Here is a 113152-nt window from a genome sequence, read left to right on the forward strand (position 1 = left end):
CGCCGCGTTCCAGAACGGGTTGGCGAAGATCAGGATCATCGACACCACGAAGCAGTAGATGGCTGTCGACTCGATCATCGCAAGGCCGACGAAGAGCGTACGCGTGATCGTGGCCGAAGCGTCGGGCTGCTGGGCCAGTGCCGTGAGTGCTGTGGCCACGGCCCGCCCCTCGGCCAGGGCCGGGCCCATGGTGCCGAAGCCGGTGGTGAGGCCGGCGATGATGATGGATATCACCGCGATGAGGGTCAGGCTGTCCATGGAGTTGTCCTTGAAAATTTATGCCTTGGATGCGGCGGGTTTGTCGGGCTGCGGCGCAGGCCGCGTCGCAGCAGCCAGGTAGACGGCCGCGAGGATGCTGAAGATATATGCCTGCACCATGCCGGTCAAGAGGCCCAGCAGCGTCATTACCGCCGGAAAGAGAAACGGCGTGATGGTCAGCAGGATGCCGACGATCATCGCGCCGCTCATCATGTTGCCGAACAGGCGCACCGCGAGCGCTAGTGTGCGCGAGACTTCGCTGATGATGTTGAAGGGCAGCATGATGATCGTCGGCTCGATGTACGACTTGAGGTAGCCGCCCAGGCCCTGCTCGCGGATGCCGAACAGCGGCACCGCGACGAAAACGCACAGAGCCAGCGCGACGGTGGTCGATAGCGACCCGGTAGGCGGCTCATAGCCGGGCAGTACGGTCGCCAGCGCTGCGGCGGCCACGAAGAGGAACAGTGTGCCAAGAAAGGCTAGATAGCGCTCCGGTCTCTCGAGGCCGACTTCGCGGATCTGCTGCGTGATGCCCGTGATCACCATCTCGAGCAGATTCTGCCAGCGCGAGCGTTGGTGCTTGGTGGAGAGCTTGCGCGTGATCAGCATCGAGCCGAACGCCAGCACCGCCATCAATGCCCAGGTGAACACGATGGTGCCGTTGAGTTTGAATAGACCGTGTTGCCAGAAGATCAATTGGTCGGGTCCGAGGCGCATGGCGAATCAGGACGAGCCCGCCTCGCCGTGTGCGGAAGAGGCCTCTTTGCCATCGCTCCTCATGACGCTCACTGAGTCGCTGCTTTGTGCGCGGCTCCCTGAGAGAGTCGAGTTGACGCGGGAGCGACCGCGTGCCAACTCAATGGACAGGTGTGATGCAGCCGAGGGCTGCGTCTCCACGCGAGTGCTCAGACGAATAACCAGCCAACGGGCGGCCCAGAATCCGAGCAGACATGACAGCAACCTGCGCCAATCGCCCGCAGAAACGACCACGAACCCTGCGGCTACACCCGCCATGCGGAGCAGCAGGCTGACCCCGACCCACAGCGCCGGCCGAGTCGAATCGAACGCCCGGTGGATGGTCCACCTCAGGCCGCCGAAAAAGAGCAGACCGAACAGAATGCCAGCAACGCCGGCGAGCGCCAGTTCGAAGATTTGTGCGAGCGCGTCATTCATCGCCTGTCAGTCCTCCATCTCAGGTTTGGCGCGATGATCGGCTTCGTGCATCGCGCTGTCCTGCTGAGCCACCCAGCGCCAGGCGTTCAAGCAGCCAAGCACCAGGCCAGCCATCATCAGGGCCAGTGACCAAGGATGCGCACCGGGGTGGCGCGAATCGAGCCAGAGGCCCAATGCCGCACCCAACAGCGTCGGCACCACCACCGACCACCCGATCAGGCCCATCATGCCCAGACCCGACCAGACGCCCGGAGCGCCGTCGCGCCTGGCGATCATTTTGCGCTGCGCTTTGGCCTCGACCTGCTCGGCCAGAACGTCCGGCGGCGTCGGATCAGTCGGCATGGAACCTCGCGAAGCGGCCCACAAAGCCGCTCTCCAGCGCCAGCGCAGCCGCACGCGCGCCCTGCTCTAGCTCATCCAGCGTCAGGTAATCACGCAGCACCGCGTCGCGCAGTCCACCAAGATCTGTGCCGCATGACGCACGCCGCACCGCCACATGCACGTGGTTCCCGATCTTGACCAGCACGCCCTCGTCGACCGCCACAAAGACTTCGCCGCCGGCTTCGCTCTCATAGGTCAGGATGCCCGGCACAAGCGCGGCAACACAGTCACGCCGGCGCGGCAGTAGGCCAAACGACCCTTCGCGCGTTTCGGCAACGATGCGCGACACGCCGGTCTCATCGGCGAAAATGCGGAACGGTAGATATATCTCAAGGCGCATAGGCTGCCTCCGGTCGGTCTACCGCGGCCGGCGCCTTCTCGACTGGCGTGTTGTCCAGCGTGGCGTCGGTCTTTGCGTACGGCTTCGCGCCCGATTTCATCGGCGGGGCCGCGCCGATCATGTACAGCGCACTCTCGGGCTGATCCTTAAACTCGTCGTGCAGGATACGCTCGCAACCGTCCAAAGCGTCAGCCAAGCTGACCAACTGGCCCTGCAGGCCGGTGAACTGCTCGGTGGTGAAGAACGGCTGCGTTAGAAAGCGCTCGAGCCGCCGTGCCCGAGCGACGATGGCGCGGTCGCCTGGCGAGAGCTGCTCCAGGCCAAGCATGGCGATGATGTCCTTCAGCTCCGCGTACTGCGCCAGGGTACGGCGAATCTCCTGCGCCAGCGCGTAGTGGCGCTCGCCGACGATGCCCGGCGTGGCCATTTTTGAATTGGACTGCAGCGGATCGATGGCCGGAAACAGTCCTTCTCCAGCCCGCTTGCGCGACAGCACGATCGAGGCTGAGAGGTGCGAGAATGTGTGAACCGCCGCCGGATCGGTGAAGTCGTCTGCTGGCACGTAGACCGCCTGGATGGATGTGATCGCGCCGCTGTCGGTGTTAGCAATGCGCTCTTCCAGGGCCGACAGTTCGGTACCCATGGTCGGCTGGTAACCCAGGCGCGAGGGCATCTGCCCCATCAGACCGGAGACCTCGGAGCCGGCCTGAATGAAACGAAAGATGTTGTCGACAAGCAGCAGCACGTCGCGTTGCTCGTCGTCACGAAAGTACTCGGCCATCGTCAGCGCCGCTTGGCCAACACGAAAGCGCGCGCCGGGCGGCTCATTCATCTGGCCGAAGATCATCACCATGTTTTTGAGGACATCGGCCTTCTTCATCTCAGCGTAGAGATCCTGGCCTTCGCGGCAACGTTCGCCTATCCCGCAGAAGATGCTCACCCCTTTATTCACGCTTTCATGCTTACCGACCATGTTGTGGATCATCTCGGTCAGTAGCACCGTCTTGCCTACGCCCGCACCGCCGAATAGTCCCGCCTTGCCGCCAGTTTCCAGCGGTACCAGCACGTCGATCATTTTGATGCCGGTCTCGAAGATCGCCGAAGTAGTCGAGCGATGAATAAGTGGCGGCGGCTCGCGGTGCACCGAACGCCATGAGACGTTCTTCGGTTCGTCCTGGCGGTCGATGGCATGGCCGAAGACGTCGAACATGCGCGACAGGATGGCCTTGCCGACGGGCACCAACAGCGGCCCGCCAGTGTTGGACACTGTCATGCCGCGCGCCAAACCCTGCGTGGGCGTGAGGGCGATGCCGCGCACGTGCCTGGCATCGACGTGGGTCAGCACCTCGATCGCCATCGCGCCATCGGGGCCCGCGCGCAGCAAGGTGCGAATGGGCGGTAAGCGGCCGTCGAATTGCACATCCACCACGCTGCCGCGCACCGCGGTGATCACGCCCGCGTTCGCACCTGTCGACGGCTGCGCGTCGCTCGTTGCGGCAAGTGCACTGTTCGGAATCGGCGGACACGCGCTCATCGCTCAGGGCGCTAGTCGATGCGTGGAAACGCAGTCCGGCGTGAACTCGAAAACGATGTTTCGGTCGGGCGCAACCAACTTCTTGCTGCGGCCTGCGTAGTTCAAGCGGCTCAGGATGTCGCGCATCAGGTTCAGGCGCGCATGTCGCTTACTGTCGGTGCGCACGATTTGCCACGGCGCGACTGCGTTATGACTGCCCAGCAACATCGCATCGCGAGCCTCAGAATAATCATTCCAGTGCTTGGTTGCAACTGCGTCAATCGGGCTGCTTTTCCACTGCTTCAGCGGGTCTTGCCGTCGCTCGGCCAACCTCAGCTTTTGCTCATCCTTACCGATATCAAGGTAGTACTTGAGCAGCCGGATGCCCGAGTCGACCAGCATCTGCTCGAAGCGAGGCACCGACTGCATGAACTCCTTGTACTGCGCCTTCGTGCAGAAGCCCATCACGCGTTCGACGCCCGCGCGGTTGTACCAGCTGCGGTTGAACAGCACGAGTTCTTCAGCCACCGGCAGGTGCGCGACGTAGCGTTCGAAGTACCAGGCGCGCGTGTCCCTGTCCGAAGGCTTGCCGAGCGCGACGACCCGCGTTTCGCGCGGGCTCAGGTGAGCCACAATGCGCTTGATGCTGCCGTCCTTGCCAGCCGAATCTCGGCCCTCAAACAGAACTAAGATACGGTCGCCGTGGGCAATGAAATGACGCTGTAACTTGACGAACTCAACCTGCAGGTCGTGCAGCTCGACCTTGTAGTCTTTGTGCGAGATCGCCCGCTCCTCGTGCAGACCGGGGCAAGACATGCCGGCGCGACCGCCGCTGTTGACGTTTAGGGTGTCCAGCATCAGCGCCTTGGCGCCGGTCGCCACCGGTCGAGTATTGAGCTCTATCATCTTGTCGATGTGGCGTGGGCCAAATCGCTTACGTAGCCCGGGCGCTAGACGCGTGAAATCTCGGTTTCGCGCTTGTCGGCCTCAGCCCAGTAGCCGGTGCGACCGTAGTATTCGTGTAACCGGGCTTCGTCAGCGCGACTCGGAATTTCGACCGGGTCGTAGGCGGGCGCATCCTTCACGGCCTGACGCGTCAACTTGATCGAGACGGCTCCCGCTGCCCAGCTCACGTCTTCGATCCACGGCGGTGCGACGAGCATCCTGTGACCAACCCACCAGTTGCTGGTATCGACGATGAGGTAGCGCACGGCCCAGGTCTCGTCGTCGATCAGCATGCCGCTGACGTGTCCAATGTCCCCGTCGCTGGCGTGGATGTGATAGCCCGTGACCGCAGCGCAACTGCGCAAATGCGGATTTGCGTTGTCATCGCGACTCGCGTCTGCTCGAGCGCGGGCGTCCCGGGCCTCCGTTTCCTCGGCCTGCCGGGCCGGAATGCCACCGTAGCCCGACAGCATCATGTTCGGATACATATCTCCGCCCCAGTACCCCATACCGTCCCAATAGTACGGGTAGCCGTAGTAGCTGGAGTACTCCATTTCGTGCTGTCGCGTCACCGGCTTTTCGGAGTCGAAATTGGGGCTGTTCCGGACCTGCTCTTTGGTGATCGAGACCGGGAGAAGCCGCTTCGCCCAGTCCGGGTTGCCGATCGCGATAGGCGAGATAAGCACCTTTTTACTCGAGAGCCAGCCGCCGGCATCGACGACCAGATAGCGCACGACCCAGGCCTCGTCGTCCAGATACAGATCCTTCACGTGACCGATGACGCCGTCTACGGCGCCGATCGCGTAGTCGTGCAGTTCCTTGATGGTTCGCAGCATGGTTTCGCTCCTGTAAAAGTGGGTGAGATTCCGTCACCACCCCGTACTCTCGAGGCGGTACACCGACGGGTTACCGTGCGCCTGTTTGGTACAACACTAACCCCTCTGTCGGTCACGGTCTGTTCGCCAGCGCACAGACCGTGACCGTTTGTGCGCGCATCATGTAATGGTGAAACACGTCATCGCCTCGCCTGACGCGGCAAGTGCATCCATGCTTGAGCTTCAGCTCCTATCCAACGGCTCCTATCACGTAATGGTCACGACCTCGGGCCATGGCTACAGCCGCTGGAAAGGTATTGCCGTCACGCGTTTTTGCGAGGATACGGTGATTGGTCCTTCTGGCATGCAGTGCTACCTGCACGACGAAGTGGCCAGATGCAGCTGGCCCACCCTGATCCCACCGGGCTTGCTGCCATCCGAGGCCTGTGGGCATAGCTTTACAGAGAGCCGTACGAGCCTGCGGCAACGCAACCACGGCATTGAGACGCGCAGCGAGGTTGCGGTCTCGCTCGATGATGCTGCGGAACTACGCCGTGTCGTTGTTACAAATATTTGCAATCAGCAACGCACTCTCAGCGCGACGAGTTACGTCGAAGTCGTGCTCGACGCGCCGGCGACTGACTCGGCACACCCAGCTTTCAGCAAACTCTTCATTGAGACCGAAGTCGACGACGTGCTCCAGGCGATCCTCGCGACCCGCCGGCCCAGCACACCTGCCGACCCGACACCGTGGCTCTTTCACTTTGCGCTGGTCGATGGTTCTGCGGCGCAAGCGCCGTCGTTCGAGACCGACCGCATGCGTTTCATCGGGCGTGGCCGCGACGCAAGGCAGCCGCTGGCCATGGACAACGGTGCTGCGTTATCGGGCACCGCCGGTCCGGTGCTGGATGCCGTGGCCGCAATACGTGTCCCGTTCGTGCTGGAAGCCGGAGAGTCGATCACGATCGACTGGTTCACAGGTATGGCGGACACGCGCGACGCCTGCATCGCGCTGGCCCGCAAGCTTCGCAATATTCGCGCGGCCCCGAAAATGCTAGAGCAAGCCGGCTCGTACCGGCGCACCGTGCTGGGCATGCTTGGGATAAGCGATGCCGACGCGATCATCCATCAGCGCATGGCGGCATCGCTCATCTTCGTGACGGCTGCGCTGCGTGCCGATCCCGGCGTCATCGAGCAGAATCGCTGCGGGCAGTCGGGTCTTTGGCGGTTCGGCATCTCGGGTGACCTGCCGATCATGCTGTTGCGACTGGCTGGTCCCGAGCCGTCCGCCGTCGTGAACCAGATGGTGCGGGCGCAAGCCTACTGGAATGCATTCGGCGTTCACAGCGAACTGGCAGTGCTGTGCGCGCCGTCGCCTGGCGAGCCGACCTTCCTCGATGAAACGCGGCGGCAGATTGAATCGGGGCCCGGTGCCAGCCGTGTCGGAAAACCTGGAGGCATCTTCGTGCTCGACGACACGAAGCTCGACGACGCCGACCGCATCCTCTTGCAGAGCGTCGCAAGGATCGTAGTGAGTGGCGACAACGAGCTTGCAGCACTTTTTACGCACCGCCTGGACGATGCTAAATCAGAAGGTACACAAGCACCCGCGACAACTTCGATAACTGCGATAGCTGCAACACCCGACAATCCGACACTCGATTCGCCTGAAGGGCTGCGGGGCGCCAACGGGTTCGGCGGCTTCACGCCCTGCGGCCGCGAATACGTCATCGCAACTTCGGCGGCGCGGATGACACCCGCCCCCTGGGTCAATGTGATCGCAAACCCCTACTTCGGCACGCTCGTATCGGAAAGCGGCAGCGCAACGACTTGGAGCGAGAACGCACACGAGTTTCGTCTGACGCCTTGGTCCAACGACCCGGTGAGTGACCCCAACACCGAGGCGTTCTATATCCGCGACGACGCCAGCGGGTGTTTCTGGTCACCGACCGTGCTGCCCACACGTAGCCCCGGCGCGTATGCGACGCGCCACGGCTTCGGCTACAGCGTCTTTGAGCACACCACGGACAACATCGAATCGGAACTCCGCATCTATGTTGCGATTGACAGCCCGGTCAAGTTCTCGGTGCTGAGCTTGCGCAACCGATCGGAGCAGCAACGCAGGCTGTCGGTCACCGGCTACGTCGACTGGGTGCTCGGTGACGAACGCGCAAAGACGCGAATGCAGGTGGTGACGCAGGTCGATGCGCAGACGGGCGCACTGTTTGCGCGCAACGAATACAACACCGATTTCGCGGGGCGTACCGCGTTCTTCGACGTCGACGATGCGACCGGCGCCTGCGGCGACCGCGGCGACTTCTTCGGCCCGGTGGGAACCCTGGCCGCACCGGCAGCACTGGCACAGCCGCAACTGTCGGGCCGCGTCGGTGCCGCGCTTGACCCCTGCGCAGCCCTGCGCGTCGACTTCGACTTGGCGCCGGGCCAGACGCGTTTCCTGGTGTTCAGGCTCGGTGCTGGCAGGAGCGCCGATGAAGCCCGCGATCTGGTGCGCCGTTGGCGTTTGCCCGGGGCTTCAGGTGAGGCTCTCGAGGCCGTGCACGCGTTCTGGCGTCACGCGCTCGGCGCGGTGCAGGTCACCACACCCGACGCTGCGCTCAACACCTCGGCAAACGGCTGGCTGCTCTATCAAGTGATGGCGTCGCGCCTTTGGGGCCGCACAGCCTTCTATCAATCCAGCGGCGCATTCGGCTTTCGCGACCAATTGCAGGACGTGATGTCTCTGGTCCATGCCGCACCGGATCTTGTGCGCGAACACCTTTTGCGCGCTGCCTCACGCCAGTTTGTCGAAGGCGATGTGCAGCACTGGTGGCATCCGCCTTCGGGCAAGGGAGTCCGCACGCGTTGCGCCGACGACTTTCTGTGGCTGCCGCTCGCCACTTGCCGCTATATCGAGGTCACCGGCGACATCGGCGTTCTGGACGTTCGCTGTCCATTTCTCGACAGTCGGCCGTTAAAAGACGGCGAGGCTTCGAACTATGACCTGCCGAAAGTGTCGAGCGAGGTCGCCAATCTCTACGAACACGGCGTTCGCGCAATCCGCCGAGGCCTTGCGCGCGGGGCGCACGGTTTGCCGCTGATGGGGGGGGGTGACTGGAATGACGGCATGAATCTGGTGGGTGCGGGCGGCCAGGGTGAGAGCGTGTGGCTGGCATTCTTTCTCATCACTGTACTCAAACAATTTGCCCCACTCGCTCTGGCCCGTGGCGATGCGGACTTCGCCGAGTGTTGCAATCAGGAAGCGATACGTTTGCGCGAGAGCATCGGGGAATCGGCTTGGGACGGCGCCTGGTACCGGCGCGCCTGGTTCGACGACGGCACGGTGCTCGGGTCGGCGGCAAACGACGAATGCCAGATTGACTCGATCGCGCAGAGCTGGTCGGTGCTGTCGGGCGCAGCGCCAGCCGATCGTGCGCGGCAGGCAATGGAGTCCCTGAGCGAGCGCCTGGTGAATCGCGACACGCGGATCGTTCAGTTGCTGGCTCCACCCTTTAACACCAGCAAGCCCTCGCCTGGGTATATCCAGGGGTACCTGCCGGGCGTGCGCGAGAACGGCGGTCAGTACACGCATGCTGCGGTGTGGGCTGTGATGGCCTTTGCGGCGTTGGGCGATGCCGAGCGGGCTTGGGAGCTGTTTGCGCTGTTGAACCCAATGAGTCACGCGGGCGATACCGTGCAGGTAGATACCTACAAAGTCGAACCTTATGTCGTAGCCGGTGATGTCTACTCCAACGCGGCGCACGCCGGACGCGGCGGCTGGACCTGGTACACGGGGTCCGCCGGCTGGATGTATCAACTTGTCATCGAGTCATTGCTCGGTTTGAAAAAAAGTGGCAGCCAACTGCACGTGCGCCCACTCCTACCGAAGACGTGGACAACCTTCGATATGAGCTACCGCTTTGGCACTTCTACTTTCTCCATCACCTGCCGTAAAGCGGCGGCAGGCATTGTGGCGAATGTCGTCGTCGACGGCGTCGAAACCGCCGGTGATACGTTCATGCTGACCGACGATGGCTGCACCCACGTGGTGCTTGTCACTGTGGCTCGCCGGCAGTGATGGCAATAATCAACCAGGAGTAACGCATGCAACTTGGAATGATCGGCCTTGGGCGCATGGGCGCCAGCATGGTTCGGCGCGTGATGAAAAGTGGGCACACCTGTGTCGTCCACGACACACGGCCCGAAGCCGTGGCCGCGTTGCAAGCCGAGGGTGCGGTTGGTGCGTCGACCGTTGTAGATCTGGTCGCCAGGCTGACGCGGCCACGGGCGATCTGGCTAATGGTGCCCGCCGCCCTTGTCGATCAGGAGCTCGATATTCTTGTGCCGCATCTGCAAGAGGGTGACATGGTCATCGACGGTGGAAATTCGTTCTACCGCGATGACGTGCGCCGCGCAAAAGGTCTGAACGGTGCTGGCCTGCACTACGTCGACGTTGGCACCAGCGGCGGCGTTGCTGGCGAAGAGCGCGGCTACTGCCTGATGATTGGCGGTGAAGACGCCATCGTGCGCCACCTGACGCCGGTCTTCCTGGCACTGGCGCCGGGCATCGGTACGGCGCCGCGTACGCCCGGCCGCAGCGGCGAGGTCGCCCCAGCCGAAGAAGGCTTTTTGCATTGCGGTCCCTCCGGTGCGGGACATTTCGTCAAGATGGTCCACAACGGCATCGAGTACGGCGTGATGGCGGCCTATGCTGAAGGCCTGAACATCCTGCGCAACGCCAACATCGGCCAGCGCCAGCAGACCAGCGACGCCGAGACCACGCCGCTGCGCGACCCGGAGTTCTACCGCTACGAGTTGAACTTGCCAGAAGTCACCGAGGTCTGGCGCCGTGGCAGCGTGATCGGCTCATGGCTGCTCGATCTGACTGCCAGCGCGCTGTTGAAGGACCCGCAGCTTGAAGGCTTCAGCGGCCGCGTATCGGATTCGGGCGAAGGTCGTTGGACCCTCCAGGCGGCAATCGACGAAGCGGTGCCCACGCCGGTCCTCAGCGCCGCCTTGTACGAACGGTTCGCCTCGCGCGGCGAGGCCGGCTTCGCGAATCAGCTGCTCTCGGCGATGCGGCATGCCTTTGGTGGCCACATCGAGATTCCTGCGGGAGATCAACGATGAGCGTCGATACACGCGCCGGCCCGACTGCGGAGCAGCCGCATTCCGACGCCCTGGTAGTCTTCGGCTTCAGCGGCGACCTCGCCGCCAAGAAGATATTCCCTGCGCTCTACGCGATGGCAAAGAAGGGCCACCTGACGGTGCCGGTGATCGGCGTCGCGTCGTCGAAGTGGGGTGTCGACGAATGGCATGGCCACGTGCGCGACAGCCTGTTGCATCAAGATCACGAAGGCGGCATCGACGACCCGGTCGCGTTCGACCGCCTGATGGCGCTTCTGAACTATGTCAGCGGCGACTACAACGAGGCCGCCACCTTCACCGCTTTAAAGGCCGCACTCGGTGACTCAAAAAGCCCGGCGTTCTACCTCGCCATTCCGCCGTCTTTGTTCGCCACCGTGATTCAGAGCCTGGGCCAAACCGGGCTGGCGCGTGACGCGCGCGTCATCGTCGAAAAGCCCTTCGGCCGCGACCTTACCTCGGCGCGGGAGCTGAACGCGGTGGCACAAGCGGTATTCCCCGAGTCGTCGATCTTTCGCATCGACCACTACCTGGGCAAGGAGGCGATCATGAATATCCTCTATTTCCGCTTCGCGAACTCCTTCCTCGAACCGGTCTGGAACCGCCACCACATCGCCAGCGTGCAGGTGACGCTGGCCGAGGACTTCGGTGTCGGCGCGCGCGGCGCCTTCTACGAGAGCGCAGGCTGTCTGCGTGACGTGGTCGAGAACCATCTGTTCCAGGTGATCGCTCTGCTGGCCATGGAGCCGCCGGTGTTCCAGAGCTTCAAGGCCGTGCACAGCGCCAAGGCTAGTGTGCTGCGCGCGATGTTGCCGCTTAAGCCCGAAGACCTGGTGCGTGGCCAATACCTCGGCTATCGCGACGAACAAGGTGTCGCGAGCGACTCCGATGTCGAAACATTTTGTGCCCTGCGTCTCTACATCGACTCGTGGCGCTGGGCCGGTGTGCCTTGGTACCTGCGCGCCGGCAAGCATCTGCCGCGTTCTGTGGTCGAGGTTCAAGTGCAGATGCAACCGCCGCCACAGAAATTGTTCGACGATTCCGGGCCCGCCAGTGGCCGAGCCAACTACTTCCGCTTCCGTCTGCAGCCCGAGGCGGGCATTGCGCTGGCGGCTCGCATCAAGCGGCCCGGCAAGGAATTCGTCGGCGTTCAACGCGAGCTGTACCTTGGTGAAGACGATCCGGAGACAATGTCGACCTACGAACGCCTGCTAGGCGATGCGATGTCCGGTGACGGCGCCCTCTTCACCGACGAGGACGCGGTGATGGCGGCCTGGACGGTGGTTGATCCGGTACTGGCCGGGCATGGCGTCGCGCTGCCGTACCAACCAGGAAGCTGGGGCCCTGTTGCGGCCAACGCACTCATCGCCGGCGACGGCGGCTGGCACAACCCGGCAGTCGCCGTGCCACCTCCGATGGCTCGGACTCCACCATGACGGCGGAGTTGGTCTTCCTGCTCGACGTCGACAACACCTTGCTCGATGGCGACCGCTTCGTCAGCGACCTGCACGACCACTTGAGAAGCGAGTTTGGCGTTGCCTGCGCGCAGCGCTACTGGACGGTCTTCGACGGGCTGCGAGAAGAGCTCGGATACGTCGACTACTTGGGCGCCTTGCAACGCTACCGGCTCGACATCGAAGCTGGAAGCACTGACGAGCAGCGGCTATTGAGATTGTCCTCGTTCCTGATCGACTACCCGTTCGCTGATCGACTGTATCCGCGGGTGCTTGAGGTCATCGCACACCTGGGCCGCTTCGGCCTGACCGTGATCCTGTCTGACGGCGACGTCGTATTGCAGCCGCGCAAGCTGCAGCGCTCCGGTCTGTGGGACGCCGTCGGCGGTCGTGTACTGGTCTATGTACACAAGGAAACGATGCTGGACGCCGTGCAACGCCACTATCCGGCCCGACATTACGTGATGGTCGATGACAAGCCGCGCATTCTGTCGGCCATGAAGATGATCTGGCGGAATCGGCTAACCACAATCCTCCCACGCCAGGGCCACTACGCACTCGACCCGGAGACCGTCGCCATTGATCCGACCGCCGACATCACGATCGAGCGCATAGGGGAACTCGCCGACCTCGATCTCACTGCTCTGATGGCGCGGCCCGTCGATTTGAAACCCAATACCCAGGAGATGCTATGAATACCCACATTAATATCAACACCCGGAAGCTGCACGACCTGGGTCAGAGCTTATGGATCGACAACATTAGCCGGGAAATGCTGGTCAAGGGGACGTTGGCGCACTACATCACCGACTGCTCCGTGACCGGGCTGACATCGAACCCGACGATCTTTGAACACGCCATTGGCCACGGCAACTTCTACGACGAAGCGATTGCCCGTCTAGCGCGGCGCGGCCAATCGGCTGAGGAACTCTTCTTCGCGCTGGCGCTGGAAGACCTGACCACGGCGGCCGATCTGTTCCGCCCGGTATTCGATGCCACCGATGGGCTCGACGGCTGGGTCTCGCTCGAGGTGTCGCCGCTGCTCGCCGACAACGCCGCCACAACAATCCAGGCCTCAGCACGGCTGCACGAGGCGGCGAACCGACCGAACCTCTTCATCAAGATCCCGGGCACCGCAGCTGGCACCGAAGCCATCGAGCAATCGATCTTCGCCGGCGTGCCGGTCAACGTGACCCTCCTCTTCTCGCGCGAGCAGTACGTCGCGGCCGCCGAGGCCTACTTGCGCGGCATTGAACGCCGCGTCGCGGCGGGCCTGGACCCGAACGTGCGTTCGGTGGCCTCGTTGTTCGTCAGCCGATGGGACGTTGCGGTGCAGCAGGAAGTCACGCCGCCATTCCAAAACCGTCTGGGCATCGCAATCTCGATGCTTACTTACAAGGCCTATCGCGAGCTGCTCGCATCACCGCGCTGGCTGAAACTTGCCGAAGCGGGTGCCCGGCCGCAGCGGCTGTTATGGGCCAGCACCGGCACCAAGGACCCGGCAGCGCCCGACACGCTGTACGTCGAGGCACTGGCGTCACCAGACACCATCAACACGATCCCCGAGAAGACATTGCAAGCCTTCGCCGATCACGGCAAGGTAAAGGCCGTATTGCCCGTTGATGGTGGTTACGCCGAGGCGGTGCTGCAAGAGTTCAGGCGCGAGGGCATCGACGACGAGGCGCTGGCCGCACGCTTACAGCGCGATGGCGCCGAGTCCTTTACTGCCTCGTGGCGAACGCTACTGGCGCGCATCCACGAAAAGAGCGAGAACCTAGCCGAGTCCAGCGCATGACGGGTTCAGTGGTGTCCTTGCCAGCGTGGCAGTCGCTCTGCACCCAGCACCAAAAAACCAGCCAGACCCACCTGCGCGACCTATTCGCGGTTGATGCGCAGCGTGGCAAGCGTTATACGCTCGAGGCGGCCGGGTTGTATCTGGACTACTCCAAGAATCGCATCGATGACGGGACGCTGAAGCTGCTCGTTGCGCTCGCCACGGAATGCGGGCTGATTGAGCGCGTCCAGGCCATGTTTCGCGGCGACGCGATCAACACGACAGAGAAGCGCTCGGTGCTGCACATTGCGCTGCGTGCGCCAGCCACGCAGGTGCTGATTGTCGATGGCGTCGATGTCGTCGTCGAGGTCCAGGCGGTTCTGGAGCGCATGGCCGTTTTCGCTAACGCCGTGCGCAACGGGCAACGGCTCGGTCATACCGGCATGCGCATCCGCAACGTCATCAGCATCGGTATTGGTGGCTCTGACCTCGGACCCGTAATGGCCTTCGAGGCCTTGCGTTATTACAGCCAGCGCGATCTGACCTTGCGTTTCATTTCTAACGTCGACGGTACCAATCTGGTCGAGGCGACGCGCGACCTTGATGCCGCCGAAACGTTGTTCATTGTCTGCTCGAAGACCTTCACGACGCAGGAGACCTTGACCAACGCCCACGCAGCGCGTGCATGGGTCGTCGGCCAGCTAGACATACCCGACGCTGGCGCAGCGGTTGCACGGCACTTCGTCGCAGTCTCGACGAATGCGCAAGCTGTGGCGCAATTCGGCATCGCGCCAGAGAACATGTTTACGTTCTGGGACTGGGTCGGCGGCCGCTATTCGATGGACTCGGCGATCGGTCTGTCGACGATGATCGCCATCGGACCGCAGCAATTTCGCGACCTGCTGGCCGGCTTTCATGCAATGGATGAGCATTTTCGCCAAGCGCCGGTTGAAGAGAATATGCCCGCGCTGCTCGGGCTGCTGGCGATCTGGAACAACAACTTCCTTGGCGCGGCAACTGCTGCCGTGCTGCCCTATGACCAGTACCTGAAGCGCTTCCCGGCGTATCTTCAACAGTTGACGATGGAGAGCAACGGTAAGCACGTGACGCAGGATGGCCAGCGCGTCGACTTCGAGACCGCACCCATCCTGTGGGGCGAGCCTGGCACCAACGGTCAGCATTCGTTTTACCAGTTGCTGCATCAGGGTACGCGACTGGTGCCGTGCGACTTCATTGGCTTCTGCCAGGGCCTCAACCCGCTGGCCACCCCAAACGACAGGCAGCACGATCTGCTGATGGCCAACCTTTTCGCGGAGAGCGAAGCCCTGGCCTTCGGTAAGACTGCGGAACAAGTCGCCGCCGAAGGCACGACGCCCGCGCTGGTGCCGCACCGTGTATTCGAAGGCAACCGGCCGAGCAACACCATCCTGGCCGAACGATTGACGCCAGCAACTCTGGGTGCGCTGATCGCCCTCTACGAACACAGCGTCTTTACGCAAGGCGTGATCTGGGGCATAGACTCCTTCGACCAGTGGGGTGTCGAACTGGGCAAAGTGCTGGCGCAACGTGTGCTCCCCGAACTTGACCCCGCGAGCAAAGCGCCGCTGAGCCACGACAGTTCGACCAACACATTGATCGAACGTTATCGGCGCCAGCGCCGGCCCTGGACCGATCCGGTGGCCATCCAATCCTGACGAGCCCACGATGCCAACCCTTATAAGCCCTCTGGCCGGCAAGCCGGCGCCGCGTTCGCTGCTGGTAGACGTGCCCGGGCTCGTCACCGCCTACTACACCGGCATGCCCGATCCTGCAGTGCCGTCACAACGCGTGGTTTTCGGCACCTCCGGCCATCGCGGCTCGCCGTTCGAACTGTCGTTCAACGAATGGCATGTGCTGGCGATCACGCAGGCTATCTGCGAATATCGCCAGCACCAGCACATCACCGGCCCGTTGTTCCTGGGTATCGACACCCACGCGCTGTCGCAGTCGGCCTGCGCCAGCTCGCTTGAGGTGCTGGCTGCAAACGGCGTCGACGTGATGTTGGCGACAAACGACGAGTACACGCCGACACCGGCGGTTTCCCACGCGATCCTGGCGCACAACCATGGGCGCGATGGCCGCGGACTGGCCGATGGCATCGTCGTGACGCCGTCGCACAACCCTCCGGACAACGGCGGTTTCAAGTACAACCCGCCAAATGGCGGTCCGGCGGCCGCCGACATCACCGCCAGCATCGAGGCCAGCGCGAACCGTTACCTCGAATCCGCGTTGGCCGGTGTCAGACGCGTTCCGCATGCGAAGGCGCTCCGTGCGAAGACGACGCATCGCCATGACTTCCTCGACGCCTACGTCGCCGACCTCGACAATGTGGTCGACTTCGACGTGATCCGCGAGGCCAAGGTCCACATCGGCGTTGACCCCCTCGGCGGCGCTGGCGTGCACTACTGGGCGCGCATCGCCGAGCACCACCGCATTGACATCACTGTCGTCAGCGACGTAGTCGATCCGACCTTCAGCTTCATGACGGTCGACTGGGATGGCCGTATCCGCATGGATCCGTCGTCTCCCTATGCGATGCAGCGACTGCAGGGCATGAAGAACCACTTTGACATCGCATTCGCCTGCGACACCGACCACGACCGTCACGGCATCGTCACGTCCAAAGCGGGTCTCATGCCGCCCAATCAGTACCTCTCGGTCGCCATAGACTACCTGTTCAGGCACCGGCCGTCGTGGAGCGCTGAGGCTGCGGTCGGGAAGACGGTGGTCAGCACGAGTCTGATCGACCGCGTTGCAGTCAGGTTGGGCCGGAAACTCTTCGAAGTGCCCGTCGGCTTCAAGTGGTTCTCGGCCGGCCTGCTCGACGGCTCGCTCGGATTCGGCGGCGAGGAGAGCGCAGGCGCCAGCTTCCTGCGGCGCGACGGCCAGGTTTGGACCACCGACAAGGACGGCCTCGTGCCTGCGCTGCTGGCCGCCGAGATCACGGCACGCTGCGGGCGCGACCCGGCGCAACTCTATGCTGAACTGGTTCAACAACTCGGCGAGTCAGTCTCTGACCGCATCGAGGCGGTAGCGACGCCAGCGCAGAAGGCGTTGCTCGCAGCGCTGGCGCCGCCGCGCTTAAGCGCACGCGATCTAGCCGGTGAAGCAATCACGGCCGTGCTCGACCATGCACCGGGAAACGGCGCCGCGATCGGCGGCATCAAGGTCGTCACGAAGAGCGGATGGTTCGCCGCCCGGCCATCGGGCACCGAAGACATCTACAAGATCTACGCCGAGAGTCTCAAAGGCTACGATCACCTGCAACGCATCCTACATGAGGCGCAGGCCATCGTCGACAAGGCGATCACTTCGCCATGACCTCTACCCCGGCAGACGAGGCAGTGCTCGAGCGCCTGCAAAGAAGCGCGTTCGACTATTTTCGGCAGTCGTATAACCCGCGCAACGGCCTGGTGGCCGACACTACGCGAGCGGGTGCGCCGTGCAGCATCGCGGTGATCGGCTTCGCGCTGTCGGTCTACCCGGTGGGCGTCGAGCGCGGCTGGATGGGACGTGCCGACGCAGTGCAGCGCACGCTTCTCACCCTGCGCTTCCTCATGGCCAGCGACCAGTCGGGCAGCGCCCGGGCCACGGGTTACCGCGGTCTCTACTTCCACTTCCTCGATATGGACAGCGGAACGCGCGTCTGGCGCTCGGAGGTCTCGCTGATCGACACAGGCTTCCTGATTGCTGGGGTGCTGACGGCGGCAGCATACTTCGATGCCGACACGCCCGACAGTCTTGACGAGATCGAGCTGCGACGCCTGGCCGATGCGCTCTACCGCCGCGTCGACTGGCGCTGGGCGCAGCGCGAGGGCGGTGCGGTGACCCACGGCTGGAAACCGGAATGCGGCTTCCTCAACTATGGCTGGGAAGGCTATAGCGAGGCGATCCTGCTTTACGTGCTGGGCCTGGGATCGCCGACCCATGCGCTGACCGATCAAAGTTTCACCGCCTGGACCGCCACCTACCAGTGGGAAAACCTGTACGGGCACGACTTTCTATACGCGGGGCCACTGTTCATCCACCAGTTCTCGCATGCATGGATCGACTTCCGCGGTATCCGCGACGCCTTCATGCGCGAGAAGAACTGCGACTACTTCGAGAACAGCCGGCGCGCCACCCATGTTCAGCGCGAGTATGCGATTCGCAACCCCGCCAGCTTTATCGGCTATGGCCCAGACTGCTGGGGAATATCGGCTGGCGATGGGCCAAGTGCCAAAAGTCGCCTCATCGCCGGCCGAGAGCAGTCGTTCTATGGCTACGCGGCGCGTGGCGTGCCCTACGGCCCCGACGATGGCACGATAGCAGGGTCGTCTATGCTGTCCTCTCTGGTCTTTACGCCCGAACTCGTTCTGCCCGCGCTGCGCACCTGGCGAGCGCGCAGCCAACGTGACGAAGGCGAACTCGTCCGTGCCAGCGGCTTCAATGCCACGGTGACGGAAATGGGCCCGAACGGCTGGGTTTCGCAAGGCGAGTTCGGTCTCGACCAGGGAATGATCGTGCTGATGATCGAGAACTACCGCACGGGATTGCCATGGCGGCTGGGCCGTGGAAATCCGTTCGTGTGCGCGGGACTGCGTCGTGCAGGCTTCAAGGGAGGCTGGCTGTAATGCTCGCGACTTCGATGTTTCAATCCTATGCGCTGCCGCATCCACCACACGTCGGTCCCCACGACGATGAGCTCAATCTCAACGGCCACCCCGCCGACTGGCGCAACCCGCAGCCGCGCGAGCCCTACCATCTGCTCGTGATCGGCGCGGGGCCGGCCGGCCTTGTGGCCGCTCGCGGCGCCGCCGCGTTGGGCGCCCGTGTCGCACTGATCGAACGGCATCTGCTGGGCGGTGTCTCGCTGAACTACGGCTGCGTGCCGTCGCAGGCACTCATCCGGACGTCACGCGTGTATGCCGAGATGCGCAACGCCGAGGCCTACGGCGCCCGGTCGCCGCGATCCGTTGAGGTCGACTTCCCACTGGCGATGGAGCGCGTGCGCCGTATCCGCGCACGCGCTGCCCGTGTCGACTCGGCGCCACGCATCGCGGACGCTGGCATCGATCTCTTTTTTGGAACAGCCTCCTTCGTGGGGCCGGACATCGTCGAAGTCGACGGCCAGCGCTTGCGCTTCAAGAAGGCATTGATCGCCACCGGGTCGCGATCACTGCTACCAACGATTCCCGGTCTCGACGAAACGGGCTACCTGACGAACGAAACCCTGTTCGACCTGACCGCTTTGCCGAAAAGTCTGTTGGTAATCGGCGGCGGGCCGGTCGGTTGCCAGGTGGCACAGGCCATGTGCCGATTCGGCTGCCGTACCATCATCGTGCATGCCGAACCACTGTTTCTACCCAAGGAGGAACGCGATGCCGCCCTGCTACTTTCTGAAGCATTGGCGCGCGACGGCGTCGAGATTCATCTGAACACCATGGCCGTCAACGTGCGCGTCGAGGGCGGCAAGAAAATCATCGAGACACTCAATGACGGCAACGTCGCGACAATCGAGGTCGACGAGGTCCTCACCGGCATCGGGCGCCTGCCGGCGCTCTCGGGTTTGAACCTTGAGGCGGCGGGTGTCGCCTACGATGCTGACGAGGGCATTTCGGTCGATGATTTCCTCCGCACGTCCAACCGGCGTATCTTCTCCGCCGGCGACGTGTGCCTGGAGCATAAGTTCACCGACACCGCCGAAGCGTCTGCGCGCATCGTCGTGCGCAACGCGCTATGCTTCGGCCGAGAACGCCTGAGTATGCTGACGATTCCGTGGTGCACCTACACAGACCCCGAGATCGCCCATGTCGGTCTACATGTGCGGCAGGCACGTGAGCGCGGCATCCCGGTAAAGACCTTCACCGTGCCGATGCACGATGTTGATCGGGCGATTACCGACGGCGAGGAGAGCGGCTTTGTCAAGGTGCATGTGCGCGAAGGCGGTGATGAAATCCTGGGGGCCACCGTGGTGGCGCGCCATGCTGGCGAGATGATCAACGACCTGTCGCTGGCTATGGTCGCCGGTATCGGCCTGGGAACCATCGCACGGGTCATCCACGCCTACCCGACGCAGGCAGAGGGCATCAAAAAGGCTGCAATGGCATATAGAGAGACATCTGCCGTACGATGGATTGCTTGGGTGCGGCGCCGGTGGTTTGCACGCTGATTGCGGCGATTCCGGCCACTTTTTTTTCGGCAGCGTCATGGGGCTTCAGTGCTTAGCGATGCACAGTGACAACCGCCCACGCTCATTCTCATCGCCAGTGGATCGGAGGACGTCTTGATCCTGGCAACCGCCGACCGGCTGCAACGCGCGGGTATCGCGGTGCGCTGCGTGTGAATGCCCAGTCAATATCTGTTCGACGTGCAGCCGCAAAGCTATTGAGATGCCGCGCATCCGCCAAGCGTGTCTGCGCGGCTGAAGGTGCAAATAGGCGCGGAGCAGGGCTGGCATCGCTACATCGGTGACCGCAGTGACGTGATCGACGTTGAACGCTTTTTTTTGTATCCCTACGTCCGACATCTTGCTGCGTGCATCTTGCTTCACTATCGATAACGTCGCGCCACGCAGGCGCGTTAGCTACTGCGCGGCTGATGTTCGCCTCTAGCGAAATGCCACTCTGCGTTTCACTTTGACTGGGAAACTACGTGCGATGCAACGCATGGCTGTGAAAATAGGCTGGCGATATCCATATCGACCAGATCGCCAACACGCTCGACAGTGATATCCGGCACCGGGTGGAACTTAGCAGAAGCCGGGTCCAGAGCATAGTGCCCCTGCCGAGAGAGCACGGTCGTCAAACGGGCACCCAGCTCGCCCTTGACCGCAGCCAGTAGCTGCACCTTGTCGTCCACCATGACATAGTGTTTTGCTGGATGGAGACGCTGCACAGCTTCGACCATCCTCTCCTTGTGCACATAGATTAGAACTCGCCCTCTCACGGCGTCCCACAATCCGGCACGCTGGATTTTGCGCGGTTGGAACACCACGTCACCGTCCGACAAGATCACCGTCGGTCCGAACTGCTCAAGGTGGGCGATGACCTCGAGCGCCTGCGGGTACAAGCGTTCGGCGAACGGGTAGTCGATCAGATAGGTCGACATCAGGAGCAGCCGCTCATCGGCTGACACGCCGTGTTCGGCGTTGGCCCGGTAGCGTTGAAGCGCACCCAGGTAATCGGCGTAGCCCAATTCTTCGCGCAGTTCTTCAAAGATGCACCAGTACCGCGCCGCAGAGGCGGCGCCGAATGCGCGATCGAGATGTCGCCTGAGGTCCGAAACGATTCTGTCGTTATCGAGCAGCGTGTTGTCCACATCCAGCAAGAACACCACATCGGCCGCGAGTTTCGCGCTCATGCCTCGACTCCTGCACAGCTACAGCCCAGGTTCATCACCATGCGGCCCATGCCGATTACTCCGAGTTTCATCTTTTCTCCATAACATTCTCATTTTGTGGCAATCCGACTTATGTGTCGGTGCGCCACCGAACAGACGCTACCCGCTGGCGCTGTACCTTGTTTTGAGGGTAGTTTCGGCCCTGCTGGCGTCCGTTGTACAAGGCTGCGGTATTGTCAACTTACTGAGTCTGGCCAGAGTTGATGGCGATTTCAGCATCACCGAGGGATCAAGCAGTCTGAATAGTAAAAGTGTACGCGCAAGCTTCTTCCCAAGCTGCGAATGCCTGGCTGCGTTTCGTTCGTTTTTGCGCGACGTTCACGTTGTACCGAAAATGCTGAAACAGGTTGGCAACTTAGTCATGAACCGATACGAACTGTTGCAATTGGCGTGCCGATTTGAAACGATGCATGACCTTCTCCCACACACGCGTTGGCTGATACGAATTCTCGGCCCGGTTGTTCAACCCCAACCTCTGAGCGGCATATCGGTCGCGTCGGCTTTGCACCAGAACGTCGAACACGATACCAAGCTGAACCACCGCTCGCTACAGCCAATGCTTCTTCCCGTTGATGGTGATGACTAGCTCGTCCAGATGTCACTTGTCGCCAAAGCTCGACTGTCTTCCTCGAATACGCAGAGCGGCTTTTTGGTCAAATTTGAGCGCCCATCGCCGCACAGTTTCAAAGGTCACTTCAATCTCTCGCGCTGCCAGCATTACCTCGATCATCCGAAGGCTCAGTGGAAAGCGAAAATACAACCAAACTGCATCGCTGATGAGCTCCGGTGTGGGGGCGGTAGCCAGCATAAGAGATGGCCGCATCCTTGATGGTATGTATCACTTTCGCTGTCTGCTTCATCGGCTACATTCTGTCAGCTTGTCAAGCAGGAACGTACTAGTACTGCAACCCGGAAATAGCGAAACAGAATGAAGGCGATGGATTCGCGCCCAGGGCAAGGCGCAAGCCGCAGCGAAGGCTGGACGCCTTCGCAAGGATTGCAACGCCGCCACGGGTGCGAAGACGCGCTTTCATGTTTCGACATTTCCGGGCTGCAGTACTAGACCTTGTGCAATGACGATGAAGTGGCATTTGGTACAAGCGCGTCGGCACACCTTTTGCGACCAAATCGCTGCCACCAATGAGGGATAGGACGTGATGTCTCCGTCACTTCAGATGGTTTCGGCGATGTAGTCTCAATGCCGGGTTTGATTGCCGCTAACTGATCTCTGAACCCCGAGCGATCGAACGATGTGCAAAATGGACTCATGGCTGTTCATCCTTGATCGCGTAGTTCTCAAGGGCTTTCGTTTTGCGCAACATGGAGTTTGTCCTTTCGGGACGGCGAATTGAAGAGACCAATGTTGGCCCAGTTCGCATCCGGCGTCTGTTCCTTGCCGCACCCTTTCCGCGAAAATGCATAGGGAAGTCAATGAGAGACTCGCACCGCCAGCAAACTGAAGGGATGGGTAGGCAGCCGGATTCTTCCCTTTCGCCCAGCCTTGTTCAGATTTGCAACGGCAAAGCCTGCGGCAGTCGGTTTAGTAAACTCGGGGCGATTCGTCCATCACGCCTGCTTCAAGCCGATCCGATTATGGCCTTAGGCGGGAGAGTAACCTCTGGATCAGACACCGCCTTGCTCGCCAGTGCAAGCGCCAGCGTCGTGGATGGGTTCAGGCTATCGACCATCGCACTTGGAATCAGAATCGTCGCTCCGCGTTCCTTGGTGGTCTCGTAAATGATATTCATCGCTCGCAGTTGAAGCGCCGCGGGGTGCCCGGCGTAAATGTCGGCGGCTTCCACAAATTTTCCCGCGATTGCAGCCTCGGCTGATCCCAGGATCACGCGCGCTTGCTTTTCGCGCTCGGCCTGGGCCTGACGCGACATGGCATCCTGCAATGCCTCCGGGAGCGCGACGTCGCGTATCTCTACCGAGCCCACGGTTATGCCCCACGGGGCAGTCTTTGCGCCGATCTCATTCTTCAATTGCTCGTCGGCGTCCTTGCGATCGGACAACAACGCGGCCAACATCGAAGAACCGATCATCTCGCGCAGCGAAGTTTGTGCAACCCGGTCGATGGCCTCGCGATAGTTGGTTATGGCCAACGCCGCTTTCTCGGCATCATGCACGTGCCAGAAGATGATCGCGTCAACATTGACAGGAACCGTGTCCCTAGTGAGTGCCTGCTCGGCGTTGAAGGCCGTGGTCTGGATGCGTCCGTCGATTACTGCCACTACGTTGTCGAATATCGGGACTATTGTGAACATGCCCGGCCCCTTGACGCCTTGCAGCTTTCCCATCCGAAGGACGACAAATTTTTCCCAAGCGTTAGCCATTTTCAACGACATCGCGACAATCGCAGCGGCGGCGAATAACGGCAGCGCGAGATACAAGTTAACCCATTGGCCGACGGCAAGACCGGCGAGGATGAACACGAAAGTCAGAAATAAGGTGATTGGGTTCATGTTCATTGTTCTTTCTGATTGAAAACCGATTCGGAATTGCCAAGCGGCCCCGGAAACAAGCCAACGGGCGGCCGCGCCTGTGTTCCCAGCATGTGATCCCACAGCGCGCTTGACACACCGAAGCACTGAGGCTGCCGCTTGGCGCTGTGATGCAGTGCGTGCAGGCGCTTGCGTTGCAGCATCCACCCTGTGCGGCTGCGCCAATGGTGGGTGGCGTGGTGTGTGATGGCGTAGGTGAGGTAACCCACTAGCACACCCAGCGTGAGCGCACTGGCGCGCCAGAGTCCTCCCAACAGCAGGGCGGGGAGAAACACCAAGGCGGCGATAAGTGACGCGCTCAGCGCCGTCGGTGTGCAGATCAGCGCGGTAGGGCGGTCATGGTGCTCGGCATGCCAGCGCTTGAACGGCTGAAGGCCGTGCAGCACAAAACGGTGCAGCAAGTATTCGATAAGGGTCCAGCTTGCCAGTCCGGCCAGGACAATGCCTCCGAGCGGTAACCGTTGAGACGCGGGTTCGTAGAAAACCAGAACGATTGCGAGCGCCATCACAGTCGTGCCGTAAAACGTGAAATCGGCAATATACGCGCAGCGGCTTTGTTCGAGGTTCAGAAGACCCATGGTATTCCTATGTGCGGTTGGCGTGGTGTTCACAAGGCATCGTACGACAGCCTCAGCATACCCATCAGTCGTCCTGTTCGTGTAGGCGTGCTGGGCGCTCGCAGGTAGGCGGCTGGCTACTTGTCGGAATGTCCTGATTTGGCCATTGCGGACAATCAGATGACTGGCAGCTTGCCTTCGGGTGGTAGGCACGAGGGACGCCTCCGCCACTGCCGACGACAATCGCCCACCCGAACCGTCCACCGAAAATGCCGAGCAATGCTGGTCTGAATTCGCTCTCTGCGTGTATGGCACACCGGTTGTCATCGGTGCGCCAGCGCACAGACGGTGCGGAGTTAAGCGCCTATCGCCGCCCTGCGACGCTTAATGACGTCCACTAACGTAACCAAATTATCCCCCCTCGAACCGTGCGCTCAACGGCAGCTTACGATTCGTTGCGCCATCAGAGCCAAGATTACCCGGCCATAAGTCGTCGCAGTAGCTGCCACGATTGCTACCAGCTCCGGGTGAAGGTCAGGAGACGCGAAGCCACGTATGGATATCGCCATCCACGCTGGTGGTGCAAACGCCGAAATTACGTTCAGCGCAAACATCACTAAAAAAAGCAGGGTGAGCGCAGTCACCCGTTAAAGACTATTAGAGTGCCTTGCCACTCGTGGCGTCAATCTTCCACGCAGGTGCTCTTCTTCGACCTTGACGACTTGGCCGGACATAGCGTCCACCTTGAATTCTTGCAACCCGGATGCGCCCAATACCTTGACTTCCCAAACGGCACGGCCCTTTTCCAAATCGAACTCTGCGCCAAGGGATTTGCCGGCGCCCTGCTTTTCACCGATTTCCATTGCCTGAGTCAACGATACGGTTGCGCTCGAAACGCTTGTGTTTCGCGGGAGTTCAGGGCTTGTGCCGAAACTAAACTCCCAAAGCTGATCATGGCCAAAAAGGCTAAAGAACGGATGTGATTATGTTTGTTCATGTGGTTTTACCTTTGTTGAGGTCAGAGTCTGAAACCAAATGGATGTGAAGTCTGCACGGTGAAGCACATAAGAATGAGTGTGCACAGTTTTCTGCCCGGCGTGCCGACGAGTGCGGCACGATTCCATATTGACAGTTGCGCATCCCGCTCGCCGCTGCGGCCTCATTCTTTCCAGAAAACGGGCGCTTTTGCCGCCTTATGAAGAGTTCGCTCGCAACGCTTGACGCAGTCGCGAAGGCGCAAAGCGAACCACCGAAGGGCTGACTTAGCGCGCGATTCAACTTGTAAGTCGGCGCTAAACGCGGCGAGGCCGACGCGATAATCATTGTATTCGCCGAGCGCTTCCTGAGCCCCGCGCCAGCTGTCGAGGTAACGCTTGACCCGTTCGGCGTCGAATAGCGGCGCTGTGAACTCGCTGAGGTAGCGCAGCCGCTTCACCAGTTTTCGGACGCGGTGTTGATGTGCTAGAGAAAGCGAGGAGAATAGCGGTGCATCGCGGACCAACTTTCTGTGGAGTGCCTCTATCGCGCGCACGAGCTTGGCCCGCAGCGCCCTGCGAGCACGACGGTCCTGCATACCTTGGTCTGACTGCGAACGGCAGAACGCCAAAATGGCAAGCATGGTTTGTTGGAATTCGGCGTCACGCACCACGGACTGCGGACTTCGGATTAATGACGCGGACTTTGGCTCTCCGTCCCACTTTAGACCCGCGGCAATCATCGCCGCCCGGATCGCTGGGACGACTGTGACAGCGTCACGGTGTGCGCCAAGTTCGCGGGCAGCACGGGCAAAGCTTCTTTCCCATGCGGGTTCAGCCTCAGGGCCGAGGCCCCTCAACTCGCGCAGTGCAGTTCGAATTTGGCGCAACCCGACCCTGAGCTGATGGACGAACTCTTCGTCCGAAGCACCGGTGGCGATTTCGCTTGCATTTTCGAGAACCTGCCGCAAGCAATTTGCCAACGTGGCGACCAGAAATCCGGCTGCGTCAACGTTCAGCTTGACCGCTGCATCGATGGCAGTGACCGGACGGCCCTCCGAGCCGCCATGGGCAAGCCGGAAGCCCTGCTCTGACTTCGACAACGTGCTGAAGTACAGACCATTCTCGGACGACCATGTCGTAGCTTGCCGGATAAGCTCGACCTCGCTTCCGGCCTTCATCTCCATTTCGAATTCGCAGATGGGGATGGACTGCCCGCCAGCGAGAATGACTCCCGTGTCGAGTGCTAACTCGATAAGCGTACCCCTAGCCGACTCGGTGCGCGCCATCCGGGAGACATTGACGCGGAAACGTTCGACAAGGGCGGCGTCATTGAGCCCTTGAGATGCATCTCCCAACGTGGCTCGTAAAGCTGCGCCGACGAGCGTGCCGTCATGAAGTGCGAGATCCAGCTCAGGCGAGCTTCGCCCGCGCGAGACAACCACGCTGACGTTGTGCTCCAAACGGCAAAATGGGTCGTCCGTGGGCGCCTTGGCCGTCTGTACCCAACCTCGGCCTTCCTTGCGCAAGCGCACCGACTGTCCCTGCGCTTCGAGTCGATCATCAGCCGTGTCATAGTAAATCGACTGCAAGCGCTGGGTGCGGCATGGGCTGCTGCGCAGCGCGCGTGAAATCGCACCGCGTTTTGATGGCGGGACGACGAACTTGAGCTCGACCTCAGTGGGGGATGGGACTTCCGAAACGTGGTACTTCATTGCGTGGGTGCGTGTGGGCCAGTCAACGCCTGGGTAACAATTGCGCCACTGCAGCCATGCTACAAATCCTCGCTTACTCTGCGAATCGTTCCCGAGACATCGAGTGCCGTCCTTTTTGGCACCGTGGCGATCACTGGCATCTAAATAGCTGTAGGAATATATTGGCTGTACTAGCGCGGCCGGTCTGTCTGCTAGCGCACCAAGCACACGTGGACAGAATCGAGCGATGCTGTTCAACGACTTGCAGAACAGGGCCAAGTCTCATCGCCGTCCGCCCCAAGCGCACTCGCCGACTCAAACACTGCGAGCGAAGCGCGCTCCAATCTCGATCAGCGCGGCAGAAATCTTGTCCGGCGGCAAAACAAAATCCACATAGCCTGATGCCTGCGCACTGACAGGCATGCTACCGACCTCTGCCGAATTATCCTGCGCAAAAGTGATGGCGCCCTTTTCCTTGATGTGCTTGCATCCTGCGGTGCCGTCCACGGCATAGCCGGACAAGATGACTCCGATTGCTCGGTCGCCGAAGGCATCCGCGATGGAAGCAAAGAACAGATCGATTTGCGCGTTGCGTCGGCTCCGGGGCGAAATAACTCTTTTTTTGTGGCCCTGTGGTGTCCGATGGCACAGCCCGCAGCCGCACCCAAGACTCCGTGACCACCAACCACATGACGCATCATTTCTTCGATGTGCCTCAAGCTCAGTGGATAAGCCACGTACCAGCGTACACAAATTAGCATGATTTCCAGCGGGTAGTGCATCCGCTTGAGCACCTTACGCAGTTCGCCAATCATCGTCTTCTGGTATCTGTCAGTCATGGCGCGATTGTCTATCGGCGCTTACTGCGACTAAACCCGCGGAGCGCTGCCTCGAAGGTGGCCTGCGTGCCAAGTGCCTCGATGGCACATCGACGCCATGCCCACCGGTCAGGCGAAGAATCTTTTCAACCATATATCCCATGAGTCACTTGGTAAAAACCCTAATAAGATATTGTAGATATGTTGCTAATATATTAACAGTCAGGCATTCGCACCAATTCATCACCAAACTCAATCAAGGACATTCCCCCATGAGCAAAACCCGCTGGCAAGGTATTTTTCCCGCCATCACCACCAAATTTCACGCCGACGAAAGCATCGATGCCGAAGGCACCGCCAGGCACATCGACTTCCAGATTCGCAACGGCATTCACGGGCTCGTCACTTGCGGATCTCTCGGCGAGGCCAGTACGCTGTCGCTGGAAGAAAAACTCCAGGTCGCAAAGATCGCGTTGGAGGCCAGCAAGGGGCGCGTCCCGGTATTGGCCAACGTCTCGGAAACCAGCACCCGTGAAGCCATTCGCTATATAGAAGGCGCCAACAAGCTTGGCGTAGCCGGCTTCATGGTGATGCCCTCCGTCATCTACGTGGCCGACGCACGCGAAGCCATGCAAAACGTGCGCACCATGGCCGCTGCGGCGCAAAAGCCGCTCATGATCTACAACAACCCGGTGGCCTACCGCGTCGATTTGAAGCCGGAGCACATGGCCGAGCTGGCCGATTGCGAATGGATTGTCGCGATCAAGGAAAGCACTGACAACATCCGCCGCATCACCGACCTGCGCAACGCGCTGGGCGACCGCTACCAGCTCTTCCTCGGCGTGGACGATCTGGCCTATGAAGGCTTGGCCCTGGGCTGCGACGGGCTGCTGGCCGGCGTGGGCTGCGCTTTTCCGCGTGAGACCGTTGCACTGTACGACCTGATGAAGGCCGGCAAATTTTCCGAGGCCCTCAAGCTCTACCAGTGGATGACTCCCATGCTGCATCTGGACGTTTCCACCAAGCTGGTGCAAAACCTCAAGCTCATCGACGTACTGGTCGGCGTGGGCACCGAGCACATGCGCCGTCCGCGCCTGCCATTGATTGGCGCCGAACGTGAATTCATCACCACCGTTGTGAACAAGGCCCTGGCCACGCGGCCAGCGCAGTACCAGTCCGTTCCCTGAGTCACCCCCTTAGAGCGTCCCCTGAGCATCCCGCGGTCTCCTGAAGAGGCCGCATCTTCCTGCGTCCCCTGCTTCTCTGGTATCCCCCAACTTATTAGGAGTTCACATGAAACTGAAGACCCTCGTTCTCGTCGCCGCCGGTGCTTTCGGCCTGTATGCGACCCAGGCGGTACATGCCGCCGACAAACTCGACAGCATCATCGAATCGGGAAAATTACGCTGCGCTGTTGTACTGGACTTTCCGCCCATGGGTTCGCGTGACGCCAGCAACAACCCAATTGGTTTTGACGTGGACTATTGCAATGATCTGGCCAAAGTGCTTGGCGTCAAAGCTGAAGTGGTTGAGACCCCATTTGCCGACCGCATCCCCGCGCTGACGTCCAACCGCGTCGACGTCATCGTCGGTTCCACGTCCGACACGCTGGAACGCGCCAAGACCGTTGGCATGACCATTCCCTATTTTGCATTCCAGATGGTGGTCCTGACGCGCGAAGACACCGGCATCAAAGGCTACGCGGACCTCAAGGGCCGTCCGGTAGGCAATACCTCCAGCACCTTTGAAGCGATAGCTCTCGAAAAGGATGTCAAAGCCTGGAATTCTCCCAAGGGAAGTTTCCGCGCCTACCAGAATCAGGCAGACACCATCCTCGCGGTAAGTCAGGGTCATGTTGATGCGACCGTCGTGACCTCTACCGTGGCCTACGCGTCGATCAAATCAGGCAAATACAAGGGTTTGAAGGTCGTGGGCAATGCGCCCTACGTCGTCGACTATGTGTCGCTCGCTGCCAAGCGCAGTGAGTACGGGCTGATCCACTACCTGAACCTCTTTGTCAATCAGCAGGTGCGTTCGGGCCGCTACGCCGAGCTTTTCCAGAAATGGGTAGGCGGCAAGGTGCCGGAACTGATGGTGCCCGGCGTCTACTACTGATCAGCCCAGACTGTTTCATCCAGCAGCCCTTGCGTTCCGACTTTCAGAAGACTTGAGATGTCCGCTCACTGTATGAAAACTTGCCAGCTCACTGGCGGGGCAGCGCAGGGGCCGCTGCTGTACGGCGATACCTCCCTGAGTTTTTGGGGGGGCGTGGATCCGTCGAGTGGGGAGATCATTGACCGCCATCACCCCCTCAGCGGAAGGTTCATCGCCGGGCAGGTACTGGCCATTCCTCATGGTCGCGGCTCGTGCACTGGTAGCAGCGTGCTGCTCGAAGTCATCCTCAATGGGCGCGGACCTGGCGCACTGATTCTGGAACAGCCCGACGAAATACTGGTGCTGGGCGCCATCGTCGCAGAGCTAATATTTGGACGTCAGCTGCCTGTCGTCAGCGTCGGTACCCAGGCATTTTCCCAGCTGCGGGATGCACGCTGGGCAAGTCTGCAAGCGGACGGACAACTGACAACAACAAACGAAGAGGGCCTGCCAAGCGCATTGCCGGCCGATGCGGAGGCCGCACCATGCTTTGCCTCGCGGGAATCCGACACCATCAAGCTGAACCCCTGCGACCAGGCCATCCTTGACGGCGAGCAGGGCAGGGCCAGGCAAGTCGCCATGCAGGTCGTCTTGCGGATGGCCCAAATTCAGGGAGCGGACGAGTTGATGGATGTGGTTCAGGCCCATATCGATGGCTGCATTTACACAGGCGCGGCCAGCCTGCGGTTCGCTTGTCAGCTGCGCGATTGGGGTGGGAAGGTCAAGATACCCACCACGCTGAATTCTATCTCTGTCGACCAGAGGCGTTGGCGCATGCTGGGCGTAGACCCGGCGTTTGGCGAGCCCGCCAGCGCGCTCGCTCAAGCTTATGTGGACATGGGAGCCAGCCCGAGCTTTACGTGCGCGCCCTACCTGCTCGACAGCGCGCCGACAGCGGGTCAGCAGATCGTCTGGGCGGAGTCGAATGCCGTCGTGTTCGCCAACAGCGTCCTGGGCGCACGTACCGCCAAGTACGCGGATTTTCTGGATATCTGCATCGCCCTGATCGGCCGCGCGCCCAAGACCGGTTGCCACCTGACGGGCCATCGGCGGGCCACGCTTCGGCTTCAGTTGCCAATGTTGCAAGCCCTTGACGATGCCTTCTATCCGCTGCTGGGCTATTGGGTCGGCCTGCTGACCGGCCATCGCATTCCGGTCATCTGCGGTCTGGAGTCTGCATCACCGAGCCGGGATGAGCTCAAGGCTTTCAGTGCGGCGTTTGCCACGACCAGTTCGGCGCCGATGTTTCACATCGCCGGCGTCACCCCGGAGGCACCCGATACGGAATCAGCCCTTGGCGGCGTGCCTCCCGAAGCAGAGCATCACATCACAGTCGATGAGCTGGACAAGGCATGGCACGGGCTGAACAGTGCAAGCGATGCGCGCGTGGATCTGGTCGCGCTGGGAAACCCTCACTTCTCGGTCAGCGAATGTGCCGCCCTCGCACGCCTGTGCCGGGGGCGCACCCGCCGCAGGGCCACTGCGTTGGTTCTCACGACCAGCCGCGCCGTTCATGCCGATGCCACGCGCAATGGGGACATCGCCGTGCTCGAAGCCTTCGGCGTCAACATCCTGACCGACACCTGCTGGTGCATGCTGGACGAACCCATCGTGTCGCCACTGGCGCGCGTCATCATGACCAATTCGGGCAAATACGCGCACTATGCCCCCGGGCTGACCGGCCGCCAGGTGCACTTTGGCTCACTGGCCGACTGCGTCGAAGCCGCCTGTACCGGCCTGGCGCCGAGCCATCGCCCTGCCTGGCTCACACCGGGCGTTCCCGCCCCTCTTTTGTAAGGCTCTGCAGACCCGATGTTCGACTTTGACTACACCTTCCACTGGCGCCCGGCCTTGAGGGCGCTGCCAGACATGATGGCCGGCGCCTGGGTCACGGTCGAAACCGCCGTGCTGTCCATGATTTTCGGCGTACTGATCGCGCTCGTTCTGACTGCGATGCGGCAAATGCGCAACCCGATGCTGCGCGGCTTTTCCGATGCCTGGGTTTCGATCGCGCGCAACACCCCATCGCTGTTTCAGATCTACATGCTGTATTTCGGTCTGGGCTCCTTCGGCCTGCACACCAGTTCATGGATTGCATTGCTGGCGGGCATCACCTTCAACAATGCCGGCTACCTGGCCGAAAACTTCCGGGGTGGGCTCAAGGCCATACCGGAAACCCAGATACGCGCGGCGCGGTCGCTGGGCATGAGCGCGTTCCAGGCCTACCGCCTGATCGTCGTGCCACAGCTGCTGCGCATTGTGTTCTATCCGCTGACCAACCAGATGGTCTGGGCCGTTCTGATGACCTCGCTGGGCGTCATCGTCGGGCTCAACAACGACCTGACCGGGGTCACGCAGGACTACAACGTCAAGACCTTCCGCACCTTCGAGTTCTTCGCCCTGGCAGCGGTCATCTATTACGCCATCGCCAAGGCCATCGTCCTGGCGGCCAGGCTGATGGCCTGGCGCTTGTTCCGGTACTGAAGAATTGAGAATTGACCATGCTATCTAACAGCCTTTCCACCAGCTTTACCGGGAACGATCTGCTCTTCATGTTGGAGGGTGCCTGGGTGACGCTCAGTCTTACGCTGTGGGCCATGCTGCTGGGCACGCTGGCCGGCATGTTTTTTGGACTGTTGCGCACGGCGCTGCCCCGGTTCACCCTGCCGCTGGCCTGGTTTCTGGATGTGTTCCGCAGCGTCCCCCTGCTGATTCAGTTCGTGCTTTTTAACGCACTCAAAAGCATCGCTGGCCTGGAATGGAGCGCTTTTTCCGTGGGCTGCATGGTGCTCGGCATCTACAGCGCCGCCAACTGCACTGAAATAGTTCGTGGCGGCGTGCTCTCGGTGCCCGCGAATGTGATCCGCGCGGCGCGCTCGCTGGGCATGACTTATTCCCAGGCCCTGCGCTACATCGTGCTGCCCATGGCCGCCCGGGTGTCCTTCCCCGGCTGGGTCAATCTGACGCTGGGTGTCATGAAAGACACCTCGCTGGTGTTATGGATCGGCATCATCGAACTGCTGCGTTCCTCACAGACCATCGTCACACGCATCCAGGAACCGCTGTTCGTGCTGTGCATTGCAGGGTTGATTTATTACGTCATGAGTTGGGGTGTCGCATGGGCAGGCACGCGTGTCGAAAAAAGGTGGCAAGAAAATGATTGAAATTGACAATGTTCACAAGTCCTTCGGGCAGCTCGAGGTGGTCAAGGGCGTCAGCATGACCGTGAGCAAGGGCGAAGTGGTCTCCGTCATCGGCGGCTCGGGCTCGGGAAAATCCACGCTGCTGATGTGCATCAATGGCCTGGAGCCCATCCAGAAAGGCGCTATCCGCGTTGACGGCACCGATGTTCACGCCCCGGGCATAGACTTGAACAAGCTGCGCCAGCGTATCGGCATTGTCTTTCAGCAATGGAATGCCTTCCCGCACCTGACGGTGCTGGAAAACGTCATGCTCGCCCCGCGCAAGGTGCTCGGCAAGGGCAAGGCAGAGGCCGAGGAAATTGCCGTTCGCCAGCTCAGCCATGTCGGTCTGCGCGAAAAAATCAATGTCTTTCCCGGAAAGCTCTCGGGCGGCCAGCAGCAGCGCATGGCGATTGCACGCGCTCTCGCGATGTCACCCGACTACATGCTGTTCGACGAGGTCACCTCGGCGCTTGATCCACAGCTGGTCGGCGAGGTGCTGGACACCCTGCGCATGCTCTCCGACGAAGGCATGACCATGATCCTCGTCACCCACGAGATCCGTTTTGCGCGCGACGTCTCGGACCGGGTGGCTTTCTTCCGCAATGGTGTGATTCACGAAATTGGCACGCCTGAGCAGGTCATTGGCAGCCCGCAAAGGCCCGAGACCGTCGAGTTCCTGAAATCCACGCACTGAACCCACCTTTTGGAGGCTGCGATATGAAACACATCAAGGTGATTGACTCCCACACCGGCGGCGAGCCGACCCGGCTGGTCGTCGACGGCTTTCCCGATCTGGGCGCCGGCAGCATGGCCGAGCGGCGCACGCTAATGGAAAAGCAGCACGACGACTGGCGCACCGCGGCGGTGCTGGAGCCACGCGGCAGTGATGTGGTCGTGGGTGCGCTGCTCTGCAAGCCCGTGGACCCGGCCAACGCCGCGGGTGTGATCTTCTTCAACAACACCGGCTACCTGGGCATGTGCGGCCACGGCACCATCGGGTTGGTGGCATCGCTGGCTTACATGGGCCGCATCCGGGCCGGTGAGCACCGCATCGAAACGCCGGTCGGCACCGTGACCGCCACACTGCATGCCGATGGTTCGGTGAGCGTGCGCAACGTGCCGGCCTGGCGGCACCTGAATCAGGTCGCGGTCGAAGTACCGGGCCATGGCGCGGTGTGCGGCGACGTGGCCTGGGGCGGCAACTGGTTCTTCCTTGTGAGTGAGCACGGGCAGCGCGTGGCGAGCGACAACCTGGATGCATTGACCGCCTACAGCTGGGCGCTGCGTGAGGCACTGGCCGCGCAGGGCATCACCGGCGCCCAAGGCGCGGAGATTGACCACATTGAGCTTTTCGCCGACGACGATCAGGGCGCCGACAGCCGAAATTTTGTCCTCTGCCCCGGCAAGGCCTATGACCGCTCGCCGTGCGGCACTGGCACCAGCGCCAAGATCGCCTGCCTCGCCGCCGACGGCAAGCTCGCGCCCGGTGAGGTCTGGCACCAGGCCAGTGTCATCGGCAGCCGCTTCGAGGCCAGCTACGCCATGGAGGGCGGCCAAATCATCCCGACCCTGCGCGGTCGCGCCCACATGAGCGCCGAGGCCACCCTGCTGATCGAAGAAGACGATCCCTTCGCCTGGGGTATCCGGTTGTGAATGCCGATGTGACCGAAGGCATCGCCGTATCAACAATGGCCGATACCATCGCCCTCTCGCTCAGCGAAGTCCATCAGCTTGCGCTGCGGGTGCTCACCCACCATGGCCTGTCCGGGACGCATGCCGAAGCCATCGCCCGCGTCATCGTGGCGGGAGAGCGCGACGAATGCCATTCGCACGGCGTGTTCCGGTTGTTGATGTGCACGCGCTCGCTGCAGGACGGCAAGGTGTCATGCCATGCCGAGCCGAAGGTCACCGATCGCTCAGCCGCCATCGTGGTGGTCGACGCGCAGTTCGGCTTTTCGCAACTCGCGTTCGAGATCGGCAGCCAGCACCTGGCCCTGAAGGCGCGGCGTACCGGCATCGCGGCACTGGTCATCAACAACTGTTTTCACTTCTCCGCCCTCTGGCCCGAGGTCGAAAGCCTCGCGGAGCAAGGCCTGGCCGCTCTGGCGATGACGCCGAGCCATGCCTGGGTCGCCCCGGCCGGCGGCAGCCGGCCGGTATTCGGCACCAATCCGATGGCCTTCGCTTGGCCGCGCCCCGGCGGTCACCCATATGTCTTCGACTTTGCGACCAGCGCCGTCGCGCGCGGCGAGATCGACCTCTACCGCCGCAGCGGCCGTGCGATTCCGCCAGGCTGGGGCATAGATGCCACCGGCGCGCCGAGTACGGATGCGGCCACGGTGCTGCAGCACGGCGCCATGTTGACCTTTGGCGGGCACAAGGGTTCGGCGCTGTCGACCATGATCGAGTTACTGGCGGGCCCGTTGATCGGTGATCTGACCAGCATGGAGTCGAAAGCCCTTGATGGCGACGCCGGCGGAACGCCTTGCCACGGCGAGCTGATTCTCGCCTTCGACCCAACCTTCTTTTCCCAAGGCGATGCCCGGGCGGACCAGGCGCGCGCGGAGCAGCTGTTCCAGGCCATCACGGATCAGGGCGCGCGGCTTCCCTCCCAGCGCCGCTTCGAGGCGCGGGCGCGAAGCCTTGCTCAAGGTGTGCGAATTCCGCGCGCCTTGCGTGACGACGTGCTGGCGCTGCTGCGGTAGCGAGTTCAAGAGAACCACCCGGAACCCCCTGTAACCCCTGGAGAATTCATGCAACTGAAAAATGCCATCACCGTCATCGGCGCTCATGCCGAAGGAGAAGTGGGGCGAGTCATCACCGGGGGCGTCATCGCGCCCCGCGCGGCATCCATGTTCGAACGCCAGCAAGCCTTGCAGGCCGATCAAGACTGGCTGCGCGGCATGCTGCTGTCAGACCCGCGCGGCAGCGTGAACGCCGCCGTCAACCTGGTGACCCCTCCCATTGCGCCAGAGGCGGACTTCGGCATGATCGTCATTGAGTCGGACTACTACCCGCCGATGTCGGGCTCCAACCTGATCTGCACCGTGACCGCCGTCCTCGAAAGCGGCATGGTGCCTATGCAAACGCCGGTGACGCAGCTGTGCGTGGACACCCCCGCCGGCCTGGTGCGCGTGCGTGCCGAATGCGCTGACGGAAAATGCCGCCGCGTCGCCTTTCAGAACGTGCCCTCGTTCGTCATGCACCAGCGCCAACCCGTGGAGGTGCAGGGCCTGGGCACCCTTGTGGTGGACGTGGCCTATGGCGGCATGATTTACGTCATCGTTGATGCGGCGGCGCTGGGCTTCTCGCTGGATCGCAGCGAGGCTCGCGCGCTGGTGGAAGCGGGTGAGCGCATCAAGCTGGCCGCGGCAGTGCAATTGCCCTCCGTCCATCCGGAGAAACCCGGAATCCACACCATCAACCAGACCTTGTTTGCGGGACCGTTGGAGACGGTGAATGGCGTCAAGACCGCCAAGAACGCCGTGGTGGTCTCGCCAGGCCGTCTGGACCGCAGCCCCTGCGGCACCGGCAGTTCGGCACGCATGGCCCTGATGCATACGCGCGGCGAGCTGTGGGTGGGTGAAGCGTTCGTCCATCTGTCCGTGCTGGACACGCAATTCAACTGCCGTATTGACGCGGTGACGCAGGTCGGCGGGCAGCCCGCTGTGCTGCCCAACATCAGTGGCCGTGCCTGGCTCACCGGTGTGTCCTATTACGGCGCTGACCCCGAGGACCCCTTCCCCGAGGGCTACCGCCTCAACGACACCTGGTTTGCCAGCTGAAGACAAAGAAAGAAGGACGGAGCGGACATGCCTCAATGGGTTATTACGAGCGCAAGCCGATGAACGCCGATGTGATCATCATTGGCGCCGGCATCGTCGGCGCGGCTTGCGCCCATGAACTCGCGCGGGCCGGTCTCAGCGTGCTGGTGCTGGACTCTGGCCTGGGCGGCGCCACCCATGCCGGCATGGGCCATCTGGTGGTGATGGACGACAACCCGGCCGAACTCACGCTCAGCCACGAATCACTGAAGCTCTGGCACGACTGGGCGCCGCGCATGAATGCCGATTGCGCCTTCACCCGCTGCGGCACGCTGTGGCTGGCCGCCAACGACGCGGAAATGGCCGCCGCTGAAGAAAAGCAGCAACGCCTGCAGGCCCATGGTGTCGCCTGCGAGCTACTGGGTGCCGCCGCGCTGGCTGCGGCCGAGCCGGCGCTGCGCCCGGGCCTGGCAGGCGCGCTCAAGGTCGGCGGCGACAGCGTGGTCTACGCGCCCAGCGCCGCACGCTGGCTACTCACGCAAGCCCCCCGCACCATCACCCTCGAACAGATGGAAGTCACCGCCATCGACTGCTCCCGCGTGCGGCTGTCGGACGGTAGCTGGCGCAGCGCCAGCGCCGTGCTGCTGGCCGCTGGCATCCAGGCCACTCGCTTCTGCCCGGAGCTGCCGATCCGCCCGAAGAAGGGCCATCTCGCGATTACCGACCGCTACCCCGGCACGGTGCACCACCAGCTGGTCGAGCTGGGTTACATCAGCAGCGCGCACCACAGCGACGGCGATTCGGTCGCCTTCAACGTGCAGCCGCGCCCGACCGGACAGTTGCTGATCGGTTCCTCGCGCCAGTTCGACACGACCGACCCGGCGGTGGAGGCGCTCATGCTCGGACGCATGCTGCGCCGCGCACTGGACTACCTGCCGTCGCTGGCCGATCTCAACATCATCCGTAGCTGGACCGGCTTTCGCGCCGCCACGCCGGACAGCCTGCCCATCATCGGCCGTCACCCGCAACGCGATGGCCTGTGGCTGGCCGTCGGCCACGAAGGCCTGGGCGTGACCACGGCCCCGGCCACTGCCCGCCTGTTGGCGGCACAGCTCACCGGCGCGGTCCTGCCCTTCGACGCCGAGCCCTATCGCGCGCAGCGCTTTCTGGAAACTGCATAAATGGCCCTCTACCCTCATCACTTCGAGTATTCGCTGTTCCCCGAGAGGGCGCATGCTGCCAGCGTGGCGTTGCTGATCGACGGCCAGCCGCTGCGCGTGCGGGCGGGCACCACCGTGGTTGCCGCGCTGGCCTTGCGCCCGCCGGGTTGTTCGCGTGTTTCCGTCAGCGGCGAAGCACGCGCGCCGTTCTGCGGCATGGGCATCTGCCACGAATGCCGGCTAACGATAGACGGACGCCGCCGCCTGGCGTGCCAAACGCTGTGCAGCGACGGCATGCAGGTGGAAACCGGTACCCGACATGCGGACTGAACCCATGAGCGCTTCCACGTCCTTCTGCGAACTGCTGATCGTCGGCGCCGGCCCGGCCGGCATGGCGGCCGCGCTGGCCGCCGCCCCCAATGGTGCCCACATCACGCTGCTCGACGACAACCCGGCCCCCGGCGGCCAGATTTGGCGCGACGGCCCGGCCGCTCATTTGCCGTTGCAGGCGCTGCGGCAGCGCGAGGCGCTCGCACGCTGCGCCCATGTGCGGGTGCTCTGCGGCACCCGCGTGGTCGGTCTGGCCGGCACCAAGGCGCTGTTGCTCGAAGACGCCGAAAGCGGCTGGACACAGCACTACGACAAGCTGATCCTGTGCACCGGCGCGCGCGAGCTGCTGCTGCCTTTCCCGGGGTGGACGCTGCCCGGTGTCACCGGTGCCGGCGGACTGCAGGCTCTCATCAAGACCGGCCTGCCGGTCGCGGGCGAGCGCGTCGTGATCGCCGGCAGCGGCCCCCTGCTTCTGGCAGCCGCAGCCACGGCACGCAAAAGCGGTGCGCAAGTGTTGCGTGTGGCGGAGCAGGCCAGCCTTGCGTCAGTCGCGGCCTTTGCGGCGCAACTGGCGCGCTGGCCGGGCAAGGCCTTTCAGGCACTCAAACTCGTTGACAAGAGCTATCGCACCTCCTGTCACATTGTCTCGGCGCAAGGTCGAGGCCGTATCGAATCGGTTCAGCTGCGACAAGGAAACAAGGTCATCGAGATGGCCTGCGACCGCATCGCCTGCGGCTTTGGCCTCATTTCCAACACCCAATTGGGCCAGTTGCTGGGCTGCACGCTCGTGCCGGGTCTTGGCGGCGCCCAGGCCTTGGCCTTCGATGCCTTTCAGGCTACCAACGTGCCCGGCGTCTTTGCGGCCGGCGAATGCACGGGCTTTGGCGGCAGCGAACGGGCGCTGGCGCAAGGCACGATCGCCGGACACGCTGCTGTCGGCAACATCACCGCCGCGCAGCAGTCTTGGCCCGATCGTGCCCGCTGGGAGGCTTTCGCCACGCAGTTGCACCGCCGCTTCGCGCTGTCCCCGTCGCTGAAACAGCTCCCCCGACCCGACACGCTGGTCTGCCGCTGCGAGGACGTGCCACACGCCGCGCTCGCCCAGTGCAGCGGCTGGACCGACGCCAAACTGCACAGCCGCTGTGGCATGGGTGCCTGCCAGGGCCGCGTGTGCAGCGCGGCAGCGCAGTTCCTCTTTGAATGGACACCGCCCGCGCCTCGGCCACCGCTGTCACCGGCGCGCATCACAACGCTGGCCAATTTATCCCACACCGATTGAAAGCGAACCACACCCCCATGCCACAGGACATCATTCTCGAAACCAAGGGGCTTAGCAAGGAGTTCCGCGGCTTCCTCGCCGTGCGCAAGGTTGACCTGCGTGTTCGCCGCGGTTCGATCCACGCGTTGATCGGGCCTAACGGAGCCGGCAAGACGACGGTCTTCAACCTGCTGACCAAGTTCCATGGCCCCACCGAGGGCCAGATCCTGTTCAACGGAACGGACATTACCCAGGAAAAACCAGCGCAGATCGCGCGCCGCGGTATCGTGCGCTCGTTTCAGATCTCCGCAGTGTTCCCACAACTCTCGGTGCTGGAGAACGTCAAGATCGCCTTGCAGCGCAAACTCGGCGTGGACTACCACTTCTGGCAGCCGATCGCGGCGATGCGAAAACTTGACGCACCGGCCATGGCCCTGCTTGAGCAGGTGGGCCTGGCGCGTTTTTCCTCGCTGCTGGCCGCTGATCTGCCCTATGGCCGCAAGCGCACACTGGAGATCGCCACCACGCTGGCGCTCGACCCCGAACTGCTGCTGCTCGACGAGCCGACACAGGGTATGGGCCACGAAGATGTGGATCGCATCAAGGAGCTGATCAAAAAGGTCGCCGCCCATCGCACGGTGCTGATGGTCGAACACAACATGAAGGTGGTGGCCGACATCAGCGACACCATCACCGTTTTGCAGCGCGGCGAAGTGCTGGCCGAGGGGCCGTACTCGGCGGTCTCTGTCGACCCCGCCGTGCGCGAAGCCTATATGGGAACCACTGAAGATGCTTGAGCCCACCACCCACACCACGAACACGGGCCGCACCATGCTGGCGATCCGCGATCTTCACGCCTGGTACGGAGAATCGCATGTCCTGCAGGGCATCAACCTCGAAGTCAAGGCGGGCGAATGCGTCACGCTGCTGGGCCGCAACGGCGCCGGCCGCACCTCGACGCTGCGCGCCATTCTGGGCCTGGTCGGCAAACGCACCGGCTCGATCCAGGTCGCCGGCCAGCAAACCATTGCCATGCCGACACACCGCATCGCCCGCCTCGGTATCGGCTACTGCCCGGAAGAGCGCGGCATCTACGCTTCGCTCACCGCCGAAGAGAACCTGCTGCTGCTGCCCAGGGTCGGCGAAGGCGGCATGTCTCTCGAACAAATCTACGCCACGTTTCCCAACCTCAAGGAGCGCGCCCACAGCCCCGGCACGCGGCTGTCCGGTGGCGAACAACAGATGCTCGCGATGGCGCGCATCCTGCGCACCGGCGCCAACCTGCTGCTGCTCGACGAGATCACCGAGGGCCTGGCACCCGTCATTGTGCAAAAGCTCGGTCAGGTGATCCGTGAGCTCAAGGCGCAGGGCTTCACGATCGTGTTGGTCGAGCAGAACTTCCGCTTTGCCAAGCATCTGGCAGACCGTCATTACGTGGTCGAACACGGACAGGTGGTCGAAGTCATCGAGCGCCGCGACGTCGAAACCCGGCAGGAGCGGCTCACCGAGTTGCTCGGCATCTGAATTTTCAGCCCCATCCACCCCATCTCTTCAACTCCCCTCAACCCCTGGAGCCTCTCATGCAATTCAAGAAACTTTCCGTGTCTCTGGCGGCCTGCGCAGCACTGGTCGCCCATGCACAGGTCAGCGACGATGTCGTCAAAATCGGCGTTCTCAACGATCTTTCGGGTATTTATTCGGACCTCTCCGGCCAAGGCTCGGTCACGGCCGCGCGCCTGGCGATCGAGGAGATGGGTGGCAAGGTGCTCGGCAAGCCGATCGAGCTGGTTTTCGCCGACCACCAGAACAAGCCCGACGTGGCCGCCAATTTGACGCGCAGCTGGTTCGACCAAGGCAAGGTCGATATGGTGACGGATTTCCCCACCTCCTCGACCGCTTTGGCAGTGATGGAAATCGCCAAGCAGAAGAATCGGGTGGTGATGCCCTCATCGGGCCTGGCCACAGCCATCATCGGCGAAAAATGCATGCCGCTGACCGCGCAATGGACCACCAACACCTACGCGCTGGCAGCGGGCACCGCGCGTGCGCTGGTCAAGGAAGGCAAAAAAAGCTGGTACTTCATCACCGCAGACTACACGTTTGGTCATTCGCTGGAAAAGGATGCCACCGAAGTCATCAAGGCCATGGGCGGGAGCGTCGTCGGGAGTTCACGCCATCCGTTCCCGGGCAACGATTTTTCCTCATTCCTTTTGAAGGCGCAGTCATCCAAGGCCGACGTGATCGCGCTGGCCAATGCCGGTAGCGACACCATCAACGCTGTCAAGCAGGCCAACGAGTACGGCATCACAAAAAAGCAGATCGTCGCGCCGCTGCTCACCTACATTTCCGACGTGCACAGCATCGGCCTTGACAAGGCACAGGGCATGTACCTGAGCGAAGCTTTTTACTGGGACTTCGACGACCGCTCGCGTGCCTGGTCGAAGAAGTTCTTCGCCCAGCAAAAGCGCATGCCGACCGCAGCCCAGGCCGGGGTCTATTCAGCCACGCTGAACTACCTGAAGGCGGTGCAGGCCGCGGGCACCGATGAGGCCAAGGCCGTCATGGCGCAGTTGCGCAAGATGACGATCAACGACGCCGTGATCCGCAACGGAAAGCTGCGGGAAGACGGCGCGCTGGTGCACGACATGCTGTTGTTGCAGGTGAAGACGCCAGCCGAATCAAAAGCACCTTGGGACTACTACAAAGTCAAGGCTGTTCTCAAAGGCGTCGATGTGTACCCGCCCATCAATCCCGCCTGTCAGATCGCCAAGTAATCCACGTGCCGCGCGGCCAACGTCATGACGACGGGGCCATGCCACTCACCACGGAACACACACACATGTTTGACATCCCGATGCAGTCCCTGCTGGCCCAGTTGCTGGTGGGTTTGATCAACGGCTGCTTTTACGCCATGCTGAGCATGGGCCTAGCCATTATTTTCGGCCTGCTCAACATCATCAACTTCGCGCATGGTGCGCAGTTCATGGTGGCCGCCTTCCTCGCCTGGATCGGTTTTTCGCAGCTCCCGTTGCTGCTGGGCCCCGAATTTAAGATCAATTTCTGGGCTGCGCTCATTCTCGCCCCGCTGATTGTTGGTGCACTGGGCGTGCTGCTGGAGAAGACGCTACTCAAACGGCTCTACCATCTCGACCACCTCTACGGCCTGTTGCTGACGTTCGGCGTTGCGCTGGTGCTCGAAGGCGTATTTCGCCATTTCTACGGCATCTCGGGCGCGAGTTATGATCCGCCCGCGCTGCTGCAGGGCGGCATCGACCTGGGCTTCATGTACCTGCCGATCTACCGCGGCTTCGTGGTGTTCGCTTCGGTACTGATCTGCGCCGTCACCTGGTATCTTTTCGAGAAAACCCGGCTCGGCGCGCTGCTGCGCGCCGGTACCGAGAACCCCAAGCTGCTGCAGTCCTTCGGCGTCAATATTCCACTGATGATCACCCTGACCTACGGCTTCGGCGTAGGGCTCGCAGGCATTGCGGGGGTCATGGCGGCGCCGATCATGCAGGTGAATCCGCTCATGGGTGCCAGCCTGCTCAACATCGTCTTTGCCGTGGTGGTGATAGGCGGTCTCGGGTCCATCCTGGGCGCGATCATCAGCGGACTGGCCCTGGGCCTGCTCGAGGGGCTGACCAAGCTGTTCTACCCTGAAGCCTCGACCGTCGTGGTTTTCGTGATCATGGCGTTGGTATTGCTGACCCGCCCCGCCGGCCTGTTTGGCAAGGAGAACTAGCCATGAAATCCATACCCATGCCAATCCGCATCCTGCTGGTGCTCCTGGTGCCCGCACTTCTGGTGCCGGCCTTCCCGGAAATCGCCTACCCGGTCTTCATCATGAAGGTGCTGTGCTATGGGCTGTTTGCACTGGCCTTCAACCTGCTGATCGGCTTCACCGGGCTGGTGTCGTTCGGCCACGCGGCCTTCTTCGGCTGGGCCGGCTACACCACCGGTATCCTGATGATCCGTTTCGCAGCGAGTGGCTTCCCGGTCGAGCTTGCGATCCTCGCAGGCATGGCGGTGGCCACAGCGATCGGATGGTTGATCGGCACGCTGGCGATTCGCCGCACCGGTATTTACTTCGCGATGATCACCCTGGCCCTTTCGCAAGTGGCCTACTTCCTGGCGGTGCAGATACCCTGGACAGGTGGAGAAGACGGCATGCAGGGCATCCCGCGCGGCAAGCTGCTCGGCCTGATCGATCTCTCAGTCGACAACCACATGTACTACTTCACCCTGGCGGTGTTCGTGGCGGCCTTCCTGGCGATCCACCGCATCGTGCATTCGCCCTTCGGTCAATCTCTCAAGGCGCTGCGCGACAACGCGCCACGCGCTGTCTCGCTGGGCTACGACACCGACCGCTGCAAGCTCTATGCCTTCATGCTGTCCGCCGCGCTGGCCGGCCTGGCAGGCTCACTCAAGGCCCTGGTTCTGCAGCTTTCCGCGCTCAACGATGTGATGCTGACGACCTCGACCGAGGTGCTGCTAATGACACTGCTGGGCGGACTCGGCACCAGCTGGGGCCCCGTGGTAGGCTCCACCCTTGTAGTCAGCATGCAGAACCACCTTGCCGCGCTGGGCGGAGTGGTTACCATCATCATCGGCATGACCTTCATCGTCTGCGTGTCGTTCTTTCGGCGCGGCCTTGTGGGCGAATGGCAGGCCCTTCTGCAACGTCGACACACGAAACAACACAATGTCCTCCTCCACGACCGTGCACCGAACGCCGCCGAAACGCCGAGCCGCTGACATCGCCTACGACGCGATCGAGGCGATGATCTCCACGCTGCAGCTCGAGCCCGGTGCACCCGTGGTCGAGGCTGATCTGGCGGAGCGCACGCAGCTCGGACGTACACCGGTCCGCGAAGCCTTGCTGCGCATGGTGTCCATCGGCCTCATCGTCCCGCAGCCCCGCCGCGGGCTGCTGGTCTCCAACATCGACCTGGCCGACCATCTGGACGTGATCCTGACACGACGCGTGCTTGAGGGGGTTATTGCCGCCTGCTCCGCACGGCGTGCCAGTGCCAGCCAGCGCGCTGCCATCGTCGGTTGTGCCGAAAAAATGATGAAGGCCGCAGCCCGCGGCAATCTTGACGCCTACATGGCGGCCGACCACGCACTCGACAAGGTCAACCATGAAGCCAGCCGCAACAGCTCGGCTGTCAAGAGCGTGGAGCCATTGATCGTGCAGTGCCGGCGTTTCTGGTATGCCTATCAGCACGAAGGCGAGATCGCGGAGGGCGCTCGCTTTCACATGGAACTCGCCCAGGGAATCGCCACCGGTGACGAAACCGCCGCGATGCGTGGCGCCAACAAGCTGATGGATTACCTGGAAGGTTTTGCCAGACGTGTCATAGATAACTGAAACGCGGCGACCCTTCCAGCCCATTTTTTCTGAAATCGCAGGGTTCTGATGACCGCCCGAAAATCCTGTCGGCGGCCACCGTCGACCCAAGCGGGGTTTACTCCCCTCACAAACTTCGCCAACCTCTAAAAAACAAGAGTTTCTCCATGGACATGAAAACCTCCCCCCTCTCCCTCCTCAAAGACCCCAGTCTCTTCAAGACCGACGCGCTGATCAACGGCCAGTGGGTCGCCGGCAGCGCGCGCTTTGACGTCAACGACCCCTCTAATGGCCGCAAGCTGGCCGACGTGGCCAACCTGGGCCCCAAGGACGCTGAGGCCGCGATTGCCGCTGCCAACGCAGCTTGGCCCGCCTGGCGCAACAAAACCGGCAAGGAGCGCCACGCCATCCTGATGAAGTGGTACCAGCTGCTGATGGCCAACCAGGAAGACCTGGGCCGCATCATGACCGCCGAACAGGGCAAGCCTTTTGCCGAGGCCAAGGGCGAAGTCGCGTACGGCGCCAGCTTTGTCGAGTGGTTTGCCGAAGAAGCCAAGCGCGTGAACGGCGAGACCCTGCCGCAGTTTGACAACAGCCGCCGCCTGATGGTCATCAAGCAGCCTATCGGGGTCTGCGCAGCCATCACACCGTGGAACTTCCCACTGGCCATGATCACCCGCAAGGTCGCTCCGGCACTGGCCGCCGGCTGTCCGGTGGTCATCAAGCCGGCCGAGCTGACCCCGCTGACCGCGCTGGCTGCGGCCGAGCTGGCCATGCGCGCCGGCATTCCAGCAGGTGTTTTGAACGTGTTGACCAGTACACACAGTGCCGACGTTGGCAAGGTGCTGTGCGCCAGCGATGTGGTGCGCCACATCAGCTTTACCGGCTCCACCGAAGTCGGCCGCATCCTGATGGCGCAATGCGCCCCGACGGTCAAAAAACTGGCGCTGGAGCTGGGCGGAAACGCGCCTTTCATCGTGTTTGACGACGCCGACGTGGACTCGGCTGTCGAAGGCGCCATGGCCAGCAAATACCGCAACGCCGGCCAGACCTGCGTCTGCGCCAACCGCATCTATGTGCAGGACGGCGTTTACGACGAGTTTGTGCAAAAGTTTGCGGCCAAAGTCAAAACGCTCAAGGTCGGCAACGGCTTTGAAGAAGGTGTGGCGCAAGGCCCGTTGATCGAAGACTCTGCAGTAGACAAGGTGGCGCGCCACGTGGCCGACGCCCTGGCCAAAGGCGGCAAACTGCTGGTGGGTGGCCACAAGCTCGAGGGCCAGTTCTTTGAACCCACGGTGATCTCGGACGCCACCGGCGACATGCTGTGCGCCCGGGAAGAAACCTTCGGGCCCTTTGCGCCGGTGTTCCGCTTCAAGGCAGAGCAGGAAGCCATAGACGCGGCCAACAACACCGAGTTTGGCCTGGCCAGCTATTTCTACAGCCGCGACATCGGCCGCATCTACCGCGTCGCCGAAGCGCTGGAATACGGCATGGTCGGCATCAACGTCGGTGTCATTGCTTCAGAGCATGTGCCTTTCGGCGGCGTGAAGCAGTCGGGCCTGGGCCGCGAAGGCTCCAGCCATGGGATGGAGGAGTATGTGGAGATGAAATACCTATGTCTCGGGGATATCAACAAGTAGTCAACAAATAGTTTTGCTGATAGCTCCACGATACCTTCACCGCCCCGACTGACCATGCGCATACTTTTGGTTGAAGACGAGCGACCTCGGAGAAAAACCAATCAAGGAATTCCCTCTCAAAAATTCGCAAAGGAAACCTATGACCGTTGAGGCGTGAGCCTGCCGCACCGGTTTGCCGAACGGCGACACTAGCTACGCAATGCTGCAGCGACGGGCACCCGGTAGGCGCGCCACGCGACCAGCCCTGGCGCTATTGCCTCGGCCATCAGCATCATGGATAGGGACCACAGGTCGCCCCCGACCAGCCTTGCATTGACAGCCAGCCCCAGGCGATTGGACAAAACGCTGCCGGCTGTCCACGCCAAGCCGATCGAGGTAGTGGCCAGGCTGGGCCACGACATGAAAATCTTGGTCGGCCCGGTACGGCGGCGCGCTGGCAAGATCGAGCCGCAGTTTTCCTAAACTCGTCGCTAAACGGTCCCGTTGGCGATAGCGCGGTACCTATCCAACTGAGCTACAGCGACTAAGCTCCGGGTTATTGCGTACTTAAGACTCAGGCCGCCCCAAGCCGCTTGCGTAGTGCGCGCAGCGAGCCCAAGATAAAGCCGCCAATCGAGCCCTCTTCGTGCTTTTGCACAGAGGTTTTTTTATCCACTTTTTGCTGTTGCAAAAACTGCGGCTGCGCCTGTTGCCTCGCGAACTGCTTCATGCCCGCTTCCACATGCGCTTGCAGTGTGGGAAGTTTGAGCGGCTTGTTCAAAAAACGGAAAATACGCGCCTGGTTAATGAGCTCAATCACCAGTTCCGAGTCAGACGCCTCCGTCATAATAATAGTCACGATCTCGGGGTGTTCTTGCTTAAGGAGCTTGAAGAAAGTTTGGTGGCTGCGTCTGCTGTCTTCAATATCTGCTACCAGCACGCCTACTTTGTCGTTTTGCAAGACCTGCAGCGCGCCCGCCAGGTCATTGGCGTAAAGCACGCGGTAGCTGTGGCCGAGCACGTCGCGCGCGGCCAAATAGATCTCGCGGTCTTCGTCCAGGAACAGCACGGCTTCTTCAGGCTTGGCATCGCTCGCCAAGGGTGGCGGCGCGTCCTCCAAGGTGAGGCCAATCGCCACGGCCTCGGCCACGAGGGCGCGAATCTCCTGCGTGTCCCAGGGCTTGCTGGCAAAGCGATAGACTTCGCCCTCATTCACCGAGCCCACGATGGCGGCCAGATCAGAGTAGCCCGTGAGTAGAATACGCACTGTATTGGGGAAACCGACGCGCACTTTGGAGAGCAACTCGGTGCCCGTCATGTTGGGCATGCGCTGGTCACTCACCAGTAAATGAAAGTGGTACTCGGCCAATAGCTCCAGCGCTTGCGCGCCACTGGTGGCAATATGAACTTCGTATTGCTGCGCAAAGAGCAGGCGTAGGCCGTTCACAATGCGCTCTTCGTCATCCACAAAAAGCACGCGCGGGCGGCCCAGGCCTGCGCCCGCTGACGTGCCTTCAGCAGCGACTTCACCCGGCAACGAAAGCGCTCGGGTGGCGTCCAGATCGACCCGGCGCTGCACTGCGGTGAAGTCGATCTTGCGTATCTTTGGTATCGGCGTCGCCATGGGCTTGGGTTCTGCTGTGGCTAAAGCTTGCGTTTGGTCAAACGCGTCGAAATCCCAGCGCTCGCCCGAAAAAGCGGCATCCAGCGCACCTGCAAAGGCCGCTGCGGACTGAAAACGGTTCGCTGGGTCAATGGCCAGCGCGCGCTGGAGCACCGCGTCAACGGCGGTTTCGAGGCCCGTATTTCTGTGCGTTGGTGGTGCAAACTCGCCCTTGAGCACGGCGTGCATCAGGGAGGCGAGTGAATCGCCGGCAAAGGGCTTGTGCCCGGTGAGCATTTGGTAGACCAGCACGCCCGCAGAGAAAACGTCGGCACGACGATCCGTGGTCAACCCCTGCATCTGCTCGGGCGACATATAGCTGGGTGTGCCCAACACGGTGCCCACCTGCGTGAGCTGCGAAGACTCCAACTGCGCGATGCCAAAGTCGCAAATCTTCACTTTGTCGTCCGCGCCGAGCATGACGTTAGACGGTTTCACGTCGCGGTGCACCACACCCAGTTCATGGGCAAAGTGCAGGCCTTGCAGGAGCTGCGCGGCGATACGACGCACCCGGTGCGGCTCCATGGGAGTGCCCGCGAGCATAAACTCCTCCAGCCCGCGGCCAGAGACGTATTCCATGGCTATGTAAGCGATCTCAGCGTCTTCACCATACTCGTAGACGGCCACAATGGCCGGGTGTGTGAGCCGTCCGGCCGCCTGCGCTTCGCGTTTGAAGCGCTGTATCAGGCCTTGTGCTTCGGTGGAATCGAGCAGGTTTTTGGAGACGGTTTTGATCGCGACGCGCCGCTCGATCACCGGATCACGCGCCAAATAGACGACGCCCATGCCGCCCCGCCCGAGCTCGCCTTGCAGCTCGTATTTGCCAATCGTTTTGCGTGCATCAAGCTGCATGAGCGGGCTCCCGACCGGCGGTGGTATTCATCACATCCACGGGCAGGGTGATGGTGAAGCGCGTGCCCTTGCCCACCTCAGAAGCGACTTCAATGCGCCCGCCGTGTTCGTTGATGATTTTGTAGGCAATTGAAAGCCCGAGGCCCGTGCCTTCCCCAATTTTTTTGGTGGTGAAAAAGGGATCAAAAATCTTAGGCAATACGTCTGCGGGGATGCCGCTGCCGTTGTCTGTCACCTCGACCACGGCATTCTTGCCCTCGATACGCGTTCTAAGGTTGATAACGCCATCCACGCCCGTGGCCTGCGCCGCGTTGGAGATGAGGTTCAGGAACACCTGGTTGATCTGCGACGGCGAGCCCGTCACAAAAGCCGCGTCGCAATAGTCCTTCTCCACCTGCTTGGTTTTCACCAGATTGCGGGCGATCACGAGCGTGCTGTCCAGACCTTCGTTCAAGCTGAAGTGCGCCACCTTGCTGCGGTCCAGACGACTGAAGTTCTTAAGATTAGTCACAATCTCGGAGATTTGCTCAATGCCGTAAATGCCGTCGCGGATCACGCCCGCCAAGGCTTCGGGGCCATGGCCCTGCTCTGCCGCATTGCAAAGACCGTGCACCACGCCGTATTGGACGGACACCGCTTCCTCATCCGCATCGCCTGCGGCCAGCATATCCAACAGCTTGCGCGTCTCGATGCCAAGCCCGGTATATTGGGAAATTTGCTCGTCCAGTACCTGCAAGCCGTTGCGCACATAGGCCAAAGGCGTGTTGATCTCGTGGGCAACACCCGCAATCATCTGGCCCAGGGACGACATTTTTTCGCTCTGCACCAAAGCGGCTTCGGATTCCTTCAAGTGAGTGAGCGCGTCACGCAATTCCATGGTACGTGCGTTCACGCGCTGCTCAAGACCTTCGTTGGCGTCTTTAAGCTCTGCGTTTTTACTTTGAATGAGACGGTAGCTGGCCACCAGACGCCACGCAAACCAGGCGATGAGTGCGAGCAGCAAGGCCGAGTAGCCGATCAACAGGCTGCGGTAGAAATCGGTCTGGCTCTGCGCCTGCGCACGGCTCGCGTCAAGCGTCTTTTCTGTATCAGAAATACGCTGTTGGGTCGGCAAGGCAGCCATCTCGTTGAGAAGGTTGTCTTCCACAGCTTTCTGGCGCTGCACACCGTGGAATTTGGCGATCAAGGCCTCCAGGGGCTTGGTCAGTTCAGCCGGATATTGAGGCAGCAGACCATCCAGATCGTCGAGGTTAGACTGAATGCGCTTGAGCGCAGCAGGGTCACTCAGCAGGTTGTATTTGAGTGTCTCGGTCAGCAGTTCATTCACGCGGCTGCCCAGCTCAGAGAGACTGGCGATCTTTTGCGCAGCCGCACCACCCTTGAGCTGCAACGCGTCACGCTGCAGCACGCGCAGCAGCGCCAGCAGATCGGCACTTTCGTCCGTCACAAACAGCAGGGATTCACGCAGGATTTTGTTTTGTTCGCCAAAGCGGCGGGTCAACGCATCTTTTTGTCCGAAAGCGGCTTTGACAGCCGCAAACGCGCCGGCCGCGTCGCGAATGTCGCTGGCGGCAATGGCCTGCTCAATCTTCTCAATCGCCTTGGGGATGCGCTGGGCGGGTGCGCGCCCAGCCTCGTAGCTGCGGTTGATACCCGTCTTGGCCCGCAACGAGTCTGTGCCGGATTCGGCGTCCAGCGCTTCCAGCTCGCGCAGATCGGCAACGATGGCGTTCTGGTTCGTGAAATCGGCGCTTTGGGTCTTGGAATACAAGAACCACAAAGTACCCACCAGGACTGCGGCAATGCCAATGCTGGCCAGGGTGCGAACGCCAGGAAAATTTTGCATGGGGTAACTCCTCTCACATCAGTCGCCACGCGTCGCCGATTCTTACAGCCGTCGGGGGTTGTCCATGTACGACCCATCGCACAAGTTGCCGCCGATTTGGATGTTGCTCGTCGTCTTTGCTTTGGCTATTTGTTCTGGTGTTTTTTTGTAATTTGAACTGTCTTCAAAAATTTATATTAGGTATGCATGACGCCTATGACGCTTATGCATAGGACGGGTACCACACAATTGATGTCGATCCGACCGAGCGGATGGCCGTTTCCTGGAACTATCTCAGCAAGCGATAGCCCAATTTCAACCATAAATATTGCACTGACGCGAAGAAAACGTAGCAAATGCAACCTTGAAATTATTGCAATCGCTGCGCTACGACATTTCTGGAATACGCACTGAAATGCAGGGTGAATTCAGGGTTAATTGAGCGTTGGCAGCAACAGCATCAACACTTACCGCGATAAAAATACCATGAATGCACGCCTCAGAAGCATCTTGTGTTCGAGTCGTGCATTCATGATTGGCCCCCTGCGTGTGGGGGCCAGGTCGATTGCTGGTCGAAGTCGATCAGGCAGCCAACTTTGCGCTGACTTTGGGGAAATCGATGTCGGTGAGCGCTACGTTGTTGACGTAGTTGGTCAATACATTCAGTGCTACGTTCACCACGATCTCCACCACGCTGGCTTCATCAAAGCCTGCCAGGCGAACGGTGGCCAAGTCCGCGTCGGACACACGCCCGCGGGATTTTGCCACTTGCAGGGCAAAGCGCAGTGCGGCTTCTGTGGATGCATCTTCTGAATGCCCATCACGGGCAGCGTCCAATTCGGAGCGATTGAGCTTGGCAACGTTTTGTCCCAGGTAGTCATGGGCAGACAGGCAGTAGTCGCAGCCGTTGTATTCGGCAATGGCCAGTGCGATACGTTCACGAAGTTGCACAGACAGTTTGCCTTTGCCTACTGCGCCGTTGAGCGACAAGTAGCCTTCCAGAGCTGCAGGGCTATGGCCCACCAGTTTCATGAGGTTTGGCACGACACCAAGCTGCTTGAGTACGGCAGCCAGCAGCGGCTTGGACGCTTCGAGGGATTGGTCTACGGTGGGAATGCTGATGCGGGACATGGTGATTTCCTTGGGTTGGTTGTCAGGGCTGAAACGGTATTCGTTGTGTCTGCAGCGAATGAATGAACTGTATTTAGTTCTTCAAAAGAATAGAATCGCCATAAATTTCAATTAACCATTCCGCTAGAAGGAATAATGTGGACCGCTTTCATCTGATCAATGTCTTTGTGGCGGTGGTGGACACCAATGGTTTTGCAGGCGCAGCTCGCAAGTTGTCCATCTCGCCTCCGGCGGTCACCCGCGCTATTAACGAGCTGGAGAGCCACCTTGGTCTGAGATTGCTCACCCGCACGACACGCAGTGTTCGGGTGACTGAATCCGGGGAGCGCTACGTGCAGGACTGCCGGCGCATTCTTGCTGAAATCGCTGAGGCGGACGAGTCAGTCAGTGGCCTGCACAGCGCTCCCCGCGGCCGACTTACGCTCACCGCGCCGACACTCTTTGGCGGCATTCATGTAACACCCATCGTGACAGAGTATTTACAGCGTTATCCGGATGTCAGCGCCTCCTGCCTGTTTCTGGACCGTGTGGTGAATTTAATGGACGAGGGTGTGGATGTCGCCATACGCATCGGCGAATTGCCGGATTCGACCATGCAGGCTATCCGTGTAGGGCAAGTGCGGCGCGTGATCTGTGCATCGCCAGGCTATCTGGAGACTCACGGCGTTCCACAAGCACCGGACGATTTGCACCAGCACACCCTCGTGTCTGCCAGCAGTGTGACCCCCAACCCCGAGTGGCGCCTGCTGGTAGATGGCGAGGTGCGCTCAATTCGACTACAAGCCCGCATGACCACCACCACCAATGATTCGGCCGTTGCTGCAGTGCTCAGTGGATTTGGTATAACGCGGCTGCTGTCATACCAGGTAGCGACCCATTTGCGTGAGGGGCTTCTGAAGACAGTGCTTGGCGAATTCGAACTTCCACCATTGCCGGTTCATGTGGTGCACCGAGAAGGACGGCAAGCATCGCATCGGGTTCGGTCATTTATTGATCTCGCCATCGAACGGCTGCGCGCAGAAGTGTCGTTGCACTGATTCGCTATGGACGACTACCTGGGACGAGAAAACCCGTTTAGAACCAGGTGAGAATGGAATATCCCCATGAAACAGTAACAGTCCCATCAATACCCCAGTCACCATCTAACGCCATCAATACCTCATCCCCGCATCATCTTCCAACCGCTCATTCAGCGCCCAATTCATCAACAGCTTCCGGATCGCCCTATTGAAAGGTTCTTTTGAAAAGCGCTTTCATCTCACTCCATGATTTTTCATCGGCCTCTTTGTTGTAGGCGATGGGAATGTGATGTTTTTCCCCTCTCTCCGAATTGTCTTGGTCCGTGAATCCATGCTTTGCGCCAGGGTAAACGATGAATCTATAGTTCGCATTGGCCGCTGTCATTTCCTTCTTAAACTGCGCAATAGCTTCAGGGGAAACAAACACGTCATCGCCACCATGAAGCATCAGAATTTCGGGCTGGACCGAATCCTTCTTTAAGTCTGCCTTAGCAGGGAGTGATCCGTGAAAACTAGCAACAGCTTTCAAAGGTTCACCAGCGCGGGCCATAGTCAAAACGACGTTTCCACCAAAACAGTACCCAATAGCACCAATACTGCCTGGGTCAACGCGGACCTCAGATTTCAGAATCTGCATTGCGCCATCAAAGCGGGCCTGGATTTTTCCAGAATTCACAGCTTCAGTCATCAGGTGCTGCGCACCTATGGGTTCATCGGCCACCTTGCCGCTTCCATACATATCGAGAGCAAAGGCCGCGTAGCCCAATTCTGCCAATTGGCGGGCCCGTTTACGAGCGTACTCGTTGTGCCCCCACCATTCGTGGATAACCAGTACGCCAGGGACTTTTCCCTTGCCTTTTGGCAAAGCCACAAACCCCTTGAAAGGAACGCCGTCAATGCGGTATTCCATCTCGCGGGTTTCTATTGCATCAGATTGTGCGAAGCTGGAAGCCCCCATCACCAACGAAGAGGTCAGTATCAGAAATTCGCGTTTCCTCATTTTTTAACTCTCTTTAAGAACGAGTGTGGATTGATGCTTTGGTTACCCATCAGGCGAGTTCAGTTTGAAAATACTGAACAACTTCCGTCAGGTCTCTTTCAACATATTCTTTCGTGTGCGGCGATTCAAAGTGCACCCTGAAGGCGGCCTCATCGTCGAAGCGCTCCCAAAGCAAGAAACGCGCGGGCTGATTGGGGTCTTGATGCAGGGTGAAAATGGTGCAGCCGGACTCGGTCAACGTTCTTTGGCACAAGACCGACAGAGCGGCTTTGGCGACATCCGCTTTAGAAGCATCCTTCACTTTCAGTTCCGCAGTGATGTAGTAGCCAGCGTGAAACATATACAAATTCTCCCGACCAAAGGTCGACGATTCAGCTCTAGCCACACCAATCGGCGAGGACAGCGCCGCAAGCCAAAAGTGGGGTACCCAATTACTTGAGCAAGCCTTCGGCCTTCATGGCCTCCTGAACTGCGGGACGGGAGGCCACGCGAGTACGGAAAGCAAGCAGGTTGGTGAATTCACTCAAGTCAAGATTGAAATACTGAGCCCAGTTGGAAACCGTGAACAGATAGGCGTCGGCGACGGTGAACTGATCGCCCAACAGGTACTGTTTTTCGGTCAGCTGCGTGTCGATCCATTTCAGATTGGATTTAAGTTTGACGACTCCCAGAGCCTTGGCTTCTTGCGGCATGGCCGGGTTAGCCAGGAGTGAAAATCCCTTATGTAGTTCGGTCGCGATGAAGTTAAGCATCTCTTGCAGGCGGCAACGCTCCCAAGTGCCGTTCGCAGGGGCCAAGTTTTTGTCTGACACCAGGTCGGCGAGGTATTGCACGATGGCGACCCCTTCAGTCAAGCGTTCGCCATTGGGCAACTCCAGCACCGGCACGGCACCCTTTGCATTGATCGCGTAGTAATCGGCGCCGTCGGGCAATGTGTGCGAAATGACATCGACCTGTATTGCTTCATAAGCCACCCCCCCCTCACGCAACACGATGTGCGGGGAAAGAGAACATGCACCGGGCGCAAAGTAGAGTTTCATATCAAAGCCAATTCAAAAGTTACGTCAATGGAAGTCACGGCAAATCCGTGACTCGGGACTTGAATGTAATTACTGCGCAAATATCAGCAAATACCGGATTCAACATTACTGTCGTGCCAAAATTGCATTAATGGATATTTCTACTCTGGAGCTCTTTGTCGAAGTCGTACGCCACGGTAGCTTTGCGGCCGTGGCGCGTGACCGAAATATTGACCCGTCGTCGGTCTCACGGACGATTTCGGCACTGGAAGACGAGTTAGGTGTGCGGTTGTTTCAGCGCACCACACGCCAATTAGCGCCTACTGAAGCTGGCGCGGTCTACTTTTCTCGTATTGAGGGCTTGATTGAAGGGGTTCAGCAGGCCGCCGCAGAAGCAATTGACTTTTCCACTCAACCCAAAGGCCTATTGCGCGTGACTGCGCCGGTGGCGTTTGGCCTCAAGAGCATCGTTCCCCTACTACCCAGTTTTACCGAGTCCTATCCTGATCTGGTCCTGGATATACAGCTCACCGACAACATAGTGGATTTGCTGGCTGGCCGAATTGACTTGGCCATTCGCGCTGGGCCTATGCTTGACTCCACCCTGGTCGCGCAATCACTTATGCCGATACGCAATGTGGTTTGCGCCAGCCCGGATTACCTCGCCCGCCACGGTCGGCCGAAATCACCAAGCGAACTGGCCCAACACAACTGCATTCTCTTCTCGCAGGCGAGCACATCTGCGCGCTGGCAGTTCAAAGACGCATCAGGAACGGTCACCACAGCCACAGCTCAGGGTCGTACCTTTATCTCCAATGTCAGCGGGCTCCAGGCGTGTGCGGTCGCTGGTATGGGGCTTGCTCTACTGTCCCACTGGCTTATTTCCGACGACGTGCGTGACGGGAAATTGGTTGCACTGTTTCCGGAGCACGAGGTCACCGCGACAGATTTTAAGACGGGCATCTGGCTTGTTTTCCCCTCACGAACATACGTCTCACTCAAGGTCCGAGTGTTCATTGATGTCCTCAGGATGAGCTTGTAGAAATACCGCATATAGAACATTCATGAGAAAGTAATGCAGACAAAAAACCTAAAAAACAAGCTCTCTAGACACGCTCAACGTCATCACCACCTTCTAACTCCTTGCTCAATTTAAACAGCGGTTACCAACATTTGAGAGTCTGACATCGGAGCAGGAAGGCCAAGTGCTAACCGAGCGTCCTTGGCCGTTGCAATCGGTCGGCCCCAAATTTGCGCTGTCTCAACCCATTGAGTCACCAGTTCTGCGTTGCTCTTTGCAAGCACGCCAGGCCGGATGTAAACGCAGTCCTCCATACCCGTTCTGATATGGCCCCCAAGTGAAAAAGCGCCAAGCATTAAACGGCGATGAGACTCAAAAGAGGCTGTCTGGCAAGCGATCGACCAGTGAGCCCCATTGGGTAGCCGCTTTAGCACGATGTTTACTGCTTCAATATCGTCGGGTAACGCTCCCGGAACCCCAGTCACTATGGTTACGAGCGGCTTCGCAGGTAAAAGGGTTTTATCCGCTAACCATTGAAGCCCCTGTATCTGCCCCAAATCAAACAATTCAAATTCCGGAGTTACTCCTGCTGCGTTCATACGTGTTGCCATCTCGCGCCTAAATTCCGGCGAGTTGTCGTACAGACGCGTGCCAATATTGAAAGACCCGCCGCCCAACGACACAATATCTGCTCCTGTATTGATGACGCTGAGTCGTTCTTCGTGGTTAGATCTGCCTCCGTTATCTCCGGCACTGAAGTTAATGATGGCTTCGCAGCCGAGGTCCTTGATTCTTGCGAGTAGATCTGCATATACATGCGGTGCGTTGGTCGGAGTCCCATCCTCCAATCGAGCGTGACAGTGAACCATAGCAGCGCCAGCCTGCCACGCATGAAGCGCCGCGTAAGCAATTTCTTTTGGCGTCCTTGGGTGGTGGGGTGATTTTGCCGGACCACCCCCAGTAATAGCGGCACAAATAACTAGTGATTCCATGTTTGTCTTGACTCTTAAATTTTGTTCGGATCTGCCGCGCTATTCCAAGCGCTGCAGTTCGTGAGCTTTAGTCAACATACGCCCGCATGCTATTCACGCGGCATGGTTGCAGTGATTGTTCGAAAAGAATGTATCCAAATTGTCGATTGCCCGCATGCCCATGGCTTGTCTGGTTTCAATAGTTGCGCTCCCGAGATGGGGCAGCAAGAAAGTGTTGGGAAGTAATCGGTATCCTGGATGGATCGCTGGCTCTCCGTTGTATACATCTAGCCCCGCAGCACCAACAGATCCAGTCTCTAACGCGTTGATGAGGGCAGCATCATCAATCAGGTCACCTCGCGCGGTATTGACCACAATCGCGCCACGTGGCAACTTGGCAATTCGATCCGTGCTTAACAATCCAATCGTGGATGGAGTGCTGGGACAATGAAGACTTAGGACTTCGGAGTTTTCCAGCATTTCATCCAGATCCGCAAAGTATCTGGCGCCCAATTGTTCTGCAGCCGATGAGGAACGTCGAGAGTGGTAGAGAATCTCCAGCCCCAGGCCCTTGGCTATTCGCGCGGTCGCCTCGCCAATGCGGCCAAACCCCACTATTCCCAATCTCTTGCCACTCAATTGGCGGCCCAGCATGTACGTTGGACTCCAGCCGGGCCAATTGCCACTTCTCATCACTAGCTCCCCCTCGCTTGCTCGCCTCGCAGCACCCAACATGAGCAAGATAGCCACTTCCGCAGTCGCCGCCGTTAGCACGTCAGGTACGTTTGTTACAACGATTCCTCGTTCTCTAGCGGCCTTCATATCGATGTGATCACATCCCGCAGAAAACGTAGAGATGATTTTCACGCTCCTGGGCAGCTTCTGTATTAGTTCAGTGTCAAAACGATCAGTAATCGTGATCAGCAGCGCGTCCGCGCCCACGGCACTTTCAAGAAGGGACTCCCGACTCAACTGAAGGTCATCAGGATTAAGCCTCGGCACGTAGTCAGCGATTAACCGACTTTCCACCACAGGTGGAAGCTTTCTCGTCACCACCACAATTGGGCGCTTCATAAATTTCCATTTTATTTTCTACGTCCATTCATAGACGTTCTGACACATACATCACCAGCGAGCTTGTCGTGTTTAGGTAGCCTGCGTGCAATTCAGTGATCGTCTTTCGCCGACAATGCTTCGACATTTCATGAAGAAACGGACTCAGCCGCTCTAATACGTTGCCGCATGAAAGGCACAAGACCACCGAGCGCGAGGATTTCCATGACATCCTGCGAAAGGCGCGGCAATTCAATCCCCCAATCTTCTATCTGCATGTAGTTGCGTTCCAAGTCAACTGCTACCGTTTGACCTTCCTCAACTAGCATCGAGATGCCCGGGCATTCAACTACCGGTAGCCCAATATTGATAGCGCTACGAAAAAATATTCGCCCGAAGCTGCTTGCAACAATGCAACTTACGCCCGTAGCAGCTATCGCAATAGGGGCGTGTTCACGAGAACTTCCGCATCCGAAGTTTTCTCCGGCAATGAGGATGTCTCCACGGGTGACAGTCGACGCAAAGCCCCGCCTATAGTCAGCGAAACAGGCAACCGCGAGTTTGGCATGGTCGCTTTCCGACAGAAAGCGACCTGGAACAATCGCGTCGGTATCAATGTGATCTCCAAAGCGGTGAACTTTCCCCATAAATTTCATTGCATTACCTCACTTGGATCACAGATAACACCGGCAACAGCGGTAGCTGCAGCGACATAAGGGCTGGCGAGGTAAATCTGAGCATCCTTGTGTCCCATCCGGCCGCGAAAATTTCGGTTGTGCGTTGCCACGCAGATGTCATCGGCACCGAGAACTCCCATGTGAATTCCTCCGCAGGGTCCGCAGCCGGATGAGTTAATGGTTGCGCCGGCATCCAGAAAAACCTCCAGCAAACCCGTCTTAAGCGCCGCTCGATAAACGATGTCTGTGGCGGGGGTGATCATGAGGCGCACGCCATTTGCGATTTTTCTCCCTCGTATGATTTCAGCCGCTTGCTGTAAATCGATCAAACGGCCGTTTGTACAAGTACCAATATTTACTTGAGTCACTTTTGTCACCTTGAGCTCGGCAACCGGCCTGACGTTACTTGGGGAATGAGGACATGCGACCAATGGGCGCAACGTGTCAGCATCGATGGAAAAGTCTTCGACGAACTGCGCGCCTTCGTCACTTGCTATAGGCAAGTAAGGGAACGCGCCAACCCGCTCGAGGTAGGCATCCGTAACTTTATCGGGGGCCATAACCGCCGTTTTTGCACCCATTTCTATGGCCATATTCGTGATGGTGAAGCGCTCGTCAATTGTCAAATCAGCAAGTGCAGGTCCATCAAACTCAATGCTTCGGTACTTCGCTCCATCAACCCCAAGGAGGCGTAGGGTTTCAAGCACCAAGTCTTTGCTGGTGACGTATGGAGCAAGTTTCCCTAGGTACCGAACGCGCATTGATTCGGGAACTCTTAACCACGTCTCGCCAAATGCAAAGATGTACGCCATATCCGTGGACCCCATTGGAATTGACAAACAACCCAGTGCGCCTACTGTGCAGGCATGGGAGTCCGCGTTGCAGATTAGCATTCCAGGTCGAGCCAATCCAAGTTCCTGGATTAGCGCGTGATCCATGCCCTCGCCCCCACTACCGTAGAAGCGTTGAATTCCTTGTTGCGTACAAAAGTTGCGAAGTTTGGCAACTTCCATGGCCACGACTGGATCTTTGGCTGGCAAATGCCTGCCTGCAACGATGCATATCTTGTCCGGATTGAATACGCCACTCACACCCGCAGCTTTCATTTGGCTCAGTGCCATCGGTGCGGTGATGTCATTGGCAAGTGCGAGATCAACTTTGGCAGTGATGATTTCGCCTGGCTGCACTGATTCCAGGCCCGAAGCTCGGGCGAGAATTTTTTGCGCAATTGTCTGGTTCATAAGTGACCTAAAAGTTGGAGACTCAACACAATTGCTGTTGAAGAATTTATATTCTTAGGACGGGCTACGCCTCAGGCTTAATATTGGCGACCTTGGCTAATTTCTGCCATTTTTCTGTTTCTCCCTGGATCCAGTCTGCGAACTCTTTTCCATTGCGTGGGGTAATTTCATACCCCATATCTCTCAGGCGAGCTGTCACATCGCCTGATTTCAAAATTTCCATGAAGCCCTCTGCGAGTCGAGTCATAGCCGCAGTCGGCGTCGCCTTAGGAACTACGATGCCGTGCCACGAAACTGCGACCATGCCGTTCAAGCCCGCCTCGATGCATGTAGGCACAGCGGGAAGTGCTTGGGAACGCTTCAAATTTGCGACACCTAATGCTCGAACCTTCCCCGATTTAATATAGGAGAGAGCAGTTGGGACTGTGACAAATGCCATCTGCGTCTCACCACTAAGCACACTCGCAAGAGCTGGCGTCCCCCCCCGATATGGGACGTGGGTAATAAACGTTTTTGACAAATTCTTGAACAGCTCACCTGAAACGTGCGCGATATTGCCATTCCCGGCTGACGCATAGTTGAGAGCGCCTGGCTTGGCTTTTGCCAGCGCTACGAGTTCCTTGAGTGTTGTTGCCGGAGAGTTCTCTTGCACAACAAGTACCATTGGAATTGTTGTAAGTCCGACTATTGGCGACAAAAGGCGTTTCATCGCCACAGCTTTTGGCTCACCTATTCCTGGAGCGATCGCCAATTGAGCATCATCGGACAAGAAGAAGGTATGGCCATCTGCGATCGAATTGGCGGTGACCTCAGCAGCCAACAGTCCTCCGGCGCCTGGTTTGTTGTCGACAATAGTGGTCTGACCGAATCGCTCGTTTGACTTGTTTGCAAGTAGCCTGGCTAACGTGTCTGCAGCGCCGCCAGGAGCGTAGCCCACGATCATTCTGAGTGGCTTGCTCGGAAAAACCGTATCGAGCGGTTGCCCCATTGCCGATACACCAAGGCATGATGAAACGGCAGCGACGAAGCTGCGACGACTTATCGCGGATTGATTTATGTTCATGTTGATGTCTCCAATAGTTAAGATTTCACTATGTCAATTCCGGCCACGCTCAGATGGAAACGGGACATTTTCCGTGCAGGCGTCATGCACCGCTATAACCTCTTTAAGATCATTTATCGCATCTCGTACGTGTCGATAAGCGGCATCACTCACTCCGAGAAAACGCGCAAATCCGTGATTCATATCCATCGCCTGGCGTAACGTCACGGTACCGCCCGCTTTCTTTAGTGCAGCGGCATAAACCGGCGCGTCATCAAAAAGTGGATCGTGCCAGGCTGAAACAATGACTGCGGGCGGTGGTTTGTGCAGCCACTTTTGCCATGTCAAATCTATCAGGGGGTTGGTGGTGTCCAACCTGTCCACAGGCATCTTGCAGCCAAGGTACTGCTCCCAAAACCAACGCATCGCAGCTGTAGTCAAGCTTGATGTTCCCCCCATATATCGATGGCTATTTGTATCGAACTTTGGCGAAATCACCGGATACAGCAAAAACATTCCGTCTATGTTGGTGTGAGTCTGGTTTGCAATGCTCGCTGCGATATGCGCCCCCGCACTGTCACCGCCCAGCACAATGCGGGGGTCGCGGCGCTGTCGTCGTTCGCTCACATAGTTAAGAACTGATATGCCTTGCTGGCATGCTGTAGGCTGCCGCGACTCTGGAGATAGTGCATAGTCGACGCTAAATATTTCGCAACCGGCAATATCGACCACATGGCGCAAAAGTTGATCATGCGTGCCGAGATCCCCAGCAACCCATCCGCCCCCATGGAAATAGATCATGCTGAAACATGGTTCGGTGCCGCCAATGTAGTAGTGCCGAGATCGAACTGACCCGTCTCCGGTAGGTATCTCACCATCTAACGACGTTACTTGTCGTATAGGTTTTTGAGAAGCACTGGCCTCCAAATAAATGGCCCCAACTTTAAGACGGTGACGCCTTCCTTCGATTGTCAGAAGTCGTTCATCGTTTGAACCGAGTGCGGCTAGTTTTTCGAGATGATGATTTATCGCCTCGTCGAGTTTCATCGCAGTTGCATTTGTAGCCATCGCGGTACTGCCTCTACTGCTAGCCGTCCACTGTGATCTTTGCTGCTTTGATCACTTTGGCATAGCGCTCAAGGTCGTTGTGAATTTGCGCTGCAAATTCCCGAGATGAGTTTCCGACTGGATCAAGCCCGAGTTTCAAGAATCTTTCACGAATGTCTTGCTTAGACAGAGCAAGAACAAATTCTCGGTGGAGTCTTGCGATCACATCGGCTGGAGTCTTCGAAGGCGCCAGCATACCCACCCAGGAACTAATGAGAAACCCTGGAAGTCCGGACTCCTGAAAAGTAGGTACTCCGGGAAGACCTTTTGAACGCTTCTCGTTGGCGATCCCGAGAGCGACAAGTTTTCCGCTGTTGATATATGGAATCGCGGTTGCCTCCGCTGTAATAGTGAGCGGTACCTGACCAGCTATCACATCGACTATTGCCTGACCACCACCTTTGTAGGGCACATGCACAAGATCCAGATTTGTTCGCTGAGCAAGCAATGCGCCGGCAATATGCGGCGTGCTTCCAACACCACTTGTCGCATAAGAAAGTGCTTGTTTGGGATTTGCTTTTGCGTAGGCGATCAGCTCTTTAAGGTTCTTGGCAGGGACGCTTGGGTTGGCGACAAGAAGCAATGGAACATCGGCCAGTTTGATAATTGGCGAGAAGTCTCTAAGGGTGTCGAATCCGGGATTTGGATAAATCGATGGATTGATAACAAGGGTGCCGTCAAAGCCGACGAGTAGCGTGCTGCCGTCCGGATTTGCCTTGGCCACATACGCTGCGCCGATGTTTCCAGCCGCTCCTGGCTTGTTGTCCACAACAACCGATTGTTGAAGTCCCTCCGCTAGCTTGTTCGAGAGCATTCTTGCAACGATATCGATCAGACCAGAAGGCGGTGCCGGTGTAATCAAACGGACTGGTTGGCTAGGAAATTGCCCCGCCCAAAGACCAGTGGAAAGCATGGCGGCGAAGGCCGCGAGAAATGAACGCCGTTGTCGTATTTCCTGAATCATCATGTTTCATCCCCAGTGTTAGTTGGTGAACCGTCCCCTGTCCGAGAGTGGCCGTGCAAAAACTCTTGTTTTTCGGCTTCTTAAATTCCGATTAATGGAATTTAATTTCGTTTAACAGTATTCTAGGCCTCTTGCTTTGGTTTTGCAACTCGAAATCAAGGCGGTTTGAAAGTCAGACATTAAGGCGGGCGAAAACACGACTCACGCAATGCGATACGTGCACGTAGCGCATTGCGGCTGTCGCTGTTCGTATTTGAGTTCGCGGGCCGGTTGCCTCGCGCAGAGCGACCGTATCGCTCGTTCGGTTGGCCGCCAGAAGTTCCTTGCATCAATCCCTGGCGAGTTTGGTAGGGAGTTTTTTGACTTTGTTGTCAGTACTTGCTGCTAATAAAAGGCGGCCGACGAGTGCCGCGTCATACGACGCCATTAGCGGTACTGAACTAGTTCATGCCACTCGTTGAGCGACTCGCGCACGATATTTCTAGGAGCATGATTCGAGAAATTGACACCGTGCAAAAGCAATTGAGTAGACAAAGGTGGCATCAACGCGGCGGTTGACCTCAATGGACTTGGCCCGCTTTCGTAGACATATTTCAGCTTTGCACTGCCAAGTTGCTCGAGCGTCGCTATCTGTCAAAACCGGTCTATCGCTGGCATGTCTTTAAAGCCTGCTTGTGGTCGGGTGCCGACATCGAGCTTTGTACTCCGAGCGATGCTAACCACGAAAGCAGCACCAGCGGCAGTGGTCAACGATCCCCGGCAAACGTGTCAACGATTGCCCGCGCACGAAGATGCTGAAGTTACTTGGTTTTCCGGGATTAAAGAATGAGGAAAGATTCAGCGCCGCTCTTTGTCGGTTGAATTGAGAGAGCGCGCCTCTGACCCCAACGCGCGCGACAACTGATTTGCGTGGCTCATCGCGCTTTGGGCTAACAACTCAAGCTTCTCCTCCTGGAAGCGTTGCGCAGGGATCGTGAAGCCCAAAGCGCCAAAAATACGCTGATTTTCGTCAAACACTGGAGCCAGAATGCCGACTGCACCGGGAATACGCTGCCCATGCGAGAAAGCGTAGCCCCTTTCGCGAATCAACCGAAGTTCTTCATGCAGCTGAATCACGTCTGGCAGCGCGCCGCCTGGAGAGAAATTCCTCTCGTTGTCCAGCGCCGCCTGCAGGCGATCGGCCGGCACATGGGCCAGGATGGCGCGCCCGCTGGAGCCCCACAATAGCGACATAGGATGATTGAACTGGATGCGGTAGTCCAGCGAGTGCGACGAGTCCACTCGGCTTTCATACATCACCGCGGGCTGCGCAGGCAGATAAAGGGCGAAATAGCAGCTTTCATCCGCTTCGCGCGCTGCGTCGGCCAAGACAGGACGCACCAGTTGAACCAATGGCACGTTCACGCGCACCAACGAGCTGATGCGGTAAAGCTCCGTTCCCACGCAATAACTGCGTTGTGATTTCTCATGGGCCACCAGGCCCTGCTGCGCCAACAGGTCCAGCAACCGGTGCACGGTGGGCGCAGGTAAGTTGGACGCGTTGGCTATGTCGGTCAGCGTGAAGGCCCCTTGTCGCTCGGCGATCAATCGCAACAACATGGCTACGCGTGCGACTGTGCCGGTATCGGCGGCAACTTTGGGGGCGATTGAAGAAGCTTCTTTTTTCAATTTGTGGGCCGCAAACAAAGGAAGCCTCGATTATTGGCCACCAAACATCCGCTCAGCGGAAAAATATTACGCTACAGCCCTGGGTTAATACGGGTACGCGCCTTTGTTTTGATCCCTATAATTTCTTTTGGTGGAATATTTATCCATTAAACGGAATACACACAGCAAATGGAACCTCTTGTCATCTGTGCGGCCCTTACCGGTGGTGGCCCACCCCACGCCAACACGCCGCACCACCCAGTGACCCCACAGGCCATTGCCGACGAGGCACTCGCCGCGTGGCGCGCTGGCGCAGCCATCGTGCACTGCCACGCGCGACTGGAAGACGGCACGGCCACCAACGATCCGGCCGTGTACCGCGACCTGTTCGCACGAATACGCGACACCGGCTGCGAGGCCATCATCAACTTCAGCGCGGGCGACAACGGCGGGCGCTCCAGCCATGTACAACGCTTGAGCGTGATCGACACCGGCGCCGAGATAGTGTCTCTAGGGGGAGGATCGTTCAACATCGGCGCGCGCACTTATGACAACTCACCGGCGTTTCGCCTGGAGATGGCAACCCGCATGCGCGCGTGCGGCGTGACGCCCGAGTTTGAGCTGTTCGATATGGGTCAGGTTGACGGCCTGCGATGGATCAGGGATCACGGTCTGATGCCAGCAAAGCCGATGGTCACGCTGGCAGTAGGTATTCCTGGCGCACTGCCAGCCAACCTGGATGTGTTGCAAACAGTCCTCAAGCTACTGCCCCCCGAGGCGCATTGGGCCATGTCGTGCCAGACACGTGACTTCGCTATCTTTCAGCGCTTCATGCTTGTGGCTTTTGCGCTGGGCGGCCATATCCGCACCGGCATGGAAGACTTCGTTTTTGTGCGCCCCGGCGTGCTGGCCAAAAGCAATGCCGAGATGGTGACTCAGTGGGTGGACATGGCTGCAATCTGGGGCCGGCCCGTGGCCAGTGCGCAGCAGGCGCGAGAACAGTTGGGTATTGGCAGTTTCAAACAGGTTGTTGTCGCATGACACAACCCCGCACGCTCTTCGACAAGCTCTGGGACGCGCACATCGTCGCCGAACTTGCGCCGGGCACGGCGCTGCTGCATGTGGACAGGCACTTCATACACGACCTGCAAAGCTCAGTGTTCGCAAGCCTTGCCGACCGCAAGCTCGCGGTGCGCAGCCCTGAACTCACCGTGTGCGTGGCTGACCACGGCGTGTCGTCACTGCCCACGCGCACTGGCGGGGAGTTGCCCGCGATGAGCCGGCACCTGATACGTATGCGCGAAGGCAGCCGAGCAGGTGGCATCGCGTTCATCGACGCCAACGACCACGAGCAGGGCATTATCCACGTCATCGGTCCAGAATTGGGCCTCACGCTGCCGGGCATGTTGATTGCCTGCGGCGACAGCCACACCAGCACACATGGCGCTTTCGGCGCGTTGGCCTTGGGCATTGGTACTACAGAGATCGTGCACGTTCTGGCCACGCAGACGGTGTGCGTGCGCAAGCCGCACAGCTTACGCATCACCCTTGTGGGTGAGCTTCAGGCGGGCGTGGAATCAAAGGATGTGATCCTCGCGCTGGTACATCGGGTGGGTACCGCAGGCGCCACAGGCCACGCCATCGAATACGCGGGAAGCGCCGTACGTGCAATGGACATGGAAGCACGCATGACACTGTGTAACCTGTCGATCGAGATGGGAGCGAATTTCGGCATGATAGCGCCAGACGAGACCACCTTTGCATTTCTCAAGCGCACGCCCAATGCATCGCGCGTCGAATGGTGGGAGCAAGCGATCGAGGAATGGCACGGCCTTGTGACCGATGACGATGCCGTGTTTGACCGCGAGGTGACGCTAGATGCATCCACGGTTCAGCCGCAGATCAGTTGGGGCACCAGCCCCGAGCAGACCATGGGCCTTGACGACCTGCTCCCACAGCCAGAACTGATGGCTTCCGCCCAGCGGGAGGCAATGAGCGCGGCACTCAACTACATGGGGCTCGCGGCGGGCGCGCCGTTGGCAGGCACACCAGTAGACCATGTCTTCATCGGCTCCTGCGCCAACGGGCGACTATCGGACTTGCGCCGCGCAGCAAACGTGGTGCGCGACCGGCAGATTGCAAGGGGCACAGCGGCCTGGGTGGTTCCCGGTTCGCAGGCCGTCAGGCGCGCGGCTGAGGCCGAAGGACTGGATGCCGTGTTCCGCGCAGCCGGTTTTGAGTGGCGCGCGCCGGGCTGCTCGATGTGCGTGGGCGTCAACGGCGACATCCTACAGCCTGGCCAGCGCTGTGTGTCCACGTCCAACCGCAATTTCGTGGGCCGGCAAGGTCCCGGTGTGCGCACTCATCTGGCGGGCGCGCGCGTGGCTGCAGCCACGGCCTTGCTGGGCCACATACCCGGCACCAGCGAATTGCTCAAGATGGAGCTGTAAGCAAATGGACAAATTCATTAGCCATCAGGGCCAAGCTATTCCGCTGCGCAGAGCCAATGTGGACACCGACGTGATCATCCGCATGGATCGCTGCGCTACATTCCCGCGTAATCAGCTTGGACCGTGGGCCTTCGAGTCGCTGCGCATTGCGCCGGATGGCACGCTCGACCCAGCCTGCGTCTTCAACAACCATGCCTTCCAACACGCAAGCATCCTCGTGGCCAGCGACAATTTTGGGTGTGGCAGTTCGCGTGAAATGGCAGTGTGGGCGCTGGCCGGCATGGGCTTGCGCTGCGTAATTGCACCGGGCTTTGGCGATATTTTTTACGCCAATTGCTTTCAAAATAGCCTACTTCCCGTGCGCCTGCCCGCCGCCACAGTAGACGCCTTGCTGACGCAAGCAACTGATGGCTCGCTCACGCTCGAAGTCAATCTGCTCACGCAGACCATCACTGGCGCAACAGATGGAACGATCACATTCGACATTGAGCCATTGCGCAAGTCCATGCTACTGGAGGGCCTGGACGAAATCAGCATCACGCTCACACACAGCGCCGCCATCACACAGTGGCAAGAGCGCGACCGCACGGCGCGGCCGTGGGTGTATGCGGCCTTGAACATCTGAACGCGCAACAAAGCATGCTCCCCGGATACACCATGAGACCTTTGAAGCGCACCGTCATCGCGACCTTCGCAGTTGCTGCAGCGATTCTCAGCCTTTATGCGAGCTCGGCCCTGGCTCGGGTCATTCTTAACAAGCTGGTGCGCATCGTCATTCCACTCCCAACCGGCGGCGCGGTGGACATTCTGGCGCGCTCCGTCGGACAAAAATTGTCTGCATCCCTGGGTCAACCGGTGCTGATCGACAACCGCGCCGGTACCAATGTCGACATCGGCACGGAGCTTGTCGCCAGGGCCACCCCCGATGGCTACACCATGCTGATGGTGTCCACGTCTTTCTTGACAAACCATCTTCGCAACCGTGGAAAACCCGCAATTGTTCTCCACACCATATACAAGAGTACGTCAGACATCCTGCACTCCAGCGACTTTCGTGCTGGCTTGCAGCGCATGAGTGCAGAGCATTTTTGCAAAACCCGACGGAGTTCGTGGCATTCAAAGCGCACGAAACGCCAAAGTATGAACGTGTGACGAAAAACTTTGACGTCAAACTTGACTGAATCAAAAGGAGAATGCCATGAACCTCATCAACCTACTTCGCAGAACTCTGGTTTGCACATGCGTGGCGCTTACGGCGCTGCATGCCACGCCAACGTTGGCGCAATCGACATTCCCCAACAAGCCAGTGCGCCTAGTCGTACCCTTTGCTACCGGCGGCGCGAGTGATACCTTCGCACGCCTCGTGGGCCAGGTGCTCAGCGAACGTTTAGGCCAGCCCTTCGTGGTCGAGAATCGCACAGGCGCAGGCGGCACAGTGGGGGCCAACCTCGTGGCCAAGGCCCCGGCCGACGGCTACACCTTGTTTGTGGGCGACATCGGCACACATGGAATCGCTTCGTCGCTGTATACAAAGCTCGGCTATGACCCAATAAAGGACTTTGTGCCTATCAGCTATAGCGTGTCGTCGCCATTGGTCCTGGTGGTCACGCCCTCGCTGCAGGCCAAAGACGTGCGTAGCTTCATCGCTGACGCGAGGGCACGTCCGGGCAAGCTGGACTACGCGTCCAGCGGCAGAGGCGGCATATCGCACCTGGCGGTGGAAATGCTCAAGGCGCAAACCGGCATCTATATGGTCCACGTTCCGTACAAAGGCGGCGCGCCCGCGCTAACGGACTTGATGGGTGGGCAGGTGCAGATGATGATGCCCAGCGTTTCCACATCTCTCCAGCACATCCGGTCAGGCCGGCTGCGTGCGCTGGGCGTGGCATCGACCAAACGCTCTTCCGTATTGCCTGATATACCGACGCTGCGCGAGAGCGGACTACCCGACTATGTGGTGGAACCCTGGATTGGAATCATGGCACCGGCGGGAACTTCGAAGGCAGTGACGGACTTGCTGCAGCGCGAATTTTCTGCGGTACTGGCACTGCCTGCAGTGCGGGAGAAGCTCATGGTGCAAGGTTTTGAGGTGGTTGGCGGCAATGGGGATGAACTGGCGCGAGTAATCAAAAATGACGTCGCACGGTGGGCAACTATCGTGAAGCAGTCGGGGGCGCAAGTGGAGTAGCCAACACAACGTTGTCCTGAAACTGGAGGAAAACATTGCCGAGCCGGTTCAGTTCATTCAACTATATAGGAAGGCCTTTATGCGAAACAAATTCCGCTTACTCCTCATCGTTGCCCTGCTAGGTACACCGCTAACACACGCTATGCAGGTTGTGGTCGGGCAGGTCGGTCCGATGTCCGGCTTGGACGCAAATCAAGGTCGGGCCTATGCGGTGGGCATGCAGTTGATGTTTAACAATATCAACAAGGCCGGCGGCATCAACGGTCACACCTTCACCCTGGTTCGAAAAGATGACGGTGGACGGGCGGAAAATACTGTTAGTGCCACAAAGCAGTTGTTGGTTGAAGAGAAACCATTGGTTCTGGCTGGATTTTTTGGCAACCGCAACATCACAGAGTTGGTAAATTCAGGCGCACTCGAAGCAAACTCCATCGCCATAGTAGGCTACCGCACGACAGAGATGCGTCCTGAGACTCCGTTGCTATACAATGTACGTGCCAGCTTACGCGACGAGATCAATAAACTTACTGAACATCTTGCCACCATCGGTATCAACCGCATTGGTCTTTTCTACGAAGACGGCCCGGGTGCGGCCTCGCTACTTGCTGCCACCGAGGAAGCAATTAAGAAGACTCGCGCCAATATTGTTTCTAAGGCATCCTATCCAGCTGGAACAGCCCGCGTTACCTCGGCTGTTGAGCTATTTGTCAAAACCACACCGCAGGCCATCATCATGGTCGCCAGCGGTGCCACTGCAGCAGCCTTTATAGAACAGTTCAGGGCGGCAGGTGGTGCATCACAGTTGCTTTCGTACTCAGGGGCGGACGTCGAGCAATTGTCAAAGCGACTTATCGAGGAGCAATTGCAGGGGGTAGCTATCGCACAAGTTGTGCCCAATCCGTACAAGATTTCAGGACGTTTGACCAAGGAGTTCAGCGATACCATCGCTAAAACTCAGAGTTTAGAAGTCCCGGTAAGCTACACCATGATGGAAGGCTATATCGCAGCCAAGGTCATCGTGGAAGCCGTACGCCGACAAGGAAAGAGCCCCAGTCGCGCCGGCATGGTGACAGCGCTGGATGGCATGGACAGCTATGACCTCGGCGGCTACTTGGTGAGCTTCAAGCCAGGAGTGCGCTCGGGCGCTAAGTTTGTCGAGCTGTCCATCATCAGCGGCACCGGGAAGATACGTCAGTAAATTGAAGAGGCCCGAACGTTGAGCGGCAATGCCACTCCGCAAACTGCCACACCGGTTCTGTCGCACTAAGCAAGGGCTGGTAAGGTCAGCCTATGAAGTTTGACCGCATGAAGATGATCGAGGCGCTGAGCCGCTTGGTTCAGCGGTTGGACTAACCGCTGGAGGTGATGCTGGTGTGCGTTCGGTGGCACGCCGCTTATCCACTGAGTTTTCGCCAAATCGAGGAGATGATGGCCGAGCGCGCAGTTTTCGTCGATCACTCCACGCTGCTTCACTGGTCCATCAAGATGTTGCCAGTCCTGGCAACTGTGTTCCGCCAGCGCCAGCGCCCCGTCGAAAAGAGCTGGCGGATGGACGAGACCTACGTCAAGGTCGGCGGCCAGTGGAAGTACCTGTACCGCTCGGTCGACAAGGGCGGCGACACCGTCGACTTCCTTCTGCGGGCCAAGCGCGATCATGCCGCGGCCCGGGCATTCTTTGAACTGCACGGTGTGCCTGAAAAATCACCATCGACAAGAGCGGTGCGAACACAGCGGCCATTGTGAGCATTCAGGCCGACAGCGGCTTGCCCATCGCGATGCGCCAATCAAAGTACCTCAACAACATCGTTGAGCAAGACCACCGCGCCGTCAAACGAATCACTCAACCGATGCTCGGGGTCAAGACCTTTCGCTGTACCGGATTCCTGCTCGCCAGCATCGAAGTCATGCACATGATCCGCAAAGGCCAGCTCAGCGACATTAAAGACCAAGCCTCGTCACCAGCCAATCAGTCCCACTCCCTGGCCTTCTGATAAGCATCGGCCTCACGGCCGTACTTGGCCTCATCGCGTTACCGCGACAGAGCCCGCTAAAGCAGGCGGGACTTTCTTCTGCTCAGCTTCAGTTGATCTGAAGCTTCTGCGTGCCACCGCAAAGTGGATGGCGCATCGACTCGTCACGATAAAGGGCCAAATTTGGATTCCCGGTCGATGACATCTGAAAATACACATTTGAGCCTGCAAAGGACTGGCTTGCCAAAGTGATGTACACATGCCTTTTCCCATCGAGCCATTTTTGATAACTCGTCTCAACTTGGCCATTGATTTGACTCAACTGCGCTGCCGTGAGATTTTGGGGGAAATACCGGTTGATTTCAAAAACCTTCCAGCTCTGCGAGGAGCCGTCTGCTGAGGCAAACAGTCCGATGGCAACCGCCGTTGGGAACCCACCCTGCGGGGTATATCGGCCTTCAAGCGGGTAGGGACGACATCCGGCCTCCATCTTCGACAGCAGCGGCAGGGAGGTGCTATCAAAATGACCGCTCCTGTAGTCTGCCGGCAAATAGGCAGAGACGGCGCGGATGACTGAAGCAGGCCCTTTGTAATTCTTGAGCATCTCGGCCAACTCGGAGCTGCTCGTTCTGCGGGACGCAATAAAGTCCCCGCTGGCCGAGCTGAACGCTCGGGGGAATTCACGAGCTTTTTCCCAATTGATTTTTTGCAGTTCCTGCATCCCGTCACCCAGGCATATTTCTTTCACGCAAGGCATGTCGTTCTTCTCCAGATTTTGGGGGAAGGATGGGCCAGAACCAACAAGGACCAGTCCAAGCAGAAGCGTTTGGGCAAATGGTTTAAGAAACTTTGAGATGGATTTCATGCTTTCCCCCTACAAGGCCGAATTCACGGACAGCTTGAGCAGCAAAATGCCCATCTGAATCGGCCACAGCAGGAACATCCAGATCTTGGCACTGAACACATTAGCGATGGTGTTGTGGACCGGGTGAAACTCGATCAGCCCTCGCATCACAAAGCGGGTCATCACAAACCCCGAGACCAGGTAGATCAGCGCGCTGATCGCACCCAGAGGCAGCACCAGCGTTCCAATCCACAGTAGCAACGCCACGATGTAGATCATCCAGGCCATGCCCAGGTCCATGGAAGACGACTCAGCCGGAGGCGCCTCCACCGACAAACTCTGATCATTCAAAACCAGTGGCTGTACAGCTGATTGCGGCATGGCACTCATGTCAAAACCGCAGCCCCCGCAGAACCTGGCTTGGAGCCGTGCCACGGCACCGCACTGGTCGCAGTATTTCGTCATTTCTTGAACTGTCTGTTCCATCTTGTTCTCTCTGAGTAAATTAACATTGCAAATGTACGAATCCGTGTGTGTATGAATGAGTATACAAATTCGATAGTCCTTGGGTGGCAATCACCCTTATCGATCCCCGCAAAGCGTTGGGCCTGCGCATCAAGCAACTTCGAGCGGAGTTCCAGCTCACCCAGGAGGAGCTGGCTGACCGCTGCGGTCTGTTCCGCACCTATATGAGCCGCATCGAGTCCGGCCTGGCCAATCCCACGCTGACGGTGCTGCATGCATTGGCCCACGGCCTGGAAATCGACATCGGCGCCCTTTTGGCAACACCTGATGTAAAGCCGAGCACCAAAGTTCATTCCGCTCGTCCTGTCTCCCGGGGCAGGGTGTCTCGCTGAAACTATGGCCCTGAAGGGCAGACCGGGCAGACCGGGCAGAGCATCCTGCAGTCACCCGGCATTCATCCCGTACAGAGCCACACCAACCACCTCCGCATCACCTCCCGGTGATCCAGGCGACTTCCAGGGTCCGCACACAAATTGAGCCGCCAGTCCCGGTACTCGGCGGTCCACTCACCCACGGAAAGGTCACCGGCGCTTTTCAGCTCCCGCCAGTGCAGGGACAGCAGCTCGGGAATGAGCGCTTCAAGATCACCACGGCCCAAGGACTGTCCGTTGAATCGCCCAAGCACTGCCGAAGGCCCCTGGTCATTGCGGCTGATGAAAAGCAGAAGTTCCAAGCGCGCGAGGCGCAATTCCAGTGAATCTCCCAGCGGGCTCAAGGCAGACCGCCAGCGTTGCTGCAGCGGTATTGCGATGCCAGCCAGCGACAGCGCACCTTCGGCCAGGCGCTGCACCAGAAACTCCTGGGCCTGACTGACGGCTTCGATCCCGGCCAGATGACCCCCTAACAGAGGGAGACTGCTTACTTCCGTCATCTGCATCCGCAAGTCCCAGGTTTCTTGCCCGTCCTTTGACCACGCATTCAGCCAAGCCATCAACCAGGCCCGCAGGGCCCTGTACTGTTGGGGTGTCAAGGAAGCCAATGCGGCATAAACCACCGCGCCGTCTATTGAACCCCCGAGAAACAGGGACCGGGCCTCACACCAGTTGACCAATACATCCCAGAGCTGATACTCCATCTGGGAGGTGGCGTCAGTCGCTTTCCTCTGGACATCACTTCGGTGCAAACTGAACCAGGCAACGTTGGCAGTCATGAGTGGGCTCCTTTCTCACTGGTATTTGCGGGCATCAACTGGCGCAGACCTGCATGTAGCGAAGCATCACGGCCCGATGCGACAGACCCGATCCGGGTTCGGCGTACAGACTGACCTGCCAGTCCCCAGTAGTAGCCACCCACTTTCCTGCGCGCATGGCACCCCGGTCTACCTCCTGATGCCAGCCCAGCCCGAGCCAATCAGGGGTCAACTCCTCCATACGCTGGAGCCCAAAGCTTGCACCGCCATATTGTTCGAGGATTGGCATGCTGATGCCGTTCACATCAGACAGGGTCAGCCGAAGTTGGGAGGCCGGATTCCTGAGTTCCAGCAACTTGCCATCCTTGGTCACTGTTGCGCTCCAGCGGTTGGTCAGGATGTAGGTGAGGCCTGCCAGCGAGTCGGCGCACTCGGCCATCCGCTCGGCGAGGTATCGCTGGGCCTGGCTGATGGCTTCGATGGCCGCGGTTTTGACGGTCAGGCGATGAAGGCTTTGAAGCTGGACGATCTCGATGCGAAACACATTGATGTGCGGGTTTCTGTTGAGAAAGGCCCACAGTTGCCGGGAGTGTTTGGCGTCCACCGGCAGCAGCGGCGAATAGATCAGAGCGCTGTCTGCCCGACCCCCGATGAAGAGCTGGTGTCCATCGCACCAGCGCACCAGGTCTTCCCACAAAGCGTCTGTGGCAGATACATCGGCATTCTTCATGTGGAGGCGAAGCCTCAAGAGGTGGTGGTTCATGGTTTGACGCCTTCCCAAGCAGGTCCGAAGTCGGGGCCGTGGGTTTTGAGGCAGTGGGTGTGGCGGGCGTCGCAGATAAAGCGCTGGCCCGAGGCACGCAGCTCGAGCATCAGTGGCGTGCCCTTGGTGATGGAGGCTGCTGAGTGAAGGGGAAACGAGCCGAGGTCAGTCTCCAGGACCACTGCGCCTCCCCACCCTCCCGGTCCGCTCATGCTGACGAAGTTGCCGATGGCGCGGGTGGAGACCACCTCGTCAGTGGTCCAGAACACGTAGAGGTACCCTGATGACCACAAGGCGGGCATGACGAGAAGGAGTGCAAAGAACACCATGAGCGCTTTCTCGACGGGGTCGGAAGGCTTCTTGGGGGAATTGGGGCGGGCGTTCATGCGTGGCCTCCGGGTTCCGTCCAAAGGGCCGTCCAGAGGGCCGTCACCTTGAGGTTGGCGAGGTAGACCGCCGCTGCCAGCCGGGCGACCTGATCGGTTTGAACGTCATCGTCATGCGGTAGACCCAGCACCGCAGCAAGGGTTTTGCCCAGTCCTGCATGCTTGCAGCGCAGGCGATGCAAGGATTCCTCAAGCAGCAGCGCCCGCATGGTCTCCACCGCGTCGAAGGTCGGAACGGGAGGATTCGGTCCCGACAGCGCGTCTATGCGGCTGAGATGAAACAGGCTGCAGGGGTAGAGGAAGGTAGCGACATTGACCAGCTGACGCTCCTGCGGCTGCACCAGGCTCATGGACTGGGCATGAAGACCGGCGTACCGGGCGACTTCCAGCGGGACCAGGGTTTCAACGGCTGGCCCGTTAGGCATGGCCGAGGTAGCTGGCATATGGCGGCTGACCTGTTTAGGGAAGAAGTACGCATCTAGAGCGGACTCGTCTTCAAACACATAGCCAATGAAGGCCTGAATCAGTGGATGGGCACAGCTGGGCTGCAGTGCTTGCAGGATCAAGGGCCGGCGCATCTCCTTGGGTACCTGCGCTGGGGCAGTAGAAGGCAGTGAAATATCGAAGAAGCTGGACCGACCCGCTTTGCAGGAATGATGAGCATGGAAATCTGGCTGGGCATGAGGTTGAGACTGGTTCATCAAATGCTTGTTGTAGGTGGACATGTAGATCCTTTAGTGAATGCGTGCCGCCGATCAGACGGCCCGGGCCTGCAGGTGTGCCAAACGTATGGCCGAGGCCAGGCGGGACACCTGATCCGGATTGACGGCGCCCTCGCCCGGTACATCCAACACGGCGCCCAGGCCACGTGCCATGGCGGGTTCGTGGTGGCGCAAGGTGCGCAGCGCATCCGCCAGGAACTGGCTTCGCATATGAACCAGCCAGCCGGGAGGTACCGCGATGCGCTGATGGCCACCCATTACGGCGGAGCGAACGCTGTGAAACAAGGCGCAGGGGTAGAGCAGGGTCGCCAGGTGGATGAACTCTCGCTCATGCGGCCGCACGATGGCCATCGACTGCGCCCGGACGGCAGCAGCAGTGGCTACCTTCAGCGGCGTCCACACAGCCTTCATGTCGAGCTGCGCCACCGTACCGTAAGAGGTTTGGTGAGGGTTGGGCCCCGCTTCCCGTGGGAAGAAATAGGCCCAGACCATGTTGTCGTCCGCGAAGAACTCCAGTGCGAAGCGCTCCAGGCGTTGGTCGCTGTAGTGATAGCGGCGGTGCTCCAGCGCGACGCGCAAGGACTCGGCCGATGCGAGCAGCCGGGGGTCATAAGGTGCCGCAGCAGGAGCACCCTCGCAATGGCACTGAGCCACTTGGAGGTTCGCTGGGCGCGGTGCGGTGCGGCTGCGACTTGGGATCGGTTTATTCATGATGGCTTTCTTGAATTGTTGAAATCACTCGGCAACTAATTTGGGCAAAGCTCTCCCCTGCACGATGCTTAGGTGATTTGCGCTTTCGATGCGATGTCTTTTGAATGTGGGGGTGCATAAAACGTCAGGCGGCTGGCTTGGAGGCGCTTTTGACCTTCTTGCCTTTCGTCTCCGCTTTTGGTTTCGCTTTTTGTCTGGGTTTTGCCCTTGCGTCTGCCTCTGCTTTGGAGGTCGTGGGTGCCTCAACCGGTTCTTGCGAAGCCGGGCGACTTGGCTCAAGGGACACAGCGAGGATCGGCATCCTGAGATAGACCACGTCTTTCGGCTCGCGCGCGATGATGTAAATCTCGTAGTGCCTGAGTTCTTCCAGGTTGCGCTCATAAGCCTCGTCCCCGAGGATGGCTCGCAGCTCGTCCGGGATGTAGATTCCTGCACGACCCTCCAAGTCGTGAATGCGGACCAGATCGTGGGATGCCCCTTCCAGTGCTGAGCCTGGCTCTGTTTGCTCAACGGAGGATGGCGTGGACTTTCCGGATTTGTCGGGCTGACTCGATTTGCGGGTTTTCGTGTTCATAGGATTTCCTGTTCGTGAATGGGTTTTGCTCTGATGGATCGATGGAAGGGCAACCTGGGTCAGGCCTTGCCGCTGGATTTGCGGGCAGGTTTGACCGATCGCTTGGCCGTGGACTTGGTGGCCGGTGCTACTTTTGATTTCTTCTTTGCGCGCGATGGGGGTTTGACGGGCAATGCGGACGCTTGCGCATTCGTGCTGAGTTCCTGCGCCATGACCGGTATCCGGATATAGACAACGTCGTGGGGCTCCCGTATGACGAGGACGAGTTCCTGGTTCCTGATGTTTTCTAGATTCCACTCGTAGGCTTCGTCTCCGATCAGCGCCCGCAGCGCTTTCGGCAGAAAGATGACGGCAAAGCTTGTGAGGTCATGGATGCGGACCAGATTGGGCTGCTCTGCATCCGGAGCAACACCGGCTGGAATCGGCGGGCGGGGTTGAACAGATCCGCTGGACGGTGGGGTGGGTTTCTTGGATGGGCGGGTTTTGCTGTTCATGATGATTTCCTGTTTGTGAATGAAGTAACTGATAAATTTGGGCAAAGCTTTCCCCTACACCGCTGCAAAGGGTTTTGCGGCGGCGGTGTTCAGAGGTCAAGTGAGGAGGAGAAGGACTAGGTCAGGCGGGTCAGCGAGCTGGTGGCTTTGACCGCAGTCCTTTGCCAGTAAGGCGGCGGCTGGGGTTCACTGCCGCGATAGTCACCATTGGCCTGCGGCATGACGATGCTTTCGCTGTCTGTGGAGCGAGGCATTGGGACGGTGGGGGTCGGCACGCGCCGGGCGCCATGAATGCCGCGCGGCTTGGGAACAGGCTGTGGTGGGACATCACCGGCGGGCACATAGACCGTGCGTGATCCAGCGCTTCCGCCCTGCCCCATCTTGTTGCTCCCTGCGCTTGCCTCGATCGGAATCAGCGGCCCCGCTGACAAGCGGCTGGCCAGCAGACGCTCCATGGCCGAACCGTCCTGCCGTGTCAGATTGGGCACGTAGCGGCTGTAAACCCGAAACAGCATCTCGGTGCTGGTGTGGCCCAGCTGACGGGCGATCCATTCCGGTGCTTCGCCCGATGCCAGCCAGAGAGTGGCTGCGGTATGCCGCATCTGGTACGGACGGCGTTTCTGCAGGCCGAGATGGCGCAGCAACGGGTACCAGATCCGGTCGGAGAAGTTCTTGTTGTCCAGCGGGGCACCGAGCAGGTTGCAGAACACGTACTCAGAAATCCCGCCGGTGGCCTTGAACTGTTCCTGCAGGGCATCGAATACCGGCTGGCTCATCTGGATGTCGCGCTGGCTTCCGTCGGTCTTGGTGTATTCGTCTTCACCGAGCACAAAGGTTTCCCGAACCCGGATGACGCGCAAATCAAAATCGACGTACTTCCATTTCAGGCCGTGGACTTCCCCGGTCCGCATCCCTGTGAAGAAACGGGTGATGAAGTACTGCTTGTAGTCAACGCGTACTGTCGCCATGATGCGCTGCACATCTGTCAGGCTGAAGGGGTCGACATCGGTTCTACGCAACCGGAGGCGTTTGATGTTGGTGGTCGGTGACGTAAACTCAAATCGGTCGGCTGCTTCGCACAAGATCTGATTGAGCGTTCCAATGATTTCATTGATGCGCTTGGGTGAGAGTCCTTCTTTTTCTCCGCGACCTTTAACTTTGGCGAGTGTGGCGCGGAAGGCAAGAATGTCAGATTTGTTGATTTGGCCGACCGCCTTTCCTCCGAAGTGGGGGATGAGGCGGCTGTTTAAGGTCGACAGCAACGACCGAATATGGCTGCGCCGCCATTCGATGCTATGTTCGTCGACCCATTGGTTGGCGAAGGCTTGGAATAAAGGCGTGCTGTTTTCTGCGGTAGATTCGACCTCAATCGATACTGGTATGGTTGGCGCGACCGGATCGAACCGAGCCGCAAGTGCACTCTCAGGGAAAAAATCCCTGTACACAAAAATACCGTCCTGCTGGGCCTTCTTGATCTTTTCGATCAACCCTTGAACACGCCTGCGGTTTTGCTGAGAATCCGGCAATGCTGTTTGCTCACGACAACGCACCCCACGATACGTGAAGTCGATCACCAGCTTGCCGGTTTCCTTTCGGACAGTAACTTTAGCCATGGAGGACTGCTCCATTAGCCATCGGAATAGCGCCTATGCCGATGGGCTGGTGGAATGAGGCAACCTTCATGTCGCGCTCAATGGCCTCCCATACGAACAATATTTTCCGCCCACCAAACGGACGCAAGTAGTGCACGCCTTCAATTAGGACGCTGTCCTTGAGGCGTTCTCGAATCGTTCTAACGTCATACTTGATCCTGGAAGAAAGCTCGTCGGTGGTGAGATATGTCTGACCCATCATTGATAGCTCCTTTACAATTTAGGTTGCAAGTGATAAAAATATTTATCACCTGATGCCAATAATACGCACAAAAGCTAATTTTTCAAGTCTTTTGATAAATATTTTTATCTTTCGCTAACTTTGCACCCATGATTCGATTCAAGCTTGGCGAAATGATTGAGAAGAAGCAGTTCACGGAAGGGCGGCGAGTGACGGTCAATGAGATCGCGGCGGCGACCGGCCTGAACAGAATGACGCTGTCAAAAATCTTGAATCAAAAGGGATATGGCACAGGGACGGATACTGTTGATCGGTTGTGCCAATACTTTGATTGCAAGGTCGAAGATCTAATGGAGCATCTGCAAGAGGATGCGGGCTTGGCCTTAGACCAATCGATAAACCTAGAGAAAAAGGTCAAATAGTCTGGACCGTGCGAAAAGGGCTACCGGAAGCCAGCGGGGTGAGGTCAGAGCGCCGCAGCGCGATCAACTACTTTGGTACGCCATGTAATCCTGCCGGCCCCAACCAGCTGAAGTTGGGCGTTTGATCGTCCGCAATGCTGCGTTAGCGAGTGCTCCCAGTTTGGTCGGCTATGCCCGGTGGGGGCCAATAGCAGTCATCACTGGAGGACCACTGCTTGAATCTACCGGGGCACCTTCTCCGCAGTAATTGGCTGACTATTGGTGTATTGACTAAGTCTCAAGCAGCCGACGCACACCTGCATCGGCGCCTTCTCGCTTGGCGTATTGCTCATAGGTTTCGACAAGCTGCATAAAGAGATTTGATGCCACGAACGGATGTGAATACTGAACGGCAGCAGCACAGTTTCGGTACTTTGAGGCCTTGGCGCGTTCCTGATTTCCGCCTTCATCTCGCCAAGTGGCCCCAACCGAGTTAATTAAGCCCATCCGCACGCCCACTGTCATCGACATGGAGTGGAACTGCTCCAGCACATTCAGCACGGGCTCACATGGCCAACCACCGTCATCCCTGAGCGGCGCTGCTGAGAGTAATTTGCCGATGAATTCATCGGCGATATTTCGGCGGTCGATGGCGATGCAAGCAGCGCGTACGGTGGCGATCCAGGCCGTCGCAGAGCTTGACACCCTGAGCCCGGGCCATCCCGCGAACGGATGGAAATTTGACGCGCAGCATTAAATGGCTGTAGCATTCGCATGCGGATTTTCGGAACCGCGGGTGAGTTGCTCCCGTCAGCGCACGCACTGGACTTCTGTCCGGCCTGGCAAAACAGTACATCAGTATCTCGGTCCTTCCCCGGTTTGATTGACTCCGGAAAGCCGAACAACGCGTGCCGTTCATAGCCGTGCTTTCCTGACATGGAGCTCAGTCATGCCTCTCATCGATTCGGCCGCCGCGCCAAATCCCAACCAACTTACCCCTGAGGTGCAAGCCGCTGCCCTATGGACATTCGTCCAGCTGAAGGCGCCACGATTCTCCTTCGACGACGCGCTAGACGTCGTGAACGAGTTGAAATTGCGTGAGGGTGAAGACCCTCGAACGGTCGCCCAACGCCTGCGTAAGACGCTCCAAGCCCGCCGGATTGCCTTCAAGCACACTCACGCCCTACACGCGGCTTCTCGTTTGGCCGGTTACAGCAGCTGGCACACCAACGAGCACGCGGACACGCCCCGATTGCGATTCACTACCCTTGACCGCAGCGAAGGGCTCACGCCAGAGTCGCTTCAGATGGGCGAGTTCAAGTCTTGGGATGGCCTGGCAACCGAACTACGACGATGGACGGACCAGCTTTACGCGCGCGGCCAGTTGCCGTTGGGTGTGCTGGCCCTCAAATTCGCTGACGGCAGTGTGCATTTCTCGACGCCGGTGCCTCCCGACAAAGACAGCCCGAATCAGCAAGCTCAGTTTTGGCCCCTAGCAACCGTGACTCCGCTCCTGGGAAAAGATGGTTGGTTGGAAGATGCGCCGCCAGCGCTCGAAAAGCTGCGCCGCCACCTTGAGGAGAACGGCCAGGCGGTTCTCGACGGGTATGCCGTCCTGCATTTGTGCGCCAGCACGGCGGACCACAAGGGCATACCTGGTTCCGTTGGGATTGCCGACGCGGTGAATACGGAACTCGTGCTGATTCGTGAAGACGACGAGAACGACCCCCACGCGGGCTACGAGATTGCTCGGGGCGACGAACTGACCTGCTGGCACCAACTGGAACTCTCGCTGCGCAACGACACTACTGACGAAACGCCCGTCATGAGCATCACCGTGCCTGACGAAGGCAACGGCGCCTGGTTCGTTAACGGTATCCGCTATGTCTGGGTCCTTGAAACCCTCAAGCCTCACGAATACGTTCCCGGGCGCGTGCATCGATTTCTGGGAATTCTGGACTGCGTGCGGCTGCTACGACGGTACAGGCTGACAAAGCGCATCCACGGGGGGACATTCAAGCACCACGAGCAAACCAAGAACATCGGGTACCTCAGTGGTGTGCCAGAGACCTATCGAGTCGATTTGCACTTCCTGCTACACCTGCTCAAGGCGGCCAACCTTACCGCAGAAGGCTACTTCGAGAAGTTCGGAGTGGAGCCCCTTCCGATGCAGGACCGGCTCCCAGTCGGTTTCGTATTCCAGCTTCTGCAGAACCTTAAAGTCGAGAAGCCTAACTTGATGTTCGCCAAGCCGAACATTTCCGAGATGGAGCGCGTCGACGACGATGGCTTGTTGCGAGCTCTGATGCCCCGAATTGATTCGGTGCGTTCTGGTGTTCTTCCCCGCGGTCTCGAGGAGGAGCGAGTCAAAGAACTGCATAAGGCGTTGGAGGACTTCGGTTCGAGCCTGCGAGTGCGAATGATGACGGCTGGCAATGGTCAGCAGACAGAGAAGGAACTGCCCTACTTGCTGTATGCCAGCGAAGCGGAACAGCTGCGCACGACCGTTCAGGACCTTGGTCTGACCATGTACGCTGCGGTGATGCCGAATCTGTTGTCGACAAAGGGATTGGTGCCGGATTCGCCAGACGCCTGGCCCTGGGCCTTAGGCCATGCGCTGTTCGTTCGGTTCGAACGTCAGGGAGACGTGCAATGAGCCCGCAACTGAATCGAACGCGAGAACTTCTGAAGGCGGAAGACGTCGGCGGGCTCACGAGTGCCTATGCCGAGTACCTCGCGGCAGGGCTGCGGGTAGCGAGTGCATCTTCGCTGAGAGACGGTGAGGAGAACTCCAAATGAGCTCCAAGGCCCCACGTACCACCACCGCCATCTTTGAAAAGGGTTTCAAGGAACCTTTTCTCCGGGCCTCTGAGCGCCCGTTCATAAAGCTCCTGAACTGGTACACCGGCTTCGGCAAGACCTACACGGCCGCCGCATTCAGCATTGACCTGTTCATCAACTGCGACGTCATCCCAGTCTTCATTGCTCCGCTGCAGTCGCTCGTCGCAGGGTTCAGTGATGAGGTGAGCCGGCACCAAAAGTCTCGCGAGTACGCTGACGAAATCGAGGATGCTGTGCGGGAGCGCGGCGTCTCCATCCCTGTTCACAGGCTTTACTCCATTGAGTACCACTTGAATGACAGGAGCTTCTTTCAAGCCTGCTTGAGGCTTGTCGCATGGCTGGACGGCCATCGGGAGGTCTGTGCCCGGATGGAACAGTCCTCAAAACACGCCGATACCGATAGAGGAGTCCGGGCCCGGCTGAACGAGCTTCGCCAGAAGGCCGCTTTTTGTGAGCAGTCCTCGTTCCTGGGGATGTCGCCTTCGGATGACTCATACGAAGATACCCGCAGCGCCTACATCAAGGCCGCGCAGCGAGCCCGTAGCCTGGCCGACAGCTTTGTCTGGCGGTTGATTCAACTGGACGTTGAGACCCGCGCGCACAAGCGCGACGCGGACCGCTTGATGCGCGTCAAAGAAGTCGGTGAGCTCGTTCGCAGGCTTCACCCGCTGCAGTCCTTCCTGGACAACCCGGGCATCATCGTGAGCACCGCTTCCAAGGCTCAGGTCGGGCACAAGGTGTACGGCGCCGACGACAAGGGCAGCTTCAAGGCGCACAAGTTCGACAATTTGCCGCTGTTCCTCGAGGAGTTGAATCGGGACGGCAGCCCCTTCGGCCGCATGGTGTCAGGTCGACCAGACTCTGCCCGCGTGGTCACCTTCGTCGACGAGGAAGAAGACTCCTACTGGTATCTGTTCGACCAGCGCAAGTCAGTTGTCAACTCCGGCGGCCGTAACGACCTGAACTTGGTCATCTCCGAGTTCTTCCAGTACTTCGATTTAAAGTGGCCCATGGCCTTTGAGAAGCTGCGCCGTGACGGGCCCAACGACCGGGCTCTTGCCACAAAGGTTTACGAGCACCTGGAACAGTTCGCCAAAGTAAGCAAGGTCCTTGACGACGAATTTGCGATGGAGGTAACCCGCACCTCCGCCAAATACACCCCTGACGCGCGCCGCGTGGAGATTCTGCGGAATCATCTGACCGCGCAATTTCCGAATACAGCGAAACGGTTTGATGACACGGAGTTGCTGGCAGTTCTGAACCAGCTGCATGACCGCAATGACGCCCACGCCAACTTCAAGCGCTTCCGGCAGAAGGCGCGAGTGCTGCAGCGCATCCGGGACTACATCTTGGAAATTACGCGGCAGGGAGCCATCGCGTACGAGACGTTTCTCGACCTGCACGACCTGGTGGCGGACAAGAAGTTCTTCACAATGAGTCGGTCTACCTACGGTGAGGTGCTGGACCAGCCGGGGCAAACCTTCTTCACGGAATCGGCCAGCGTGATGGACACGGAGTTCTTGAGGCAGGTTCAGCTGACGAAGGACACAGCGCACCAGACCATTCGCCTCCACTACCACGACGGCGACATCCCGCCGGGCGCGTACACGCTCCTGGACTACCTCAAGCTCGTCGTGTTCATGGCGAAGGTCCTTGCCCAAACCACTGGCGAAGATGCCATCGAAATGTCGAAGACCGACCAGGAACGCTACCCGAGCCTGGACCGGTTCCGGCAAGACGTGCGACGGCTCTTCGAAAGCAAGGCCGCCAGCGAAGGCCTGTCGACCGACTCCAGCGATAAGGAGCTGCTTACCGATTCATTCCTGTTCCAGGACACTAAGAGCGTGGTGACGCTTGAGGAGAGTCGAGTGCAGGCCGAGGAATACAACATAGAGGCTGACGTCAGTCTCACGTTGACCATCACCTCCCTGCGTGCGACCCCTGAAGAAGACATTGTTCGGGCTCTGGGTCGCACAAACGGCGTTTACCTCATGAGCGCCACCGGCGGGCTGGACTCTGCGTCGTCCGGGGCCTTCAACACCAAGCAGCTGCGGCGCTGCATCGAAGCTCGCGGCGGACATTTCGCTGAGATGGGCGAAGACGAGCTCCAGGTGGTCTCTGCCAAGGCCGAGGACATGCTTGGGAAGCGGGAACGAAAGGTCGTCATCCTTGATGACAGCGACCCGGCACCGACTTTCGGGGTCTCCAAGGCATACAAGGGCCTACTCCAGATTTTTGAAGATGCTCGTCCGAAAAGGGAAGAGCCTGGCTACGCCCAGATGAACCGGCACAAGCGCAATGAGCTGGCTGGTTTGGTGGCAAGCCTTGACCGACTCCTTGCGAGCAGTGTTCGTTCCGGGCTGGTTCTTTGCCAGACCACCATGCACGTCAGGAAGTGCCTGATGCGACTGGCGAACATGAACACTGGGCTCGTCCGCCAAATGGACACGACGGGCGACCACTTCGTCATCCGGCCCGGGGCCATACCGACCTACAGAGAGTATGGCGTGCAGGAAGATGTGACCGTCATTCTCTACTCCGCGGGCCGTTTCCGAAACAAGGACCGGTCAAAGACGGGAGCCCTGCAGGAAGACGACGACCAGGGGCAGTTCAATAAGGAACTGGAAGACGCTCTCGACATCAGCCGGAAGAAGGTCCTGCTGTGGTCCGCATACGCATCGGCGTCTCGGGGCATCAACTTTCTTACAACGCAAAACGGCAAGGAGCGCGATTTTGAGCTGTTCTGCCTGCTGAACGACCCCTACTACACGCGTCACACGCGCCCCGGTACGGGTGGTTTTTCGATGGAAATGTTCCAGAGCTTCGCTCAGGTGCTGCGCGACGAAAATGAGAACTGGTCGGCGATGTCCAAGGGCGACCTGCTGTTCGAGTACTCCCGCAACCGGTGGCGCCGCCTGCGGAAAGAGCACGTCATTGACATCACCCGAACCGTGTTTCAGGCGCTGGGGCGCGGTGAGCGCCGGCCCACTACTCAAATGCCCTGCCAGCACCTTTACGTGAGCTCGGAGGCTGCTCGGATGGTGCACCTCGGCCTACGACACGCGCCAGAGCTGCGCAAGCGCGCATCGCCGGCCCAGCGTGCGGTGTTAACGCAGCTCGGATGGCACAACATCGAGACATCGATTTTTCCTTCTGAGTCTGCGCGAGAAGCGGACCATCGGGACAGTCTCAAGAAGGCCGTCGTTTTTCGCAAGTTCACCAGCCAGACACCACGCCGGTTCCGTTCGGACTCGTCCGCCCGCGGCATGTGGGAGCGACTGTTCGACTCGATGATGTTCACCGACCCGACGAAGTACTTGGAAAAGCTGGCCGCGGCGGGCGTGCCGGCGGAGTACCGTGATGGCTGTTTCCTTGAGGTTCCAGCCATGGCAGAGCCGTACACCTGCCTATACGCTCTCTCCGGCATGACGGAGACGCTGGTTACCGACGCAGAGGACGGGACCGACGCCTATAACTGGATTGGCATGGTGGCCCCGGAAGGGCTGGTGTCGCATCTATCCCCCACCACGCAGGGCTTTCTGAAGGAATGGCGCGGCTTCAAGCTTGCGGACAGGACCAAGCGCCTTCTCCCGCAGCCCTGGTTTGTGACTGAAATTATGAAGGGCTACATCGCTGAGCTTGAGTTCGAGCAGTACGTCGGGAAGCAGTTCAACGTTTGGCCAAAGGCCCTCGCCCTAGGAGGCGGCCCGGTCGAGTATTTGGAGTTGGCAGCGCACCCGCTCTACGCCGAGCTCTACCAGATGTTCGACTATTACCTTGTCCCGGCTCCGAACGTCCTGGTCGCCATTGACATCAAAAACTGGGCCCGTAGCACTGACAGCCTAAAGAAGACGCAGCTTCAAGAGGAAGCGGAAGAAAAGCACCGACGGCTGCGCGACCTACTGCCCGGCACGACGGTCCACGCCCTGTACGTCAACCTGTATGGAGCGCACAAGTTCGCGGTGGCTAAGCCGGCTGCCGGCACCATCCGCTTCATGTCCCTATTCGTTCCGAACACGGGGGCAAACATGTGGATGCCGAACGTCAACCTGCGCGATGCAGTCCTGGGAAAGTAATGCCAATTCGCCCACTCGACCCGCAAACCACCGCCGTTGCCCGCCTTAACTCCCTGCGCTTTATAGCGTCCGTCGCCGACACGGCGCGGCTGCTTGCGAAGTGGCAGGCTGCAGCAGGGGGTCTTCTGGTGCCTATCGCACTGCCGCTCCCCAGGGCTGCTGAAGAAAAGCCGGCAAAGGGCGTCAGCTTCTTCCGAGAGCGGGCCAAGCAGGTACGGGCCCAAATCGCAAAAGAACTGGGCCTCGACCCGTCGGCGGCTACGAAGCAATCTTTCACCATGACCAGCAAGGATGCTTGGTACTTGGGTCCTCGACCGAAGCTGGATTTGCAGTCCATGCTGGATGCAGTGGCTAGTACGCCGGCCAAGTTCATTGAGCTGATGCTTCTCAAAGAGCTCATTGAGTCTGCTTCATTCGAGGCTGAAGACACGTTCGTAGGTGGTGGTTTCGGCCCGGGGGTTTACCTTGGCAGCACGAGCCAGGCTTCCAAGAAATTTCTCCACCTCGCGGAAGCCGAGTTCACCGTCAACACTAAGCACGGGCTCCTGCTTTGCGACGTGACCGCCAAGAGGTTCGGGAGGAAGGCGACAGCCGCTGCCGAGGATGAAGCGGCGACAAGGCTCGCGAACGCTGGCGAAGGCTACCTCGTGGGCATCACTCGACTCGTGCCTGACGATTTCTTCGAGCTTGACGGCAGGAAGTCACCCATGGAGGGGCTGAGCTTAGACAGGGACAAGGTCCGGCGCACCCGCTTGTACTACTTGAACTTGCTCACCGAGTTCGCGATTCGACTCTTCACCAAGGCGGGCGTCCCGTTCGAGCGGGAAACTTTCGTCGCTTCCCACTGCGTGGACGACGCGTACATTCCCTTGGAGCCCTTGGCGAACCTGCAGCGACCCTTGGTGGTGGTAAACACAACGGCTGATGCGCTCGACCACGACGCCCTGGCCCCGTTGACCCGGTTTCCCGAGTACCTGCCTGGCTACCACGTTGCAGGAAACAAGAAAGCCCATTTCCCGGCGCCGGACATCCGGGTCGCGGAGGCCGCGCCTCCCACGCTTGACCCCGCTTTGAATTACCTCTTTCTGAATGGCGAGGGTGACGAAGACATGGGCAGCGTCCGCCTCTCCAAAAGCTCGGTCACCCCGGAGTTTTTACCCGTCAAAACCCAGATTGCGTACGCCGCGTTAGCCCGCGGCGAGGGCATCGCGGACCCTTACACAGAGGCGAAGTTTCGGCATCTGCTAGCCAAGCCTGGGGTCAGCATTTCAATGCAAGGCTTGAACTACAGTCCACTCGCACTCGCGGGACTTCGGCCGGGCAAGGCGGATGACGCCGGCAGTCGGCAGCTGCAAGAGGCCCTGAAGCGCTGCTTGGTGGAGCTGTCGCTCAAAGAAGTCCTTCTTGGAAAAAAGGTTCTCAAGGTGCCCGCCATGCCGGCGGGCATGCCCACCGAGCTCACGCTGCTGGCCAGCCGCCGTGTCCGGATGATCGGGCGGCAATCGCCGGAGCAGCTTGTTGCTGCTGTCGATGTGCAAGTCGAGGGCGATTCCCTGTCCGTCATCCGTGTCCGCCGCACGCCTTGGGGCGACGCCGGCGCATTGCTCGACTTGGTCTTCGAGTATCCCTTCCTTCAGGAAAGCGGCAAGGATTGGGTTCGAGATGGTCAGTTCTGGGTCGTGGACCGCAAGACAAGTGAGCGACTCACGGTTTGGGCCGGAAACTTCGTCCCCAAACTCATACTGAACGACTCTTACGAGGGCATCGAACACGCGATTGCGGCCCAGGATAAATACCAGGCTGCCCAGAAGGAGGAAGGTAGTCAGGGACGCTTCTTGTCGAAGGGACGGGAGTTCAACCTGCTCCCGTACTACATCTCCATGTTTAAACCGGAGCATGCCAAGCATGGTGAGCGCGTCGGGCTCAGGTTGCCTGTGCAGGACTGCGGGACTTTCGTACGGGTTTTTGTGCCTCCTGAAGGCGGAATAAGCGGCGGCGGTGACGCCCTTTCAGGCATGCGCGACTTAATGCACTACGCCGACGGCGGGGTCCAGACACTGGCAGGTATGCTGGACTTGCCCCTGGTCCAGCTCTACCTACACACTATGACCAACGGCGTATTGGTCGGCGGAGACAACTCGAAGATGAGTGTGCTGGAGAAATTGGCAAGATTGGCGCTCGAGAACTAGGGCGGGACCGCTCTTGGACCTGTGGGTGCCTACAAAACCGTCCTGTGCTCAGAAAAACTGCGCTTCAGAGGAGAATTTTTAAGGCGGCCCCACTGCGGCGACAAAATTCTTTTGTTTATCTCGACCCCACTCGAGAGGGGATGACAAAGAAGTCTTGTTCCTAAAAACTTTAGCCGTGTGAACTGGTCCGGCTTGAGCGTGCCCAAAATGGGACTGCGCCAAAAATGCAGAGGGCGACCTAATTCGCCCCCATTGAATGAAACCAGCGATGTTCTGCTTAGATACCTGCGTGCACTTCGGACATCTCGGCCACACGCCTCCTTGTACTTGGCGGCAATTTCTTGCTTCGTCGAAGGTTTGCTCATCTTCAAAGCATTCACATTGACGACTCGCACGCGGGTTTTCTTGCGCGCTTAAGGCGCCTGCCTTAGTTATGTGATCGACCACATCAACCCACTAGCTTGCGGCGGCCCCGACGCGCCGAGCAACATGCAGTAGCGACCCGTGGCCGACCCAAAAGAAAAAGACAGTGGGAACGCCGCGCCGGCGGCAGATAGAGGTGGGGCTCAGGCAACAAAAAACCCGCCGAAGCGGGTTTTTGCTATGTGTGCAAGGCTTCAAGCAGCCTTCAGTCGATCTACTGATTCAGGCTCCACGAGCGCCATTGCCAGATTCGTGGCGCCGAATTCGTTGATAGCAGTTTTCAAAGCTTGCGCAATGGCTACCCCGTCAGATGCAGGCGCCACGTGTTGAGCCGTTGCCAACGGAATAATGTTCGATTTCATGTCTTTCCCCAATTTAGAACTAACCAACGACCTTCGATCTTCGACTCAAATGTGGCGTTCCCACCCTTTTTCAACGCTGCTGACAGCAGGGTCAAAAATCGCATCTGTTCCTGAGTTCGACCATACACCTTAATGATCACCGCCTTGTGCTCATTTTTTACATGGTAAACCCCAAGCACCGCAGAGACGTAGGCACTTACCGCGATTAAGAGTCCGTCAGGATCGTTCTTAAATAACAAACCTTCAACCGTGGGGCGAAGGCGCAGGCGGATCATCTTGACCCACTTTCCCCGCACGCTAGGTTTTGTAATGGCGAGTTCACAGATGCCGACTGCAACCTCTGAATCAGGACTAAAGATCCCATAGGCAATCTCATTGTCTACCAAAGCGATATGCCCTGCTACCCAGGTCATTAGCTGTTCTACATCAGGAGCAAACCCCTCGCCATTTGTGGCGTCTAAGGTCCATGCGTCCTTGGTGGCTGCAAATGAAGTCGCACCGAAAATCCTGAATTCCAGCTTTTCTTTGGCGGGTGTCTCCGCATATTCCATCGCTGTTGTCGCCACGGTGTTCCTTATGCTTTTACATATTGTAGCAATGCAGCCGCCTTTGCCCCTCGAAAAGCTAACCGAAGGCGGCGCTGGATTCACTGCGCAGCAACACATCCCCGCCGTACGCCCCATTGAGGGGGGAATTTATGCTCAAAAAGTACTCATATGATCAGTGGGTCCGGGGTCTTCGGCCCTCGCGCATAGAGCGCCAGCCAGGTAGATTATGTTTAGTTTGTTTCGACAAATCCCACGCTGCGCTCATTGAACTTATGGATTTTCTTCCGTGCGGCGAAGGTGCCAATCACTGGCTGTCTGGCAACGCGCCATGCCCAAGCAGTAACTGCGCACCGGTGATTTGCCTCGAACTTGGCGTCCAGCCGGCGCTAGCTAAGCCCACGAAGCGAAGCTTAAAAAATTCCTGCTTTGTACTCATGGCAAACTTCCTCCTGCCAACGGTATTCCCCTAGGACATCGATTTCGCTAGGTGTAACTCACCCCTAATGCCGCTATTAAAGACCGGCGGGTATCGCAACAAAGCGGGCCGTCTGTGCGCAGGCCGTCGACTGAATCACATTGACTGCGAAGTCTTGCTGAGACCCGCCACGTACCCAATGGTCACTTCCAAATATGATGCGGTTTGTGACGACACGGACCTCGCCACAAAACTCGACACAAAAGCAAAACGCCCACATGAAGTGGGCGTTTGCTACCAGCCTAGACGGCTTGGATGTTGGTTGCGCGGGCAAGATTTGAACTTACGACCTTTGGGTTATGAGCCCAACGAGCTACCAGGCTGCTCCACCGCGCGGTATATATGTATTGTAGCTTACTCTGCCTTGGCCGTGTCAGCTGTAGTGTCTTCCGACACCTCAGGACGGTCAACCAGTTCAACCAAGGCCATCGGTGCATTGTCACCTACGCGGAAACCCATCTTCAAAATACGGGTGTAGCCACCGGGACGCGCTTTGTAGCGTGGGCCGATTTCAGCGAATAGCTTGACGACCATATCGCGATCACGCAAACGGTCGAAGGCCAGGCGTTTGTTGGCCAGCGTGGGTTCTTTGCCGAGGGTGATCATCGGCTCGACCACACGGCGCAATTCCTTGGCCTTGGGCAATGTGGTCTTGATGACTTCGTGCTGCAGCAGCGAGTTCATCATGTTGCGCAGCATGGCGAGGCGGTGCTCGCTGGTGCGGTTGAGTTTACGTAGTCCGTGTCCGTGGCGCATGGTGTTTCCTTTTTTAAAATCCAGGCAGCCGTATCAGGTACTGCCCGTGCGAGATCCCCTTCGGGGCAGGATCTTGTGTGGTTCAAATTAACGCTTGTCGAGGCCGGCAGGCGGCCAGCTTTCAAGGCGCATACCAAGGGTCAGGCCGCGTGAAGCGAGCACTTCCTTGATTTCGTTGAGCGATTTACGACCCAGATTCGGTGTCTTCAGCAGCTCGTTTTCAGTGCGCTGGATCAGATCGCCGATGTAGTAAATGTTTTCTGCTTTGAGGCAGTTCGCCGAGCGAACCGTAAGTTCGAGTTCGTCCACGGGGCGCAGCAAAATCGGGTCGAACTGCTGCGAGCTGCGCTGAACGGGTGCGTCAAATGCAGCCAATTCGTTGCCTTCGAGCTGAGCGAACACTGCGAGCTGCTCGACCAGAATCTTGGCCGAAGCGCGAACAGCATCTTCCGCTGTCACGGCGCCGTTGGTTTCGATTTCCAGCACCAGCTTGTCGAGGTCGGTGCGCTGCTCAACGCGGGCGCTTTCGACGATATAGCTCACGCGCTTGACGGGCGAGAACGACGCGTCCAGCACGATACGACCGATAGACTTTGGCGATTCATCGCCGTAGCGGCGCTGATTGCCGGGCACATAGCCACGGCCGTTTTCCACCTTGATCTGCATGTCGATCTTGCCACCGTGCGACAAGTTCACGATCACGTGCTCAGGGTTGATGATTTCCACGTCGTGCGGCGTCTGGATGTCGGCGGCCGTCACAGGACCTTCGCCGTCCTTGCGCAGGCTCAACGTGACTTCATCACGGTTGTGCAGCTTGAAAACCACACCCTTGAGATTCAATAGGATGTTGACGACGTCTTCCTGAACACCGTCGATCGACGAGTATTCATGCAAAACACCGGCGATGGTGACTTCAGTGGCGGCGTGGCCAACCATGGAAGACAACAATACACGGCGCAAGGCATTGCCCAGCGTATGGCCGTAGCCACGCTCAAACGGCTCCAGAGTCACCTTGGCGCGGTTGGCGCCAAGCTGCTCAACATTAATGGTTTTTGGTTTCAACAAATTGGTCTGCATGCAGTCTTCCTCTCAATACCCTCGGTTCGTTACACCGATAAGGCCGGCGAAGCACACCCTGGCGATACGGTGCCCCGTATCGCAGGAACGAAAAATTAGCGTGAGTACAACTCGACGATCAACGATTCGTTGACGTCGGCAGCGAACTCGTCGCGGTCCGGAACCTTCTTGAAGGTGCCTTCGCCCTTGTCGGCGTTCACATCAACCCAGGCGGGCAGGCCGACCTGTTTTGCAAGCTCAAGAGCTTCGGTAATGCGGGTCTGCTTCTTCGACTTGTCGCGCACGGCAATGATGTCGCCAGCCTTGACCATGTACGAAGGAATGTTGACGGAACCGCCGTTGACCGTGATGGCCTTGTGCGACACCAGCTGGCGTGCTTCTGCGCGGGTCGAGCCGAAGCCCATGCGATACACCACGTTGTCCAGGCGGCATTCCAGGATGAACAACAGATTGGCGCCGGTGTTGCCCTTGCGACGATCAGCTTCTTCGAAATAACGGCGGAATTGCTTTTCCAGCACACCGTACATGCGTTTTACTTTTTGCTTCTCGCGCAATTGCAGGCCGAAGTCGGAGGTACGGGTACCAGAGGTACGGCCGTGCTGACCTGGCTTGGAGTCGAATTTGGCCTTGTCGCTGATGGCGCGACGTGCGCTCTTCAAGAAAAGGTCGGTGCCTTCACGGCGGGAGAGTTTGGCCTTGGGGCCCAGGTAACGTGCCACTTGAGTATCCTTTTGTCATCTGCTGCATTGCTGCAGGAGCCTTCGGCGATAAGCCTAACGGCGGTGGGCTTGGTTAAAAGCCTTGCTCCGGCGGCTGCAACGCAGCTGCCAGACACAAGGCGGGGAATCAGATACGGCGGCGCTTTTGCGGGCGGCAGCCGTTGTGCGGAACGGGAGTCACATCAGCAATCGAATTGATCCGGATGCCCAGTGCGCCCAATGCGCGCACCGACGACTCACGACCTGGGCCTGGACCCTTGATTTCGACGTCAAGGTTCTTGATGCCCTGCTCAATAGCAGCGCGTCCAGCCACTTCCGAAGCGACCTGCGCTGCAAAAGGAGTGGACTTGCGTGAGCCCTTGAAGCCTTGACCACCAGAAGATGCCCACGACAACGCATTGCCCTGGCGATCCGTGATGGTAATGATCGTGTTGTTGAAAGAAGCGTGGACGTGTGCAATGCCGTCGGCCACGTTCTTGCGTACTTTCTTGCGAACGCGCTGTGCGGCGTTATTGCTTGGTGATTTTGCCATGACGACCTCTCAATTATTTCTTCAAAGACGCAGCGGCCTTGCGTGGACCCTTGCGGGTACGGGCATTGGTCCGTGTACGCTGACCGCGCATCGGCAGGCCGCGACGGTGACGGAAACCACGGTAGCAACCGATGTCCATCAGGCGCTTGATGTTCATCGTGGTTTCACGACGCAAATCACCTTCGATGGTGAACAGACCGATCTGTTCACGGATTTTTTCCAGATCCCCGTCGGTCAGGTCTTTGACCTTCTTGGCGTAAGCAATGTCGCAAGCTTCGCAAATCTTGCGAGCGCGCGTGCGACCAATGCCAAAAATAGCAGTCAAGCCGATTTCGGCGTGCTGATGCGGCGGAATATTGATACCAGCGATACGAGCCATGTTCGTCCTCTAAAACTCTTGAAATCAGCCTTGACGCTGTTTGTGGCGTGGGTCTGTGCAAATCACACGGACAACGCCCTTGCGACGGATAACTTTGCAGTTGCGGCAAATTTTCTTGACCGAAGCTGAAACTCTCATTTCTATTCTCCTAAACTTTCACTCTGTGCCTACTTGGCACGGAAAACAATTCGTGCCCTTGATAAATCGTAAGGCGTTAATTCAACCGTCACCTTGTCGCCGGGAAGAATACGGATGTAGTGCATTCGCATTTTCCCCGAGATGTGCCCTAGTACTACGTGTCCATTTTCAAGTTTGACCCTGAAAGTTGCATTGGGAAGGTTTTCTACAACCTCCCCCTGCATCTGAATCACGTCGTCTTTAGACATATCCCATCAAATACCCAGTTAACCGCCCAGTGACGTCTTGAAGTTCGCCTTTTTTAGCAACGACTCATACTGTTGCGACATCATGTAGTTCTGCACCTGGGCCATGAAATCCATGGTCACCACGACAATAATCATCAGCGACGTTCCTCCAAAATAGAAGGGCACGTTGTATTTCAAAATCAAAAACTCCGGCAGCAAGCACACGAATGTGATGTAAACCGCACCTGCCAGCGTCAAGCGCACCAGGATCTTGTCAATGTAGCGGGCCGTCTGATCTCCAGGCCGAATGCCGGGAATGAACGCACCGCTCTTTTTCAGGTTATCTGCTGTTTCACGGCTGTTAAACACCAGAGCCGTGTAGAAAAAGCAGAAAAACACAATCGCGCTGGCATACAGCATCACGTAGATGGGCTGGCCTGGTGTCAGTGTGCTGGCGATATCTTTCAACCAACGCATGCTTTCACCAGTACTAAACCAGCCGACAACCGTAGCAGGCAACAAAATAATCGAAGAAGCGAATATCGGAGGGATCACACCTGCCATGTTCAGCTTCAACGGCAGATGGGAAGACTGTCCACCATAAACCTTGTTGCCAACCTGCCGCCTGGCATAGTTCACAAGAATCTTGCGCTGACCCCGCTCCACAAACACCACGAAATAGGTCACCAACACCACAACTGCGACGATCACAATGGCCACAAGAATGCTCATGGCACCCGTTCGCACCAGCTCGAGCAAGCCGCCCATGGCATTTGGCAAGCCAGCCGCAATACCTGCAAAAATCAGGATCGATATGCCGTTACCCAAGCCACGCTCAGTGATCTGCTCGCCCAGCCACATCAGAAACATCGTGCCGGCCGTCAGACTGAACACGGCTGTCATGCGAAAACCGAAGCCCGGAGCCAGCACCAGACCCGGCGAACTCTCGAGCGCCACGGCAATGCCCATGGACTGGAACAATGCGAGGGCTAGAGTACCGTACCGTGTGTACTGCGTAATTTTGCGCCGACCGCTTTCGCCTTCTTTTTTCATCTGCTCGAATGTCGGAACGACATACGTCAGCAATTGCATGATGATCGAGGCCGAGATATACGGCATGATGCCCAGGGCAAATACCGTAAAACGCGACAGGGCACCACCAGAGAACATATTGAACAAATTCAATATGCCGCCTTGTTGGCCCTTGAACAGCTCCTTGAGCTGGCCAGGATCAATCCCTGGCACCGGGATGTGCGCGCCGATGCGGTACACCACGAGAGCCAGCAGCAAAAACACAAGCCGATTGCGCAAATCACCGTACTTACCGGTTTTCGCGATTTGAGCTGAGTTGGTTGCCACTGAGTTTCCAGTCAGATATTAAGCAATGGAGCCGCCAGCGGCTTCAATGACAGCCTTGGCAGCCGCCGTGGCGGAAATACCATTCAGCTTCACAGCCTTGGTCAGTTCACCGGTCTTGATGATCTTGACGTTCTTGGCAAGCTGGCCCACCAGGCCAGCGGTCTTCAGCGCCAACAGATCCACCTCGGCCAGACCGAGCTGCTCCAGGGCGCTCAAGGTAACTTCAGCGTTGAACTTGAGCAGATGCGATTTGAAACCACGCTTTGGCAAGCGACGCTGCATAGGCATTTGACCGCCCTCGAAGCCCACCTTGTGGTAGCCGCCTGCACGTGATTTTTGACCCTTGTGGCCGCGTCCAGATGTTTTACCCAGACCGGAGCCAATTCCGCGACCGACACGTCGCTTGTAATGCTTGGCGCCTTCGCCTGGCTTGATGGTGTTCAATTCCATTTTGAATTCCTAGCGAGCCTGCGCTCAGACAATCTTGACCAGATAGCTGATCTTGTTGATCATGCCGCGCACTGCGGGCGTGTCCTGCAATTCGCTGACGCTGTTGACGCCACGCAGGCCCAGACCGCGCACGGTGGCGCGGTGTGATTCCTGGGTGCCAATCGGGCTGCGAACCAGCTGGACTTTTACTTTGGTTTCTTTGGTCATTTCAATGCCGCCTTAGCCGAAGATTTCTTCGACTGATTTGCCACGTTTGGCCGCAATTTCAGAAGCGGTCGTGGAATTGTTCAGTGCATCCATGGTGGCACGCACCATATTGTAGGGATTGCTCGAACCATGGCTCTTGGCCACGATGTCGGTGATGCCCATGACTTCGAACACAGCGCGCATCGGACCGCCGGCGATGATGCCGGTACCCTTGGGAGCCGGCGCCATCATGACGCTGGCAGCACCCCAGTGGCCGAATACGTTGTGGTGAATCGTGCCGTTCTTCAACGAGACCTTGGTCATGTTGCGGCGCGCTTCTTCCATGGCCTTCTGCACAGCGGCAGGCACTTCTTTCGACTTGCCCTTGCCCATGCCGACACGGCCGTCACCGTCACCAACCACTGTGAGTGCGGCGAAACCGAGAATACGGCCGCCCTTCACAACTTTGGTCACGCGGTTGACCGCGATCATTTTTTCCTTCAGACCATCGTCTGGAGCGTCGTTTTGCTGTTTTGCTTGAAACTTAGCCATACTTAATTCCAGTCTGCTTAGAACTGCAAACCAGCTTCGCGAGCCGCATCAGCCAGCGCTTTAACGCGGCCGTGGTACGCAAAACCGGCGCGATCAAACGCCACTTTTTCTACACCTGCTGCTTTTGCCTTTTCGGCAATGCGCTTGCCAATGGCTTGCGCAGCAGCAACGTTTCCACCCTTACCCGAAGCGCCGATTTCCTTGCGAACTTCCACTTCCGCGGTGGAAGCAGCGGCCAGGACCTTGGTGCCGTCGCCAGAAATAACACTGGCGTAGATGTGCAGATTGGTGCGATTCACGGTCAAACGTGCAACACCTTGCGTAGCAATGCGGATGCGGGTCTGGCGTGAACGACGAAGGCGCTGCTCTTTTTTGGTCAACATGATGCAGCTCCTTATTTCTTCTTGGTTTCTTTGATCGTGATCTTCTCATCCACATAGCGGATGCCCTTGCCCTTGTAAGGCTCGGGAGGACGAACAGCACGAACTTCGGCGGCGATCTGACCAACACGCTGGCGGTCCGAACCCTTGATCACCACTTCCGTGGGGGTCGGGGTCGCGACGGTGATGCCTGCGGGCATGTCCATGATCACGGGATGCGAATAACCTACGGTCAGATTCAGCTTGGCGCCCTGGGCCTGGGCCTTGTAGCCCACACCGATCAGACTGAGCTTCTTCTCAAAACCCTTGGTCACGCCCGTTACCATGTTGTTCACGAGCTGACGCATCGTGCCGCTCATGGCATTGGCTTCACGGGATTCATTGGCGGGTACAAAAGTCAGCTTGCCGGCATCATTTTTGATGGTGACAAGCGCGTTTTGCGTCAGCGCCAAAGTGCCGAGGGCACCCTTGACGTTGATCTGCCCTTCTTTCATTGCCACATCCACACCCTGAGGTATGGCGACCGGCATTTTTCCTACACGAGACATTTCAGTTTCTCCTCAATGCCGCCGTTAGGCCACGTAGCAAAGCACTTCACCACCGATACCGGTAGCGCGGGCTTTACGATCAGTCATAACACCCTGGGGTGTCGTGACAATTGCCACACCAAGGCCGTTCATGACCTGGGGAATGGCGCCATGACCTTTGTACACACGAAGACCGGGGCGGCTGACGCGCTCAATGCGCTCAATCACGGGGCGGCCTGCGTAATACTTCAGGGCGATTTCCAGCTGGGACTTGCCTTCGTCGGTCTTGACGGAGAAGCCATCGATGTAGCCCTCATCCTTCAACACTTGCGCGATAGCAACTTTGACTTTTGACGACGGCACCAGCACAACAGCTTTTTCAACCATTTGTGCATTGCGGATGCGGGTCAACATGTCGGCGATAGGATCACTCATACTCATTTGGGGTTCTCCTATTGCTTACCAGCTTGCCTTGGTGATACCAGGGATATCACCAGCAAAAGCCAACTCGCGGATCTTGGCGCGAGCCAGACCGAATTGACGGAACGTGCCACGCGGGCGACCCGTGATCGCGCAGCGGTTGCGCTGGCGGGTGGGGTTGGCGTTACGAGGCAACTTTTGCAGCTCGAGACGGGCCAGCTGGCGCTCTTCATCGGAGCGTTTGGCGTCGTTGGACGTCGCCTTGAGCTCAGCGTATTTTTTGGCGAACTTGGCAGCGAGTTTTTCGCGCTTCAGTTCACGTTGCAGTAAAGCTTGTTTTGCCATGTCCCGCCTCAGTTCTTGAACGGAAAACGGAAAGCGGTGAGAAGTGCCTTGCACTCTTCATCGGTCTTCGCCGTTGTGGTGATGCTGATATTCAGGCCGCGCAAGGCGTCAACCTTGTCGTACTCGATCTCAGGGAAAATGATCTGCTCTTTCACGCCGATGTTGTAGTTTCCGCGGCCATCGAAGGCCCGACCGGAAATACCGCGGAAGTCACGCACGCGGGGCAGGGCCACGGTGACGAAACGATCGAGGAACTCATACATCTTCACGCCGCGCAGGGTCACCATGCAGCCGATGGGCAGGTCTTCGCGGATCTTGAAACCGGCGATAGCCTTCTTGGCCTTGGTCACGACGGGCTTCTGGCCGGCAATCTTGGTCATGTCGCCGACGGCGTTGTCCATGACCTTCTTGTCGGCAACAGCCTCGCTCACACCCATATTGAGCGTGATCTTGGTGATGCGAGGAACCTGCATAGGCGAGGTGTAGCCGAATTTTTCAATCAGGCCAGGGGCGATTTTTTCGCGGTACTGGGCTTGCAGGCGAGCCTGCGAAGCAGCTTGTACAGGTGCGGTCTTTGCCATGTTATGCAACCTTGATTTCTTCGCCGCTGGACTTGAAGACGCGCACTTTTTTGCCGTCTGCCAGGAGCTTGATGCCAACGCGATCCGCCTTGCCGGTGGCGGCATTAAAAATTGCCACGTTCGACTGGTGAATCGGCATGCTTTTTTCGACGATACCGCCGGTGGTACCCTTGAGGGGATTGGGCTTGGTGTGTTTTTTCACCAGGTTAATCCCGTCCACCAGCACGTAGCTGTCGTCCTTGCGCAGCGAAATCTTGCCGCGCTTGCCTTTGTCGCGACCAGCGATCACGATGATCTCGTCGCCTTTACGGATTTTGTTCATGGCGAGTCCTTACAGAACTTCAGGAGCCAGGGACACGATCTTCATGAACTTTTCAGTGCGCAGTTCGCGCGTCACTGGTCCGAAGATGCGGGTGCCGATTGGCTCCAGCTTGGCGTTAAGCAACACTGCTGCGTTGCCATCGAATTTAACGAGCGAGCCGTCGCCGCGGCGGATGCCCTTGGCGGTACGAACGACCACAGCGCTATAAACCTCGCCTTTTTTGACGCGGCCACGCGGAGCGGCTTCTTTGATGCTCACCTTGATGACGTCACCAACGCTGGCGTACCGGCGCTTGGAGCCGCCCAGAACCTTGATGCACATCACGGACTTGGCACCCGTGTTGTCAGCAACATCGAGCTTGGATTGCGTTTGAATCATTTAAATGTGTTCCCAACTTGCACCGGAAGGCAACCTTTTACAGCCACCAGCCAATCAGTCTTGGGCCCGTCGTCCACACCGCAAACCACTTGCAATGCTTCCGTTAGGCAGAATTCCTCGCCTTTTTAGAGCGAAGCCCACGATTATCACCAAATCATTTCAGGCTGTCAACCGGCCGTTGCAAAATAACCAGCAACACTGCCGCGCGGCCTTCTTAAGTTCTCACATCTTTTGGTCACATTGGTCGACACGGCCATCTCATTCCGGCCGCTTTTTCACCATCAAATCCGGCCTTAAGGCAATATGGACGGGCGCAAGCAGCTATTATTTTTATAGCGAATTGATCGCTGTATAGCTCAAACTGGCAAGGCCAGGTATTGAGCGCAAAGCGCCACAAAGGCTTCCAGTTTCGGGTCGATCCCGTTCTCCTCCTGGAGCAAGGCGGCCACTTCGGGAGCCAGTGTTCTGGCCAGCGCGGCGTCAAGAAACAGCAAGCGGGAACGGCGGGCCAGCACATCTTCCACGGTGCGGGCGTATTCATGACGGGCAGCAAATCGCACCATGGCCTCCGTCAGACCCCCGCCGAGTTCACGCCCGGCACCCGGCAGGCCTTCGACCGCAGCGGCCTCGCTTCCGTACAGATGAATGCCTGGTGTTTCGCTGATTTTATGATGCGAAGAGTTAGCGCCCACTAGCTTTAAATGGGTGGTAGCGCCCGATGGTCGACTTGAGAGCAAGGCGGCATCCGCACACTTCGCCAGGACATCTTCAGCCATCGCCCGATAGGTGGTCCACTTGCCGCCGGTCACCGTCACGAGGCCACTTTTACTGACCAGCACCGTATGCTCCCGTGACAACGCCTGGGTACTACCGGCGTCGTCATCCGGCGGCTTGACCAAGGGCCGAAGCCCCACCCAGATACTCTTGATGTCGGCCGGGCCGGGGGCACGGCTGAGGTAACGGGCTGATTCCCGCAGGATGAAATCGACCTCATCCTTGAAGGGCAAGGGCTCGCGCGCCAGGTCGTGGCGCGGGGTATCGGTGGTTCCCAGGATGGTTTTTCCCAGCCAGGGTACTGCGAACAACACGCGGCCGTCGGCGGTCTTTGGCACCAACAAGGCATGATCCGTGGGCAAAAAGGAACGATCCACCACGATATGCACGCCCTGGCTGGGCGCCACCATGGGCTTGGGGTTCCGGCCGGTGGCCTGGCCGTCCTGCAGGCGGAACTGGTCCACCCAGACACCCGCCGCATTTACCACGCAGCCCGCCCTGATTTCGAACGTGCGGCCGGTTTCCTGGTCGCGCGCGTGCAAGCCGACCAGTTTGCCATCCTCGTGGATGAGGCCAGAAGCCTCACAGTAATTGACCAGCAGCGCGCCCTGGCGGGCTGCCGTGCGGGCCAGGGCCAGCGCGAGGCGGGCGTCGTCAAACTGGCCGTCCCAGTACTTGACCCCCCCCTTGAGGTGCTGCGGCTGCACCGTGGGCAGGCAGGCCAGGGTTTCCTGCCTGCTCAGAAATTCTGTGGCGCCCAGACCGGCCTTGCCGGCCAGCGCGTCATACATCTTGAGTCCCACGCCATAAAAAGGCGCCTCCCAAAACTTGTAGGAAGGCATGACGAACGGTAACGGTTGCGCCAGGTGCGGCGCATTGGCCAGCAGCGTCGTGCGCTCATGCAAGGCCTCACGCACCAGCGAAATATTGCCTTGCGCCAGATAACGCACGCCGCCATGCACCAGCTTGGTGGCGCGGGACGATGTGCCCTTGGCAAAGTCGTGCGACTCGACCAGCACGACGGAAAATCCGCGCGCCGCCGCATCCAGCGCGACGCCCAGGCCGGTCGCGCCGCCGCCAATGATGGCGATATCGTATTGATGAGGCTCAGCGAGCCGGTCTATCAAATCCTGGCGCCGCGTGTGCGCGGGCGCTAATTCAGCGTCATGGGCCTTGTTTCCCGTTTCCATACAAACCCATTGGTAAAAAGTGCGCCGAGCTTACACCGGCGCTTGTTGCAATAGCCTGAATCAAAAAAAGCTGTGCAGTGCTTGCGCACCGCACAGCCACGCCGATCAGCGTACTTTTCCGTCTTTCCAGGCCTGCAGCAACTTGTCGTAGTTGATGGTTTCGCCCTTCGGCTTCTCGTTGGCCAGCTTGGCCCACGGTGCGCCCTTGTCGCTCAGCCATTTTGCCGGGTCACCCTTGGGATTGAGCTTGGGCGCGCAGTGGGCCATGCCGGCGCGCTCAAGGCGCCCCATCACCTGGTCCATCTCGTCAGCCAGCGTGTCCATCGCGCCTTGCGGGGTTTTCTCGCCCGTCACCGCCTGCGCCACGTTTTTCCACCACAGCTGCGCCAGCTTGGGGTAGTCGGGCACGTTGTTGCCGGTCGGCGTCCATGCCACGCGGGCCGGGCTGCGGTAGAACTCGATCAGGCCGCCGTATTTGGCAGCGTTCTTGGTGAAGTAATCGTGATGGATGTCGCTATCGCGGATGAAGGTCAGGCCCACTGCCGACTTCTTGGCCGAAACGGTCTTGGAAGTGATGAACTGCGCATACAGCCAGGCGGCAGCCACCTTGTTGGCGTCGTGGTCCTTGAAGAAGGTCCAGGAGCCCACGTCCTGATAGCCGTTTTGCATGCCCTGTTTCCAATAGGGGCCGTTCGGGCCAGGGGCCATGCGCCATTTGGGCGTGCCGTCATCATTCACCACCGGCAAACCTTTTTTGGTCATGTCGGCTGTAAACGCGGTGTACCAGAAGATTTGCTGAGCGATCTGGCCCTGGGCAGGTACCGGGCCGGCTTCGCCGAAGGTCATTCCGTTGGCTTCCTTGGGCGCGTATTTCTTCATCCAGTCCACGTACTTAGTCAGAGCATAGACCGCAGCCGGCGAATTGGTAGCGCCGCCGCGAGACACCGAGGCGCCCACCGGCGTGCATTTGTCGGCTGCCACGCGAATGCCCCATTCGTCCACTGGCATGCCGTTGGGAATGCCCTTGTCGGCGGTGCCGGCCATCGACAGCCAGGCATCGGTAAACCGCCAGCCGAGCGATGGGTCCTTCTTGCCGTAGTCCATGTGGCCGTAGATGGGCTTGCCGTCGATGTTCTTCACGTCGTTGGTGAAGAACTCGGCGATGTCCTCATAGGCGCTCCAGTTCAGCGGCACACCCAGGTCGTAGCCGTACTTGGCCTTGAACTTGTCCTGCAAGTCCTTGCGCGCGAACAGGTCGGCGCGGAACCAGTACAGGTTGGCGAACTGCTGGTCGGGCAGCTGGTAGAGCTTGCCGTCGGGCGCCGTGGTGAAGCTGGTGCCGATGAAGTCCTTGAGGTCCAGGCCCGGGTTGGTGTATTCCTTGCCCGCGCCGGCCATGTAGTCCGACAACGCCAGGATCTTGCCGTAGCGGTAGTGGGTGCCGATCAGGTCGGAATCGGAAATCCAGCCGTCGTAAATCGACTTGCCCGACTGCATGGAGGTTTGCAGCTTCTCCACTACGTCGCCTTCCTGGATGATGTCGTGCTTGACCTTGATGCCGGTGATCTCTTCAAAGGCTTTGGCCAAGGTTTTCGATTCGTATTCGTGGGTCGTGATGGTCTCGGACACGACCGAGATTTCCTTGACGCCTTTGGCCTGCAATTTCTTGGCCGTATCGATGAACCACTTCATCTCCGCCTGCTGCTTGTCCTTGGACAGCGTAGAGGGCTGGAATTCGCTGTCAATCCACTTCTTCGCCTCGGCTTCGCCGGCCCAGCCGGGGCTGGCCATGGCACACACTGCGGCCACTGCCAGGGCCGTATAACGCATCTTCATGATTTGTCTCCTCATTGGTTCACTCCCCGTGGTTGAAGGCTTGTTCGGCTCCGGGGAATATGAGCCGGGTTCCTTTTTCTAATAGTGACGTTGGGTTGACGACAGCTAGCCCTTGCGCATGACGATGGCGAGCAAGAACATGGACAACACAAAACTGATCCAGATCGACGGGTCTGCGTCCAGCCCCATCCAGCCGGCCAGCTTGCCGCTGATGCCGACAAAAATAAGGTTCAGGTAGGCCGCACTGAGCAAGCCAATGAAAAGGCGATCCCCGCGTGTTGTTTCCAGCGGCAGGAAGCCGCGCCGCAACGTCGTCGGGGACTTCAGCTCCCACACCGTCATGCCCACCAGCATCAGCACGATGCAGCTGAAGAAAATCGCCACCGGCGTCGTCCAGGCCATCCACTCAAACATCTGTCTTCTCCCTATTAAGCGACCTCAGCGCCGCACGCGAACCCAGGCAAGCGGCCATCGCGGAACCGGCTCCGCCGGACCGCAGGTGATGCCTCCTCAAGGGGGAAGCGCCAAAGGCGCTGCGGGGGTGTTTCATACTCTCCCCATCGCGAAACCTTTGGCAATGTAGTTGCGCACAAACCAGATCACGATGGCGCCCGGCACGATGGTCAGCACACCGGCCGCCGCCAGCGTGGCCCAGTCCATGCCGGAGGCCGACACCGTGCGCGTCATGGTCGCGACGATGGGCTTGGCATTCACGCTGGTCAGCGTGCGCGCCAGCAGCAGTTCGACCCAGCTGAACATGAAGCAGAAAAACGCCGCCACGCCGACGCCGGCCTTGATCAGCGGCAGGAAGATGCGCACAAAAAATCGGGGGAACGAATAGCCGTCTATATACGCAGTCTCATCGATTTCGCGCGGAATGCCGCTCATGAAACCTTCCAGAATCCACACTGCCAGCGGCACGTTGAACAGCAAATGGGCCAGCGCCACAGCGATGTGGGTATCCATCAAGCCCACCGTGGTGTAAAGCTGGAAGAAAGGCAGCAAAAACACCGCCGGCGGCGTCATGCGATTGGTCAGCAGCCAGAAGAACACGTGCTTGTCGCCCAGGAAGCTGTAGCGCGAAAACGCATACGCAGCCGGCAAAGCCACAGTCACCGAAATAACCGTGTTGATGGCCACATAGATCAGGCTGTTGATGTAGCCCGAATACCAGGACGGGTCGGTAAAGATCGTCTTGTAATTGTCCCAGGTGAAGTGCTGGGGAAAGAACGAGAAACTCGACAAAATCTCGGCATTCGTCTTGAAGCTCATGTTGATCATCCAGTAGATGGGCAACAGCGCAAACAAGATGTAGGCGATCAGGAACAGCGTGCGCGCCTGGAACTTGGGCTTATTCACTACCACCCTCCTTTTCCTGCGTGCCAACGCGCTGCATCCAGTTGTAGAGGATGAAGCACAGCAGCAGGATGATCAAAAAGTAAATCAGCGAGAAAGCCGCCGCAGGGCCCAGGTCGAACTGGCCAACGGCTTTTTGTGTAAGGTATTGCGAAAGAAAGGTCGTCGCATTACCCGGCCCGCCGCCTGTCAGCACAAAAGGCTCGGTGTAAATCATGAAGCTGTCCATGAAACGCAGCAGCACGGCAATCATCAGTACCCCTCGCATCTTGGGAAGCTGGATATAGCGAAACACCGCGAACTTGCTGGCCCCGTCGATGCGCGCAGCCTGGTAGTAAGCGTCCGGAATGGAGCGCAAGCCCGCATAGCCCAGCAGCGCCACCAGCGGCGTCCAATGCCACACGTCCATCAGCAACACCGTCACCCAGGCATGCAGGGCATTGCCGGTGTAGCTGTAGTCAAAGCCCATTTTTTGCAGCATGGCGCCCAAGAGGCCGATGTCAGCCCGACCGTAGATTTGCCAGATGGTGCCGACCACGTTCCATGGAATCAGCAATGAGAGCGCCACCAGCACCAGGACCAGTGAAGCTTTCCAGCCCTGCGCGGGCATAGACAGTGCCAACGCGATGCCCAAGGGGATTTCGACCGCCAATACAGCCAAAGAGAAAGTGAGCTGCCGCCACAACGCCGCATGAAGTTCTTCGTCTCGCATGACCGACGCAAACCACTCTGTACCGACAAATACGCGCCGTTCAGGCGAGATGATGTCCTGCACTGAGTAGTTGACCACCGTCATCAGCGGCAGGATGGCGGAAAACGCCACGCAGATGATGACCGGCAGCACCAGCAGCCAGGCTTTTTGATTCACTGGCTTCGTTGTCGTGCTCATGGCTTGCCCCCTGCGCTTGTCACTGCGTGTACTACGCTACCCCCCAAAGGGGCTCGAGCTTGTTTGAGGCGGTTCTGCACTGCGTATGAATTTGCCCCCACGCTTGTCACTACGTGTACTGCGCTGCCCCCCGAGGGGGCCGGAGCTTGCTTGAAGCGGTTCTGCGCTGCGCTCATGCTGTCACCAATTCATCGTTGATATAGAGGCAGGTGTGCGGCCCCATGACCTGCAACCACACTTCGTCGCCCACTTGCGGCGCCCGCACGGCCGGATTCAGCCGTGCCTTGAGGGTGTGCTCGCCTATCCGGGCCGTCAGCATCAGGTGCGTGCCAATGTCTTGCACCAGCGTGGCCGTGAACGGCAAGGCCGCCGGGTCACCGGGCGCCGTCTTCACCACGTACTCAGGACGCACACCCAGCTTGAGCTCGCCGTCGGGCATGGGACGTTCAGGCGGCAGCGCCAGCGGCCGGCCCGCGACACGCATCGCACCGCCCGTGACCGTCCCCGGCAAAAAGTTCATGCCGGGTGATCCGATGAAGTGGCCCACAAATGTGTGGCGAGGCCGTTCGAACAGCGCGTCGGCCGAGCCCGTCTGCACAGCGCGGCCGCGCGTCATCACCACCACCTCTTCGGCAAAGGTCAATGCTTCTACCTGGTCGTGCGTCACATAGATCAGCGTGAGCTTGAGTTCATGGTGAATCTGCTTGAGCTTGCGCCGCAACTGCCATTTGAGGTGCGGATCAATCACCGTGAGTGGCTCGTCGAACAGCACGGCCGAAACGTCAGACCGCACCAGGCCGCGGCCCAGCGATATCTTTTGTTTGGCGTCGGCTGCCAGGCCCGCCGCACGGTGATTGAGCTGGCCGCTCATGTCCAGCATCTCGGCAATTTCACCGACGCGTTTTTTGATCTGGTCTTCCGGTACCTTGCGGTTGCGCAGCGGAAACGCCAGGTTCTCGGCCACTGTCATGGTGTCGTAGATCACCGGGAACTGGAACACCTGCGCGATGTTGCGCTGCTGAGGCGTCGCATGCGTCACATCCACGCCGTCAAACTTGACCGTGCCTTGCGACGGCACCAGCAAGCCCGACATGATGTTGAGCATGGTGGTCTTGCCACAGCCCGAAGGGCCCAGCAACGCATAGGCGCCGCCATCGCGGAAGCTCATGGTAAGGGGCAGCAGCGCGTAGTCGCTGTCTTCGCGCGGGTTGGGCCGGTAGGCATGGGCCAGATCGAGATCAATGCGCGCCATAAAGCCTCCGCAGCACAGCAACCGATGCAAAAAGGTGCTTCATGCAAGTCCTCCCCTGCGCTCTGGCGCCAACAGCAAGGCACCGGCCGCGTCAAAGACATACACCTGAGCAGGATTGAGAAACAAGGTGATGGGCGCGCCCAGCTCAAAGTAATGCACACCGGTGAGCTGAGCCACAAGCTCTCCCACCGCCGTGGCGACGTGAACAAACGTATCGGAGCCCGAAATTTCGGCCAACTCGACCTTTCCCGGCAACGCCACATCACCCTCGCGCGCCTCGACGCGCAGGGCGCTGCCACGAACACCCGCCGTGAGAGTGGCCAGGGTTTGCGCCGGCGCATCGGGCAAGGCCAGCGCCAGGATCGGCCCTGCCACCAGCTGCAGGCCTTGCGGCGCCGGCAGCGCCGCCATCAGGTTCATGGGCGGGTCGCTGAAGGCCCGCGCCACGCGCAACGACCGCGGCGAGTGGAATACCTCGGCGGTCGGGCCGTACTGCAGCAGTTCGCCGCCGTCCATCACAGCGGTATAGCCGCCTAACAGCAGGGCCTCGCCAGGCTCGGTGGTGGCATAGATCACAGTGGAATCGCCGGCTGCAAAAAGCTGGGTCAACTCTTCACGCAGCTCCTCGCGCAGCTTGTAGTCCAGGTTGACCAGTGGTTCGTCCAGCAGCATCAGGGGAGCACCCTTGGCCAGTGCACGCGCCAGGGCCACCCGCTGCTGCTGTCCGCCTGAAAGCTCCGCGGGGTAGCGGTCCAGGAACATCTCGATATGCAGGCGCTCGGCCAGTTTCCGCACCGTCTGGTCAATGTTCTTTTCGCCGCGCAGCTTCAGAGGCGAGGCGATGTTGTCCGCCACCCGCAGCGAAGGGTAGTTGATGAACTGCTGATAGACCATGGCGACGTTGCGCTCACGCACCGGCATACCGGTCACATCGGTTGCGTTCACCAGGACTTTGCCGTGCGTAGGGACATCCAGCCCGGCCATGATGCGCATCAGGCTGGTCTTTCCGGCCTGCGTTGCGCCCAGCAGCACGGTAACTTCGCCGCTGCGCGGCGCCAGGTTCAGCTCATAAAGCCATTGTTCGGCACCGACTTTTTTGCTGATGTGATCCAGGGCCAGTTGCATCACACGCCCCCCCTGTGCAGCGGGCCATTGCAGATGCGTCGCAGCGACCCGAAACGGCGGCAGAGCCTCTGCGGCGGGGCAGCGGCGGGCAAACAAGAAGAAGCAGTGGACAAGAAAAGGGCTCCCGGCGAAACTTTGAATGAAGTTCGGTTTTTTTCTATTTTTCTTCTTTTGTGATTGTTTTATCTAATTGTTTTCCCTTATTTGTTTCCTTTTGTTTCGATATAAAGTTTCCAGACCCCTGCTATTCCCTCAAACTTGAACCCGCGTGAACTCCAACCCCAGGCAAATCAAGCTTCTTGACGTCGTGCGAACCCACGGTTCGGCCTCGGTCGAGCAGCTTGCAGAGAAATTGGACGTGACCCTGCAGACCGTCCGTCGGGATGTGCAGCGCCTGGCGGAAGCCGGCCTGCTGACGCGTTTTCACGGCGGCGTGCGCGTGCCCAGCTCCACCATCGAAAACATTGCGCATCGCCAGCGCGAAAGCCTTCATGCCGAAGGCAAGGCGCGCATCGCACGCGCGGTGGCCAGGCGTATTCCGAACGACTGCTCGCTGATTCTCAACATCGGCACCACCACCGAAGCCATTGCCAAGGCCTTGCTGCACCACAAGGGCCTGCGCGTCATCACGAACAACCTTAACGTGGCGGGCATTTTGTGCGGCAACACCGACTGCGAGGTCATCGTGGCGGGCGGCGTCGTGCGCTCGCGCGACCGCGGCATTGTGGGCGAGGCGGCCGTCGACTTCATACGCCAGTTCCGGGTCGACATCGCTGTCATCGGTATTTCCGGGGTTGAACCCGATGGCTCCCTGCGGGACTTTGACTACCGCGAGGTGAAGGTGGCCCAGACCATCATCGAACATGCGCGCGAAGTCTGGCTGGCCGCCGACAGCAGCAAGTTCAACCGGCCTGCCATGGTGGAGCTGGCCACACTGTCCCAGATCGACCGCCTTTTCACCGACATGCCGCCGCCCGAGCCGTTTCCGGCCTTGCTGGACGACGCCGGCGTTACCTGCGAAATTGCCCATTCCTGAGCCCGCGGCACTTGTGCGCGGCTGCCCCTCTTTCATAAACTCCAGCGCATGACATACCTTCTCGCACTCGACCAGGGGACCTCCAGCTCCCGCAGCATTGTGTTTGACGAACACGGCCATATCGTGGCGCTGGCCCAGCAGGAGCTGCCGCAGATCTACCCCCGGCCAGGCTGGGTCGAGCACGATCCGATGGAAATCTGGCGAACGCAGCTAGCCACCGCCCGTGAAGTGCTGGCAAAGGCGAATATCAAGTCCAGCGATATCCGCGCGCTCGGTATCACCAACCAGCGCGAAACTACGGCGCTGTGGAACCGCAAGACCGGCCAGCCCGTGCACCACGCCATCGTCTGGCAGGACAGGCGCGCCGAAAGCACCTGCGCCCAGTTGCGCGAACAGGGAAAGGAAAGCCTGATCCAGTCCAGAACCGGGCTTTTGATTGACGCCTATTTTTCCGGCACCAAGCTCAAATGGCTGCTCGACAACGCGCCCGGCGCGCGCGCGCAGGCCGAGCGCGGCGAACTGGCTTTCGGCACCATTGACAGCTGGCTGATGTGGCAACTGACCGGTGGGGCGCTGCACGCCACCGATGTCACCAACGCGTCGCGCACCATGCTCTTCAATGTGCACACCAACCAGTGGGACGACGAACTGCTTGAGCTGCTGGGTATTCCGCGCTCGCTCATGCCCACCGTATTGCCTTCCAGCGCGTACTACGGTGACGTTCGCGCCGACCTGCTGGGCAGCGCCATTCCGATTGGCGGGGTGGCAGGCGACCAGCAAAGCGCCTTGTTCGGCCAGGCCTGCTTCAAGGCGGGAATGGCAAAGAACACCTACGGCACCGGCTGCTTCATGCTGATGCACACCGGCAATCAGTTTCAGACGTCGCAAAACGGCCTGCTCACGACGAGTGCGGCGCAGGTAGCGCCCACGTCTACCGGAGCTGCGCCGCTGGCCTACGCGATGGAGGGCAGCGTATTCGTCGGCGGCGCCGTAGTGCAGTGGTTGCGCGACGGCCTGCACGCCATCAAGGGCAGCGCCGAAGTGCAAGGGCTGGCCGAAAGCGTGCCGGACTCCGGCGGCGTCATGATGGTTCCGGCCTTCACCGGCCTGGGCGCGCCCTACTGGAAGCCGGATGCACGCGGCACCATCACCGGCTTGACCCGCGGCACCACGGTGGCGCATATTGCCCGCGCCGCGCTCGAAAGCATTGCCTACCAAAGCGCCGCGCTGCTCCAGGCCATGAGCCGGGACGCCGTGGGCGCCGGGGCCGCGCCGGTGGCGGAGCTCCGGGTCGACGGCGGCGCCTGCGTCAACGATCTGCTGATGCAGTTCCAGGCCGACCTGCTCGGCATTCCCGTGATCCGACCGGCCGTGATCGAAACGACGGCGCTGGGGGCCGCCTACCTGGCGGGGCTGTCCAGCGGCGTTTACCGCAGCACCGACGAACTGTCGGGCATGTGGCGGGCCGACCGCAAGTTTTTGCCCACGCTGGGCGCCGACCGGGCGGCCGAGTTGATGGCGCAATGGGAGCGTGCGGTGCGCCAAACCGTGTTGCAGTAGCGCCCGCGGCTGTTGGGCGACAATCCGCGCTTGGCCCCCAACACGCACAAGCAGCGCCCATCGACATGAGCACCTCCTCCTCAACTCCTGACAACGAAAACATCGCCTTCATCGGCGGCGGCAACATGGCCAGCGCCATCATCGGCGGCCTGCGCAAACAGGGCCTCGCAGCGGCCCACATCCAGGTGGTCGAGCCTTTTGAAGAGCAACGCAACAAGCTCATCCGGCAATTCGGGGTGCAGGTTCACGAGAAACCGGGCGCGGCATTGGCGGGCGCCGGCCTGGTCGTGTGGGCTGTCAAGCCGCAAACGTTCAAGGATGCGGCCCTGCAGACACGCTTTCACACCAAAACGGCCCTGCATCTGAGCGTGGCCGCCGGCGTGCGGTCCAGCAGCATCGCGCGCTGGCTGGGTACGGAGCGCGTGGTGCGCGCCATGCCCAACACGCCGGCGCTTGTCGGCAAGGGCATGACGGCGCTGTTTGCGCGTGACGCGGTGACGGACGCAGACAAGCAGGCTGCCGAAAAAGTGGTCAAACCGACAGGTGACTACCTGTGGCTCACCGAGGAAACCCACCTCGATGCCGTGACCGCCCTGTCGGGCTCCGGCCCGGCTTATGTTTTTTACTTTATTGAAGCCATGATTGAGGCCGGCACCGACATGGGCCTTTCCTCCGAGCAGGCGCGCAAACTCGCCGTCGGCACCTTTGTCGGCTCCTCGGCCCTGGTGCAGGCTTCCGACGAAACGCCGCAGGCCCTGCGCGCGCAGGTCACCTCCAAAGGCGGCACCACCTACGCCGCACTCACCTCCCTGGAGCAGGACCACGTCAAAATGCAGTTCATGCGCGCCATCCACAGGGCCAGGCAGCGTGCCGCCGAACTGGGCGATGAGTTTGGGGCGGGCTGATGAATTCCGATAAAAATCCGCTGTAGCCCGATATAGCCGTGCGCAAACAGCTATGCATTTGGTAGCAATTTGACGTTTGCACTGTGGCAGCGCGAGCCGTGATGATGTGTGTCGATGACTGCTGCCGGCAAGTCAACCGCCCTGTGAGGGAGAACGTTTAAGAAGGGCGTCTGTCACGGCGGCCCTGGTCCTTCTGAGGACGGTTCATCCGGCAACACCGCACATAACTTTTTCCAACATCCGGAGCTTCACCATGAACAAATTACTGTCCACCCTCATCAGCGCAGCCGTCCTCGCCATGCCCCTGGCCGTGATCTCCACGCCAGCAGCTGCCCAGGCTGCTGCACCCGCAGCAGCACCTGCTGCCGCACCTGCAGAGAAAAAGGCTGCACCTGCAAAGGTCAAGGCAAAAGCCAAGCACAAGGTCAAGCACAAGGCAAAAGCCAAAAAATCGGTTTAATCCCCCGATGAAGTTCCTCTGAGCCGTTAGCCCTTTGGTCCGGCGACTTCAGGAATTGAAAAAGCCCGCGCAAGCGGGCTTTTTTGTGGCCGTTTCCAGCGCAGCCCCGCTCACATTGCCAGGTACGACAGCGCAATTCCCGCAAACACCGCAAAGCCCAGCCAGTGGTTAAGCCGGAACGCCTTGAAGCAGTCCTCGCGCTCCCGCTTGCGGATCAGCCACCCATGCCACAGCGCCTGCACCGCAGCCACACCGATTGCTATGAAATAGATAGCTGGTTGCGCCTGATCCATAAGCGCTACAGCCCATATTGACAGGTAAATGGCGTAGCAGAGCATGACGGCGGCCACATCAAAACGCCCCAGCGTGATGGCCGAGGTTTTCATGCCTATCTTCAGGTCGTCATCACGGTCCACCATGGCGTACTCGGTGTCATAAGCGATCACCCAGAACAGGTTGCCCAGCAGCAGCACCCAGGCCAGCGGCGGCACACGCGACTGCACGGCGGCAAAAGCCATCGGAATGCCGAAGCTGAAGGCCACACCCAGCACTGCTTGCGGCATGGCGACGTAGCGCTTGGCGAACGGATAGGCCAGCGCGATAGCGAGTGCGGCGAACGACCACGCGATCGCGGCGGCGTTGGTGGTCAGCACGAGCCCGAAAGCCAGCAGCGCCAGCACGGCCCCGAGGATGAGCGCCTCCCGCACCGCTACCGCACCGCTCG

General features: G+C 59.3%; 115 protein-coding genes, 1 tRNA gene and 3 pseudogenes (1 of these 119 cut by a window edge). 46 read left to right on the forward strand and 73 right to left on the reverse strand.

Annotated features, from left to right (window positions below):
- From ABI546_RS06000 to ABI546_RS06035, 8 genes are all read right to left on the reverse strand, one after another.
- Window positions 1-258, reverse strand: a 258-nt coding sequence (locus ABI546_RS06000; RefSeq protein WP_348045091.1) for a F0F1 ATP synthase subunit C, incomplete at its 3' end; no start/stop codon positions are given.
- Window positions 259-276: 18 nt separating this feature from the next.
- Complete coding sequence (locus ABI546_RS06005; RefSeq protein WP_348045093.1) at window positions 277-975, reverse strand: F0F1 ATP synthase subunit A; 699 nt, start codon at window positions 973-975, stop codon at window positions 277-279.
- Between the two features lie 6 nt (window positions 976-981).
- Complete coding sequence (locus tag ABI546_RS06010; protein WP_348045095.1) at window positions 982-1431, reverse strand: ATP synthase subunit I; 450 nt, start codon at window positions 1429-1431, stop codon at window positions 982-984.
- 6 nt (window positions 1432-1437) lie between these two features.
- The gene (locus tag ABI546_RS06015; protein WP_348045097.1) at window positions 1438-1773 is read right to left on the reverse strand and encodes an AtpZ/AtpI family protein; all 336 of its coding nucleotides are present in this window, start codon (window positions 1771-1773) and stop codon (window positions 1438-1440) included.
- A complete protein-coding gene (locus tag ABI546_RS06020) occupies window positions 1763-2152 on the reverse strand; it encodes a F0F1 ATP synthase subunit epsilon (protein WP_348045099.1) in 390 nt (129 codons plus the stop codon). Before ABI546_RS06020 ends, ABI546_RS06015 begins: the two co-directional genes overlap by 11 nt.
- Window positions 2142-3686 (reverse strand): F0F1 ATP synthase subunit beta, encoded by a 1545-nt coding sequence (gene atpD / locus ABI546_RS06025; RefSeq protein ID WP_348045101.1) that lies wholly within the window; start codon window positions 3684-3686, stop codon window positions 2142-2144. The genes ABI546_RS06020 and atpD overlap by 11 nt, the downstream gene beginning before the upstream one ends.
- A gap of 3 nt (window positions 3687-3689) precedes the next feature.
- Window positions 3690-4481 carry a polyphosphate kinase 2 gene (ppk2, locus tag ABI546_RS06030; protein WP_348045462.1) on the reverse strand — a complete coding sequence of 264 codons (792 nt, stop codon included), beginning with the start codon at window positions 4479-4481 and terminating at the stop codon, window positions 3690-3692.
- A gap of 134 nt (window positions 4482-4615) precedes the next feature.
- The gene (locus tag ABI546_RS06035; RefSeq protein ID WP_348045103.1) at window positions 4616-5446 is read right to left on the reverse strand and encodes a PRC-barrel domain-containing protein; all 831 of its coding nucleotides are present in this window, start codon (window positions 5444-5446) and stop codon (window positions 4616-4618) included.
- Window positions 5447-5657: 211 nt separating this feature from the next.
- Here ABI546_RS06035 and ABI546_RS06040 point away from each other — a divergent pair, with 211 nt between their 5' ends.
- From ABI546_RS06040 to ABI546_RS06080, 9 genes are read left to right on the forward strand one after another with little or no spacing between them, the layout of a single operon-like run.
- Window positions 5658-9500, forward strand: coding sequence for a hypothetical protein (locus ABI546_RS06040; RefSeq protein WP_348045105.1), 3843 nt, complete (start codon window positions 5658-5660; stop codon window positions 9498-9500).
- Between the two features lie 26 nt (window positions 9501-9526).
- The gene (gnd, locus tag ABI546_RS06045; protein WP_348045107.1) at window positions 9527-10552 is read left to right on the forward strand and encodes a phosphogluconate dehydrogenase (NAD(+)-dependent, decarboxylating); all 1026 of its coding nucleotides are present in this window, start codon (window positions 9527-9529) and stop codon (window positions 10550-10552) included.
- Window positions 10549-12003, forward strand: coding sequence for a glucose-6-phosphate dehydrogenase (gene zwf / locus ABI546_RS06050; RefSeq protein ID WP_348045109.1), 1455 nt, complete (start codon window positions 10549-10551; stop codon window positions 12001-12003). Before gnd ends, zwf begins: the two co-directional genes overlap by 4 nt.
- Entirely contained in the window at window positions 12000-12716 is a 717-nt protein-coding gene (locus tag ABI546_RS06055; RefSeq protein ID WP_348045111.1) for an HAD family hydrolase, read from the forward strand. The genes zwf and ABI546_RS06055 overlap by 4 nt, the downstream gene beginning before the upstream one ends.
- Window positions 12713-13816: a transaldolase gene (tal, locus tag ABI546_RS06060; RefSeq protein ID WP_348045113.1), complete on the forward strand. Its 1104-nt coding sequence runs from the start codon at window positions 12713-12715 to the stop codon at window positions 13814-13816. The genes ABI546_RS06055 and tal overlap by 4 nt, the downstream gene beginning before the upstream one ends.
- On the forward strand, window positions 13813-15489 hold the full coding sequence (gene pgi, locus ABI546_RS06065) for a glucose-6-phosphate isomerase (protein ID WP_348045114.1): 1677 nt from the start codon (window positions 13813-13815) through the stop codon (window positions 15487-15489). Before tal ends, pgi begins: the two co-directional genes overlap by 4 nt.
- A gap of 10 nt (window positions 15490-15499) precedes the next feature.
- Window positions 15500-17155 (forward strand): phosphoglucomutase (alpha-D-glucose-1,6-bisphosphate-dependent), encoded by a 1656-nt coding sequence (gene pgm / locus ABI546_RS06070; protein WP_348045115.1) that lies wholly within the window; start codon window positions 15500-15502, stop codon window positions 17153-17155.
- Window positions 17152-18447: a glucoamylase family protein gene (locus ABI546_RS06075; RefSeq protein WP_348045116.1), complete on the forward strand. Its 1296-nt coding sequence runs from the start codon at window positions 17152-17154 to the stop codon at window positions 18445-18447. Before pgm ends, ABI546_RS06075 begins: the two co-directional genes overlap by 4 nt.
- On the forward strand, window positions 18447-19985 hold the full coding sequence (locus ABI546_RS06080; RefSeq protein WP_348045118.1) for a mercuric reductase: 1539 nt from the start codon (window positions 18447-18449) through the stop codon (window positions 19983-19985). The genes ABI546_RS06075 and ABI546_RS06080 overlap by 1 nt, the downstream gene beginning before the upstream one ends.
- A gap of 461 nt (window positions 19986-20446) precedes the next feature.
- On the opposite strand, the gene ABI546_RS06085 is transcribed toward ABI546_RS06080, so the two are convergent.
- The 9 genes and pseudogenes from ABI546_RS06085 to ABI546_RS06125 all read right to left on the reverse strand — a co-directional run.
- Window positions 20447-21175 carry an HAD family hydrolase gene (locus tag ABI546_RS06085; RefSeq protein ID WP_348045120.1) on the reverse strand — a complete coding sequence of 243 codons (729 nt, stop codon included), beginning with the start codon at window positions 21173-21175 and terminating at the stop codon, window positions 20447-20449.
- A gap of 304 nt (window positions 21176-21479) precedes the next feature.
- Window positions 21480-22037: pseudogene (locus ABI546_RS06090) on the reverse strand (DDE-type integrase/transposase/recombinase); the annotation flags it as partial.
- Window positions 22038-22791: 754 nt separating this feature from the next.
- Window positions 22792-23679 carry a slipin family protein gene (locus ABI546_RS06095; protein ID WP_348045122.1) on the reverse strand — a complete coding sequence of 296 codons (888 nt, stop codon included), beginning with the start codon at window positions 23677-23679 and terminating at the stop codon, window positions 22792-22794.
- A gap of 2 nt (window positions 23680-23681) precedes the next feature.
- Complete coding sequence (locus ABI546_RS06100; protein WP_348045124.1) at window positions 23682-24296, reverse strand: sterol desaturase family protein; 615 nt, start codon at window positions 24294-24296, stop codon at window positions 23682-23684.
- Between the two features lie 626 nt (window positions 24297-24922).
- Window positions 24923-25138, reverse strand: a complete 216-nt coding sequence (locus ABI546_RS06105; protein ID WP_348045126.1) for a PepSY domain-containing protein — start codon at window positions 25136-25138, stop codon at window positions 24923-24925.
- 8 nt (window positions 25139-25146) lie between these two features.
- Window positions 25147-25272, reverse strand: coding sequence for a hypothetical protein (locus ABI546_RS06110; protein ID WP_348045128.1), 126 nt, complete (start codon window positions 25270-25272; stop codon window positions 25147-25149).
- Window positions 25273-25434: 162 nt separating this feature from the next.
- A complete protein-coding gene (locus ABI546_RS06115; protein ID WP_348045130.1) occupies window positions 25435-26964 on the reverse strand; it encodes a CHAD domain-containing protein in 1530 nt (509 codons plus the stop codon).
- Window positions 26965-27258: 294 nt separating this feature from the next.
- Window positions 27259-27594, reverse strand: a complete 336-nt coding sequence (locus tag ABI546_RS06120; protein ID WP_348045463.1) for a chemotaxis protein CheB — start codon at window positions 27592-27594, stop codon at window positions 27259-27261.
- A 44-nt stretch (window positions 27595-27638) separates the two neighbouring features.
- A pseudogene (locus tag ABI546_RS06125) lies at window positions 27639-27782 on the reverse strand (IS6 family transposase); the annotation flags it as partial.
- 251 nt (window positions 27783-28033) lie between these two features.
- Here ABI546_RS06125 and ABI546_RS06130 point away from each other — a divergent pair.
- From ABI546_RS06130 to ABI546_RS06220, 19 genes are all read left to right on the forward strand, one after another.
- The gene (locus tag ABI546_RS06130) at window positions 28034-28948 is read left to right on the forward strand and encodes a dihydrodipicolinate synthase family protein (RefSeq protein WP_348045132.1); all 915 of its coding nucleotides are present in this window, start codon (window positions 28034-28036) and stop codon (window positions 28946-28948) included.
- Window positions 28949-29054: 106 nt separating this feature from the next.
- The gene (locus ABI546_RS06135) at window positions 29055-29876 is read left to right on the forward strand and encodes a transporter substrate-binding domain-containing protein (RefSeq protein ID WP_348045134.1); all 822 of its coding nucleotides are present in this window, start codon (window positions 29055-29057) and stop codon (window positions 29874-29876) included.
- A 57-nt stretch (window positions 29877-29933) separates the two neighbouring features.
- Window positions 29934-31712: an aconitase family protein gene (locus ABI546_RS06140; RefSeq protein ID WP_348045136.1), complete on the forward strand. Its 1779-nt coding sequence runs from the start codon at window positions 29934-29936 to the stop codon at window positions 31710-31712.
- Window positions 31713-31727: 15 nt separating this feature from the next.
- Window positions 31728-32399, forward strand: coding sequence for an amino acid ABC transporter permease (locus tag ABI546_RS06145; RefSeq protein WP_348045138.1), 672 nt, complete (start codon window positions 31728-31730; stop codon window positions 32397-32399).
- A gap of 17 nt (window positions 32400-32416) precedes the next feature.
- A complete protein-coding gene (locus ABI546_RS06150; RefSeq protein WP_348045140.1) occupies window positions 32417-33079 on the forward strand; it encodes an amino acid ABC transporter permease in 663 nt (220 codons plus the stop codon).
- Complete coding sequence (locus ABI546_RS06155) at window positions 33072-33794, forward strand: amino acid ABC transporter ATP-binding protein (protein WP_348045142.1); 723 nt, start codon at window positions 33072-33074, stop codon at window positions 33792-33794. Before ABI546_RS06150 ends, ABI546_RS06155 begins: the two co-directional genes overlap by 8 nt.
- A 23-nt stretch (window positions 33795-33817) precedes the next feature.
- On the forward strand, window positions 33818-34753 hold the full coding sequence (locus ABI546_RS06160) for a 4-hydroxyproline epimerase (RefSeq protein WP_348045144.1): 936 nt from the start codon (window positions 33818-33820) through the stop codon (window positions 34751-34753).
- A gap of 35 nt (window positions 34754-34788) precedes the next feature.
- A complete protein-coding gene (locus ABI546_RS06165; RefSeq protein WP_348045464.1) occupies window positions 34789-35805 on the forward strand; it encodes an Ldh family oxidoreductase in 1017 nt (338 codons plus the stop codon).
- Window positions 35806-35853: 48 nt separating this feature from the next.
- The gene (locus ABI546_RS06170) at window positions 35854-36885 is read left to right on the forward strand and encodes a proline racemase family protein (protein WP_348045146.1); all 1032 of its coding nucleotides are present in this window, start codon (window positions 35854-35856) and stop codon (window positions 36883-36885) included.
- Between the two features lie 59 nt (window positions 36886-36944).
- Window positions 36945-38045, forward strand: coding sequence for an FAD-dependent oxidoreductase (locus ABI546_RS06175; protein ID WP_348045465.1), 1101 nt, complete (start codon window positions 36945-36947; stop codon window positions 38043-38045).
- Window positions 38046-38108: 63 nt separating this feature from the next.
- Window positions 38109-38354, forward strand: coding sequence for a 2Fe-2S iron-sulfur cluster-binding protein (locus ABI546_RS06180; protein WP_348045467.1), 246 nt, complete (start codon window positions 38109-38111; stop codon window positions 38352-38354).
- Between the two features lie 4 nt (window positions 38355-38358).
- Entirely contained in the window at window positions 38359-39633 is a 1275-nt protein-coding gene (locus ABI546_RS06185) for an FAD/NAD(P)-binding oxidoreductase (protein ID WP_348045148.1), read from the forward strand.
- Window positions 39634-39650: 17 nt separating this feature from the next.
- Window positions 39651-40409: an ABC transporter ATP-binding protein gene (locus tag ABI546_RS06190; RefSeq protein WP_348045150.1), complete on the forward strand. Its 759-nt coding sequence runs from the start codon at window positions 39651-39653 to the stop codon at window positions 40407-40409.
- Window positions 40402-41136 carry an ABC transporter ATP-binding protein gene (locus tag ABI546_RS06195; RefSeq protein WP_348045152.1) on the forward strand — a complete coding sequence of 245 codons (735 nt, stop codon included), beginning with the start codon at window positions 40402-40404 and terminating at the stop codon, window positions 41134-41136. The genes ABI546_RS06190 and ABI546_RS06195 overlap by 8 nt, the downstream gene beginning before the upstream one ends.
- A 56-nt stretch (window positions 41137-41192) precedes the next feature.
- Window positions 41193-42386: an ABC transporter substrate-binding protein gene (locus tag ABI546_RS06200; protein WP_348045154.1), complete on the forward strand. Its 1194-nt coding sequence runs from the start codon at window positions 41193-41195 to the stop codon at window positions 42384-42386.
- A 65-nt stretch (window positions 42387-42451) separates the two neighbouring features.
- Window positions 42452-43354: a branched-chain amino acid ABC transporter permease gene (locus tag ABI546_RS06205; RefSeq protein ID WP_348045469.1), complete on the forward strand. Its 903-nt coding sequence runs from the start codon at window positions 42452-42454 to the stop codon at window positions 43352-43354.
- Window positions 43355-43356: 2 nt separating this feature from the next.
- The gene (locus tag ABI546_RS06210) at window positions 43357-44367 is read left to right on the forward strand and encodes a branched-chain amino acid ABC transporter permease (RefSeq protein ID WP_348045156.1); all 1011 of its coding nucleotides are present in this window, start codon (window positions 43357-43359) and stop codon (window positions 44365-44367) included.
- Window positions 44315-44983 (forward strand): GntR family transcriptional regulator, encoded by a 669-nt coding sequence (locus ABI546_RS06215; protein ID WP_348045158.1) that lies wholly within the window; start codon window positions 44315-44317, stop codon window positions 44981-44983. Before ABI546_RS06210 ends, ABI546_RS06215 begins: the two co-directional genes overlap by 53 nt.
- Before the next feature lie 146 nt (window positions 44984-45129).
- On the forward strand, window positions 45130-46602 hold the full coding sequence (locus ABI546_RS06220; RefSeq protein ID WP_348045160.1) for an NAD-dependent succinate-semialdehyde dehydrogenase: 1473 nt from the start codon (window positions 45130-45132) through the stop codon (window positions 46600-46602).
- A 188-nt stretch (window positions 46603-46790) separates the two neighbouring features.
- Here ABI546_RS06220 and ABI546_RS06225 read toward each other — a convergent pair whose 3' ends face one another.
- From ABI546_RS06225 to ABI546_RS06240, 4 genes are all read right to left on the reverse strand, one after another.
- Window positions 46791-47003 (reverse strand): hypothetical protein, encoded by a 213-nt coding sequence (locus tag ABI546_RS06225; RefSeq protein WP_348045162.1) that lies wholly within the window; start codon window positions 47001-47003, stop codon window positions 46791-46793.
- A gap of 152 nt (window positions 47004-47155) precedes the next feature.
- Window positions 47156-49096, reverse strand: a complete 1941-nt coding sequence (locus ABI546_RS06230; protein ID WP_348045164.1) for a protein kinase — start codon at window positions 49094-49096, stop codon at window positions 47156-47158.
- Window positions 49086-50942 (reverse strand): DAHL domain-containing protein, encoded by a 1857-nt coding sequence (locus ABI546_RS06235; RefSeq protein ID WP_348045165.1) that lies wholly within the window; start codon window positions 50940-50942, stop codon window positions 49086-49088. The genes ABI546_RS06230 and ABI546_RS06235 overlap by 11 nt, the downstream gene beginning before the upstream one ends.
- 561 nt (window positions 50943-51503) lie before the next feature.
- Complete coding sequence (locus ABI546_RS06240; protein WP_348045166.1) at window positions 51504-52052, reverse strand: carboxymuconolactone decarboxylase family protein; 549 nt, start codon at window positions 52050-52052, stop codon at window positions 51504-51506.
- Window positions 52053-52189: 137 nt separating this feature from the next.
- Between ABI546_RS06240 and ABI546_RS06245 the strand changes: the two genes are divergently transcribed.
- Window positions 52190-53089: a LysR family transcriptional regulator gene (locus ABI546_RS06245; RefSeq protein ID WP_348045168.1), complete on the forward strand. Its 900-nt coding sequence runs from the start codon at window positions 52190-52192 to the stop codon at window positions 53087-53089.
- A gap of 187 nt (window positions 53090-53276) precedes the next feature.
- Here ABI546_RS06245 and ABI546_RS06250 read toward each other — a convergent pair whose 3' ends face one another.
- From ABI546_RS06250 to gstA, 3 genes are all read right to left on the reverse strand, one after another.
- Window positions 53277-54071, reverse strand: a complete 795-nt coding sequence (locus ABI546_RS06250) for a dienelactone hydrolase family protein (RefSeq protein WP_348045170.1) — start codon at window positions 54069-54071, stop codon at window positions 53277-53279.
- A gap of 49 nt (window positions 54072-54120) precedes the next feature.
- Window positions 54121-54411: an antibiotic biosynthesis monooxygenase gene (locus ABI546_RS06255; RefSeq protein ID WP_348045171.1), complete on the reverse strand. Its 291-nt coding sequence runs from the start codon at window positions 54409-54411 to the stop codon at window positions 54121-54123.
- 91 nt (window positions 54412-54502) lie between these two features.
- Window positions 54503-55111, reverse strand: a complete 609-nt coding sequence (gene gstA / locus ABI546_RS06260) for a glutathione transferase GstA (RefSeq protein ID WP_348045172.1) — start codon at window positions 55109-55111, stop codon at window positions 54503-54505.
- A gap of 130 nt (window positions 55112-55241) precedes the next feature.
- On the opposite strand from gstA, the gene ABI546_RS06265 reads away from it, so the two are divergent.
- Window positions 55242-56132: a LysR family transcriptional regulator gene (locus ABI546_RS06265; RefSeq protein ID WP_348045174.1), complete on the forward strand. Its 891-nt coding sequence runs from the start codon at window positions 55242-55244 to the stop codon at window positions 56130-56132.
- 110 nt (window positions 56133-56242) lie between these two features.
- Here the strand turns inward: ABI546_RS06265 and ABI546_RS06270 are convergent, their stop codons facing one another.
- The 8 genes from ABI546_RS06270 to ABI546_RS06305 all read right to left on the reverse strand — a co-directional run bounded on the left by ABI546_RS06270 (window position 56243) and on the right by ABI546_RS06305 (window position 64834).
- Window positions 56243-57103, reverse strand: a complete 861-nt coding sequence (locus ABI546_RS06270) for a 3-keto-5-aminohexanoate cleavage protein (RefSeq protein ID WP_348045176.1) — start codon at window positions 57101-57103, stop codon at window positions 56243-56245.
- Between the two features lie 93 nt (window positions 57104-57196).
- Window positions 57197-58156: a D-glycerate dehydrogenase gene (locus ABI546_RS06275; protein ID WP_348045178.1), complete on the reverse strand. Its 960-nt coding sequence runs from the start codon at window positions 58154-58156 to the stop codon at window positions 57197-57199.
- 128 nt (window positions 58157-58284) lie between these two features.
- On the reverse strand, window positions 58285-58791 hold the full coding sequence (gene leuD / locus ABI546_RS06280) for a 3-isopropylmalate dehydratase small subunit (protein ID WP_348045180.1): 507 nt from the start codon (window positions 58789-58791) through the stop codon (window positions 58285-58287).
- Window positions 58788-60053 carry a 3-isopropylmalate dehydratase large subunit gene (locus tag ABI546_RS06285; RefSeq protein WP_348045182.1) on the reverse strand — a complete coding sequence of 422 codons (1266 nt, stop codon included), beginning with the start codon at window positions 60051-60053 and terminating at the stop codon, window positions 58788-58790. Before ABI546_RS06285 ends, leuD (ABI546_RS06280) begins: the two co-directional genes overlap by 4 nt.
- A gap of 64 nt (window positions 60054-60117) precedes the next feature.
- Window positions 60118-61116, reverse strand: coding sequence for a tripartite tricarboxylate transporter substrate-binding protein (locus tag ABI546_RS06290; RefSeq protein WP_348045184.1), 999 nt, complete (start codon window positions 61114-61116; stop codon window positions 60118-60120).
- Between the two features lie 33 nt (window positions 61117-61149).
- A complete protein-coding gene (locus ABI546_RS06295) occupies window positions 61150-62142 on the reverse strand; it encodes an alpha/beta hydrolase (protein ID WP_348045186.1) in 993 nt (330 codons plus the stop codon).
- A 40-nt stretch (window positions 62143-62182) separates the two neighbouring features.
- A complete protein-coding gene (locus ABI546_RS06300; protein ID WP_348045188.1) occupies window positions 62183-63169 on the reverse strand; it encodes a tripartite tricarboxylate transporter substrate binding protein in 987 nt (328 codons plus the stop codon).
- 834 nt (window positions 63170-64003) lie between these two features.
- Window positions 64004-64834, reverse strand: a complete 831-nt coding sequence (locus tag ABI546_RS06305; RefSeq protein WP_348045190.1) for an IclR family transcriptional regulator — start codon at window positions 64832-64834, stop codon at window positions 64004-64006.
- 168 nt (window positions 64835-65002) lie between these two features.
- On the opposite strand from ABI546_RS06305, the gene ABI546_RS06310 reads away from it, so the two are divergent.
- From ABI546_RS06310 to ABI546_RS06340, 7 genes and pseudogenes are all read left to right on the forward strand, one after another.
- Window positions 65003-65854, forward strand: a complete 852-nt coding sequence (locus ABI546_RS06310) for a 3-keto-5-aminohexanoate cleavage protein (RefSeq protein ID WP_348045191.1) — start codon at window positions 65003-65005, stop codon at window positions 65852-65854.
- Window positions 65851-67263, forward strand: a complete 1413-nt coding sequence (leuC, locus tag ABI546_RS06315) for a 3-isopropylmalate dehydratase large subunit (RefSeq protein ID WP_348045193.1) — start codon at window positions 65851-65853, stop codon at window positions 67261-67263. The genes ABI546_RS06310 and leuC overlap by 4 nt, the downstream gene beginning before the upstream one ends.
- Window positions 67264-67267: 4 nt before the next feature.
- Window positions 67268-67888 carry a 3-isopropylmalate dehydratase small subunit gene (gene leuD, locus ABI546_RS06320; RefSeq protein WP_348045195.1) on the forward strand — a complete coding sequence of 207 codons (621 nt, stop codon included), beginning with the start codon at window positions 67268-67270 and terminating at the stop codon, window positions 67886-67888.
- Window positions 67889-67929: 41 nt separating this feature from the next.
- A complete protein-coding gene (locus tag ABI546_RS06325) occupies window positions 67930-68415 on the forward strand; it encodes a tripartite tricarboxylate transporter substrate-binding protein (protein ID WP_348045197.1) in 486 nt (161 codons plus the stop codon).
- Between the two features lie 46 nt (window positions 68416-68461).
- Window positions 68462-69451 (forward strand): tripartite tricarboxylate transporter substrate binding protein, encoded by a 990-nt coding sequence (locus ABI546_RS06330; RefSeq protein ID WP_348045199.1) that lies wholly within the window; start codon window positions 68462-68464, stop codon window positions 69449-69451.
- A 79-nt stretch (window positions 69452-69530) separates the two neighbouring features.
- Window positions 69531-70649 carry an ABC transporter substrate-binding protein gene (locus ABI546_RS06335; RefSeq protein WP_348045201.1) on the forward strand — a complete coding sequence of 373 codons (1119 nt, stop codon included), beginning with the start codon at window positions 69531-69533 and terminating at the stop codon, window positions 70647-70649.
- Between the two features lie 167 nt (window positions 70650-70816).
- Window positions 70817-71442 (forward strand): annotated as a pseudogene (locus ABI546_RS06340) (IS6 family transposase).
- A gap of 88 nt (window positions 71443-71530) precedes the next feature.
- Here ABI546_RS06340 and ABI546_RS06345 read toward each other — a convergent pair.
- A complete protein-coding gene (locus ABI546_RS06345) occupies window positions 71531-72286 on the reverse strand; it encodes a hypothetical protein (RefSeq protein ID WP_348045203.1) in 756 nt (251 codons plus the stop codon).
- Between the two features lie 9 nt (window positions 72287-72295).
- A complete protein-coding gene (locus ABI546_RS06350; RefSeq protein ID WP_348045205.1) occupies window positions 72296-72751 on the reverse strand; it encodes a zinc ribbon domain-containing protein in 456 nt (151 codons plus the stop codon).
- An 83-nt stretch (window positions 72752-72834) separates the two neighbouring features.
- Here ABI546_RS06350 and ABI546_RS06355 point away from each other — a divergent pair, with 83 nt between their 5' ends.
- Window positions 72835-73122, forward strand: a complete 288-nt coding sequence (locus ABI546_RS06355) for a helix-turn-helix transcriptional regulator (protein ID WP_348045207.1) — start codon at window positions 72835-72837, stop codon at window positions 73120-73122.
- 62 nt (window positions 73123-73184) lie between these two features.
- On the opposite strand, the gene ABI546_RS06360 is transcribed toward ABI546_RS06355, so the two are convergent.
- From ABI546_RS06360 to ABI546_RS06400, 9 genes are all read right to left on the reverse strand, one after another.
- Window positions 73185-73940, reverse strand: a complete 756-nt coding sequence (locus ABI546_RS06360; protein WP_348045209.1) for a hypothetical protein — start codon at window positions 73938-73940, stop codon at window positions 73185-73187.
- 34 nt (window positions 73941-73974) lie between these two features.
- Window positions 73975-74682, reverse strand: a complete 708-nt coding sequence (locus ABI546_RS06365; protein ID WP_348045211.1) for a hypothetical protein — start codon at window positions 74680-74682, stop codon at window positions 73975-73977.
- A complete protein-coding gene (locus tag ABI546_RS06370; RefSeq protein WP_348045213.1) occupies window positions 74679-75068 on the reverse strand; it encodes a hypothetical protein in 390 nt (129 codons plus the stop codon). Before ABI546_RS06370 ends, ABI546_RS06365 begins: the two co-directional genes overlap by 4 nt.
- Window positions 75065-75793 carry a hypothetical protein gene (locus tag ABI546_RS06375; RefSeq protein WP_348045215.1) on the reverse strand — a complete coding sequence of 243 codons (729 nt, stop codon included), beginning with the start codon at window positions 75791-75793 and terminating at the stop codon, window positions 75065-75067. Before ABI546_RS06375 ends, ABI546_RS06370 begins: the two co-directional genes overlap by 4 nt.
- A gap of 30 nt (window positions 75794-75823) precedes the next feature.
- Window positions 75824-76501, reverse strand: coding sequence for a hypothetical protein (locus ABI546_RS06380; protein ID WP_348045217.1), 678 nt, complete (start codon window positions 76499-76501; stop codon window positions 75824-75826).
- Window positions 76502-76625: 124 nt separating this feature from the next.
- The gene (locus ABI546_RS06385; RefSeq protein ID WP_348045219.1) at window positions 76626-77075 is read right to left on the reverse strand and encodes a hypothetical protein; all 450 of its coding nucleotides are present in this window, start codon (window positions 77073-77075) and stop codon (window positions 76626-76628) included.
- A gap of 59 nt (window positions 77076-77134) precedes the next feature.
- A complete protein-coding gene (locus ABI546_RS06390) occupies window positions 77135-77569 on the reverse strand; it encodes a hypothetical protein (RefSeq protein WP_348045221.1) in 435 nt (144 codons plus the stop codon).
- A gap of 116 nt (window positions 77570-77685) precedes the next feature.
- Window positions 77686-79182, reverse strand: a complete 1497-nt coding sequence (locus ABI546_RS06395; RefSeq protein WP_348045223.1) for a tyrosine-type recombinase/integrase — start codon at window positions 79180-79182, stop codon at window positions 77686-77688.
- Window positions 79175-79420, reverse strand: coding sequence for a hypothetical protein (locus ABI546_RS06400; RefSeq protein WP_348045471.1), 246 nt, complete (start codon window positions 79418-79420; stop codon window positions 79175-79177). Before ABI546_RS06400 ends, ABI546_RS06395 begins: the two co-directional genes overlap by 8 nt.
- A 131-nt stretch (window positions 79421-79551) precedes the next feature.
- Between ABI546_RS06400 and ABI546_RS06405 the strand changes: the two genes are divergently transcribed.
- Window positions 79552-79824, forward strand: coding sequence for a helix-turn-helix transcriptional regulator (locus ABI546_RS06405; protein ID WP_348045225.1), 273 nt, complete (start codon window positions 79552-79554; stop codon window positions 79822-79824).
- A 270-nt stretch (window positions 79825-80094) separates the two neighbouring features.
- Here the strand turns inward: ABI546_RS06405 and ABI546_RS06410 are convergent, their stop codons facing one another.
- Complete coding sequence (locus ABI546_RS06410) at window positions 80095-80508, reverse strand: hypothetical protein (RefSeq protein WP_348045227.1); 414 nt, start codon at window positions 80506-80508, stop codon at window positions 80095-80097.
- A 244-nt stretch (window positions 80509-80752) separates the two neighbouring features.
- Between ABI546_RS06410 and ABI546_RS06415 the strand changes: the two genes are divergently transcribed.
- From ABI546_RS06415 to ABI546_RS06425, 3 genes are all read left to right on the forward strand, one after another.
- Complete coding sequence (locus ABI546_RS06415) at window positions 80753-82459, forward strand: hypothetical protein (protein WP_348045229.1); 1707 nt, start codon at window positions 80753-80755, stop codon at window positions 82457-82459.
- Between the two features lie 139 nt (window positions 82460-82598).
- Complete coding sequence (locus ABI546_RS06420) at window positions 82599-86720, forward strand: hypothetical protein (protein ID WP_348045231.1); 4122 nt, start codon at window positions 82599-82601, stop codon at window positions 86718-86720.
- Window positions 86720-88909, forward strand: a complete 2190-nt coding sequence (locus ABI546_RS06425; protein ID WP_348045233.1) for a hypothetical protein — start codon at window positions 86720-86722, stop codon at window positions 88907-88909. Before ABI546_RS06420 ends, ABI546_RS06425 begins: the two co-directional genes overlap by 1 nt.
- Before the next feature lie 617 nt (window positions 88910-89526).
- Here ABI546_RS06425 and ABI546_RS06430 read toward each other — a convergent pair.
- From ABI546_RS06430 to ABI546_RS06565, 28 genes are all read right to left on the reverse strand, one after another.
- The gene (locus ABI546_RS06430; protein ID WP_348045235.1) at window positions 89527-89694 is read right to left on the reverse strand and encodes a hypothetical protein; all 168 of its coding nucleotides are present in this window, start codon (window positions 89692-89694) and stop codon (window positions 89527-89529) included.
- The gene (locus tag ABI546_RS06435; RefSeq protein WP_348045237.1) at window positions 89691-90260 is read right to left on the reverse strand and encodes a hypothetical protein; all 570 of its coding nucleotides are present in this window, start codon (window positions 90258-90260) and stop codon (window positions 89691-89693) included. Before ABI546_RS06435 ends, ABI546_RS06430 begins: the two co-directional genes overlap by 4 nt.
- Before the next feature lie 716 nt (window positions 90261-90976).
- Window positions 90977-91053, reverse strand: a tRNA-Met gene (locus ABI546_RS06440).
- A gap of 18 nt (window positions 91054-91071) precedes the next feature.
- A complete protein-coding gene (gene rplQ, locus ABI546_RS06445; RefSeq protein WP_122954335.1) occupies window positions 91072-91473 on the reverse strand; it encodes a 50S ribosomal protein L17 in 402 nt (133 codons plus the stop codon).
- An 87-nt stretch (window positions 91474-91560) separates the two neighbouring features.
- Window positions 91561-92550 (reverse strand): DNA-directed RNA polymerase subunit alpha, encoded by a 990-nt coding sequence (rpoA, locus tag ABI546_RS06450; RefSeq protein WP_122954336.1) that lies wholly within the window; start codon window positions 92548-92550, stop codon window positions 91561-91563.
- 95 nt (window positions 92551-92645) lie between these two features.
- Window positions 92646-93269, reverse strand: a complete 624-nt coding sequence (rpsD, locus tag ABI546_RS06455) for a 30S ribosomal protein S4 (RefSeq protein WP_348045240.1) — start codon at window positions 93267-93269, stop codon at window positions 92646-92648.
- A 127-nt stretch (window positions 93270-93396) separates the two neighbouring features.
- Entirely contained in the window at window positions 93397-93801 is a 405-nt protein-coding gene (gene rpsK, locus ABI546_RS06460) for a 30S ribosomal protein S11 (protein ID WP_007869288.1), read from the reverse strand.
- A 13-nt stretch (window positions 93802-93814) separates the two neighbouring features.
- A complete protein-coding gene (gene rpsM / locus ABI546_RS06465) occupies window positions 93815-94180 on the reverse strand; it encodes a 30S ribosomal protein S13 (RefSeq protein WP_348045242.1) in 366 nt (121 codons plus the stop codon).
- Window positions 94181-94204: 24 nt separating this feature from the next.
- A complete protein-coding gene (gene rpmJ, locus ABI546_RS06470) occupies window positions 94205-94318 on the reverse strand; it encodes a 50S ribosomal protein L36 (RefSeq protein ID WP_028820150.1) in 114 nt (37 codons plus the stop codon).
- A 29-nt stretch (window positions 94319-94347) separates the two neighbouring features.
- Complete coding sequence (infA, locus tag ABI546_RS06475) at window positions 94348-94566, reverse strand: translation initiation factor IF-1 (protein ID WP_007869286.1); 219 nt, start codon at window positions 94564-94566, stop codon at window positions 94348-94350.
- An 18-nt stretch (window positions 94567-94584) separates the two neighbouring features.
- Window positions 94585-95904, reverse strand: coding sequence for a preprotein translocase subunit SecY (gene secY, locus ABI546_RS06480; RefSeq protein WP_348045246.1), 1320 nt, complete (start codon window positions 95902-95904; stop codon window positions 94585-94587).
- Window positions 95905-95922: 18 nt separating this feature from the next.
- A complete protein-coding gene (gene rplO, locus ABI546_RS06485) occupies window positions 95923-96354 on the reverse strand; it encodes a 50S ribosomal protein L15 (RefSeq protein ID WP_348045248.1) in 432 nt (143 codons plus the stop codon).
- Window positions 96355-96378: 24 nt separating this feature from the next.
- Window positions 96379-96561, reverse strand: a complete 183-nt coding sequence (gene rpmD / locus ABI546_RS06490; RefSeq protein ID WP_348045250.1) for a 50S ribosomal protein L30 — start codon at window positions 96559-96561, stop codon at window positions 96379-96381.
- A gap of 12 nt (window positions 96562-96573) precedes the next feature.
- Window positions 96574-97092 carry a 30S ribosomal protein S5 gene (gene rpsE / locus ABI546_RS06495; protein ID WP_348045252.1) on the reverse strand — a complete coding sequence of 173 codons (519 nt, stop codon included), beginning with the start codon at window positions 97090-97092 and terminating at the stop codon, window positions 96574-96576.
- A gap of 17 nt (window positions 97093-97109) precedes the next feature.
- A complete protein-coding gene (gene rplR, locus ABI546_RS06500) occupies window positions 97110-97475 on the reverse strand; it encodes a 50S ribosomal protein L18 (protein WP_007869273.1) in 366 nt (121 codons plus the stop codon).
- A gap of 11 nt (window positions 97476-97486) precedes the next feature.
- Window positions 97487-98020, reverse strand: coding sequence for a 50S ribosomal protein L6 (gene rplF, locus ABI546_RS06505; protein WP_348045254.1), 534 nt, complete (start codon window positions 98018-98020; stop codon window positions 97487-97489).
- A gap of 24 nt (window positions 98021-98044) precedes the next feature.
- The gene (rpsH, locus tag ABI546_RS06510; protein WP_122954342.1) at window positions 98045-98440 is read right to left on the reverse strand and encodes a 30S ribosomal protein S8; all 396 of its coding nucleotides are present in this window, start codon (window positions 98438-98440) and stop codon (window positions 98045-98047) included.
- Between the two features lie 18 nt (window positions 98441-98458).
- A complete protein-coding gene (gene rpsN, locus ABI546_RS06515) occupies window positions 98459-98764 on the reverse strand; it encodes a 30S ribosomal protein S14 (RefSeq protein WP_188709725.1) in 306 nt (101 codons plus the stop codon).
- Window positions 98765-98772: 8 nt separating this feature from the next.
- The gene (gene rplE / locus ABI546_RS06520; RefSeq protein WP_092130238.1) at window positions 98773-99345 is read right to left on the reverse strand and encodes a 50S ribosomal protein L5; all 573 of its coding nucleotides are present in this window, start codon (window positions 99343-99345) and stop codon (window positions 98773-98775) included.
- Window position 99346: 1 nt separating this feature from the next.
- Window positions 99347-99667 (reverse strand): 50S ribosomal protein L24, encoded by a 321-nt coding sequence (gene rplX / locus ABI546_RS06525; protein WP_348045257.1) that lies wholly within the window; start codon window positions 99665-99667, stop codon window positions 99347-99349.
- 9 nt (window positions 99668-99676) lie between these two features.
- Window positions 99677-100045 carry a 50S ribosomal protein L14 gene (rplN, locus tag ABI546_RS06530; RefSeq protein WP_007869247.1) on the reverse strand — a complete coding sequence of 123 codons (369 nt, stop codon included), beginning with the start codon at window positions 100043-100045 and terminating at the stop codon, window positions 99677-99679.
- Window positions 100046-100401: 356 nt separating this feature from the next.
- Entirely contained in the window at window positions 100402-102009 is a 1608-nt protein-coding gene (locus ABI546_RS06535) for a glycerol-3-phosphate dehydrogenase/oxidase (protein ID WP_348045260.1), read from the reverse strand.
- A 105-nt stretch (window positions 102010-102114) separates the two neighbouring features.
- Window positions 102115-103845, reverse strand: coding sequence for an ABC transporter substrate-binding protein (locus tag ABI546_RS06540; RefSeq protein ID WP_348045262.1), 1731 nt, complete (start codon window positions 103843-103845; stop codon window positions 102115-102117).
- A 105-nt stretch (window positions 103846-103950) separates the two neighbouring features.
- Window positions 103951-104259: a DUF2160 domain-containing protein gene (locus tag ABI546_RS06545; protein WP_348045264.1), complete on the reverse strand. Its 309-nt coding sequence runs from the start codon at window positions 104257-104259 to the stop codon at window positions 103951-103953.
- Between the two features lie 132 nt (window positions 104260-104391).
- Window positions 104392-105204, reverse strand: a complete 813-nt coding sequence (locus ABI546_RS06550; RefSeq protein ID WP_348045266.1) for a carbohydrate ABC transporter permease — start codon at window positions 105202-105204, stop codon at window positions 104392-104394.
- Window positions 105197-106090: a sugar ABC transporter permease gene (locus ABI546_RS06555; RefSeq protein WP_348045268.1), complete on the reverse strand. Its 894-nt coding sequence runs from the start codon at window positions 106088-106090 to the stop codon at window positions 105197-105199. Before ABI546_RS06555 ends, ABI546_RS06550 begins: the two co-directional genes overlap by 8 nt.
- Before the next feature lie 172 nt (window positions 106091-106262).
- Window positions 106263-107342: an ABC transporter ATP-binding protein gene (locus tag ABI546_RS06560; protein WP_348045270.1), complete on the reverse strand. Its 1080-nt coding sequence runs from the start codon at window positions 107340-107342 to the stop codon at window positions 106263-106265.
- A 39-nt stretch (window positions 107343-107381) separates the two neighbouring features.
- The gene (locus ABI546_RS06565) at window positions 107382-108467 is read right to left on the reverse strand and encodes an ABC transporter ATP-binding protein (RefSeq protein ID WP_348045272.1); all 1086 of its coding nucleotides are present in this window, start codon (window positions 108465-108467) and stop codon (window positions 107382-107384) included.
- Between the two features lie 268 nt (window positions 108468-108735).
- On the opposite strand from ABI546_RS06565, the gene ABI546_RS06570 reads away from it, so the two are divergent.
- The 4 genes from ABI546_RS06570 to ABI546_RS06585 all read left to right on the forward strand — a co-directional run bounded on the left by ABI546_RS06570 (window position 108736) and on the right by ABI546_RS06585 (window position 112428).
- Complete coding sequence (locus ABI546_RS06570; protein WP_348045274.1) at window positions 108736-109503, forward strand: DeoR/GlpR family DNA-binding transcription regulator; 768 nt, start codon at window positions 108736-108738, stop codon at window positions 109501-109503.
- 48 nt (window positions 109504-109551) lie between these two features.
- Window positions 109552-111063, forward strand: coding sequence for a glycerol kinase GlpK (glpK, locus tag ABI546_RS06575; RefSeq protein WP_348045276.1), 1512 nt, complete (start codon window positions 109552-109554; stop codon window positions 111061-111063).
- A gap of 65 nt (window positions 111064-111128) precedes the next feature.
- Window positions 111129-111968 carry a pyrroline-5-carboxylate reductase gene (gene proC, locus ABI546_RS06580; protein ID WP_348045278.1) on the forward strand — a complete coding sequence of 280 codons (840 nt, stop codon included), beginning with the start codon at window positions 111129-111131 and terminating at the stop codon, window positions 111966-111968.
- A 253-nt stretch (window positions 111969-112221) separates the two neighbouring features.
- Window positions 112222-112428, forward strand: a complete 207-nt coding sequence (locus ABI546_RS06585) for a hypothetical protein (RefSeq protein WP_348045279.1) — start codon at window positions 112222-112224, stop codon at window positions 112426-112428.
- A gap of 110 nt (window positions 112429-112538) precedes the next feature.
- Here the strand turns inward: ABI546_RS06585 and ubiA are convergent, their stop codons facing one another.
- On the reverse strand, window positions 112539-113152 hold the 3' portion of the coding sequence (gene ubiA, locus ABI546_RS06590; RefSeq protein WP_348045281.1) for a 4-hydroxybenzoate octaprenyltransferase. Its footprint extends 244 nt past the window's final position; 614 of the gene's 858 nt are visible here — the last part of the coding sequence; its start codon lies off the right edge, out of view; the stop codon is at window positions 112539-112541.

Source organism: Polaromonas sp., assembly GCF_039932935.1.
In the GTDB taxonomy this organism is placed as follows: Bacteria; Pseudomonadota; Gammaproteobacteria; order Burkholderiales; family Burkholderiaceae_C; genus Polaromonas.

What these genes read in the sequence shown, in the direction of transcription:
- ABI546_RS06145 (WP_348045138.1), top strand. Translation starts at nt 31,728, where the DNA reads ATGTTCGACTTTGACTACACCTTCCACTGGCGCCCGGCCTTGAGGGCG.
- ABI546_RS06405 (WP_348045225.1), top strand. Translation starts at nt 79,552, where the DNA reads ATGATTCGATTCAAGCTTGGCGAAATGATTGAGAAGAAGCAGTTCACG.
- ABI546_RS06100 (WP_348045124.1), bottom strand. Translation starts at nt 24,296, where the DNA reads ATGGGTCTTCTGAACCTCGAACAAAGCCGCTGCGCGTATATTGCCGAT.
- ABI546_RS06400 (WP_348045471.1), bottom strand. Translation starts at nt 79,420, where the DNA reads ATGGGTCAGACATATCTCACCACCGACGAGCTTTCTTCCAGGATCAAG.
- ABI546_RS06540 (WP_348045262.1), bottom strand. Translation starts at nt 103,845, where the DNA reads ATGAAGATGCGTTATACGGCCCTGGCAGTGGCCGCAGTGTGTGCCATG.
- ABI546_RS06105 (WP_348045126.1), bottom strand. Translation starts at nt 25,138, where the DNA reads ATGGAAATCGGTGAAAAGCAGGGCGCCGGCAAATCCCTTGGCGCAGAG.
- ABI546_RS06255 (WP_348045171.1), bottom strand. Translation starts at nt 54,411, where the DNA reads ATGTTTCACGCTGGCTACTACATCACTGCGGAACTGAAAGTGAAGGAT.
- rpsK (WP_007869288.1), bottom strand. Translation starts at nt 93,801, where the DNA reads ATGGCAAAATCACCAAGCAATAACGCCGCACAGCGCGTTCGCAAGAAA.
- ABI546_RS06265 (WP_348045174.1), top strand. Translation starts at nt 55,242, where the DNA reads ATGGATATTTCTACTCTGGAGCTCTTTGTCGAAGTCGTACGCCACGGT.
- rpsH (WP_122954342.1), bottom strand. Translation starts at nt 98,440, where the DNA reads ATGAGTATGAGTGATCCTATCGCCGACATGTTGACCCGCATCCGCAAT.
- ABI546_RS06380 (WP_348045217.1), bottom strand. Translation starts at nt 76,501, where the DNA reads ATGAATAAACCGATCCCAAGTCGCAGCCGCACCGCACCGCGCCCAGCG.
- rpsM (WP_348045242.1), bottom strand. Translation starts at nt 94,180, where the DNA reads ATGGCTCGTATCGCTGGTATCAATATTCCGCCGCATCAGCACGCCGAA.
- ABI546_RS06130 (WP_348045132.1), top strand. Translation starts at nt 28,034, where the DNA reads ATGAGCAAAACCCGCTGGCAAGGTATTTTTCCCGCCATCACCACCAAA.
- ABI546_RS06085 (WP_348045120.1), bottom strand. Translation starts at nt 21,175, where the DNA reads ATGAGCGCGAAACTCGCGGCCGATGTGGTGTTCTTGCTGGATGTGGAC.
- ABI546_RS06190 (WP_348045150.1), top strand. Translation starts at nt 39,651, where the DNA reads ATGCCACAGGACATCATTCTCGAAACCAAGGGGCTTAGCAAGGAGTTC.
- ABI546_RS06200 (WP_348045154.1), top strand. Translation starts at nt 41,193, where the DNA reads ATGCAATTCAAGAAACTTTCCGTGTCTCTGGCGGCCTGCGCAGCACTG.
- ABI546_RS06335 (WP_348045201.1), top strand. Translation starts at nt 69,531, where the DNA reads ATGCGAAACAAATTCCGCTTACTCCTCATCGTTGCCCTGCTAGGTACA.
- ppk2 (WP_348045462.1), bottom strand. Translation starts at nt 4,481, where the DNA reads ATGTCTTGCCCCGGTCTGCACGAGGAGCGGGCGATCTCGCACAAAGAC.
- ABI546_RS06330 (WP_348045199.1), top strand. Translation starts at nt 68,462, where the DNA reads ATGAACCTCATCAACCTACTTCGCAGAACTCTGGTTTGCACATGCGTG.
- ABI546_RS06210 (WP_348045156.1), top strand. Translation starts at nt 43,357, where the DNA reads ATGAAATCCATACCCATGCCAATCCGCATCCTGCTGGTGCTCCTGGTG.
- rplF (WP_348045254.1), bottom strand. Translation starts at nt 98,020, where the DNA reads ATGTCTCGTGTAGGAAAAATGCCGGTCGCCATACCTCAGGGTGTGGAT.
- gstA (WP_348045172.1), bottom strand. Translation starts at nt 55,111, where the DNA reads ATGAAACTCTACTTTGCGCCCGGTGCATGTTCTCTTTCCCCGCACATC.
- ABI546_RS06290 (WP_348045184.1), bottom strand. Translation starts at nt 61,116, where the DNA reads ATGAACATAAATCAATCCGCGATAAGTCGTCGCAGCTTCGTCGCTGCC.
- ABI546_RS06155 (WP_348045142.1), top strand. Translation starts at nt 33,072, where the DNA reads ATGATTGAAATTGACAATGTTCACAAGTCCTTCGGGCAGCTCGAGGTG.
- tal (WP_348045113.1), top strand. Translation starts at nt 12,713, where the DNA reads ATGAATACCCACATTAATATCAACACCCGGAAGCTGCACGACCTGGGT.
- infA (WP_007869286.1), bottom strand. Translation starts at nt 94,566, where the DNA reads ATGTCTAAAGACGACGTGATTCAGATGCAGGGGGAGGTTGTAGAAAAC.
- ABI546_RS06010 (WP_348045095.1), bottom strand. Translation starts at nt 1,431, where the DNA reads ATGAATGACGCGCTCGCACAAATCTTCGAACTGGCGCTCGCCGGCGTT.
- ABI546_RS06195 (WP_348045152.1), top strand. Translation starts at nt 40,402, where the DNA reads ATGCTTGAGCCCACCACCCACACCACGAACACGGGCCGCACCATGCTG.
- ABI546_RS06395 (WP_348045223.1), bottom strand. Translation starts at nt 79,182, where the DNA reads ATGGCTAAAGTTACTGTCCGAAAGGAAACCGGCAAGCTGGTGATCGAC.
- ABI546_RS06285 (WP_348045182.1), bottom strand. Translation starts at nt 60,053, where the DNA reads ATGAACCAGACAATTGCGCAAAAAATTCTCGCCCGAGCTTCGGGCCTG.
- ABI546_RS06140 (WP_348045136.1), top strand. Translation starts at nt 29,934, where the DNA reads ATGTCCGCTCACTGTATGAAAACTTGCCAGCTCACTGGCGGGGCAGCG.
- rpoA (WP_122954336.1), bottom strand. Translation starts at nt 92,550, where the DNA reads ATGCAGACCAATTTGTTGAAACCAAAAACCATTAATGTTGAGCAGCTT.
- ABI546_RS06555 (WP_348045268.1), bottom strand. Translation starts at nt 106,090, where the DNA reads ATGAGCACGACAACGAAGCCAGTGAATCAAAAAGCCTGGCTGCTGGTG.
- ABI546_RS06230 (WP_348045164.1), bottom strand. Translation starts at nt 49,096, where the DNA reads ATGCAGCTTGATGCACGCAAAACGATTGGCAAATACGAGCTGCAAGGC.
- rplQ (WP_122954335.1), bottom strand. Translation starts at nt 91,473, where the DNA reads ATGCGCCACGGACACGGACTACGTAAACTCAACCGCACCAGCGAGCAC.
- ABI546_RS06225 (WP_348045162.1), bottom strand. Translation starts at nt 47,003, where the DNA reads ATGTCGTGGCCCAGCCTGGCCACTACCTCGATCGGCTTGGCGTGGACA.
- ABI546_RS06185 (WP_348045148.1), top strand. Translation starts at nt 38,359, where the DNA reads ATGAGCGCTTCCACGTCCTTCTGCGAACTGCTGATCGTCGGCGCCGGC.
- rpmD (WP_348045250.1), bottom strand. Translation starts at nt 96,561, where the DNA reads ATGACCAAAGAAACCAAAGTAAAAGTCCAGCTGGTTCGCAGCCCGATT.
- ABI546_RS06585 (WP_348045279.1), top strand. Translation starts at nt 112,222, where the DNA reads ATGAACAAATTACTGTCCACCCTCATCAGCGCAGCCGTCCTCGCCATG.
- leuD (WP_348045195.1), top strand. Translation starts at nt 67,268, where the DNA reads ATGGACAAATTCATTAGCCATCAGGGCCAAGCTATTCCGCTGCGCAGA.
- ABI546_RS06240 (WP_348045166.1), bottom strand. Translation starts at nt 52,052, where the DNA reads ATGTCCCGCATCAGCATTCCCACCGTAGACCAATCCCTCGAAGCGTCC.
- ABI546_RS06300 (WP_348045188.1), bottom strand. Translation starts at nt 63,169, where the DNA reads ATGATGATTCAGGAAATACGACAACGGCGTTCATTTCTCGCGGCCTTC.
- ABI546_RS06080 (WP_348045118.1), top strand. Translation starts at nt 18,447, where the DNA reads ATGCTCGCGACTTCGATGTTTCAATCCTATGCGCTGCCGCATCCACCA.
- ABI546_RS06205 (WP_348045469.1), top strand. Translation starts at nt 42,452, where the DNA reads ATGTTTGACATCCCGATGCAGTCCCTGCTGGCCCAGTTGCTGGTGGGT.
- rplR (WP_007869273.1), bottom strand. Translation starts at nt 97,475, where the DNA reads ATGTTGACCAAAAAAGAGCAGCGCCTTCGTCGTTCACGCCAGACCCGC.
- ABI546_RS06345 (WP_348045203.1), bottom strand. Translation starts at nt 72,286, where the DNA reads ATGAAATCCATCTCAAAGTTTCTTAAACCATTTGCCCAAACGCTTCTG.
- ABI546_RS06215 (WP_348045158.1), top strand. Translation starts at nt 44,315, where the DNA reads ATGTCCTCCTCCACGACCGTGCACCGAACGCCGCCGAAACGCCGAGCC.
- ABI546_RS06420 (WP_348045231.1), top strand. Translation starts at nt 82,599, where the DNA reads ATGAGCTCCAAGGCCCCACGTACCACCACCGCCATCTTTGAAAAGGGT.
- leuC (WP_348045193.1), top strand. Translation starts at nt 65,851, where the DNA reads ATGACACAACCCCGCACGCTCTTCGACAAGCTCTGGGACGCGCACATC.
- ABI546_RS06390 (WP_348045221.1), bottom strand. Translation starts at nt 77,569, where the DNA reads ATGAACAGCAAAACCCGCCCATCCAAGAAACCCACCCCACCGTCCAGC.
- ABI546_RS06375 (WP_348045215.1), bottom strand. Translation starts at nt 75,793, where the DNA reads ATGTCCACCTACAACAAGCATTTGATGAACCAGTCTCAACCTCATGCC.
- ABI546_RS06075 (WP_348045116.1), top strand. Translation starts at nt 17,152, where the DNA reads ATGACCTCTACCCCGGCAGACGAGGCAGTGCTCGAGCGCCTGCAAAGA.
- ABI546_RS06175 (WP_348045465.1), top strand. Translation starts at nt 36,945, where the DNA reads ATGAACGCCGATGTGATCATCATTGGCGCCGGCATCGTCGGCGCGGCT.
- ABI546_RS06295 (WP_348045186.1), bottom strand. Translation starts at nt 62,142, where the DNA reads ATGAAACTCGACGAGGCGATAAATCATCATCTCGAAAAACTAGCCGCA.
- ABI546_RS06020 (WP_348045099.1), bottom strand. Translation starts at nt 2,152, where the DNA reads ATGCGCCTTGAGATATATCTACCGTTCCGCATTTTCGCCGATGAGACC.
- rplX (WP_348045257.1), bottom strand. Translation starts at nt 99,667, where the DNA reads ATGAACAAAATCCGTAAAGGCGACGAGATCATCGTGATCGCTGGTCGC.
- pgi (WP_348045114.1), top strand. Translation starts at nt 13,813, where the DNA reads ATGACGGGTTCAGTGGTGTCCTTGCCAGCGTGGCAGTCGCTCTGCACC.
- ABI546_RS06310 (WP_348045191.1), top strand. Translation starts at nt 65,003, where the DNA reads ATGGAACCTCTTGTCATCTGTGCGGCCCTTACCGGTGGTGGCCCACCC.
- leuD (WP_348045180.1), bottom strand. Translation starts at nt 58,791, where the DNA reads ATGAAATTTATGGGGAAAGTTCACCGCTTTGGAGATCACATTGATACC.
- ABI546_RS06135 (WP_348045134.1), top strand. Translation starts at nt 29,055, where the DNA reads ATGAAACTGAAGACCCTCGTTCTCGTCGCCGCCGGTGCTTTCGGCCTG.
- ABI546_RS06005 (WP_348045093.1), bottom strand. Translation starts at nt 975, where the DNA reads ATGCGCCTCGGACCCGACCAATTGATCTTCTGGCAACACGGTCTATTC.
- rpmJ (WP_028820150.1), bottom strand. Translation starts at nt 94,318, where the DNA reads ATGAGAGTTTCAGCTTCGGTCAAGAAAATTTGCCGCAACTGCAAAGTT.
- ABI546_RS06055 (WP_348045111.1), top strand. Translation starts at nt 12,000, where the DNA reads ATGACGGCGGAGTTGGTCTTCCTGCTCGACGTCGACAACACCTTGCTC.
- ABI546_RS06160 (WP_348045144.1), top strand. Translation starts at nt 33,818, where the DNA reads ATGAAACACATCAAGGTGATTGACTCCCACACCGGCGGCGAGCCGACC.
- ABI546_RS06220 (WP_348045160.1), top strand. Translation starts at nt 45,130, where the DNA reads ATGGACATGAAAACCTCCCCCCTCTCCCTCCTCAAAGACCCCAGTCTC.
- ABI546_RS06165 (WP_348045464.1), top strand. Translation starts at nt 34,789, where the DNA reads ATGGCCGATACCATCGCCCTCTCGCTCAGCGAAGTCCATCAGCTTGCG.
- ABI546_RS06360 (WP_348045209.1), bottom strand. Translation starts at nt 73,940, where the DNA reads ATGACTGCCAACGTTGCCTGGTTCAGTTTGCACCGAAGTGATGTCCAG.
- ABI546_RS06350 (WP_348045205.1), bottom strand. Translation starts at nt 72,751, where the DNA reads ATGGAACAGACAGTTCAAGAAATGACGAAATACTGCGACCAGTGCGGT.
- rpsN (WP_188709725.1), bottom strand. Translation starts at nt 98,764, where the DNA reads ATGGCAAAACAAGCTTTACTGCAACGTGAACTGAAGCGCGAAAAACTC.
- ABI546_RS06565 (WP_348045272.1), bottom strand. Translation starts at nt 108,467, where the DNA reads ATGCAACTGGCCCTGGATCACATCAGCAAAAAAGTCGGTGCCGAACAA.
- ABI546_RS06235 (WP_348045165.1), bottom strand. Translation starts at nt 50,942, where the DNA reads ATGCAAAATTTTCCTGGCGTTCGCACCCTGGCCAGCATTGGCATTGCC.
- proC (WP_348045278.1), top strand. Translation starts at nt 111,129, where the DNA reads ATGAGCACCTCCTCCTCAACTCCTGACAACGAAAACATCGCCTTCATC.
- atpD (WP_348045101.1), bottom strand. Translation starts at nt 3,686, where the DNA reads ATGAGCGCGTGTCCGCCGATTCCGAACAGTGCACTTGCCGCAACGAGC.
- ABI546_RS06035 (WP_348045103.1), bottom strand. Translation starts at nt 5,446, where the DNA reads ATGCTGCGAACCATCAAGGAACTGCACGACTACGCGATCGGCGCCGTA.
- ABI546_RS06430 (WP_348045235.1), bottom strand. Translation starts at nt 89,694, where the DNA reads ATGAAATCGAACATTATTCCGTTGGCAACGGCTCAACACGTGGCGCCT.
- ABI546_RS06415 (WP_348045229.1), top strand. Translation starts at nt 80,753, where the DNA reads ATGCCTCTCATCGATTCGGCCGCCGCGCCAAATCCCAACCAACTTACC.
- ABI546_RS06425 (WP_348045233.1), top strand. Translation starts at nt 86,720, where the DNA reads ATGCCAATTCGCCCACTCGACCCGCAAACCACCGCCGTTGCCCGCCTT.
- ABI546_RS06545 (WP_348045264.1), bottom strand. Translation starts at nt 104,259, where the DNA reads ATGTTTGAGTGGATGGCCTGGACGACGCCGGTGGCGATTTTCTTCAGC.
- pgm (WP_348045115.1), top strand. Translation starts at nt 15,500, where the DNA reads ATGCCAACCCTTATAAGCCCTCTGGCCGGCAAGCCGGCGCCGCGTTCG.
- glpK (WP_348045276.1), top strand. Translation starts at nt 109,552, where the DNA reads ATGACATACCTTCTCGCACTCGACCAGGGGACCTCCAGCTCCCGCAGC.
- ABI546_RS06170 (WP_348045146.1), top strand. Translation starts at nt 35,854, where the DNA reads ATGCAACTGAAAAATGCCATCACCGTCATCGGCGCTCATGCCGAAGGA.
- ABI546_RS06115 (WP_348045130.1), bottom strand. Translation starts at nt 26,964, where the DNA reads ATGAAGTACCACGTTTCGGAAGTCCCATCCCCCACTGAGGTCGAGCTC.
- ABI546_RS06385 (WP_348045219.1), bottom strand. Translation starts at nt 77,075, where the DNA reads ATGAACACGAAAACCCGCAAATCGAGTCAGCCCGACAAATCCGGAAAG.
- rplN (WP_007869247.1), bottom strand. Translation starts at nt 100,045, where the DNA reads ATGATTCAAACGCAATCCAAGCTCGATGTTGCTGACAACACGGGTGCC.
- ABI546_RS06370 (WP_348045213.1), bottom strand. Translation starts at nt 75,068, where the DNA reads ATGAACGCCCGCCCCAATTCCCCCAAGAAGCCTTCCGACCCCGTCGAG.
- ABI546_RS06015 (WP_348045097.1), bottom strand. Translation starts at nt 1,773, where the DNA reads ATGCCGACTGATCCGACGCCGCCGGACGTTCTGGCCGAGCAGGTCGAG.
- rpsE (WP_348045252.1), bottom strand. Translation starts at nt 97,092, where the DNA reads ATGGCTAAGTTTCAAGCAAAACAGCAAAACGACGCTCCAGACGATGGT.
- ABI546_RS06250 (WP_348045170.1), bottom strand. Translation starts at nt 54,071, where the DNA reads ATGAGGAAACGCGAATTTCTGATACTGACCTCTTCGTTGGTGATGGGG.
- ABI546_RS06275 (WP_348045178.1), bottom strand. Translation starts at nt 58,156, where the DNA reads ATGAAGCGCCCAATTGTGGTGGTGACGAGAAAGCTTCCACCTGTGGTG.
- ABI546_RS06040 (WP_348045105.1), top strand. Translation starts at nt 5,658, where the DNA reads ATGCTTGAGCTTCAGCTCCTATCCAACGGCTCCTATCACGTAATGGTC.
- rplE (WP_092130238.1), bottom strand. Translation starts at nt 99,345, where the DNA reads ATGGCAAAGACCGCACCTGTACAAGCTGCTTCGCAGGCTCGCCTGCAA.
- gnd (WP_348045107.1), top strand. Translation starts at nt 9,527, where the DNA reads ATGCAACTTGGAATGATCGGCCTTGGGCGCATGGGCGCCAGCATGGTT.
- ABI546_RS06150 (WP_348045140.1), top strand. Translation starts at nt 32,417, where the DNA reads ATGCTATCTAACAGCCTTTCCACCAGCTTTACCGGGAACGATCTGCTC.
- ABI546_RS06365 (WP_348045211.1), bottom strand. Translation starts at nt 74,682, where the DNA reads ATGAACCACCACCTCTTGAGGCTTCGCCTCCACATGAAGAATGCCGAT.
- zwf (WP_348045109.1), top strand. Translation starts at nt 10,549, where the DNA reads ATGAGCGTCGATACACGCGCCGGCCCGACTGCGGAGCAGCCGCATTCC.
- rplO (WP_348045248.1), bottom strand. Translation starts at nt 96,354, where the DNA reads ATGGAATTGAACACCATCAAGCCAGGCGAAGGCGCCAAGCATTACAAG.
- ABI546_RS06535 (WP_348045260.1), bottom strand. Translation starts at nt 102,009, where the DNA reads ATGGAAACGGGAAACAAGGCCCATGACGCTGAATTAGCGCCCGCGCAC.
- ABI546_RS06110 (WP_348045128.1), bottom strand. Translation starts at nt 25,272, where the DNA reads ATGAACAAACATAATCACATCCGTTCTTTAGCCTTTTTGGCCATGATC.
- ABI546_RS06270 (WP_348045176.1), bottom strand. Translation starts at nt 57,103, where the DNA reads ATGGAATCACTAGTTATTTGTGCCGCTATTACTGGGGGTGGTCCGGCA.
- ABI546_RS06095 (WP_348045122.1), bottom strand. Translation starts at nt 23,679, where the DNA reads ATGAACCCAATCACCTTATTTCTGACTTTCGTGTTCATCCTCGCCGGT.
- ABI546_RS06560 (WP_348045270.1), bottom strand. Translation starts at nt 107,342, where the DNA reads ATGGCGCGCATTGATCTCGATCTGGCCCATGCCTACCGGCCCAACCCG.